This is a genomic window from Saccharothrix sp. (assembly GCF_031180885.1).
Lineage (GTDB): Bacteria > Actinomycetota > Actinomycetes > Mycobacteriales > Pseudonocardiaceae > Actinosynnema.
Map to the genome: position 1 here is coordinate 1 of NZ_JAPSLK010000025.1, position 104,346 is coordinate 104,346.

General features: G+C 70.4%; 97 protein-coding genes, 1 tRNA gene, 1 pseudogene and 1 riboswitch. Of the genes and pseudogenes, 55 read left to right on the plus strand and 44 right to left on the minus strand.

The annotated features are described in order from the left end of the window. The 9 genes from RIN75_RS25335 to RIN75_RS25375 form a co-directional block, all read left to right on the plus strand. Positions 1-191, plus strand: a 191-nt coding sequence (locus RIN75_RS25335; protein ID WP_309114514.1) for a LuxR C-terminal-related transcriptional regulator, incomplete at its 5' end; no start/stop codon positions are given. Between the two features lie 384 nt (positions 192-575). Next, a complete protein-coding gene (locus RIN75_RS25340) occupies positions 576-914 on the plus strand; it encodes a hypothetical protein (protein ID WP_309114515.1) in 339 nt (112 codons plus the stop codon). Between the two features lie 124 nt (positions 915-1,038). Next, on the plus strand, positions 1,039-1,791 hold the full coding sequence (locus tag RIN75_RS25345; protein ID WP_309114516.1) for an ABC transporter ATP-binding protein: 753 nt from the start codon (positions 1,039-1,041) through the stop codon (positions 1,789-1,791). Between the two features lie 4 nt (positions 1,792-1,795). Continuing rightward, positions 1,796-4,300, plus strand: a complete 2,505-nt coding sequence (locus RIN75_RS25350; protein WP_309114517.1) for an FtsX-like permease family protein — start codon at positions 1,796-1,798, stop codon at positions 4,298-4,300. A gap of 1,417 nt (positions 4,301-5,717) precedes the next feature. Continuing rightward, complete coding sequence (locus RIN75_RS25355) at positions 5,718-6,998, plus strand: extracellular solute-binding protein (RefSeq protein ID WP_309114518.1); 1,281 nt, start codon at positions 5,718-5,720, stop codon at positions 6,996-6,998. Positions 6,999-7,054: 56 nt separating this feature from the next. Next, a complete protein-coding gene (locus RIN75_RS25360) occupies positions 7,055-7,978 on the plus strand; it encodes a carbohydrate ABC transporter permease (protein WP_375296019.1) in 924 nt (307 codons plus the stop codon). A gap of 47 nt (positions 7,979-8,025) precedes the next feature. Further along, the gene (locus tag RIN75_RS25365) at positions 8,026-8,814 is read left to right on the plus strand and encodes a carbohydrate ABC transporter permease (protein ID WP_375296020.1); all 789 of its coding nucleotides are present in this window, start codon (positions 8,026-8,028) and stop codon (positions 8,812-8,814) included. Between the two features lie 4 nt (positions 8,815-8,818). Continuing rightward, entirely contained in the window at positions 8,819-10,234 is a 1,416-nt protein-coding gene (locus RIN75_RS25370) for a GH1 family beta-glucosidase (RefSeq protein ID WP_309114519.1), read from the plus strand. A 43-nt stretch (positions 10,235-10,277) separates the two neighbouring features. Continuing rightward, positions 10,278-10,979, plus strand: coding sequence for a hypothetical protein (locus tag RIN75_RS25375; RefSeq protein ID WP_309114520.1), 702 nt, complete (start codon positions 10,278-10,280; stop codon positions 10,977-10,979). Here the strand turns inward: RIN75_RS25375 and RIN75_RS25380 are convergent. From RIN75_RS25380 to RIN75_RS25400, 5 genes are read right to left on the minus strand one after another with little or no spacing between them, the layout of a single operon-like run. Next, positions 10,976-12,007 carry a LacI family DNA-binding transcriptional regulator gene (locus RIN75_RS25380; RefSeq protein WP_309114521.1) on the minus strand — a complete coding sequence of 344 codons (1,032 nt, stop codon included), beginning with the start codon at positions 12,005-12,007 and terminating at the stop codon, positions 10,976-10,978. The two genes, RIN75_RS25375 and RIN75_RS25380, sit on opposite strands and share 4 nt — an antisense overlap. A gap of 39 nt (positions 12,008-12,046) precedes the next feature. Then, positions 12,047-13,087 carry a GNAT family N-acetyltransferase gene (locus RIN75_RS25385; protein WP_309114522.1) on the minus strand — a complete coding sequence of 347 codons (1,041 nt, stop codon included), beginning with the start codon at positions 13,085-13,087 and terminating at the stop codon, positions 12,047-12,049. Between the two features lie 57 nt (positions 13,088-13,144). Continuing rightward, positions 13,145-13,522 carry a hypothetical protein gene (locus RIN75_RS25390; protein WP_309114523.1) on the minus strand — a complete coding sequence of 126 codons (378 nt, stop codon included), beginning with the start codon at positions 13,520-13,522 and terminating at the stop codon, positions 13,145-13,147. Between the two features lie 58 nt (positions 13,523-13,580). Next, positions 13,581-14,678, minus strand: coding sequence for a winged helix DNA-binding domain-containing protein (locus RIN75_RS25395; RefSeq protein ID WP_309114524.1), 1,098 nt, complete (start codon positions 14,676-14,678; stop codon positions 13,581-13,583). Further along, positions 14,675-15,079 (minus strand): hypothetical protein, encoded by a 405-nt coding sequence (locus RIN75_RS25400; RefSeq protein ID WP_309114525.1) that lies wholly within the window; start codon positions 15,077-15,079, stop codon positions 14,675-14,677. Before RIN75_RS25400 ends, RIN75_RS25395 begins: the two co-directional genes overlap by 4 nt. Positions 15,080-15,201: 122 nt before the next feature. Between RIN75_RS25400 and RIN75_RS25405 the strand changes: the two genes are divergently transcribed. The 6 genes from RIN75_RS25405 to RIN75_RS25430 all read left to right on the plus strand — a co-directional run bounded on the left by RIN75_RS25405 (position 15,202) and on the right by RIN75_RS25430 (position 22,158). Beyond that, on the plus strand, positions 15,202-15,759 hold the full coding sequence (locus RIN75_RS25405) for a DM13 domain-containing protein (RefSeq protein WP_309114526.1): 558 nt from the start codon (positions 15,202-15,204) through the stop codon (positions 15,757-15,759). 269 nt (positions 15,760-16,028) lie between these two features. Then, the gene (locus RIN75_RS25410) at positions 16,029-17,024 is read left to right on the plus strand and encodes an AraC family transcriptional regulator (RefSeq protein WP_309114527.1); all 996 of its coding nucleotides are present in this window, start codon (positions 16,029-16,031) and stop codon (positions 17,022-17,024) included. A 100-nt stretch (positions 17,025-17,124) separates the two neighbouring features. Further along, the gene (locus RIN75_RS25415; RefSeq protein WP_309114528.1) at positions 17,125-20,538 is read left to right on the plus strand and encodes a phosphodiester glycosidase family protein; all 3,414 of its coding nucleotides are present in this window, start codon (positions 17,125-17,127) and stop codon (positions 20,536-20,538) included. A 76-nt stretch (positions 20,539-20,614) separates the two neighbouring features. Beyond that, positions 20,615-21,046, plus strand: coding sequence for an SRPBCC domain-containing protein (locus tag RIN75_RS25420; protein ID WP_309114529.1), 432 nt, complete (start codon positions 20,615-20,617; stop codon positions 21,044-21,046). A 70-nt stretch (positions 21,047-21,116) separates the two neighbouring features. Then, the gene (locus RIN75_RS25425) at positions 21,117-21,482 is read left to right on the plus strand and encodes a metalloregulator ArsR/SmtB family transcription factor (protein WP_309114604.1); all 366 of its coding nucleotides are present in this window, start codon (positions 21,117-21,119) and stop codon (positions 21,480-21,482) included. Positions 21,483-21,489: 7 nt separating this feature from the next. Then, on the plus strand, positions 21,490-22,158 hold the full coding sequence (locus RIN75_RS25430) for a DUF899 domain-containing protein (protein ID WP_309114530.1): 669 nt from the start codon (positions 21,490-21,492) through the stop codon (positions 22,156-22,158). A 73-nt stretch (positions 22,159-22,231) separates the two neighbouring features. Here RIN75_RS25430 and RIN75_RS25435 read toward each other — a convergent pair whose 3' ends face one another. The 3 genes from RIN75_RS25435 to RIN75_RS25445 are packed head-to-tail and all read right to left on the minus strand — an operon-like array spanning position 22,232 to position 25,997. Continuing rightward, the gene (locus tag RIN75_RS25435; protein WP_309114531.1) at positions 22,232-24,295 is read right to left on the minus strand and encodes a 3-hydroxyacyl-CoA dehydrogenase NAD-binding domain-containing protein; all 2,064 of its coding nucleotides are present in this window, start codon (positions 24,293-24,295) and stop codon (positions 22,232-22,234) included. Beyond that, a complete protein-coding gene (locus RIN75_RS25440) occupies positions 24,295-25,497 on the minus strand; it encodes an acetyl-CoA C-acetyltransferase (RefSeq protein WP_309114532.1) in 1,203 nt (400 codons plus the stop codon). Before RIN75_RS25440 ends, RIN75_RS25435 begins: the two co-directional genes overlap by 1 nt. A 56-nt stretch (positions 25,498-25,553) precedes the next feature. Next, a complete protein-coding gene (locus RIN75_RS25445) occupies positions 25,554-25,997 on the minus strand; it encodes a GNAT family N-acetyltransferase (RefSeq protein WP_309114533.1) in 444 nt (147 codons plus the stop codon). Positions 25,998-26,101: 104 nt separating this feature from the next. On the opposite strand from RIN75_RS25445, the gene RIN75_RS25450 reads away from it, so the two are divergent. From RIN75_RS25450 to glyA, 8 genes are all read left to right on the plus strand, one after another. Next, the gene (locus RIN75_RS25450) at positions 26,102-27,250 is read left to right on the plus strand and encodes an acyl-CoA dehydrogenase family protein (RefSeq protein WP_309114534.1); all 1,149 of its coding nucleotides are present in this window, start codon (positions 26,102-26,104) and stop codon (positions 27,248-27,250) included. Continuing rightward, complete coding sequence (locus tag RIN75_RS25455) at positions 27,250-28,380, plus strand: CaiB/BaiF CoA-transferase family protein (RefSeq protein WP_309114535.1); 1,131 nt, start codon at positions 27,250-27,252, stop codon at positions 28,378-28,380. Before RIN75_RS25450 ends, RIN75_RS25455 begins: the two co-directional genes overlap by 1 nt. 388 nt (positions 28,381-28,768) lie before the next feature. Beyond that, on the plus strand, positions 28,769-28,930 hold the full coding sequence (locus RIN75_RS25460; RefSeq protein WP_170199802.1) for a hypothetical protein: 162 nt from the start codon (positions 28,769-28,771) through the stop codon (positions 28,928-28,930). 191 nt (positions 28,931-29,121) lie between these two features. Beyond that, positions 29,122-29,610, plus strand: coding sequence for a helix-turn-helix transcriptional regulator (locus RIN75_RS25465; RefSeq protein ID WP_121227042.1), 489 nt, complete (start codon positions 29,122-29,124; stop codon positions 29,608-29,610). 311 nt (positions 29,611-29,921) lie between these two features. After that, positions 29,922-30,296 carry a hypothetical protein gene (locus RIN75_RS25470; protein WP_309114536.1) on the plus strand — a complete coding sequence of 125 codons (375 nt, stop codon included), beginning with the start codon at positions 29,922-29,924 and terminating at the stop codon, positions 30,294-30,296. A gap of 21 nt (positions 30,297-30,317) precedes the next feature. Further along, entirely contained in the window at positions 30,318-30,620 is a 303-nt protein-coding gene (locus tag RIN75_RS25475) for a DUF3817 domain-containing protein (RefSeq protein WP_309114537.1), read from the plus strand. Positions 30,621-30,712: 92 nt separating this feature from the next. After that, a riboswitch (glycine riboswitch) is annotated at positions 30,713-30,805 on the plus strand. Positions 30,806-31,014: 209 nt separating this feature from the next. Continuing rightward, on the plus strand, positions 31,015-32,115 hold the full coding sequence (gcvT, locus tag RIN75_RS25480) for a glycine cleavage system aminomethyltransferase GcvT (RefSeq protein ID WP_309114605.1): 1,101 nt from the start codon (positions 31,015-31,017) through the stop codon (positions 32,113-32,115). 13 nt (positions 32,116-32,128) lie between these two features. Then, positions 32,129-33,394, plus strand: a complete 1,266-nt coding sequence (gene glyA / locus RIN75_RS25485) for a serine hydroxymethyltransferase (RefSeq protein WP_309114538.1) — start codon at positions 32,129-32,131, stop codon at positions 33,392-33,394. Positions 33,395-33,494: 100 nt separating this feature from the next. On the opposite strand, the gene RIN75_RS25490 is transcribed toward glyA, so the two are convergent. Next, positions 33,495-34,154, minus strand: coding sequence for a hypothetical protein (locus RIN75_RS25490; protein ID WP_309114539.1), 660 nt, complete (start codon positions 34,152-34,154; stop codon positions 33,495-33,497). Between the two features lie 113 nt (positions 34,155-34,267). Beyond that, positions 34,268-34,708: a hypothetical protein gene (locus tag RIN75_RS25495; protein ID WP_309114540.1), complete on the minus strand. Its 441-nt coding sequence runs from the start codon at positions 34,706-34,708 to the stop codon at positions 34,268-34,270. Positions 34,709-34,749: 41 nt separating this feature from the next. Between RIN75_RS25495 and RIN75_RS25500 the strand changes: the two genes are divergently transcribed. Continuing rightward, positions 34,750-36,804, plus strand: coding sequence for a prolyl oligopeptidase family serine peptidase (locus tag RIN75_RS25500; protein WP_309114541.1), 2,055 nt, complete (start codon positions 34,750-34,752; stop codon positions 36,802-36,804). Positions 36,805-36,857: 53 nt separating this feature from the next. Here the strand turns inward: RIN75_RS25500 and RIN75_RS25505 are convergent, their stop codons facing one another. From RIN75_RS25505 to RIN75_RS25520, 4 genes are all read right to left on the minus strand, one after another. After that, the gene (locus tag RIN75_RS25505) at positions 36,858-37,694 is read right to left on the minus strand and encodes a spermidine synthase (protein WP_309114542.1); all 837 of its coding nucleotides are present in this window, start codon (positions 37,692-37,694) and stop codon (positions 36,858-36,860) included. Continuing rightward, entirely contained in the window at positions 37,691-38,104 is a 414-nt protein-coding gene (gene speD / locus RIN75_RS25510; protein WP_309114543.1) for an adenosylmethionine decarboxylase, read from the minus strand. The genes RIN75_RS25505 and speD overlap by 4 nt, the downstream gene beginning before the upstream one ends. Before the next feature lie 55 nt (positions 38,105-38,159). After that, a complete protein-coding gene (locus RIN75_RS25515; protein WP_309114544.1) occupies positions 38,160-39,347 on the minus strand; it encodes a type III PLP-dependent enzyme in 1,188 nt (395 codons plus the stop codon). Between the two features lie 74 nt (positions 39,348-39,421). Beyond that, positions 39,422-40,708 carry a metallophosphoesterase gene (locus tag RIN75_RS25520; protein ID WP_309114545.1) on the minus strand — a complete coding sequence of 429 codons (1,287 nt, stop codon included), beginning with the start codon at positions 40,706-40,708 and terminating at the stop codon, positions 39,422-39,424. Between the two features lie 88 nt (positions 40,709-40,796). Between RIN75_RS25520 and RIN75_RS25525 the strand changes: the two genes are divergently transcribed. From RIN75_RS25525 to pabB, 3 genes are all read left to right on the plus strand, one after another. After that, a complete protein-coding gene (locus RIN75_RS25525) occupies positions 40,797-41,300 on the plus strand; it encodes a SigE family RNA polymerase sigma factor (protein WP_309114546.1) in 504 nt (167 codons plus the stop codon). Next, positions 41,297-42,244 carry a hypothetical protein gene (locus tag RIN75_RS25530; protein WP_309114547.1) on the plus strand — a complete coding sequence of 316 codons (948 nt, stop codon included), beginning with the start codon at positions 41,297-41,299 and terminating at the stop codon, positions 42,242-42,244. Before RIN75_RS25525 ends, RIN75_RS25530 begins: the two co-directional genes overlap by 4 nt. A 91-nt stretch (positions 42,245-42,335) precedes the next feature. Further along, positions 42,336-44,345 (plus strand): aminodeoxychorismate synthase component I, encoded by a 2,010-nt coding sequence (gene pabB, locus RIN75_RS25535; protein ID WP_309114548.1) that lies wholly within the window; start codon positions 42,336-42,338, stop codon positions 44,343-44,345. 60 nt (positions 44,346-44,405) lie between these two features. On the opposite strand, the gene RIN75_RS25540 is transcribed toward pabB, so the two are convergent. Further along, the gene (locus RIN75_RS25540; RefSeq protein WP_309114549.1) at positions 44,406-44,747 is read right to left on the minus strand and encodes an Lsr2 family protein; all 342 of its coding nucleotides are present in this window, start codon (positions 44,745-44,747) and stop codon (positions 44,406-44,408) included. A gap of 276 nt (positions 44,748-45,023) precedes the next feature. Between RIN75_RS25540 and RIN75_RS25545 the strand changes: the two genes are divergently transcribed. Both RIN75_RS25545 and RIN75_RS25550 read left to right on the plus strand, forming a co-directional pair. Next, positions 45,024-45,305 carry a metal-sensitive transcriptional regulator gene (locus RIN75_RS25545; RefSeq protein WP_309114550.1) on the plus strand — a complete coding sequence of 94 codons (282 nt, stop codon included), beginning with the start codon at positions 45,024-45,026 and terminating at the stop codon, positions 45,303-45,305. Positions 45,306-45,355: 50 nt separating this feature from the next. Then, positions 45,356-45,429 (plus strand) — tRNA-Leu (locus RIN75_RS25550). A gap of 413 nt (positions 45,430-45,842) precedes the next feature. Here RIN75_RS25550 and RIN75_RS25555 read toward each other — a convergent pair. Beyond that, the gene (locus RIN75_RS25555; RefSeq protein WP_309114551.1) at positions 45,843-46,928 is read right to left on the minus strand and encodes an RICIN domain-containing protein; all 1,086 of its coding nucleotides are present in this window, start codon (positions 46,926-46,928) and stop codon (positions 45,843-45,845) included. Between the two features lie 378 nt (positions 46,929-47,306). On the opposite strand from RIN75_RS25555, the gene RIN75_RS25560 reads away from it, so the two are divergent. Further along, complete coding sequence (locus RIN75_RS25560; protein ID WP_309114552.1) at positions 47,307-48,569, plus strand: tetratricopeptide repeat protein; 1,263 nt, start codon at positions 47,307-47,309, stop codon at positions 48,567-48,569. 4 nt (positions 48,570-48,573) lie between these two features. Here RIN75_RS25560 and RIN75_RS25565 read toward each other — a convergent pair whose 3' ends face one another. Together RIN75_RS25565 and RIN75_RS25570 are read right to left on the minus strand one after the other, a co-directional pair. Then, positions 48,574-49,332, minus strand: coding sequence for an ABC transporter permease (locus RIN75_RS25565; RefSeq protein ID WP_309114553.1), 759 nt, complete (start codon positions 49,330-49,332; stop codon positions 48,574-48,576). Continuing rightward, on the minus strand, positions 49,329-50,252 hold the full coding sequence (locus RIN75_RS25570) for an ATP-binding cassette domain-containing protein (RefSeq protein WP_309114554.1): 924 nt from the start codon (positions 50,250-50,252) through the stop codon (positions 49,329-49,331). Before RIN75_RS25570 ends, RIN75_RS25565 begins: the two co-directional genes overlap by 4 nt. Positions 50,253-50,336: 84 nt before the next feature. On the opposite strand from RIN75_RS25570, the gene RIN75_RS25575 reads away from it, so the two are divergent. Next, positions 50,337-51,110 carry a TetR/AcrR family transcriptional regulator gene (locus RIN75_RS25575; RefSeq protein ID WP_309114555.1) on the plus strand — a complete coding sequence of 258 codons (774 nt, stop codon included), beginning with the start codon at positions 50,337-50,339 and terminating at the stop codon, positions 51,108-51,110. On the opposite strand, the gene RIN75_RS25580 is transcribed toward RIN75_RS25575, so the two are convergent. The 4 genes from RIN75_RS25580 to RIN75_RS25595 all read right to left on the minus strand — a co-directional run bounded on the left by RIN75_RS25580 (position 51,083) and on the right by RIN75_RS25595 (position 57,305). Next, positions 51,083-51,502, minus strand: a complete 420-nt coding sequence (locus RIN75_RS25580; RefSeq protein WP_309114556.1) for a PRC-barrel domain containing protein — start codon at positions 51,500-51,502, stop codon at positions 51,083-51,085. The genes RIN75_RS25575 and RIN75_RS25580 overlap by 28 nt on opposite strands. Before the next feature lie 366 nt (positions 51,503-51,868). Next, entirely contained in the window at positions 51,869-54,460 is a 2,592-nt protein-coding gene (locus tag RIN75_RS25585) for a hypothetical protein (protein ID WP_309114557.1), read from the minus strand. 83 nt (positions 54,461-54,543) lie between these two features. Continuing rightward, entirely contained in the window at positions 54,544-55,137 is a 594-nt protein-coding gene (locus RIN75_RS25590) for a class I SAM-dependent methyltransferase (RefSeq protein ID WP_309114558.1), read from the minus strand. Then, positions 55,134-57,305 (minus strand): tetratricopeptide repeat protein, encoded by a 2,172-nt coding sequence (locus RIN75_RS25595; protein ID WP_309114559.1) that lies wholly within the window; start codon positions 57,303-57,305, stop codon positions 55,134-55,136. Before RIN75_RS25595 ends, RIN75_RS25590 begins: the two co-directional genes overlap by 4 nt. Before the next feature lie 185 nt (positions 57,306-57,490). Here RIN75_RS25595 and RIN75_RS25600 point away from each other — a divergent pair, with 185 nt between their 5' ends. After that, on the plus strand, positions 57,491-58,519 hold the full coding sequence (locus tag RIN75_RS25600; protein ID WP_309114560.1) for a hypothetical protein: 1,029 nt from the start codon (positions 57,491-57,493) through the stop codon (positions 58,517-58,519). A 3-nt stretch (positions 58,520-58,522) separates the two neighbouring features. Here the strand turns inward: RIN75_RS25600 and RIN75_RS25605 are convergent, their stop codons facing one another. Beyond that, positions 58,523-60,382 carry a DNA/RNA helicase domain-containing protein gene (locus RIN75_RS25605; protein WP_309114606.1) on the minus strand — a complete coding sequence of 620 codons (1,860 nt, stop codon included), beginning with the start codon at positions 60,380-60,382 and terminating at the stop codon, positions 58,523-58,525. A gap of 42 nt (positions 60,383-60,424) precedes the next feature. On the opposite strand from RIN75_RS25605, the gene RIN75_RS25610 reads away from it, so the two are divergent. Genes RIN75_RS25610 through RIN75_RS25620 form a run of 3 tightly spaced genes read left to right on the plus strand, consistent with a single transcriptional unit; the run spans position 60,425 to position 64,287 of the window. After that, positions 60,425-61,675, plus strand: a complete 1,251-nt coding sequence (locus RIN75_RS25610; RefSeq protein WP_375296021.1) for an HNH endonuclease — start codon at positions 60,425-60,427, stop codon at positions 61,673-61,675. Positions 61,676-61,684: 9 nt separating this feature from the next. Continuing rightward, positions 61,685-63,493, plus strand: coding sequence for a DNA helicase RecQ (recQ, locus tag RIN75_RS25615; RefSeq protein WP_309114562.1), 1,809 nt, complete (start codon positions 61,685-61,687; stop codon positions 63,491-63,493). Then, the gene (locus RIN75_RS25620) at positions 63,490-64,287 is read left to right on the plus strand and encodes a pentapeptide repeat-containing protein (RefSeq protein WP_309114563.1); all 798 of its coding nucleotides are present in this window, start codon (positions 63,490-63,492) and stop codon (positions 64,285-64,287) included. Before recQ ends, RIN75_RS25620 begins: the two co-directional genes overlap by 4 nt. On the opposite strand, the gene RIN75_RS25625 is transcribed toward RIN75_RS25620, so the two are convergent. Then, positions 64,282-64,860, minus strand: a complete 579-nt coding sequence (locus tag RIN75_RS25625; RefSeq protein ID WP_309114564.1) for a TetR/AcrR family transcriptional regulator — start codon at positions 64,858-64,860, stop codon at positions 64,282-64,284. The two genes, RIN75_RS25620 and RIN75_RS25625, sit on opposite strands and share 6 nt — an antisense overlap. Before the next feature lie 85 nt (positions 64,861-64,945). Between RIN75_RS25625 and RIN75_RS25630 the strand changes: the two genes are divergently transcribed. The 3 genes and pseudogenes from RIN75_RS25630 to RIN75_RS25640 all read left to right on the plus strand — a co-directional run bounded on the left by RIN75_RS25630 (position 64,946) and on the right by RIN75_RS25640 (position 66,256). Next, on the plus strand, positions 64,946-65,164 hold the full coding sequence (locus RIN75_RS25630; RefSeq protein WP_309114565.1) for a hypothetical protein: 219 nt from the start codon (positions 64,946-64,948) through the stop codon (positions 65,162-65,164). Positions 65,165-65,201: 37 nt separating this feature from the next. Further along, positions 65,202-65,828 (plus strand): annotated as a pseudogene (locus RIN75_RS25635) (amino acid permease); the annotation flags it as partial. Further along, positions 65,825-66,256 (plus strand): hypothetical protein, encoded by a 432-nt coding sequence (locus RIN75_RS25640; RefSeq protein ID WP_309114566.1) that lies wholly within the window; start codon positions 65,825-65,827, stop codon positions 66,254-66,256. The pseudogene RIN75_RS25635 and the gene RIN75_RS25640, both read left to right, overlap by 4 nt. Here the strand turns inward: RIN75_RS25640 and RIN75_RS25645 are convergent. The 3 genes from RIN75_RS25645 to RIN75_RS25655 form a co-directional block, all read right to left on the minus strand. Then, positions 66,225-68,216 carry an NACHT domain-containing protein gene (locus tag RIN75_RS25645; RefSeq protein WP_309114567.1) on the minus strand — a complete coding sequence of 664 codons (1,992 nt, stop codon included), beginning with the start codon at positions 68,214-68,216 and terminating at the stop codon, positions 66,225-66,227. The two genes, RIN75_RS25640 and RIN75_RS25645, sit on opposite strands and share 32 nt — an antisense overlap. A 414-nt stretch (positions 68,217-68,630) precedes the next feature. Further along, positions 68,631-69,431, minus strand: coding sequence for an alpha/beta fold hydrolase (locus RIN75_RS25650; RefSeq protein ID WP_309114568.1), 801 nt, complete (start codon positions 69,429-69,431; stop codon positions 68,631-68,633). Between the two features lie 89 nt (positions 69,432-69,520). Further along, positions 69,521-69,958, minus strand: coding sequence for a CoA-binding protein (locus tag RIN75_RS25655; protein WP_309114569.1), 438 nt, complete (start codon positions 69,956-69,958; stop codon positions 69,521-69,523). Between the two features lie 106 nt (positions 69,959-70,064). Between RIN75_RS25655 and RIN75_RS25660 the strand changes: the two genes are divergently transcribed. Beyond that, a complete protein-coding gene (locus RIN75_RS25660) occupies positions 70,065-71,324 on the plus strand; it encodes a PI-PLC domain-containing protein (RefSeq protein WP_309114570.1) in 1,260 nt (419 codons plus the stop codon). On the opposite strand, the gene RIN75_RS25665 is transcribed toward RIN75_RS25660, so the two are convergent. From RIN75_RS25665 to RIN75_RS25685, 5 genes are all read right to left on the minus strand, one after another. Continuing rightward, entirely contained in the window at positions 71,321-72,115 is a 795-nt protein-coding gene (locus RIN75_RS25665) for a serine protease (protein ID WP_309114571.1), read from the minus strand. The genes RIN75_RS25660 and RIN75_RS25665 overlap by 4 nt on opposite strands. 87 nt (positions 72,116-72,202) lie before the next feature. Further along, a complete protein-coding gene (locus RIN75_RS25670; protein WP_309114572.1) occupies positions 72,203-73,360 on the minus strand; it encodes an acyl-CoA dehydrogenase family protein in 1,158 nt (385 codons plus the stop codon). A 1-nt stretch (position 73,361) separates the two neighbouring features. Continuing rightward, positions 73,362-74,432 carry a CoA transferase gene (locus RIN75_RS25675; RefSeq protein ID WP_309114573.1) on the minus strand — a complete coding sequence of 357 codons (1,071 nt, stop codon included), beginning with the start codon at positions 74,430-74,432 and terminating at the stop codon, positions 73,362-73,364. Further along, positions 74,429-75,547, minus strand: a complete 1,119-nt coding sequence (locus RIN75_RS25680; RefSeq protein WP_309114574.1) for a Glu/Leu/Phe/Val dehydrogenase dimerization domain-containing protein — start codon at positions 75,545-75,547, stop codon at positions 74,429-74,431. Before RIN75_RS25680 ends, RIN75_RS25675 begins: the two co-directional genes overlap by 4 nt. Further along, a complete protein-coding gene (locus RIN75_RS25685; RefSeq protein WP_309114575.1) occupies positions 75,547-77,046 on the minus strand; it encodes an aldehyde dehydrogenase family protein in 1,500 nt (499 codons plus the stop codon). Before RIN75_RS25685 ends, RIN75_RS25680 begins: the two co-directional genes overlap by 1 nt. An 83-nt stretch (positions 77,047-77,129) precedes the next feature. Here RIN75_RS25685 and RIN75_RS25690 point away from each other — a divergent pair, with 83 nt between their 5' ends. After that, positions 77,130-78,047, plus strand: coding sequence for a LysR family transcriptional regulator (locus tag RIN75_RS25690; protein ID WP_309114576.1), 918 nt, complete (start codon positions 77,130-77,132; stop codon positions 78,045-78,047). Between the two features lies 1 nt (position 78,048). Here the strand turns inward: RIN75_RS25690 and RIN75_RS25695 are convergent, their stop codons facing one another. Both RIN75_RS25695 and RIN75_RS25700 read right to left on the minus strand, forming a co-directional pair. Beyond that, a complete protein-coding gene (locus RIN75_RS25695; RefSeq protein ID WP_309114577.1) occupies positions 78,049-78,555 on the minus strand; it encodes a DinB family protein in 507 nt (168 codons plus the stop codon). Further along, positions 78,552-80,138, minus strand: coding sequence for a thiamine pyrophosphate-binding protein (locus RIN75_RS25700; protein ID WP_309114578.1), 1,587 nt, complete (start codon positions 80,136-80,138; stop codon positions 78,552-78,554). The genes RIN75_RS25695 and RIN75_RS25700 overlap by 4 nt, the downstream gene beginning before the upstream one ends. An 821-nt stretch (positions 80,139-80,959) precedes the next feature. Between RIN75_RS25700 and RIN75_RS25705 the strand changes: the two genes are divergently transcribed. The 7 genes from RIN75_RS25705 (at position 80,960) to RIN75_RS25735 (ending at position 87,891) form a co-directional block, all read left to right on the plus strand. Next, entirely contained in the window at positions 80,960-81,925 is a 966-nt protein-coding gene (locus RIN75_RS25705; RefSeq protein ID WP_309114579.1) for a hypothetical protein, read from the plus strand. 181 nt (positions 81,926-82,106) lie between these two features. After that, positions 82,107-82,709, plus strand: coding sequence for a response regulator (locus tag RIN75_RS25710; RefSeq protein WP_309114580.1), 603 nt, complete (start codon positions 82,107-82,109; stop codon positions 82,707-82,709). Between the two features lie 307 nt (positions 82,710-83,016). After that, positions 83,017-84,192, plus strand: coding sequence for a branched-chain amino acid ABC transporter substrate-binding protein (locus tag RIN75_RS25715; protein WP_309114581.1), 1,176 nt, complete (start codon positions 83,017-83,019; stop codon positions 84,190-84,192). Positions 84,193-84,325: 133 nt separating this feature from the next. Continuing rightward, entirely contained in the window at positions 84,326-85,288 is a 963-nt protein-coding gene (locus tag RIN75_RS25720; protein WP_309114582.1) for a branched-chain amino acid ABC transporter permease, read from the plus strand. Further along, positions 85,285-86,424: a branched-chain amino acid ABC transporter permease gene (locus RIN75_RS25725; RefSeq protein WP_309114583.1), complete on the plus strand. Its 1,140-nt coding sequence runs from the start codon at positions 85,285-85,287 to the stop codon at positions 86,422-86,424. The genes RIN75_RS25720 and RIN75_RS25725 overlap by 4 nt, the downstream gene beginning before the upstream one ends. 32 nt (positions 86,425-86,456) lie before the next feature. Beyond that, a complete protein-coding gene (locus RIN75_RS25730) occupies positions 86,457-87,197 on the plus strand; it encodes an ABC transporter ATP-binding protein (RefSeq protein ID WP_309114607.1) in 741 nt (246 codons plus the stop codon). Continuing rightward, complete coding sequence (locus RIN75_RS25735) at positions 87,187-87,891, plus strand: ABC transporter ATP-binding protein (RefSeq protein WP_309114584.1); 705 nt, start codon at positions 87,187-87,189, stop codon at positions 87,889-87,891. The genes RIN75_RS25730 and RIN75_RS25735 overlap by 11 nt, the downstream gene beginning before the upstream one ends. Before the next feature lie 57 nt (positions 87,892-87,948). Here the strand turns inward: RIN75_RS25735 and RIN75_RS25740 are convergent, their stop codons facing one another. Both RIN75_RS25740 and RIN75_RS25745 read right to left on the minus strand, forming a co-directional pair. Further along, positions 87,949-88,494, minus strand: a complete 546-nt coding sequence (locus RIN75_RS25740; protein WP_309114585.1) for a DUF4352 domain-containing protein — start codon at positions 88,492-88,494, stop codon at positions 87,949-87,951. A 3-nt stretch (positions 88,495-88,497) separates the two neighbouring features. Then, positions 88,498-88,860, minus strand: coding sequence for a hotdog fold thioesterase (locus tag RIN75_RS25745; protein WP_309114608.1), 363 nt, complete (start codon positions 88,858-88,860; stop codon positions 88,498-88,500). 112 nt (positions 88,861-88,972) lie between these two features. Between RIN75_RS25745 and polA the strand changes: the two genes are divergently transcribed. After that, the gene (gene polA, locus RIN75_RS25750; RefSeq protein WP_309114586.1) at positions 88,973-91,642 is read left to right on the plus strand and encodes a DNA polymerase I; all 2,670 of its coding nucleotides are present in this window, start codon (positions 88,973-88,975) and stop codon (positions 91,640-91,642) included. Positions 91,643-91,724: 82 nt separating this feature from the next. Here polA and RIN75_RS25755 read toward each other — a convergent pair whose 3' ends face one another. Then, on the minus strand, positions 91,725-92,525 hold the full coding sequence (locus RIN75_RS25755) for a hypothetical protein (protein ID WP_309114587.1): 801 nt from the start codon (positions 92,523-92,525) through the stop codon (positions 91,725-91,727). A gap of 89 nt (positions 92,526-92,614) precedes the next feature. On the opposite strand from RIN75_RS25755, the gene RIN75_RS25760 reads away from it, so the two are divergent. Then, positions 92,615-92,740, plus strand: coding sequence for a hypothetical protein (locus RIN75_RS25760; RefSeq protein WP_309114588.1), 126 nt, complete (start codon positions 92,615-92,617; stop codon positions 92,738-92,740). Positions 92,741-92,828: 88 nt separating this feature from the next. Here the strand turns inward: RIN75_RS25760 and RIN75_RS25765 are convergent, their stop codons facing one another. Beyond that, a complete protein-coding gene (locus tag RIN75_RS25765; protein ID WP_309114589.1) occupies positions 92,829-93,272 on the minus strand; it encodes a helix-turn-helix domain-containing protein in 444 nt (147 codons plus the stop codon). A gap of 76 nt (positions 93,273-93,348) precedes the next feature. On the opposite strand from RIN75_RS25765, the gene RIN75_RS25770 reads away from it, so the two are divergent. The 3 genes from RIN75_RS25770 (at position 93,349) to RIN75_RS25780 (ending at position 96,020) form a co-directional block, all read left to right on the plus strand. Then, the gene (locus RIN75_RS25770; RefSeq protein WP_309114590.1) at positions 93,349-93,855 is read left to right on the plus strand and encodes a GNAT family N-acetyltransferase; all 507 of its coding nucleotides are present in this window, start codon (positions 93,349-93,351) and stop codon (positions 93,853-93,855) included. A gap of 14 nt (positions 93,856-93,869) precedes the next feature. Further along, positions 93,870-95,168, plus strand: coding sequence for a hypothetical protein (locus tag RIN75_RS25775; RefSeq protein WP_309114591.1), 1,299 nt, complete (start codon positions 93,870-93,872; stop codon positions 95,166-95,168). Between the two features lie 96 nt (positions 95,169-95,264). Next, the gene (locus RIN75_RS25780; RefSeq protein ID WP_309114592.1) at positions 95,265-96,020 is read left to right on the plus strand and encodes an STAS domain-containing protein; all 756 of its coding nucleotides are present in this window, start codon (positions 95,265-95,267) and stop codon (positions 96,018-96,020) included. A gap of 16 nt (positions 96,021-96,036) precedes the next feature. Here the strand turns inward: RIN75_RS25780 and RIN75_RS25785 are convergent, their stop codons facing one another. Next, positions 96,037-96,735: a hypothetical protein gene (locus RIN75_RS25785; protein ID WP_309114593.1), complete on the minus strand. Its 699-nt coding sequence runs from the start codon at positions 96,733-96,735 to the stop codon at positions 96,037-96,039. 364 nt (positions 96,736-97,099) lie between these two features. On the opposite strand from RIN75_RS25785, the gene RIN75_RS25790 reads away from it, so the two are divergent. Next, on the plus strand, positions 97,100-97,696 hold the full coding sequence (locus RIN75_RS25790) for an AAA family ATPase (RefSeq protein ID WP_309114594.1): 597 nt from the start codon (positions 97,100-97,102) through the stop codon (positions 97,694-97,696). Then, a complete protein-coding gene (locus RIN75_RS25795) occupies positions 97,693-98,277 on the plus strand; it encodes a hypothetical protein (protein WP_309114595.1) in 585 nt (194 codons plus the stop codon). The genes RIN75_RS25790 and RIN75_RS25795 overlap by 4 nt, the downstream gene beginning before the upstream one ends. Positions 98,278-98,365: 88 nt before the next feature. On the opposite strand, the gene RIN75_RS25800 is transcribed toward RIN75_RS25795, so the two are convergent. The 5 genes from RIN75_RS25800 to RIN75_RS25820 form a co-directional block, all read right to left on the minus strand. Next, positions 98,366-98,956: a TetR/AcrR family transcriptional regulator gene (locus RIN75_RS25800; RefSeq protein WP_309114596.1), complete on the minus strand. Its 591-nt coding sequence runs from the start codon at positions 98,954-98,956 to the stop codon at positions 98,366-98,368. Next, positions 98,953-100,848 carry a YhgE/Pip domain-containing protein gene (locus RIN75_RS25805; RefSeq protein WP_309114597.1) on the minus strand — a complete coding sequence of 632 codons (1,896 nt, stop codon included), beginning with the start codon at positions 100,846-100,848 and terminating at the stop codon, positions 98,953-98,955. The genes RIN75_RS25800 and RIN75_RS25805 overlap by 4 nt, the downstream gene beginning before the upstream one ends. Further along, positions 100,845-101,525, minus strand: coding sequence for a hypothetical protein (locus RIN75_RS25810; RefSeq protein ID WP_309114598.1), 681 nt, complete (start codon positions 101,523-101,525; stop codon positions 100,845-100,847). Before RIN75_RS25810 ends, RIN75_RS25805 begins: the two co-directional genes overlap by 4 nt. A 149-nt stretch (positions 101,526-101,674) precedes the next feature. Then, positions 101,675-102,598 carry a GNAT family N-acetyltransferase gene (locus RIN75_RS25815; protein WP_309114599.1) on the minus strand — a complete coding sequence of 308 codons (924 nt, stop codon included), beginning with the start codon at positions 102,596-102,598 and terminating at the stop codon, positions 101,675-101,677. Positions 102,599-102,608: 10 nt separating this feature from the next. Continuing rightward, complete coding sequence (locus RIN75_RS25820) at positions 102,609-103,439, minus strand: class I SAM-dependent methyltransferase (protein ID WP_309114600.1); 831 nt, start codon at positions 103,437-103,439, stop codon at positions 102,609-102,611. Positions 103,440-103,631: 192 nt separating this feature from the next. Here RIN75_RS25820 and RIN75_RS25825 point away from each other — a divergent pair. After that, on the plus strand, positions 103,632-104,346 hold a 715-nt coding region (locus tag RIN75_RS25825), incomplete at its 3' end, for a S1 RNA-binding domain-containing protein (protein WP_309114601.1).

Here is a 104,346-nt window from a genome sequence, read left to right on the forward strand (position 1 = left end):
CGCGGGAGCGGTCGGTGCTGGGGTTGGTGGCGTTGGGGCGGACGAACCGGGAGGTCGGGGAGGAGCTGTTCATCTCGGAGAAGACGGTCAGCGTGCACTTGACCCGGATCATGGCGAAGCTGGGGGCCAGCCGGCGGGCGGAGGCGGTGGCGATCGCCTTCGACCGGGGCCTGCTGGACCAACCGGGCTGACCGCAGATCTGCGTAGGTCACCCACGGCCGCGCGGTGAGAATCCGCGCATCGAACCCGATAGAACGCGCAACACGGTCAGCGGCCACAGCGGAGCCACCGCGCAGACCGGCCACGCCCGCGACGTCCACATCGGCGACCGCCACGACCGCCGCGGCCTCGCCGCCGTGACGGTGATCGCCCTCGCCCTGGTGCTGGCGGTCGTCGTGGTGGCAATGAGTTCGCGGCCGACGACGACGACCGGTTCCGCCGTGGCCGGGACGCCGGAACCTGCGGCGCCGGATCCAAGCACGTCGAATGTCGGCACTCGGGGCACCGGGACGTCGGGGACACCTGTCCCACCTACCACTCCGGCGGGGCCGCCACCGCGGGAGGTGACTTTCGGCGTGGGCACGGGCCTCGACCTGGAATCGGCCGAGACGAAGGGGCGCCGCAGCGCCGGCGCGACCGGCGACATGGACCTCCACCTCGGCGAAAGTCGGATGTTCACCGCGAACTCCAGCGCCTTCTTCAAGGACACCGGTGCCGGCGAAGGAACCCGGGAGCGGTGCGCCGAGGCCGTCGCCGTCCCGGAGGACGGGAAAGCACAGGTCATTCCGTCACGCGGAGACCGCTATTGCTTCCGCACGTCGACCGGCCGCCTCGCGTGGCTGCGCGTGGAGCACGAGACGGTGCTGGATCGGGCCGAGGATGTCGTGGTGGTGCTCGACGTCGTCGTCTGGTGATGCCCGGGTAGGAGCCGTGGTCATCCTGTGGGTGGACCGGCGGTTCCGCCGGCGAGGTGACGACCGGGTACGTCCCCCGCCCATAGCTTTTCCCTCGTCCGAGAGACCGAGGGAATGAGGGAGCATGTCCGCACTGGTGTCCGACGTCGGGACCCGTACCGCTGTAGCCGCCGCGAACCTGGTGAAGGTCTACGGCAAGGGCGACACCGCGGTCCGGGCGCTGGACGGCGTGAGCGTCGCGTTCCAGGCCGGGAGGTTCACCGCCATCATGGGCCCCTCCGGCTCCGGCAAGTCCACCCTGATGCACTGCCTGGCCGGGCTGGACGACGTGGACGGCGGCGCGGTGCACATCGGCGGCACCGAGATCACGTCCCTGGGCGACAAGGACCTCACCAAGCTGCGCCGCGACCGGGTCGGCTTCGTCTTCCAGGCGTTCAACCTGCTGCCCACCCTGACCGCCGAGGCGAACATCCTGCTGGGCCTGGAACTGGCCGGCCGCAAGCCCGACCGCCAGTGGTTCGACCGGATCGTCGACGTGCTCGGCCTGCGCGAGCGGTTGAAGCACAAGCCGACCGAGTTGTCCGGTGGTCAGCAGCAGCGCGTGGCGTGCGCGCGGGCGTTGGTGTCCAAGCCGGACGTGGTGTTCGCGGACGAACCCACCGGCAACCTCGACTCCCGTTCGGGCGCGGAGGTGCTGGACTTCCTGCGGATGTCGGTGCGGCAGCTCGGCCAGACCGTGATCATGGTGACGCACGACCCGGTCGCCGCCTCCTACGCCGACCGCGTGGTGCTGCTGGCCGACGGCCACCTGGCCGGCGAGATCGACAACCCGACCGCCGACTCCGTGCTGGCCGCCCTGAAGCACCTGGGGGCGTGACCTGATGCTGCGCACGATCATCGCGGGCCTCAAGGCCCGCACCGCGCGGCTCGTGCTGTCCTCGGTCGCCATCGCGCTCGGGGTCGCCTTCGTGACCGGCACGCTCGTCCTCGGCGACGCCATGAACGAGAGCATGCGCGACGAGTTCGCCAAGAGCGCCCGGGGCGTCGACGTCTCGGTCACGCTCGACGGCCCGGGGGACGCCAAGGGCATCACCCCGGAAACTCTCGCAAAGATCCGGCAAGCGCCGGGTGTCGCCGGGGCGGATCCGCGCGGGTACCTCCAGGTGCCGCTGATCTCCAGTGCGGGCAAGGCGAAGCCCGCCATGGCCACGCCACTGGCCGGCACCGAGAAGTTGCGCGAGTTCGACCTCGCCAACGGGCGCTACCCCAACAGCGCCAACGAGATCGCGGTGGACGTCCGCACCGCCGAGACCGCCAAGCTGTCCGTCGGGCAGAAGGTGAAGCTGCTCGGCCAGGACGACCAGACCCGCGAGTACACCCTCGTCGGCACCTACAAGCAGGGCGTCGGCGAGATGTCGATGGCCGGCGGCGACCACCTCGTGCTGACGCCGGACGCCTTCCAGGCGCTGGCCCCGGAAAACCTGCCCTACCAGGTGGTCGCGGTGGCGGCCAACGGGTTCACGCAGCAGCAGGTGGCCGACAACGTCCGGAAAGCCATTGGTGACAGCGGTTTTCGCGTCCAGACCGGTGAGCAGCTCACCGCGGAGACGCTGAAGTCCATCAGTTCGCAGGCGGCCGAGTTCACCACGTTCCTGTTGGCGTTCGCGGTGATCGCGCTCGTCGTCGCGGCGATGGTCATCTACAACACGTTCACCATCCTGGTCGCTCAGCGCACGCGTGAGCTGGCGCTGATGCGGTGCGTCGGCGCGAGCCGGAAGCAGGTGTTCCGCGGTGTGCTCGCGGAGGCCGTGGTGATGGGCTTCGCCGCGTCCGTGCTCGGCCTGCTCGGCGGGCTCGGGGTGTCCGCGTTGCTGCAAAAGGTGATCGCCTCGTTCGGCGACGCCTCGGAGACCGTGGTTCGGCTGCCGATCTCCTTGACGACCGTGCTCGCCGCGTTCGGCGTGGGTGTCGTGGTGACGGTGCTGTCCGCGGTGCTGCCGGCGCGCAAGGCGACCCGTGTGCCGCCGGTCGCGGCGCTGCGCAGCCAGCCCGACAGCGGCGAGGAGGTGTCCCGCACCAGCAAGCTCCGCGTGCTGTTCGCCACGCTGCTGGGGGTGGTCGGTGCCGGGACGATCGTCCTGGGCATGAAGGCCGAGAGCGAAGAACCGGCGATGTTCATCAGCGGCGCGGGCACGATGGTGCTGCTGGCCGCGGTCCTGGTGCTCGGCCCGCTGCTGGTCGGCCCGGTCAACCGGTTCCTGGGCGCGGTGCCGCGGGCGATCTTCGGCGTGCCCGCCAAGCTCGCCTCCGCCAACGCCGGCCGCAACCCCAAGCGCACCGCCGCCACGACCGCGGCGCTCATGATCGGCGTGACCATCGTGGCCATGGTGACCGTGGTCGCCAACAGCGCCAAGGAGACCGCCGGCGAACAGGTCGACCAACGCCTGCCCGCCGACTACACGGTCACGTCCTCGGTCTACGACCGCCCGCTGCCGCGCGACCTGGCGACCCGGTTGGCCGCCGTGCCCGAGGTCGCGAAGGTCGCGCCGACCAGCCGGGTGATCGCCGAACGGCTGTTCTTCACCGCCGTGTCCCCGGACGCGCTGGGTGACCTGTTCCGGCCGAAGGTGGAGAGCGGTTCGCTTTCCGACCTGAAGGACGGCACGGTCGCTTTGAAGGCGGATTACGCCAAGAAGGCGGGTTTGTCGGTCGGTTCCACCACGACCGTGAAAACCGACCAGGGCAGCGAGTCGCTGAAGGTCGTGGCGATCGTGTCCGGCCAGCGCCTGGGCGACGGCGTCCTGACGCTGAACACCGCCGCCAAGCTCAACCCGGAGTTCGACGGCTACGAGACCATCATGGTCAAGCTCAAGCCCGGCGTGGCCAACGGCCGGGCCGCGGTGGAGAAGGTCACCGACCCGTCGCCGCTGGCCCTGATCGACTCGGCCGCGGAGACCAAGGCGCAGCTGAACAAGCAGCTCGACCAGGTGTTGGCGTTCGTGTGGGCGCTGATCGGGCTGGCCGTGGTGATCGCGTTGTTCGGCATCGCCAACACGCTCACGCTGTCGGTGCTGGAACGGACGCGCGAATCGGCCCTGCTGCGGGCGCTCGGCCTGACCCGGGGGCAGCTGCGGTTGATGCTGGTCGTGGAGTCGGTGCTGATGGCCCTGATGGGCGCGGCGATCGGGCTGGTGCTCGGCGTCGGGTTCGGCTGGGTGCTGACGACCGCGCTGTCGACCGAGGCGGTGCAGCTGGCGTTCATCGTTCCGTTCGGGCAGATCGGCGCGATGCTGGCGGCTGCCGTGGTGGCCGCGGTCGTGGCCGCCGCGATGCCGGCCCGCCGGGCGGCGAAGACCTCGGTGGTCGCGGGGATGGCCGAGGCGTAGGACCACCTGGGGCGCGCGTTCGGGGCGTGTGCTCGGGGTGTGGCCAAGGCGCGCGTCGGGGGCGCGCCGCGGCCGGGGGTGTGGGAGGCCCGTTCCGGGGAACCGGAGCGGGCCTCCCGCGTCTTCGCGCACCACGCACCAACTCGCTTTCCGCCGCACAGCGGCTGCTTTTCGCTTTTCGCCGCACAGCGGGTGCTTTAGGCCGCGCTCCGCGCGGCGGGCTGCTCCCAGCCACAGGCGGGGCTTCGGTTCCCACCGTATGGCCTGCCCGAAGGGCAATGCCGCTAACTTAAGGTTTCGGCTGGTCAGAGCCCGCTTCTTGGGTGCTCCGGGCCCTGTGCGGGCCCGTAGCAGTGTCCACTTAGGACGCATGGGGGCCACGCTGGCGCAAAGTCCCTGGTCGAGTCTCGCGCCGACTGGCATCACCCTCAGGAAGTTGATCAATCTGAACTTGATCTGAATCAGCGCTGACGTGCGAAGATCATCCTTAAGTTAGCGGCATTGGCCCGAAGGGCTACCACACTTTGGTCGGGTGCGGCCGAAATTTTTTGTGAGGAACGAGCAAAAAATTTCAGCGGCATCCGACACAAAGTGTGGTTGGCTTTGCCAGGCCATGCGGTGGGGGAACCGACGCCCTTCCCTTCCCCCATTGGCGGCCTGCCCGCCGGCGAGGCGCCTTTGATCTTGAGAGCGCGCGGCGCGTTCAGCTTGAGGGCGCGTCAGCGCCGTTCAAGAGCGCGAAGCGCGTTCATTCTCCAGCAGCGCGGAGCGCGTTGCATCTACACGCGCGAAGCGTGGACTTGAGCGCGTAAGCGCAATTCCAAAGATTAAAAGAGCCTCGCCGGCGGGCGAGCCGCCAATGATGACACAACCACAACTGCGGGGGCTTCTTGCTTGTGTCATCCCCGCATGACCCGGCAAAGCCGACCACATTTTTGGCCGGGTGCCGCTGAAAATTTTGCTCGTTCCTCACAAAATTTTCGGCTGCACCCGACCAAAAATGTGGTAGCCCTTCGGGCGGGCCATACGGGGATGACGCAAGCAAGAAGCCCAAGTTGAGGTGTGTCCGCTCGGCGGACTGCCCGCTCGGCGAGGACTTCCCGCTTGGCGGGAGCTTCTGATCTTGAGAGGCGCTTGGTTTGTGGTGGGGGTCACAAGGTTTTTCGCGGCGGCGCGTCCCATCCGGGTCGCTGTCCCCTCTAACCAGAGTGCGGGGTGGCCCGGGCGAGGGCCGGGCCACCCTCGCCCTTCACAGCTCGTGGCACCGATGTGACTTCGCGTCCACAAAAGCGCTTCAGAAAGTTACGGAACGGTGTCGACCGTCCGCCCTTGGCTTGACACCGTCCACCGCTCACCGCACCGTGAGAGCGCTCTCACAGCGGACCGCGGGAGTGGTCCGAAGCGTCGAGGAGGACGGATGAGCAGGACTCTGGTCGGCCGGGTCACGGCGACCATCGCGACGGCCATGGCTGCCACCATGGCGGTCGCGTGCGGCGGGGGTGGGGACGCCGGTGACGGGAAGATCAAGCTGTCGATCGGGATCTTCTCCGACTTCGGGTACGACAACCTGATCAAGGAGTACCAGGCGCAGCACCCGAACATCGAGATCGAGCAGCGCAAGGTCAAGATGGAGCAGCACCACACGCAGCTCGCCACCCAGCTCGCCGGCGGGCGCGGCGCGGCCGACATCGTGGCCATCGAGGAGGGCAACGTCGCCCTGTTCCGCCAGTCCAAGGACAAGTTCGTCAACCTCGCCGACTACGGCGCCAAGGACCTGAAGTCCCAGTGGGCGGCCTGGAAGTGGAACCAGGGCACCACCGACGACGGCAACTTCGTCCTCGGTCTGGGCACCGACATGGGCAGCCTCGCCCTGTGCTACCGCCGCGACCTGTTCCAGGCCGCCGGCCTGCCCACCGAGCGCGACGCCGTGAGCAAGCTCTGGCCGACGTGGAACGACTTCCTCGCCACCGCCGACAAGTTCACCGCCGCCACGCCGAACGTGAAGTTCGTCGACGCCGCGCAGAACGTCTACAAGGCGATCCTCGACCAGACCGAGGAGGGCTACTTCGCCAAGGCCGACGACTCGTTCATCGCGGACAAGAACCCGAAGGTCGCCGACGCGTTCAAGCTGGCCGCGAGCCTGGGCGAGAAGAAGCAGACCGGCGCGCTGGCCCCGTTCAGCCAGGACTGGAACGTCGCGCTCAAGCAGGCCTCCTTCGCCACCACCACCTGCCCGGCGTGGGCGCTCGCGCTGATCAAGGCCGGCGCCGGCGACGAAGCCGCGGGCAAGTGGGACGTGGCCGCCGCGCCCGGTGGCGGCGGCAACTGGGGCGGCTCGTTCCTGGCCGTGCCCAAGCAGGGCAAGCACCCCAAGGAGGCCTACGAGCTGGCCAAGTGGCTGACCGCGCCGGAGCAGCAGAAGCGGATCTTCAAGGAGACCGGCAACCTGCCCAGCGAGCCCGCCGCGTACAAGGACCCCGAGGTCACCGCCGCGGTCAACGAGTACTTCAACAAGGCTCCCGTGGGCCAGATCTTCGGCAACTCCGCGGAGAACCTGAAGCCGACCTACCGCGGCACCAAGGACGCCAAGGTCACCCCGGTGTTCAACAACGCCCTGTCCCGCGTGGAAACCGGCAAGCAGTCCACAGTGGACGCCTTCGAGCAGGCCGTGCGGGAAGCGCGGGACGCGGCCAAGTGACGGTCGCTCCGGCGCGAAGCGGGACGGAGTCCGGGCGCTCCGTCCCGCCGCCGCGCGTGGACCCGCCGTCGTGGCGGCACCGCCTGGGGCGCTGGGACACCAGGTACACCCCGTACCTGGCGATCGCGCCGTTCTTCGTCGTCTTCGGGATCTTCGGCCTCTACCCGCTGCTCTACACGGCGTGGGTGTCGCTGCACGACTGGCAGCTCGTCGACGGCGCACAGGGTTTCGTGGGACTGGAGAACTTCCGCGAACTCTTCACCGATCCGCACTTCTGGAACGCGCTGGGCAACACGGTCAGCCTCTTCGTGCTGTCGACCGTGCCGCAGCTGTTGGCGGCACTGGCGTTGGCGGCGCTGCTGGACCGCGGGCTGCGCGGGCGGGCGTTCTGGCGGGCGGGGGTGTTGCTGCCCAACGTCATCTCGGTCGCCGCGGTGGCGCTGGTGTTCGCGCAGCTCTTCGGGCGCGACTTCGGCATCGTCAACGGGGTCCTGGGTGTGTTCGGGATCGACCCGGTCGACTGGCGCGCCGAGACGTGGGCCTCGCACCTGGCCATCAGCTCGATGGTGATGTGGCGCTGGACCGGCTACAACGCCCTGATCTACCTGGCCGCCATGCAGTCCGTGCCCAAGGACATGTACGAATCCGCGATGCTGGACGGCGCGTCGCGGTGGCGGGTGTTCTGGTCGATCACCGTGCCGAGCATCAGGCCGACGATCCTGTTCACCGTCATCGTGTCCACCATCGGCGGCATGCAGCTGTTCGTGGAGCCGCAGCTGTTCGACCCGGGCGGCACGGCGACCGGCACCGGCGGCGCGGACCGGCAGTTCCAGACGCTGGTGATGTACCTGTACGAGAAGGGTTTCCGGCTGTTCGACGCCGGCTACTCGTCGGCGATCGCGTGGGTGCTGTTCATGCTGATCCTGCTCGTGGCCCTGCTGAACTTCACGTTGACGCGGCGCATCGCGTCCAAGGGGTGAGCGCCGTGGCTTCCCGTGTCGGCAGGGCGGGGCCGATGGCGTACGCGATGCTCGTCATCGTGCTGGTCGCCTCGATCTTCCCGCTGTACTACTCGTTCCTGATCGCCAGCAAGGACAACTCCGCCCTGGGTGACGCGGTGCCGTCGCTGATCCCGGGCGGGAACCTGTTCGAGAACCTGGGTCGGGTGTTCGACACCGTCGACTTCTGGCTGGCCATGCAGAACTCGCTGATCGTGGCGGGCACGGTGGCGGTCAGCAACGTCGTGCTGGGCACGCTGGCCGGGTTCGCGTTCGCCCGCCTTCGGTTCCCGGGCAGCAACTCGCTGTTCCTGGTGGTCGTGGGCACGTCCATGGTGCCGACCCAGCTCGGCGTCATCCCGCTGTACATGCTGATGTCCGACCTCGACTGGTACGGCACGCTGCAAGCGGTCGTCGTGCCCGCGCTGATCGGCGCGTTCTCGGTGTTCTGGATGCGCCAGGCGTGCGAGGAGTCCGTGCCGTTCGAGCTGGTCGAGGCGGCGCGGGTGGACGGGTGCTCGGTGTTGCGCACCTTCTGGCACGTGGCGTTCCCCGCGGTCCGGCCACAGGCGGCCGTGATGGGCATGTTCACGTTCATGACGGCGTGGAACGACTTCTTCTGGCCGCTGATCGTGCTGGACCCCAACGACAGCCCCACCGTGCAGGTGGCACTGTCCACTTTGGCCAGCGGCTACTACACGGACTACTCGCTCATGCTCTCCGGCGCATCGCTCGCGGTGCTGCCGGTCGTCGGGATCTTCCTCCTGCTGGCCCGCCAGATCGTCGGCGGGATCATGCAGGGCGCCGTTAAGGGGTGAACACATGACCGCAACCGACCCGGACACCCAGGTCGGGCAGGAGCTGCTGCGCTTCCCACCGGACTTCCTGTGGGGAGCGGCGACGGCCTCCTTCCAGATCGAGGGCTCGACCACCGCGGACGGTCGGGGCCCGTCGATCTGGGACACCTTCGCCGCCACGCCGGGCAAGGTCGAGGGCGGCGACACCGGTGAACCCGCGTGCGACCACTACCGGCGCTACGCCTCCGACGTCGGCCTGATGGCGGACCTGGGACTGGGCGCGTACCGGTTCTCGGTGGCGTGGCCGCGCGTGCAGCCCACCGGGGCTGGTCCGGTCGAGCCGAGGGGGCTGGACTTCTACGAGCGCTTGGTGGATTCCCTGCTGGCGCACGGAATCCAGCCCGTGGCCACGCTCTACCACTGGGACCTGCCGCAGGCGCTGGAGGACCACGGCGGCTGGCGCAACCGCGACACTGCCTACCGCTTCGCCGAGTACGCGACCCTGGTCCACGCCCGCCTCGCTGACCGCGTGAAGGCGTGGACGACGCTGAACGAGCCCTGGTGCTCGGCCTTCTTGGGCTACGGCAACGGAATCCACGCGCCAGGGGTCGTCGACCCGTTGGGCGCGTTGGAGGCCGCGCACCACCTGCTGTTGGCGCACGGCTTGGCGGTGGAGGCGCTGCGCGCGCAGGCACCGGCCGACCACCGGTTGTCGATCGTCCTGAACTTCTCCTCGGTGTACGCCGACGACCCGGCGCACGCCGAGGCGGTGCGCAAGGTCGACGGGCTGCAGAACCGGTTCTTCCTGGACCCGTTGAACGGCAAGGGATATCCGGCGGACGTCGTCGAGGACACCGCGTGGCTGGGCGACTGGCGGCACGTGGTGCGCGACGGCGACCTGGACGTCATCGCCGCCCCGATCGACTGGCTGGGCGTGAACTACTACAGCCCGTCCAGGGTCGCCCTGTCGGCCGATCCCGATCATGCGACCCCCGGTCCGTTCCCGGGGCTGCGCGGTGTGGACCTGGTGCCGCCGCGCGGGGAACTGACCGGGTTCGGTTGGGAGGTGGACGCGGACGCGTTCACGGATCTGCTGGAGCGGTTGGACCGTGACGTGTCGGTGCCGTTGGTGGTCACCGAGAACGGCTCGGCGTTCCCGGACGTGGTGACCGGTGGCCGGGTGGCGGACGTCGAACGCACCCGGTACCTGGTGGACCACCTGCGGTCCGTGCACACCGCGATCGCCCGGGGTGTGGACGTGCGCGGGTACTTCGCGTGGTCGCTGCTGGACAACTTCGAGTGGGCGGCGGGGTACAGCCAGCGGTTCGGCATCGTGCACGTCGACTACGCCACGCAGCGGCGGACGGTGAAGGACAGCGGCCACACCCTGGCCCGGGTCATCCGGCACAACGCCGTGCCGGCCGAGGGCCACCGGTTCTGACCGGAGCCCGCTACCATCCGCCGCACGGACGGATGGGGGCTCGATGAGCGGGAGAGGCGCGGTGCGGCCGGCACCCGTGCGGCCCGGCCCGGTCGTCCTCTGGGGCGGCGCCGGGTCGGGCCGGACCACGTTCCTCGCCGCACTGGCCGCCGCGGCGGCGCAGGCGCACCCGCCGTGGCAGGTGACCGGGCGGGCCGAACAGGCGCACGAGTACGCGCTCAGCGCGGACTTCACGGTGCGGCGCAAGAGGTTCCTGCGGTTCCGGACGGACACCGTGCGGGTCGCCTTCGACCTGGCGGTGACCGACCGGCCGGGCGCGGACTTCACCGCACCCGACGACTCGTGCAGCGGGATCGTGTACTTCTTCGACCCCACCCGGTCCGCGGACGACGGGGCGGCGGACGCCATCGCGGAGGCGGCCGGCGACGGCCCGGTCCCGCACCCGCTCGCCGTGTGCGTCACGAAGTACGACGAACCGGACATCCTCGCCGAGGCGCGGGCGGCCGGTGTCCTCGCAGTGGACGACGAGGGCGGCACCCCGACGGTCCCCATCGACTTCGCCGAACGCTTCTTCGACCACCTCTGCGACACCGGCGGGCGCGCAGCGGTCCGAGAGGCGATCAAGCGCCACTTCGCCCCCGAGTCGGTCCGCTACTTCACCACGTCGTCGATCGGCTTCCACCATGACCCGGTCCGGCCGGTCAACGTCCTGGAACCGCTGCTCTGGGTGAAGCTCGGCGTCTAGGCGGATTCGCGGCGCACGAGCACGGTCGGCAGGACCTCGCGGCGGGCGCGGATGGGTTCTTCGCGGAGCAGGCGCATCAGGTGGGTGACCATGTGCCGCACCTGGTTGCTGGTGTCCTGCTGCACGCTGGTCAGCGGCGGCACGGTGTGCGGCGCGATCATCGGGTGGTCGTCGAAGCCGACCACGGCCACGTCCTCCGGCACGCGCTTGCCCGCCTCGCGCAGGGCGTCCAAAGCCCCCGCGGCCATCAGGTCGCTCGCCACGAACACCGCGTCCAAATCCGGCACCCGCGCCAGCAGCGCCGCCATCGCCTGCTTGCCGCCCTCGCGGGAGAAGCCGCCGTCCTCGGTCAGCAGCTCGACGTCCGCGTCCGACGCGCCGGTCGCCGACCGCCAGCCGGCCAGGCGGTCCATCGCCGAGTGCTCGTCCAGCGGACCCGTGACGTGCGCGATCCGCTTGCGGCCCAACGAGATCAGGTGCTCGGTGGCGAGCACGCCGCCACCCTCGTTGTCGTGGTCCACCAGGTGCATCCCGCGCAGCGGACCCCACGGCCGGCCCGCGTACACCACCGGCAGCGACAGCTTCCGGGCCAACGCCGGCAGCTGGTCACCCTTGTGCGGCGCGAACATCAGCGCGCCGTCGACGTGGCCACCGGCCAGGAACCGCTCGGCGCGCGCCATGTCCTCGGGCGAGTGCACGAGCAGCAGCACCATCTGCACGTCGGCGTCGGCCAGCGACCGCGCGGCCGACCGGATCAGCCACGCGAAGTGCGGGTCGTCGAAGATCTTCGGCTCGGGCTCGGAGAACACCACCGCGACCGCGCCGGTCCGCCGCGTCACCAGCGCCCGCGCCGCCTGGTTGGGCTGGTACCCCAGCGCGAGGACGGCCGCCGTGACCGCCTCGTGCGCCTCCGGGCTCACCCGCGGCGAGGCGTTGAGCACGCGGGACGCCGTCGCCCGCGACACGCCCGCCCGCGCCGCCACGTCCTCCAGCGTGGGCCGGGCGCCGGAGTGCGACTGGACGGACACGGGCACCAACTCCTCGAACGGCTCGCAGACCGTCCCAGCTTAGCCCGAGGCCACCTGCGGGGAAGCGCTCTCCACGCGAGACGACCCGACCGACACCCGCAGCAGACCGTCCTCCCGCCGCGACGACACCGGCAGCCCCGCCTTGGCCGCCGTGCGCAGCAGCCCGGTCTCGGCGGTCAGGCACCAGCCGACCAGCTCCCGGTACCCGGCCGCGCGCGCCGTGCGGGCCAGCGCCAGCAGCAGCCCGGTCCCCACGCCCCGGCCCTGCCAGGCGTCCTCCACCAGCAGCGACACCTCGGCGCTGTCCGGTGTGGACATCGGGATCAGCTGGCCCATCCCGATGACCTGGTCCGCGCACTGCGCGAGCACCGTCGTGCCGCGCGGCGGGGTGAGCAGGCGGTGCAGCCAGCGGCGGGGGAGGGTGCGCAGGCCCGAGTGGTAGCGGTTGAACAGGGTGCCCATCGAGCACCGCGTGTGCAGCGCGGCCACCGCGTCGGCGTCACCCACCAGCCCCGGCCGCAGCACCACCGCCATGCCGTCCTCGGTCATCAACGCCGACGTGGTGGGCGCCCCCGCACCCAGCAGTTCGACCAGCGCCTCCGCCCGAGCCACCTCGACGTGCGTGAACGGCGCCCACCCCCGTCGCGCCACCAGCGTCGCGTCCGCCGTCTCGATCCGGATCCGGTGGTCGTTCTCCTCCACGTCCCCGTCCGCGACCACCACCGAGTCGGCCCCCAGCACGCCCCGCACGGCGTCGCACACCCCACCCGGCAACTTCATCGCGTGCCCGGCCGCCCGAAGCGCCGCCGTGGGGCCGTCCACCAGGTCCCGCATGTCGGCGGAGGTGATGCCCACGCACCGGCCGCCTTCGGCCTTGACGGCGGCGACCAGGTCGGCGGGCAGCAACCCGGGCGCGGCGCGCACCACCAGCTCGTCGATCACCCCGCCGGGCACCGGGATGACGGACAGGGCCAGCACGTTGCACTCGCGTTCGGCCAGCCGGATCGTCATGCGGGCCAACGCGCCGGGGCTGTCGTCCAGCTCGACGCGCAGGCGCCAGGTCTTCGGTGTGGACTCCATGCACCCAGGCTGACCGGCCGACGTTGCGTCAAGGGGACACGCACGTAAAGGCGTGGCTCACTCGTCGCACTGGGGCGGTGGCAGGGGGTTCAGGGGGCCGCAGGGCCACTCGGTCTTCTTGACCTTCGTCGTGGTCGGCGGCGGTGGTGGCGGCGGGGCCTCGGTGGTGGACTCGGGCGTCGTCGTGGCCACCGTGGTCGTCGTGGGCTTCGGCGCGGACGTCGAGGCCTTCGGCGCGGACGCGCCTTCCGTCGTCGGGACGCTCGCCGGCGCGGACTCGGTCACCGAGGTGGACGAGCGGCTCGTGATCCAGGTGGACGCCGGTGGTTCGGCCTTCTGGCCGTCGTCGATCCCGTGGATGTACACGCCCACCAGCACACCGGTCAGCGCCGACGCCGCCACGGCCAAGCCGCACGCCGCCCACACCACCCGCACAGCCGACCCCCTCCGTCCCGACGTGAGCGCCAGAACAGTACCGCTTGATCGACCGGACCTACCCGGCCCAGGCCACCTCGACCGACCGGCCCCAGCGGTCCGCCTCCGCGGCCACCGCTTTCCGCACCTCGGCGGTCAACGAGCGGAAGGGTTCAACAGTTATGACCACCCGGCCGCCCTTCCGTTCCTGCGACCACACGCCGGCCATCAACCCGTCGACGAGCAGCACCGGCGACAACCAGCCCTGCGACCGGTACACGGCGTCCGGCGAACCGCCGTCCATCAGGCACGCCGCGTGCTTGGTCGCCGCCACGACGTACTGGTCGAACGCGGGCAGCAGCCGCACGGTGCGCACCGGTTCGGCTTTCCGCAACGCTGTTACCAAATCGCTGCGCGCCCAGTGCGGCACGCCCTCGACGTCCACGGACGTGAGCCGGTCGCCCAGCGCCTTGACCACCCGACCACCCTCGGCCGGGCTGACGCCCCACCAGCGCGCGAACTCCTCCCGCGTCGCCACGCCCTGCACGCCCCACCACCGCAGCGCGATCTCGCAGACCGCGTCGGCGGGCGGCGGACCGACGGCGATCCACGTGTCCGGCCGGGTGAACCGCACCAACTGGCCCTCTCCCGGCCCGAACACCAGCCGGCCCTGGAACGACGCCGGTTTCAGGTACGCGCCCCAGCTCTCCCGCAGCTTCTCGCCGATGTGCTCGGAGGTCCGCGCGGCCACCTCGTCGGCCAGTTCGGCCCGGGTCAACACCCGACCTTCCAACGCCGCCGACACGCCCTCCAACAGCGCCTGCAACTCCTCGGCGGTGATCTTGAAGCCCCGGTGCCAGACTGGTTTCGTGTAATGCTTGTAGGTCGCGAACCCGGCCTGCCACAACGGGTACTCGTCGGAGCGCAGCAGGTGCAGCGTGCCGCGCATGCACCACGTCTTGACCAGCGTCCGGTCCTCCCACAGGGCCTTCTCGACGTAGTCGGCCGGCAACCCGTCGACCCGCGCGTGCAGCATGGCCTCGGCCGACGACATGAGCTGCGCGTGCAGCCCGCACAGCTCCGACACCACGTCCAGCGCGTCCGCCGCCGGTCGCCGCACGTCCAGGCTGTGCGCACGCGTCCGCCACGCCGCGACCCGCCCCCAGGTCAGGCTCACTCGTCCCCCTTCTCGCGCACCGCGTGCTCGATGGCGGCGAGCCTGCGGGCCAACTCGGCCGTGCCCAGGACCCGGGCCAGCACGAGGGCGGCGCCGGACAGTCCCGCGACCAGCACCGATCCGGTCATGTGCCAGGTGGGCGCGTCGCCGGTGCAGGTGAACACGTCGCCGAACTTCGCCGACGAGCACGTCACGAACGGCACCGACGCGATGCCGACCCCGGTCGCCGCGACCCCGCCGAGCAGGGCCGAGCCGAACGTCCGCATCAGCGGGAAGACCGCGTTGACGGCACCGGCGGCGGCGATCGCGAACAGCAGCGGCACCGGGTGCGGGAACGGGCCGAGCGCGGCGCAGCCCACCATCAGCGCCGTCACGACCACGAGCCCGGTCCGTTCACCCACCCGGCGACCCTAACCCGCGTCGACAGCCGGACGTCAGAAGTTCGTAAGGCGTTTCCGGGACTCTGAGGGGCGTCCGGTTCGTCACAGTGGGCACAAGCGACGAATCGGAACGAGGCGAGGTCATGTCCAAGCGGGTTGTCCTGATCGGGGTGTCGGCGGTGCTGGTGGTCGCGCTGGCGGTGGGGCTGTACCTGTTCCAGCCCTGGCGACTGGTCACCGACCGGACGGCGGACGAGGCGCTGCTGGTGCCGGTGTCCACTTCGGAGACCGCTCCGGCGACGACGGGGAGCGCGACGACCGGGAGCGCGGCGACGACGAAGCCGGCCGCGCCGGCGGGTCCGGTGGCGGTGGCGTCCGGGCCGTTCCGGTCGCTGGAGCACGCCACGACCGGAAGCGCGTCGCTGGTGCGGCGGCCGGACGGCACGCACGCCGTGCAGTTCGAGGCGCTGGACACCAGCGACGGTCCGGACCTGTACGTGTACCTGTCGGAGAAGCCGTCGGACTCGCCCGAGTCGGCGTTCGGCACCGGGTTCGTCGACCTGGGCAAGCTGAAGGCCAACCAGGGCAACCAGGTCTACGAGGTGCCCGCCGGGACGGACCTGACGACCGTCCGGAGTGTCGTGATCTGGTGCAAGAGGTTCTCCGCGGGCTTCGCGGTAGCGCCGTTGGAACAGGGCTGACACATGGGGGAAACAAACGAGCATGGTCTGGACCAGGTATAGCCTTTTCGCAGTATTGACGCATCTGGTCTAGACCATTTAAAGTGGTCGGGGACACAACGAAACGTCCCTCGTGGATGGGCGGGCGGATGCCCCATCCACGAGGAGCCGGCTCACTGGGGTGGGCCACCGGGGGCGGCGGCGCGGTACCTTCTCTCTCCCCACACCGCGTCGCCGCCTTCGGCTGTGCGCGATTCCGGCCACCCGCGGTTCCTGCCACACTGTGAGTGATGCTCACGAGGACCATCGCCATCCACTACGTCAAGGCGGCGCTGCGCGGTGCCCGGCGCCACGGCCACGACGTGTCCGGCCTGCTCGCCGCCGCCGGCATCCCGGAAGCGCTGCTGGCCGACGACCGCGCGCGGGTGACGCCCGCCCAGTACTCCCGGCTGATCCAGGCGCTGTGGGAGGTGCTGGACGACGAGTTCATGGGTTTCGGGCCGCAGCGCAGCAAGCGCGGGACGTTCCCCACCATGTGCCTGCTCGCGGTGCACTGCTCGTCGCTGGAGGACGCGTTGCGCCGGGGGCTGGCGTTCTACGCGCTGTTCGACGTGCGGCCGGAGATGACGCTGGGGGAGCGGGGCGGCGTCGCCCGGTTCACCCTGGGCACGGAGGGCGTGGACGACCCGGACCGGTTCCTGGTGGAGTCGCTGCTGGTGCTGTGGCACCGGTTCTCGTCGTGGCTGATCGGTCGGCGGATCCCGTTGCGCGGGGTGGAACTGGCCTACCCCGAGCCGCCGCACGCCGCCGAGTACCACCTGATCTTCGGGTGCCCGCTGCGGTTCAACGCGCCGGAGACGGTGCTGGCGTTCGACACCCGGTTCCTGCGGATGCCGGTGGTGCAGGACGAGGCCGCGCTGCGTCGGTTCCTGCGCAACTCGCCGGGTGAGCTGCTGTCGAGGCGGGACTACGGCGCGGACTTCTCCAGCCAGGTGCGGCGGATGCTCGGGGGAGGGGTCGTCGGCTTGGACAACGTGGCCGCGCGGTTGGGGGTGTCGGCGCCGACGCTGCGGCGGAAGTTGGCGGCGGAGGGGACGTCGTTCCGGGAGGTGCGGGAGCAGTTGCTGCGGGACCAGGCGGTGGCGAGCCTGGTGCGCGGCGGGGAGTCGGTGGAGGAGTTGGCGCTGCGGCTGGGGTTCTCCGAGGCCAGCGCGTTTCACCGGGCGTTCAAGCGCTGGACGGGCAACAGCCCTGGCGCCTACCGGACGGGTGCTGCTACCCAGTAGTGCGGGCGGCCGCACTTGCTCCGAATGGCCGGTGTTCTGCCAAGCTCTCACAAGGTTGGCTGACGGCGGGTAACTCATTCACCACACTGCGGGAGTCCCCGTGTCCAGACGCCTCCGACCGCTGGTGGTCGCCGCCGTTCTGACCCTCGTCCCCCTGACCCCTGCCCACGCCGACCCGCGGCCTCCGGCCCCCGACACCATTGTCCCAGGTACCACCGACAATTCGGGCCTGAGCACCCCCGGGGTCAATTATCCCGCGCCCCACCGACAAACCCCCGACCTGCCGGACTGGCCCGTCGTCAGGTCCGCCGTCGAGCGCCGCATCGAGACCGCGCGGACCACGCGGCCGGTCGCGCCGGGCGTCGAGCTCAGCTCCTTCGACTGGTACGAGCCGGGCGACGCGGGCGGCTGGATCCGCGGTGACGCGCTCACCGTCGACCTCACCGCCGGCACCCGCGTCGACTACCTGCACCCCGGCCGGGTCACCGCCGCCGAACCCCTGTCCGCGCAGGCCGCCCGCACCCGCGCCGTCGCGGCGGTCAACGGTGACTTCTTCGACATCAACAACTCCAACGCGCCCGAGGGCGTCGGCGTCCAGGACGGCCGCACGATCAAGTCCCCCGCCGCCAACCACCGCCGCGCGGTCGGCATCGACGCGGCGGGTGTCGGCCGGGTCATGGACGTGCTGTTCGACGGCCGGATCACCCGCGCCGACGGCACCACGATCCCGCTCGACCAGCTCAACAGCGCCTCCATCGCCACCAACGGCACCGGTGTCTTCACCCCGCTCTGGGGCTCCTACAGCCGCTCCCGCGCGGTCCGCGGCGCCACGAAGGTCGCGGAAGTGGTGGTGCGCAACGACGTCGTCACCGAGCGCCGCACGACCGCCGGCGACGACCCGATCCCCGCCGACGGTTTCGTCCTCGTCGGCCGCGAAACCGGCGCGGACGTCCTCAAAACCCTGGAAATCGGCCAGAAGGTCACCGTCGACCACACCACCAAGGCCCAGGGCGGCACCGCCCTCCAAGCCGCCATCGGCGGCAACCAACTGCTGATCAAGGACGGGCAGGTCGTCGCGCCCGACGACCCGCTGCACCCGCGTACGGCGGTCGGCTTCTCCGCGGACGGCAAGAAGATGTTCCTGCTCACCGTGGACGGCCGGCAGGCGCCCTTCCTGCTCGGCCTCAACCTCAAGGACATGGCGTCGATCCTCAAGGAGATGGGCGCGCACAACGCGCTCAACCTCGACGGCGGCGGCTCGTCCACGCTGCTCGCCCGCACACCCGGCACCGAGGCCGTCACCGTGGAGAACACGCCCTCCGACGGCGGCGAACGCCCGGTGCCCAACGGCCTCGCGCTCTACGCGCCGGAAGGCAGCGGCGACCTGGTCGGGTTCTGGACCCGCACCGCGATCGACCCGCGCCGCGCGCCCGGCGCGGACACGGTGCCCGGCGGCCACCCGGAGCGGGTGTTCCCCGGCCTGACCCGCGAGCTCGTCGCGGACGGCTACGACGAGACCTACGGCCCGGCCCGCGACGGCGCGCACTCGTGGCACTCGACGCGCCCGTTCGTCGGCCACGTCCGCGACGGCGTGTTCCGCGGCCACACCCCCGGCACCACCAAGGCGGTGGCCCGGCGCGGGGGCGTCACCGGCGAGGTCGAGCTGACCGTCCTGGGCCCACTGACCCGCCTGTCCGCCACCACGAACCGGCTCAGCCTCACCACCTCCGGCGCGTTCGGCGTGATCGGCCACGACCCGGACGGCTTCACCGCGCCGATCGAGCCGACCGACATCGCGCTGGACTACGACAGCTCCGTGGTCGACATCGCCCCCGGTCCCAACGGCTCGTTCACCGTTACCGCGCGCAAGACCGGCGCCACCACGGTGACCGCGCGCGTCGGCGGCCAGGAGGTCCGGGTCGCGGTGACCGTGGGGCTGGAGGAGAAGCTGGTCGCGGGCTTCGACGACGGCGCGTCCTGGACGTTCGGCTCCGCGCGCGGCTCGGGCTCGGTCACGCCGGTCCCGGACGGGCGGACCGGCGCGGGCCTGAAGATCTCCTACGACTTCAGCCAGTCCACCGGCACCCGCACCGCGTACGCGATCCCACCCAAGCCGATCGTGGTGGAGGGTCAGCCGCTCGCGCTGGGCGCGTGGGTGTACGGGCACGGCCGCGGCGAGTGGACGGCGTTCACCGTGACCGACAACGCCGGGCTCACGAGATCCCTGTACGGCCCCTACGTCACGTGGACCGGCTGGAAGCACTTGGAAGTCCCGGTGCCCGCCGGCCTGGCGTTCCCCTTGCGGATCAACAGGTTCTACACCATCGAGACCAAGGCCGACCGGCAGTACAAGGGCGAGGTCGTGGTGGACGACATCGTGGCCAAGGTCCCGCCCGCCGTCGACCTCCCGCCGGCCCATCCGACCTCGGACCGGGTCGTGGTGCGCGACGGCACGGTGGACGACCGGCCCTGGCGGTTCGCGGTGATGTCCGACGCCCAGTTCGTGGCCCGCAACCCGGACAGCGACCTGGTCCGCTCTGCCCGCCGGACGTTGCGCGAGATCAAGGCGCAGAAGCCGGACTTCGTCGTGATCAACGGCGACTTCGTGGACGAGGCCGCACCCGCCGACCTCGCGCTCGCCCGCCGCATCCTCACCGAGGAGCTGGGCGACGAACTGCCCTGGTACTACGTGCCGGGCAACCACGAGATCATGGGACCGGGCACGATCGACAACTTCCGCCGCGAGTTCGGGGCCACCAACCGGACGTTCGACCACAAGGGCACCCGCTTCGTCCTGCTCGACTCGTCCACCGGCACCGTCCGCGGCGGCGGCTTCGACCAGGCCGCGATGCTCCGCGACGCCCTGCGCAACCACGAGAACGTCGACTCGGTCGTGGTCATGGAACACCACCCGCCGCGCGACCCGACGCCCACCAAGGGCAGCCAGCTCAACGACCGCCTCGAAGCCGACATGGTCGAGGACTGGCTGGCGGAGTTCCGCCGCTCCACCGGCAAGGGCGCGATGTTCATCGGCGCGCACGTCGGCGTGTTCCACGCGTCCAGAGTGGACGGTGTGCCGTACCTGATCAACGGCAACTCCGGCAAGTCCCCGGCGGAGGGCGGCTTCTCCGGCTGGACCCTGCTGGGCGTCGACCACCGACGCCCGGACTGGATCGCCGCCGAGATCCGCCCCCACGTGGACGCCCTGACCCTGACCGCGCCCGAAGTCGTCGTGGTGGGCGCCCCGACCACGGTCAGCGCCACCCTCACCCAGGGCACGCGCCAGGTCCCCGTCCAGTACCCGGTGAGCGCCGACTGGACCGCGTCCCCGAACGTCCACATCGGACCCTCCCGCGGCCTGCGCCCCTGGCACGCCGCGTGGTTGGACCCCGAGACCGGCCGGCTCACCACCTTCCGAGCCGCCAACATCTCCCTCGCCGTCACCGTCAACGGCACGACCCAGCGCCAGGACATGGCCCTCGTCTGGCGCGAGTGGGGTCGCGAGGTGGCCTGACGTCGCACGCTTGACGCAACCGGGCGGTTGCCATACTTTGGCAACCGTCCGGTTGCCACACGTGTGGAGGTCAGTCATGGGTTTCCCCGACCGCATCGAGCGGACCGTCGAGGTCGCGCAGCCGCCCGGCCGGGTCTGGTCGGCGATCACCACGGCGGAGGGCCTGGCCTCGTGGTTCGGCGACAAGGCGACGATCGACCTGCGGCCCGGCGGTGAGGTGAAGATGTCCTGGGAGAGCGGGGACGCCGTCGAGATGCGGGTGGAACGCGTCGAGGAGCCCTCGGTGTTCGGGTTCACCTGGCGGATGCACGGCATGCCCGAGGACGACCCGCGCCGCACGTACGTCGAGTTCACCCTCGAACCCACCGAGTCCGGCACCCGGCTCACGGTCGTGGAGTCCGGTTTCGCCCAGTTGCCGGACAACTGCCACGGCAAGGCCTACGACGCCCACTCGCAGGGCTGGAAGAGCGAACTGGGCCAATTGGTCGACCTCCTCGATGCGGCCTGACGCCGACTCGACCCGGCCCGCCGACTCGACGCCGCCCGACGCCCGCTCGACGCGGCCGGACGCCGGGGCGGTGCGGCCCGACGCCGGCTCGACCCGGCTCGACGCCGAGGCGATCGCCGAGCAGGTCTTCACCGCCCTGGCCGACCCGACCAGGCGCTCGATCCTGGCCACCCTCGCCGCGCGCGGCCCCGCCACGGCCACCGACCTGGCGGACCGGCTGCCCATCACCCGGCAGGCGATCGCCAAGCACCTGGCCCTGCTGGCCGAGGTCGGCCTGGTGACCGCCGAACCCGGTGAACGCCGCCGCGTGCGCTACCGCCTCGACTCCGCTCCCATGCAAGTGGCCCAGCAGTTCCTGGCCGCCCTGGCCCGCGACTGGGACGGCCCTCTCGCCGCCTTGAAGAACCACCTCGATCGCATACCCGACGAACGATGAGGACCCGATGAAAACTCCGCCGATCGTCACCGCCGAGGAGTGGGAAGAGCACCGCCAAGCCCTTCTCACCAGGGAAAAAGAACTCACGAAGGCCCGCGACGCACTGGCCGCCGAACGCCGCAGGATGCCGTGGCTCCCGGTCACAAAGCCCTACGCCTTCGACACCGCCAATGGCCCCAAGTCCCTGCTGGACCTCTTCGAGGGCCGCCGCCAGCTGATCGTCTACCGGGCCTTCATGGACCCCGGTGTGCACGGCTGGCCGGACCACGGCTGCAAGGGCTGCTCGATGGTCGCCGACCAGGTCGCCCACCCGGCCCACCTGAACGCCCGCGACACCACCCTGGTCTTCGCCTCCCGGGCGCCGCAGTCGGATCTGGTCAGGATCAAGGCGAAGATGGGCTGGGAGCACATCCCGTGGCACACCATCACCGACGACTTCGACAAGGACTTCGGCGTCGACCAGTGGCACGGGACGAACGCCTTCATCCGCGAGGACGACAAGGTCTACCGGACGTACTTCGTCAACAACCGCGGTGACGAGGCCATGGGCAGCACCTGGTCCTATTTGGACATCACCGCGCTGGGCCGCCAGGAAACCTGGGAAGACTCCCCGGAGGGCTATCCCCAGACCCCGCCCTACGAGTGGTGGATCTGGCACGACGAGCCCGTTCGCTAGGGCATGACGAAAGCAGCCGCCGCACCGGCACGACGTGGGGCCGTACCGGCGCGGCGGCTGCCGTGCCCGGCTGTCAGAACTTCTCGCCCTTCGCGGCCCGCTCCCGCAGCGAAGCCGCGGGACGGAACCGCTCGCCGTACGTGTCGGCCAGGTAGTCCGCCCGCTCGACGAACTCACTGACCCCGTACGAGTTGATGAACTGCAAAGTCCCACCGCTCCAAGGCGCGAACCCGAACCCGAACACACTGCCCACGTTCGCGTCGCCCACGGACCGCAGCACGCCCTCGTCCAAGCACCGCACCGTCTCCAGCGACTGGATGAACAGCAGCCGGTCCTCGACGTCCTGCTCGGTGACCCCGGCGTCGTCCCGCGCGTACCGCGCCAGGCCGGGCCACAGGAACTTCTTGCCGCCCTCCGGGTACTCGTAGAACCCGGCGCCACCCGCCTTGCCGGTCCGCCCTTCCGCGACCAGCTCCTCCAGCACCTTGAACGCCGGGTGCTCGCCCAGCGCGCCGGCCACCGAAGGGTCGTCGGCCAGCGTCTGGTCGCGGATCTTCAGTTGCAGCGTCAGCGTCACCTCGTCGGACACCGCCAACGGCCCGACCGCCATGCCCGCGCGCTTGGCCACGTTCTCGATCAGCGCCGGCCGCACGCCCTCCGCGATCATCGACACGGCCTCGGTGACGTACGTGCCGAACGTCCGCGACGTGTAGAACCCACGACTGTCGTTGACCACGATCGGGGTCTTGCCGATCTGCAACACGTAGTCGAACGCGCGCGCCAGCGTCTCGTCGGACGTCTCCGCGCCGACGATGATCTCCACCAGCCGCATCTTCGGCACCGGCGAGAAGAAGTGCAGGCCGATGAACTTCGTCGGGTCCTGCACCGCCTTCGCCAACCCCGTGATGGGCAGCGTCGAGGTGTTGGACGCGATCACGGCGTCGGGCAGCGCCACCGCCTCGGCCGCCGGCAGCACCTTGTTCTTCAGCTCGCGGTTCTCGAAGACCGCCTCGATGACGAGGTCGCAACCCGCCAGGTCGTCATCCGAGTCGGTGGGCGTGATCCCCGGGTTCCCGGCCGCGCCCCGCGTCGCCGCCTCCAGCGTCACGTCCTTCAGCACGACCTCGATGCCCGCCTTGGCCGACACCTCGGCGATCCCGGCGCCCATCATGCCCGCGCCCAGCACGCCGACCTTGGTCACCTTCGCGGCGTCCACACCGGACGGACGGGACCCGCCCGCGCCGATCTCGTTGAGCTGGAACCAGAAAGTCCCGATCATGTTCTTCGCCACCTGGCCGGTGACCAGCTCGACGAAGTACCGGCCCTCGATCGTCAGCGCGGTGTCGAAGTCGACCAGCGCACCCTCGACCGCCGCCGCCAGGATCTTCTCCGGAGCCGGGTAGACCCCGTGCGTCTTCTTGCGCAGCACGGCCGGCGCGGCGGCGAGCAGGCTGTAGACGTTGGGGTCGCCGAACTTCACGTCCGGCACGGTGTACCCGGGCTGGTCCCACGGCTGCACGGGCGCCGGGTTGGCCTTGATCCACGCCCGCGCCTGGGCGATCAGGTCCTCCCGCGACGACGCCAGCGCGTGCACCAGACCGGCCTGCAACGCCCGCTGCGGCCGGAGCTGCTTGCCCTCCATCAACAACGGCAACGCCGGCTGCACGCCCAGCAGCCGCACCAGCCGCGTCACGCCACCGCCACCGGGCAGCAGGCCCAAGGTCGCCTCGGGCAGTCCGATCTTGATGCGATCGTCGTCCAGGACCACCCGGTGGTGGCACGCCAGCGCGATCTCGAACCCGCCGCCCAGCGCGCTGCCGTTGACGGCCGCCACGACCGGCTTGCCCAGCTGCTCCAGCCGGCGCAGCTGGCCCTTCATGTCCTCCAGGAAGCCCAGCGCCTCGGCGGCGTTGTCCGGCGTGACCTGCACGAGCAGGTTGAGGTCGCCGCCCGCGAAGAAGGTCTTCTTGGCCGAGGTCAGCACCACGCCGGCGATCTCGTCGCGCACGGCCTCGACCTTCGCGACCGCCTCGCCCATCGCCTCGTGGTACTCGGCGTTCATCACGTTCGCCGAGCCCGACATGTCCATGGTCAGCGTGACGATGCCCTCGTCGTCGCGCTCGAAGTGGATAGCCATCAGACCCTCTCGATGATCGTCGCGATGCCCATGCCGCCGCCCACGCACAGCGTGGCCAGGCCCCGGCGCAGGTCCCGGCGCTCCAGCTCGTCGAGCAGGGTGCCCAGGATCATGCAGCCGGTCGCGCCCAGCGGGTGGCCCATGGCGATCGCGCCGCCGTTGACGTTGACCAAGTCGGTGGGCAGGTCCAGCTCGCGCTGGAACTTCAGCACCACCGACGAGAACGCCTCGTTGATCTCGAACAGGTCGATGTCCTCCACCGACAGCCGCGCCTTCTCCAGCGCCTTGCGCGCCGCCGGGGCCGGGCCGGTGAGCATGATCGTCGGCTCGCTGCCGACCACCGCGACCGACACGATCCGCGCCCGCGGGGTCAGGCCCAGGTCCTGGCCGACCCGCGCGTTGCCGATGAGCATGGCCGCCGCGCCGTCCACGATCTGCGACGAGTTGCCCGGCGTGTGCACGTGGTGGATGCGCTCGACGGTCGGGTAGCGGTCGATGGCCACGGCGTCGAAGCCCAGGTCGCCGTGGAACTGGAAGGACGGCTTGAGCCCGCCCAGGCCCTCCAGCGTGGTCTCCGGCCGGATCGCCTCGTCGTGGTCCAGCACCACGGTGCCGTTCTGGTCGACCACCGGCACCAGGGACTTCTCGAAGTACCCCTTGTCCCGCGCCAGCGTGGCCCGCTGGTGCGAGCGCAGCGCCCACGCGTCCACGTCCTCGCGGCTGAAGCCCTCCAGCGTCGCGATGAGGTCCGCGCTGACGCCCTGCGGCACGAAGCTCGTGCGCAGGTTGGTCTCCGGGTCGGCCGCCCACGCGCCGCCGTCGGAGCCCATCGGCACCCGCGACATCGACTCCACGCCGCCCGCGACCACGAGGTCCTCGAACCCGGACGCCACCTTCGCCGCGGCCAGGTTCACCGCCTCCAGGCCGGACGCGCAGAACCGGTTGAGCTGCACGCCCGCGGGCCGCAGGTCCCACCCGGCCGCCAGCACGGCGGTCCGGGCGATGTCCGAGCCCTGCTCACCGACCGGCGACACGACGCCGAACACCACGTCGTCGACCACCGACGTGTCCAGGTCGTTGCGCCGCGCCAGCGCGTCGAGCACCCCGGAGGCCAGGGTGATCGGCTTGACGCTGTGCAGCGAACCACGCTTTCCCCTGCCACGCGGTGTGCGTACCGCGTCGAAGATCAAGGCTTCGCTCATGACACCCACGGTAGGCAGCGCGGACGCCCAAGCCCATGACCGCGCCGACTGACTTATTAGCTCACCGCCAACTGCATCACCTCGCCGTCGCCGGAGAAGCCGAGCCGCTCGTAGAGCCGCCGCGCGGCGAGGTTGCCGCGGAACACCCGCAACTGCACGCGCCGCCACCCGTGCTCGCGCGCCCACGCCACCACGTCGCGCACCAGGGCCTCGCCGACGCCCCTCTTCCGGAACGACGGTTTGACCCACATGGAGTAGAGGTACAGCACGTCGTCGTGGTCCTCGTGGGGGACGCCCGCCACGAGCCCCACCGGATCCGGCGCCTCCGCCACCACTTTCACACCCCACTTCGGGTGCAGCAGCTCGCGCCACCGGTCCTCGTCGTAGTCCTGTTCCCGGGACAGGGCGGAGCCGAACGCCTGCGGGTCGCTGGCCAGCGCGGTGAGCCTGAGATCGCGCCAGGTCGCCCAGTCCCCCGGGGACAGCCTGCGGAGCTTCATGACCGCAGTGTTGCGCACGCCCTGACAATTGCGCTCACGATCTCGGGGCGACTGTGGGTGCGGCGGTCATGGCGGGCGGCCGGCGGCGGTGGGACCGTCGAGGCATGCCTACTCGCCGTTCACCGTGGATGACCGACGACCTGGACCAGCTCCGGCAGCTCGCCAGGACGTTCTTCGAGAAGGAATCGGTCCCCAACCAGGAGCGCTGGGCCGCGCAGAAGCAGGTCGACCGGGAGTTCTGGAACAAAGCGGGCGAACTGGGCCTGCTGTGCCTGTCCATCCCGGAGGAGTACGGCGGTGGCGGCGGCACGTTCGCGCACGAGGCGGTGCTGCTGGAGGAGCAGGCGCGCGCCGGTGACAGCGCGTGGGGCAACAGCGTGCACAGCGGCATCGTGGCGCACTACATCAACGCCTACGGTACCGAGGAGCAGAAGCACCGCTGGCTGCCGAAGCTCGCGAGCGGCGAGTTCGTGGGCGCGATAGCGATGACCGAGCCAGGCGGCGGGTCGGACCTGCAGAACGTCAAGACCCGGGCCATCCGGCGCGACGACGGGTACGTCATCAACGGCTCGAAGACCTTCATCACCAACGGCGCCCAGTGCGACCTCGTCATCGTGGTCGCCAAGACCGACCCGGGCCAGGGCGCGACCGGCATCTCCCTGCTGGTCGTCGAGACGGCGTCGACGCCGGGCTTCCGGCGCGGCCGGGTGCTGGACAAGGTCGGCCTGAAGGGCCAGGACACCGCGGAGCTGTTCTTCGACGACGTCCACGTGCCCGCCGAGAACCTGCTCGGCTCGTCCGAGGGCCAGGGCTTCATCCAGCTCATGCAGCAGCTCCCGCAGGAGCGGCTGATCATCGCGGTGGCGTCCATCGCGGGCATCGAGGCCGCCGTCGACCTGACCGTCGACTACGTCAAGGACCGCACCGCGTTCGGCCGGGAGCTGATCAAGTTCCAGAACACCCGGTTCACCCTCGCCGAGTGCGCCACAGAGGCCCGCGTGACCAGGGCGTTCGTCGACGAGTGCATCGAGGCGCATCTCGAAGGCAAGCTCGACGTGCCCACGGCGGCGATGGCCAAGTGGTGGTCCACCGAGCGGCTGTGCCGGGTCGTGGACGAGTGCGTGCAGCTGTTCGGCGGGTACGGCTACATGACCGAGTACCCGATCGCCCGGGCCTGGGCGGACGCCCGCGTCCAGAAGATCTACGGCGGGACGAACGAGATCATGAAGGAAATCATCGCGAGGTCGCTCTAGTGGGCGGGCCGCTGGCGGGGTTGAAGGTGGTCGAGCTGGCCGGGCTCGCGCCCGCGCCGTTCGGCTGCATGGTGCTCGCGGACCTGGGCGCGGACGTGGTCCGGGTGGACCGGGTGTCCGGCGGGCTGGAGGTGCCCGGCGACGTGCTCGGGCGCGGCCGGCGGTCCATCGGCGTGGACATCCGCCGGCCCGAGGGCGCGGAGCTGGTGCTCAAGCTGGTGGAGCGGTCCGACGTGCTGGTGGAGGGCTTCCGGCCGGGCGTGACCGAGCGGCTGGGCATCGGGCCGGCCCAGTGCCTGGCGCGCAACCAGCGGCTGGTCTACGGCCGGATGACCGGCTGGGGCCAGGACGGCCCGCTGGCCGACCGGGCGGGCCACGACATCAACTACATCGCCCTGGCGGGCGCGCTGGAGCCGATCGGCCGGGCCGGGCAGCCGCCCACGGTGCCGCTCAACGTCATCGGCGACTTCGGCGGCGGCGGGCTGCTGCTCGCGCTGGGCGTCCTGGCGGCCCTGTACGAGCGGGAGCGGTCCGGGCGCGGGCAGGTGGTGGACGCGGCCATGGTGGACGGCGCGGCGCTGCTGACGACGTTCCTGCACGGCATGAAGGCCGCCGGGGCGTGGGGCGGCGAGCGGGGCACCAACCTCCTCGACGGCGGTGCGCCGTTCTACGACGTTTATGCCACAGCGGATGGAAAGTTTGTCAGCATCGGCGCGCTGGAGGAGAAGTTCTACGCGGATCTCCTGGCACTGCTCGGGCTGGCCGACTCGGACGTGCCCAACCGGCACGACCCGGCCCAGTGGCCCGCCCTGCGGGCGCGGATCGCCGAGGCGGTGGCCACCCGGACGAGGGACGAGTGGGCGGCGCTGGCGGAGGGCAGTGACGCGTGCCTGGCGCCCGTGCTCGCGCCCGACGAGGCGCCGGCGCACCCGCACAACCGGGCGCGCGGGACGTTCGTCGAGGTCGGGGGCTTGGCCCAGCCGGGACCCGCGCCGCGCTTCGACCGCACCCCGGCCGGTGCACCGTCCGTGCCGCCCTCGGCGGGGCACCACACGAACGAGGTGCTGGCGTCCCTCGGACTGGGTGAAGCGGATATTGCGGAACTGCGACGGTCCGGTGTCGTGGGCTAATGCGAAAAGGGTGCGACTAATCGTCCGGAGTGGTGCCGGGAAATGGACGGCCGTGCCTCGGCCCAATGACACACGGTGCGTGTGTCGCGCAAGCGGGTGATGTGCTCTGCGATTGCCGACGAGTGGCGGAACCTCGGTGTCCGTGCTGGGGGGAGTGGGGCGAGTGGCCCGCACCCTGGTCATCGGCGGACGCCGGGGACCTCTTGATCGGCCGTTCGGGTGATGCGGGTCACGGGCCCCGCGTGGCAGCGTGCCTCCCGCTACCCCCGGTCGTGGGATCACGGCGGGTTCTGGGCTCATCGTCCGGGTGAATGAGGGACCATGTGGGGTAACACGGCGGGCGCGCGGGCCCGTCACCGCGCACCTGTGAACGGACGGAGAGACACCGGTGAACGTCAAGAAGGTGGTGACGCTGGCGGCCGTCGCGCTGCTGCTGTTCCTCCTGATCACCCAGCCCGACCAGTCCGCCGAGGCGGTCAAGACGGCCCTCGGCTGGCTGCGCCAGGGCGCCGAGTCGATCATCACGTTCGTCCGGAGCCTGTTCAACTAGTCCACCTGACAGATCATCAATGGTCTGCTCACCATCCGTGACGGGCTGCCTCCCCCGTTGGACCGTCTGGGTGGAATGAGGGCTATAACGTGCTGGTAACAGGGTTTTTGACAAACCAGGGTCTAGCGGTTGCCGGTACCCGCTAATACGGTGCGCTGCATTGGCTGATCTTCGACCGACGAGGAGGCAGAATGGTCGAGGACTCCGGAGTCGACGAGCTGCTGCGGCAGTGGGCGGCCGAGCGCTCGGACGACGCCGAGCTGCGCGAGGTGAACCGGATCAAGGACGAGTGGCTGGCCGAGGCCCCGCCGTCCGCGCCGGGCATCCCCGTGCAGCGGGCGAACGGCGGACCGCGGGGGCTGGTGAAGGTCGAGTCCGCGGACCCGGCCTACGTCGCGGCGATGCGGAAGCGGGCGCCCGAGGTGCCCGAGGTCCTGCTCGCCGCCGCCGCGAGCTACTGGCAGCTCGTGGGCGACCTGTCCGAGGCGGAGGCGTGGTGGGACGCGGGCATCAGCCCGTTGGACCAGCGCGCCCTCGACTACCGGGCCGCCGGGCTCACGCCCGCCGACCTGGGACGTCGGCTCGGGCCGATGACGGTGCTCCAGCACCTGCGTCGGGGCAGTGCGGCGGCCTGGTGCGTGGCCAGGTTGCAGCGGCAGCGCCGGGACGGCGTTGCGTGATGTCGAACGCGCCACGCGCGAGCGTGGCGCAGCGCAAGGGCGTCGCGCGGTGAGGGCGCGGCGTGGTCGGGACTAGCGTGATCCGGGAGGGCGGGCTCCTGTGCGGGGAGCCCATCCCGGTTGGCGGTCGCCTTGTCGGTGGCCCGAAGTACTCTTGAGGCGTGACCACCCCTCCTCCCCGCGAGGTCGCGTCGGTAGGTCGAGACTCATCCGACGACGATCACGCTTTTCGATCCGCGGCGGATCAGGCTCGAACTGCCGACCCCCGGGCGACCTCGCCGCGCGAGCGGGGCGAGCGCAATTGGACACCGGTGGCGATCGGCGCTGTGTGCTTGCTCTCGCTGGTGGTGTGCTGCGGGCTCGCGTACTGGCAGTGGGAGCGGTTCTCGCAGGCCGGTGGGACGTTCCAGAACCTCGGCTACGTCTTCCAGTGGCCCCTGTTCGGCCTGTTCCCGGCCTTCATGGTGTGGCGGATGCGCAAGCTCGCCGCCCAGCGCAGGGCCGAGGACGCCGCCGCTGTGGGCGCCGACACGTCCACGCAGGTGGTCGGGGAGCCGGTGCCGGCCGCTCAGGAGCCGGTCGTTACCGTGGAGCCCGTCAGGACACCCGCGCACGACGACGAGGACGACGAGCTGGCGGCCTACAACCGCTACCTCCGCGAACTCCACGCGCGGGACCAGCGGTGAGCGAAGGCGGTCGGTAGGGCGATGAGCGGTGCGTTGGGCCGGTTCCGGTTCATGGCTTACGTGGTCGGTGTGGGCCTGCTCCTGCTCGTGGCGGCGATGCTGGTCAAGTACGTGGGCGACAGCGACGGCATGATGAAGGTCGTCGGCCCGGTGCACGGCTTCCTGTACGCGATCTACCTCGTCATCACGGTCGACCTGGCGCTCAAGGCGCGCTGGTCGCTCAAGGGCACGGCCCTGGTGCTGCTCGCGGGCACGATCCCGTTCGTGTCCTTCTACGCCGAGCGCAAGGTCGTGGAGAGCGTCCGCCTCGAGCGCGCCCTGTGACCGTGTCGACCGGGTCTGTGTCGACCGGACCCGTGTTGACTGGTCTGGCCAGGCACAACTAGCGTCTGGCGGTACCAACTGAACACGGCCGTCGATGTCGCGCGGGAGAGTCCCCACGCACCACGGGGCGCCGAAGGAGCAACTCCTCCCCGGAATCTCTCAGGCACCGTCACCGCGCAGACGAAGGCAACTCTGGAAAGCAGGCGCCCGGCGCCTCGCCCACGGTGCAAGCCGCCCTCGCCGACGTGCGGGGTCGCGGTGAAGCTCTCAGGCTCATGACAGAGGGGGAGGCTCACTCGGACGAGGAGTCTCGATGGACCGTGTCATCCTTCGTAGCGGCAGGCCGACCCACCCGGTCGGCGACGCTGCCGTGCCCGCCTTCAGGGAGGACCCCGTGGAAACCCGCCGGACGCCGCTGCACGCCGAGCACGAGGCGCTGGGCGCCCAGTTCACCGACTTCGCGGGCTGGCGGATGCCGCTGCGCTACGACAGCGAGCTGGCCGAGCACCACGCCGTGCGCACGTCGGCGGGCCTGTTCGACCTGACCCACATGGGTGAGATCGTGTTGACCGGCCCGCAGGCCGGCGCCGCGCTCGACCACGCCCTGGTCGGCCACGCGTCCGCGATCGGCGTCGGCCGCGCCCGCTACACCATGATCTGCCAGGCCGACGGCGGCGTGATCGATGACCTGATCGTGTACCGCACCGGTGACCAGGAGTACCTGGTCGTCGCCAACGCCTCCAACGCGGCCGTCGTCTTCGACGCCCTGAAGGAGCGCGCCGAGGGCTTCGACACCACCGTCGAGGACAAGTCCACCGACTACGCGTTGCTGGCCGTGCAGGGCCCCAAGGCGGTCGCCATCCTGGAGGGCCTGACCGAGACGGACCTGTCGAAGGTCAAGTACTACGCCTCCTACCCGACCGAGGTGGCCGGCAAGCCCGCGCTGCTGGCCCGCACCGGCTACACCGGCGAGGACGGCTTCGAGCTGTTCCTGGCCCCGGCCGACGCCCCGCACGTGTGGCAGGCGCTCCTCGAAGCGGGCAAGCCGCACGACCTCAAGCCGGCCGGCCTGGGCTGCCGCGACACCCTGCGCCTGGAGGCCGGGATGCCGCTGTACGGCAACGAGCTGAGCACCTCCCGCACGCCCTACCACGCCAACCTGGGCCGCGTGGTGAAGCTGGACAAGCCGGGCGACTTCGTCGGCCGCGAGCCGCTGGCCAAGGTGGCCGAGGCGGGCGTCGAGGCCAAGCTGGTCGGGCTGAAGACCGAGTCCCGCCGCGCGCCGCGCCACGGGTACGCCGTGCTGGACGTCGACGGCACGGCCATCGGCGAGGTCACCAGCGGCGCGCTGTCGCCGACGCTGGGGTACTCGGTGGCGATGGCGTACGTGCCGCCCGCGCACGCCGAGCCCGGCACCAAGCTGTCCGTCGACGTCCGGGGCCGGCAGGAGCCCGTGGAGGTCGTCGCCCTGCCGTTCTACAAGCGCAACTCGTAGGGAGAGGTCCCACATGTCCGAGCACTTCAACACCTCCCTCGCGGAGTTCGACCCCGAGGTCGCCGACGCGGTCGCGGCCGAGCTGCGCCGGCAGCAGGGCACGCTGGAGATGATCGCGTCGGAGAACTTCACGCCGGTGTCGGTGCTCCAGGCGCAGGGCTCGGTGCTGACCAACAAGTACGCCGAGGGCTACCCGGGCCGCCGCTACTACGGCGGGTGCGAGAACGTCGACGTCATCGAGCGGCTGGCCATCGCGCGGGTCAAGGAGCTGTTCGGCGCGGGCTACGCCAACGTGCAGCCGCACTCGGGCGCGCAGGCCAACGCGTGCGCCATGTTCGCCCTGCTCCAGCCCGGTGACACCATCCTGGGCCTGGACCTGGCGCACGGCGGCCACCTGACCCACGGCATGCGGATCAACTTCTCCGGCAAGCTCTACAACGTCGTGCCCTACCACGTGTCCGATGTGGACGGGCGGGTGGACATGGCCGAGGTCGAGGCGCTGGCGCAGGAGCACCGGCCGAAGCTGATCGTGGCGGGCTGGTCGGCCTACCCGCGGCAGCTGGACTTCGCGGAGTTCCGCCGGATCGCCGACTCGGTGGGCGCGTACCTGCTGGTGGACATGGCCCACTTCGCCGGTCTGGTGGCGGCGGGCCTGCACCCGAGCCCGGTGCCGCACGCCCACGTCGTCACGACGACGACGCACAAGACCCTCGGCGGCCCGCGCGGCGGCGTGATCCTGACCAACGAGGCGGACCTCGCCAAGAAGATCAACTCGGCGGTGTTCCCCGGCCAGCAGGGCGGTCCGCTGGAGCACGTGATCGCGGGCAAGGCGGTGGCGTTCAAGCACGCCGCGTCCCCGGAGTTCGCCGACCGCCAGCGCCGCACGGTCGAGGGCGCGAAGATCCTCGCCGACCGGCTGTCCCAGCCCGACGCGGCGGCCGCCGGCGTGAAGGTGCTGACCGGCGGCACGGACGTGCACCTGGTGCTGGTCGACCTGGTGAACTCGGAGCTGGACGGCAAGCAGGCCGAGGACCGGCTGCACGAGGTGGGCATCACGGTCAACCGCAACGCCGTCCCGAACGACCCGCGCCCGCCGATGGTCACCTCGGGCCTGCGCATCGGCACCCCGGCGTTGGCCACGCGCGGCTTCGGCGCGGCGGACTTCGCGGAGGTCGCCGACATCATCGCGACCGCTTTGCAGCCTTCCGCCGATCTCGCTGAGCTGCGTTCGCGGGTCGAGGTGCTGGCCGCGAAGCACCCGCTCTACCCCAACCTGTAAGGGTGCGACCTCGCCGACCCGCCGGAGGCGGGTCAATTCAACACAGCGCATGACATGACCCCCGGCCCAACCCCAGGCCGGGGGTCATGTTCTTGGGGATTCAGGCTCCTGAGGGAACCGCCACACCGGGCGGCAGGCACTCCACGTTGCGCTTGCCGTCGGGCTGCACGACGAACCACGTGCCGCCCACGCCCTGGCCCTTCCACTGGCCCGGCGCCTCGTCCTTCGAGTACGTGTACAGCGCCCAGCCCGCCAGCGTCACCTGCTCGGTCCCGTCGGCCCGCTTCACCGTGCCGACCAGCGCCGGGTCGACGCCCTCCAGCTTCGGCGCGCCGTTGGCCAGCAGCGGCGGCCAGGTCTCCGCGCACTTGCCCTCGCAGTTGGACTTCGGCGGGTTCGGCGTGTCCTTGTCGAACCGGTACAGCGTGCGGCCGTCGCCGTCCTGCACGACATCGCCCATCTTCGGCACGCTCTTGGCCACCAGCGTGACGCCCGGCCCGGACGGCGCGGGCGCGGCCTGGCCGGCCGGGGTCTCCTCGGTCGTTTCGGCGGCGGGTTCCTGCTGCTCGGCGGGGGTCTCCGCGGCCGGAGGTGCCGGTGGGACGTCCCCGTAGTCGGCCTGCGCGGCGGCGCCCACCTGCTCGGTCTGCGCGACGTTCGTGCCCTGCACGCCGACCGCGTTGGAACTCCACATGACCAGCGCGAGCACGGCCGCCATGCCACCCGCTGCGGCGATGGCGATGCGGTTTCGTCGGATCACACTCAACTCCTCCTCGATGGCGTCGGTCGCTCACCGACGATTACGGCCCGGTCACGGGCGCGGTTCAGCGGCGGCCCAAGACAGGGGCTCCGGCGCGGTTAGGAGGAGTGCGGTCAGGACTGGAAGGTGACCACGTAGACGGTCACGTCCTCGGGGTGGCCGAGGTCCACCATGACCTTGCGGTTGCCGTCGATCACCCCGGCGACCTTCGTCGCCTTGTCCGGGTGCCACGTGCCGCTGTCCGGGAAGTCCTTGTCGGTGATCGTGCGCTGGTCCGGCACGGCCGCCTCGAACCCGCTGTTGGCCAGGAACCTCGGCACGGCGGACGCGGGCATCCGCAGTTGCGCCATCACCCGGCTCTCCAGCCCGCCGCTGAGCGACGTGCGGGCCGCCGACAGCAGGACCGTGCCCGAGGGCAGGCGGACCCCGGCGTTGGCCTCCAGTTCGGCCGCGGACTGGGGGCTGGTGGAGTCGGGCAGGAACCGGTCGTCGGCCGACCCGGACGACGAACACCCGGCCACCACCAGGGCCGCGGCGAGCCAGACCAGACGCATGGCCCGCAGACTAGCCGCCGCCGCCCGCCTAGGCTGTCCCGGTGGGCAACGAGATCTCCTTCCCGCGCCAGCAAGCGCGCACCCAGCGGTTCACCCTTGGCGCTCCCCGGAACTTCACCGTCGCACCCGACGGTGGCCACGTGTACTTCCTGCGCACCGCCGCGGCCACGAGCCGCGCGAACGGGCTGTGGGCGTTCGACACCGCCACCGGGACCGAGCGGTTGCTGGTGGACCCGAACGACCTGCTGACCGACCCGGAAGACCTGTCACCCGAGGAACGCGCGCGCCGTGAGCGCAGCCGGGAGCAGGCGGCGGGCATCGTGGGGTACGCGACCGACGCGGACTGCCGGCAGGCCGCGTTCGCCTTGTCCGGCCGACTGTTCGTGGTCGAGTTGGCGACCGGCGTGGTCCGCGAGCTGTCCGCACCCGGCAGCGTCATCGACCCGCGCCTGGACCCGACCGGCCGCCGCGTCGGCTACGTCACCGGCGGCGCGCTGCACGTCATGGACCTGGAGTCGGGCGAAGACCTCGTGCTCGCCGAGCCGGACGGCGCCGACGTCACGTGGGGCCTGGCGGAGTTCGTGGCGGCCGAGGAGATGGGCCGCTACCGCGGCTACTGGTTCTCCCCGGACGGCGAGCACGTCCTGGCCGCCCGCGTCGACAACTCCCCGGTCACCCGCTGGCACATCGCCGACCCGGCCAACCCGGCCACCCCCGCCGCCGAGATCGCCTACCCGGCGGCCGGCACGCCGAACGCGGTCGTCGAGGTCTTCGTCCTGGCGCTGGACGGCACCCGGACCCCGGTGGTGTGGGACCACGAGTCCTTCCCGTACCTGAACACGGCTACCTGGTCCGCCCACGGCCGCCCGCTCCTTCAGGTGCAGAGCCGGGACCAGCGCCGGGTGCAGGTCCTGGCGGTGACGCCCGACGGAGTGGAGGTCGTGGCCGACAACTCCGACCCCGTCTGGCTGGAGATCTTCCCCGGCGCGCCCGCGTGGACCCCGGACGGCAAGCTCGTGCAGGTCCTCCCGGTGGACGGCGCGAACCGCCTGGTGGTCGACGGCACCCCGTGGACCCCGGACGACTTCCAGGTCCGCTCGGTGGTCGAGGTCGCCGACGACGTCCTGGTCACCGCGTCCACCGACGACCCGACCCAGGTCCACGTCTACCGCGTCACGGCCGATTCGGTGGAGCGCCTGTCCACGGAGCCGGGTGTTTATGGCGTGGCACGTGGTGCTGACACGGTGGTCCTGTCGCGTAGCGGCTTGGACCACTTCGGCGCTAAGACGACCGTCGGCGGCCACGAAATCCCGTCCCACGCCGAAACTCCGGTCCTGACGCCGGAAGTCCGCCTGCTGACCGTGGGCGAACGCGACCTCCGCGCCGCTCTCTTGTTCCCCCGGGACCACGTGAAGGGCACCAAGCTGCCGGTCCTGCTGGACCCGTACGGCGGGCCGCACGCGCAGCGCGTCCTGTACGCCCGAAACGCTTACCTGGCTTCACAGTGGTTGGCCGACCAGGGCTTCGCGGTGCTCGTGGTCGACGGCCGGGGCACCCCGGGCCGCGGGCCGGAGTGGGAGCGTTCGATCGCCTTCGACTTCGCCGGCGCCACCCTCGAAGACCAGGTGGACGCGCTGCAAGCCGTTGCGGCGCAGGAAGAAGACCTCGACCTGACCAGGGTGGGCATCCGCGGCTGGTCGTACGGCGGTTACCTGTCGGCGTTGGCGGTCCTGCGCAGGCCGGACGTCTTCCACGCGGGCATCGCGGGCGCACCCGTGACGGACTGGCGCCTGTACGACACCCACTACACCGAGCGGTATCTGGGTCACCCGGACGAGAAGCCGGAGGTCTACGACAGCAACTCGCTGATCGAGGACGCGCCGAAGCTGGAGCGCCCGTTGATGATCGTGCACGGGTTGGCCGACGACAACGTCGTTGCCGCACACACACTGCGCCTGTCCTCGGCACTCCTGGCCGCTGGCAGGCCGCACACGGTGCTGCCGTTGTCGGGCGTCACGCACATGACCCCGCAGGAACAGGTGGCCGAGAACCTGCTGCTGCTCCAGGTCGACTTCCTCAAGAAGTCCCTGGCCTGAGCGAAAGGGCCGCTTCCCGCTGTCGGACAACGGGAAGCGGCCCTCGGCTCACGTCAGGCGTTGCGGACCTGGTACGGGGGGATCGAGTTGCCCAGCAGGGCCAGGTCGTCGATCGTCTCCGGCTGGTAACCGCACTCCTTCAGGCGCTCGGTCATCAGCGCGGTCGGGTCGGCGACCTCGTCCGCGCGGCCGAACAGGTAGGCCCACTCGTGCTCGTCGGAGCCGTAGTACGCCACCGTCGCGAACACGTCGTTGAAGCGCTGCCACATCCGCTTCAACGTGGTGTTGCGCCACATGGTCTGGCAGCCGGCCTGGGAGACCACCACGCCGCCCGGGGTGAGGAGGGCCTTGCACATGGCCAGGAACTCCTCGCCGTACAGGCGGTTGTGCTGCGCCTCCTCCTCGCGCTCGTCCGGCAGGTCCACCAGGACGATGTCGTAGCGCTCCGACGTCGTCCGGATGTACTCGTAGCCGTCGATGTACTGCACGCGGACCGGGCCGTCACCCTGCTCGGCCGCCGCCAGCTCCTCCGGCGTGTAGCCGTAGGGCAGGTGCTCGGCGCACAGCTTCACGGCTTCTTCGTCGATGTCGATGTGGTCGACCACCGACGCGCCCGCGGCCACCGCCATCTGGCACACCACGCCCTCGCTGGACCCGATGACCAGCACGCGGTCCACGCGGTCCGCGAGCAGGAGCGCCGGGACCATCAGCGCCTCGTGGTAGGTCAGCTGGCTGAACTCGGTGCTCTGCCGGTCGTCGTCGCAGAACAGCGACAACCCCTGGGCGGTGCGGGCGATCACCAGGTGCTGGAACTTCGTCTGGGTGTCGACGACGACCTCGTCGACCTCCCAGACCCTGGTCAAACCGGCCGCGAGCGGTTCGCGGATCAAGACGCCTTCTCCTCACCGACGAGCGCGGGGACCTGGGTGCCCCGGCTGATCATGTCCGTGCGTGCGGAACGGGCACCCAGCGCCTCGGCCAGGAGCTGCACCGCGAGCGCGGGCTTGGCCCGTGTGCCGCAGGTGAACACGTCCACGAACACCGCTCCGACTTCCGGATAGGTGTGGATGGACGCGTGCGACTCCGACAGCAGGGCCAGCACGGTGACCCCCTGCGGCTCGAACTGCTTGGAGACCACCTCCAACACCGTGGCATCAGCCTGGGTGAGCGCCTCGCCGAGGGCGTGTCGCAGGAACTGCTCGTCGTCGAGCAGTTCCGGGCTGACACCTTCCAGCTCGGCCAGCACGTGCTGTCCTGCGAACAAGCCAACCGGCTCGGATTCGCACGGGAGTCCGGACATCAATCACTCCAAACATCTTCAGAAGGGTGAAGCTTCGAACAAACCTTGAGCGCGCTCACCGCACGCAGTACGTGGCCAACGGCTCGAAGCCGTTGAACGCCACCGAGGAGTAGCTCGCCGTGTACGCGCCGGCGCACATCAGGTCGACGTGATCGCCCGCTCGCAGCTCCATCGGCAGCTCGTAGCAGGTGGTCTGGTACAGCACGTCGTCCGCGTCGCACGTCGGACCGGCGATCACCACGGGGCCCGTCGGCCCCTCGTCCAGGGAAACACCATCGCGGCTGGTTCGCAACGGGTAGGCGATCGCTTCGCCTTCCGTCTCCGCCAGACCGCCGTAGCGCCCGATGTCGAGGAACACCCAGCGGCGATCGTCCGAATAGGACTTCTTCGCCACCAGCACCACTTCGGAGCGCAGCACGCCGGACTCGGCGACCACCGCGCGACCGGGCTCGATCATCACCTTGGGCACGTCGTCCCCGAAGTGGCGGGCGAGTGAGGCCTTGATGCCGGCGGCGTAGTCGGCCAGCGACGGCAACGGGTCCAGGTAGCCCGCGGGCAGACCACCCCCGAGGTTCACCGTGCTCAGCTCGACGCCCTCGGCGCGCAGCTTCGCGGTGATCTCGGCGGCGTCGGCGATCGCGCCGTCCCAGCCGTCCGTGGCCAACTGCTGCGAACCCGCGTGGAATGCGACGCCCAGCGGCACCAGGCCCAGTTCCCCGGTCAGGCGCAGGAGATCCGTCGCCATCTCGGGCGAACAGCCGAACTTCTTCCCGAACGGGTACGTCGAACCCCGGCTGTCGACCTGGATGCGCAGCATGACCGACGAGCCGGGCGCGTGCTCGGCCAGCGCCCGCACGTCCTGCTCGCTGTCGGAAACGAAGATCCGCACGCCGCGCGAGTACGCGTAGGCGATGTCCCGGGCCTTCTTGATGGGGTTGCTGTAGGAGATGGTCCCCGGCGCGGCCCCGCGGGCCAGGCACAGGTCGATCTCGTTGGGGCTGGCCACGTCGAAGCTGCACCCCTCGGCGGCGAGCAGCTCGACCACCTCGGGCGTCGGGTTCGCCTTGACGGCGTAGAAGATCCCTACCCCGGGCAGGGCGTCGCGGATCGCGGTGAAGCGGTCGCGAACCGTGGGGAGGTCGATGACCAGGCAGGGCGTGCCGGGTTGCTCATGGTCCAGGAAACGACGAATACGAGCTGTTGCCTCGTGATCAAGCCGTTGGCCGGCAAAGCTCGTCTTCATCTCGCTAGGGGTCCCCCTCCGCAACCGCATGTTGGCACGGCCGTCCACTCTAAGCGGTTTCGGTGAAGATCGCCCTATCGGGACGCGAAGTTGTGATGCAGCTCCACCAACGAGATGTCGGGCGGGGCGCCCACGCGGACCGGCGGACCCCAGAAACCGGCCCCGTTGGTGGTGTAGACCTGCACCCCGTCCACCACCTCCAGGCCACTGCGGACGGGCTGCTGGAGGCCCACCGCGAGGTGGAACGGGAACATCTGCCCGCCGTGCGTGTGGCCGGACAGCTGGAGGTCCACGCCGTGCTTGGCGGCCTCGTGCGCCTGCACCGGCTGGTGCGCCAGCAGCACGACGGGACTGGCCGGGTCGCGGCCGTCCAGCGCCCGGGCGAAGTCCGGACCGTCCTGGAAGTTCGTGCCCGTCACGTCGTTCACACCGGCCAGTTCGAACGAGGCGCCCGCCCGTTCGATCCGCACCCGCTCGTTGCGCAGCGGGTGGACGCCCAACCGGTCGAGTTCGGCCAGCCAGGGCTCGAAGCCCGAGTAGTACTCGTGGTTGCCGGTGACGAAGTAGGTGCCGTGCGTGCTCACCAGGTCGCGCAGCGGCGCCGCCGCCTCGCCGAGCTGCTCGACCGTGCCGTCCACGAGGTCGCCGACGACGGCCACCAGGTCCGGCTGCAGCTCGTTGATCATCCGCACGATCCGCTCGGTGTGCGCGCGGCCGAGCAGCGGGCCGAGGTGGATGTCGCTGACGACGGCGATGCGGTATCCCGCAAGCCTCCGGTCCAACTTCGTCAGGTTCACCGGGACCGTCTTGATACGCGGCGCACTCAACGCCTCCGTCGCCCCGTACCCGACGATGCCGGCCGTCGCCACCCCACCCGCAACAGCCAGTGAACGTGCGATGAACAGCCTGCGACCTGCGTTGAATTGCCGCTCCTCCGTCGCGGCGGGCGAGGTCGCCCGAAAGTCGGCACGTCGGGCCTCGTCTTCCGACGATCGAAAAGCGTGATCGCCGGAAGACGAGGCCCGACCCACCGACGCGACCTCGCGGATGGGCACCTTCCGGCGGGTGGTCCGGTTGAGCGCCAGTCGCGGGATTTCCAGGACGCCGAACACCACGGCCAGGTAGAACACGCAGGCCAGCCAGATGTACCCCGGCCACGACAGCACCGGCGTCTCGACCAGCAGCCCGGCGATCATGAGGGCGAACAGCCCGACGACCGCCGCGGTGCCGATCCGCCGGGCCCGGCCGGGGGCGGTCGTGTTCCGCACGGCCCGCCGCCACACGTAGTAGTGCGCGGACCCCATCACGACCGTGAACAGCAACAAGAACAACAACGCCCGGCCTCCCAGAGTCTCTGGCAACCAGTCTCCACGAAACTCGTGAACGGGATGCAACCCGCCGGCCCGCCGCGAGCGTGACTAACCCGGTACCGCTGGATGGGGAGGACAGATGGGTGATCGGGACACCGCGTTCGCGGAGTACTTCGCGGCGCGGTCCGAGGCCATGCGCGGCACGGCGTACCTGCTGTGCGGCGACTGGCACCGTGCCGAGGACCTGGTTCAGGCCACGTTCACGAAGCTCTACGTGGCCTGGAAGCGGATCAACCGGCACGAGGCACTCGACGCCTACACCCGGCAGACGCTGGTCCGGACGTTCGTGTCCGACCTGCGCCGGGGCTGGTTCCGCAAGGAGCGCGTGAGCGACACGACGCCGGAGACCGCGAGCGTCGGTCGCGGGTCCGCGGAGGACCGGTTGGTGCTGCTGGCGGCACTGGCCAAGGTCCCGCCGCGGCAGCGCGCCGTCCTCGTCCTCAGGTACTGGGAAGACCTGTCGGTGGAGGAGACCGCCAGGGCACTGCGCTGTTCCGAGGGAACGGTGAAAAGCCAGGCCGCGCGGGGGCTGCAGACGCTGCGCGGCCTGATCACCCCGCAGCAGGGAGAAATGGTGCGATGAACGAGCACGAGCTGAAGAGCGCGTTGCAGGACGCGATGGTGGCGAGCAGCCCGCCGCCTCCGATGAGCCCCGAGGGCGCGGTGGCGGCCGGTCGGGCGGCCCGGCGCCGGCGCAAGACGGCGTGGACGGGCGGTGTGGCGGGGCTCGCCGTGGTGGCGATCGCCGTGGGCGCGGTGCTGGTGCCGCAGTTCACCGGCGGCGGCACCACCGAGGCCGGCGGACCACCGCTGACCACGACGGCTCCGCCCCCACCGTCGGCGTCGCCCTCGGTGTCGCCGACCGCGTCGCCGCCGCCCAGCGCCTCCGTCGACGCGTCGGGCAAGCCGGAGTGGCCGGACGGGCAGACCGACCGCACGGCCCGCTCCGGTCCGCGCGCCGACAAGTCCGTCCAGGTGCTCAACGACCTGGGCGCGTCCCTGCCGCCGACCTACGAGGCGGTGGACAAGGAGCCCCTGACCCCGGGCGACACGCCCGAGACCTGGCACGGCCCGATGCGCTACACCCAGTCGCAGTTCGAGGACTACTACGACGGTGACAAGCAGGTCTGGGAGTACATGGGCACCACGCCGGTCACCCAGGACGGCACGTCCGGCGTGGGCAAGCTGTGGATCTTGGTCCTCACCAAGGGCAACCGGTTCGCGGACGTCTCGTCGCCGTGCGAGGCGAAGCAGGCGGTGTGGACGATCAGCCGCGGCGAGTGCCGGCTGGTCGACGTCGACGGCAAGAAGGTCGCCCACCTGACCGCCGGGCCGTCCGGTGAGGGTCCGTACGACATCAACGGCATGGACGAGGCCGCCATCCACAAGCACGACGACGGCACGCTGGTCGTGATCGCGCAGAGCCGCGAGTTCCGCCGGTCGGGCCACCCGGCGCTGGCCGAGCTGCCGTTCACCGCCGACCAGCTCGCGAAGCTGGCGACGGAGCGGAAGTTCCACCTGGACTGAGTCGGGGAAGGACCTGCGGGGCCGGTCTCTCGCGACCGGCCCCGCAGGGGTACTCCATCCGGGTGTTTGGGCAGGTAGCCTGCTGTTTGCCATGCGGACCCTGCTCATCGACAACTACGACTCGTTCACCTTCAACCTGTTCCAGTACCTGGCTCGGGTGAACGGGCGGGAACCGGTCGTCATCACCAACGACGACCCGGGCTTCCGGCTGTCCGACCTGCGCCGGTTCGACAACGTGGTGATCTCACCGGGTCCCGGGCGCCCGCAGAACCGGGCCGACTTCGGCCTGTGCCGCTCCGTCGTCGAGCACGCCGACCTGCCGCTGCTCGGCGTGTGCCTGGGCCACCAGGGGCTGTGCCTGGCCGAAGGCGCCTCCGTGGGGCTGGTCCCGCCCCGGCACGGCGTGGTCGACCGGGTCCGGCACACCGGGGTCGACGTGTTCGCCGGGTTGCCGTCGCCGCTGACCGTGGTCCGCTACCACTCGCTGGCCGTCACCGACCTGCCGCCGTCGCTGGAGGCGATCGCCTGGTCGGACACCGACGACGTGCTGATGGGCGTGCGGCACCGGTCCCGGCCGGTGTGGGGCGTGCAGTTCCACCCCGAGTCCATCTGCACCGAGCACGGCCACGAGCTGCTGGCCAACTTCCGCGACCTCACCGGCGGATTCTCCGCCGCCACCCCCGAGCCGCTGGCCGTGCCCACGCCGCCCCCGGTGACGCACGAGGTGCTGGTGCGGCGGCTGGACGTCCACCCCGACCCCGAAGCGGTGTTCCAGGCCCTCTACGGGGGCTCTGAGGACGCGTTCTGGCTGGACAGCAGCCTGGCGGGGGAGCGGGGCCGGTTCTCGGTCATGGGGGACGCGAGCGGGCCGCTGGCCCGGGTGGCGACCTACGACGTGTGGACCCGCCGGGTGCGGGTGGGCGACGAGGAGTTCAACGGGCCGTTCCTGTCGTGGCTGGAGGCCGACCTGGCGGCGTGGCGGGTGGCCCGGCCCGACGTCCCGTTCGAGTTCGCGCTGGGCTGGGTCGGCTACCTGGGGTACGAGCTGAAGGCCGAGTGCGGCGGCGAGGCGGCCCACCGTTCGGAGCAGCCGGACGCGGCGTTCGTGTTCGCCGACCGGGCCGTCGTGTTCGACCACCACGAGCGGCGCACGTACCTGATGACGCTGTCCGACGACGGCTGGTTGGAGCGCACGGCCGCTTTCCTGACCGGTTTCACACCGCCCGCCGCGGCTGCCCCCGTCCCGGCCCGCGCCGAATCCGTCCAGCTCAGGCACAACCGGGCGCACTACCTGAAGCTGGTCGACGCCTGCCAGGAAGCCATCACGGCGGGCGAGACCTACGAGGTGTGCCTGACCAACATGGTGACCTGGCGGGGCGCGGTGGACCCGTGGGACGCCTACCGGTTCCTGCGCGCCGAAAGCCCCGCACCCTTCGGGGCGTTGCTCCGTTTCGGTGCTCTCTCGGTGCTCAGCACTTCACCCGAGCGGTTCATCCGGGTGGACCGGCGCGGTGTCGTGGAATCCGAACCAATCAAGGGCACCCGCCCGCGCGGCGCGACGCCCGCGCAGGACGAAGCTTTGCGCACAGCCTTGGCGACCAGCGAGAAGGACCGCGCCGAGAACCTGATGATCGTGGACTTGGTGCGCAATGATCTGGGCCATTGCGCGGAAGTCGGCAGCGTCGAGGTGCCCCGGATCTTCGCGGTGGAGACCTACGCGACCGTGCACCAGCTCGTCAGCACCGTTCGGGCGACACTTCGGCCGGGCAGTTCGGCGGTCGCGGCGGTTAGGGCGGCGTTCCCCGGCGGGTCCATGACGGGTGCGCCCAAGATCCGGACAATGCAGATCATCGACGGGCTGGAAGCGGGCCCGAGGGGTGTCTACTCGGGTGCGCTGGGCTACTTCTCACTGTCCGGAACGGCCGACTTCAGCATCGTCATCAGGACGCTGGTGGTGGACCGGGACAAGGTGAGTTTCGGGGTGGGCGGGGCGGTCATCGCCCTGTCCGACCCGGCGGAGGAATTCGAGGAGACGGCGGTGAAGGCCACCGCGCTCCTGCGCCTGCTGGGCACCGCCTTTCCGGGCCGCGCGAATCGCTGACCTGGGGTTTTCCCCTGCGGTCGGCGTCGCACGCCACCGCAGGGGATACGACACCCGGTATCAGGAAGCGTGCGCTTCCTGGAACTGCACCACCAGTCCCTGGGGAATCCGGCCGCGGTCGGAGATCTGGTGCCCCTGGGCCCGCGCCCAGTCCCGAATGGCCTGGGCCTGGGCCTTGTCACCGGCCTTTACCGTGCTCTTGCCGCTGCCCTTGCGCTGCTTGCGGCCACCCGCGCGGCGCGCCTTGGCGACGAAGTCGGCCAGGGAGTCGCGGAGCTTGTCCGCATTCTCCTTGGACAGGTCGATGGAGTACTCCACACCGTCCAGCGCGAAGGTCACGGTCTCGGCGGCTTCGCTGCCGTCGAGGTCGTCGATGAGTTGGACGACGGTCTGCTGTGCCACTGTTCCTCCGTGTGTGCTCGCATAGCGCGTGTTGCCGTCGACTTGTATCTGCGCCACACGCTCCGGTCGACACCATAGTGCACGGAAGGAATATCGCCTAACCTTTCGTCCCGAAAATGTGACTGATGCCCCCGGACGGGTCATTTCGGGACGTTAAGCACCACCCCCGAAATGTGAGGCCGCCCTTCGGACGTCCGCGTGGTGCCCGTCACACCCGGTCGAGTGGCCTATCCTGGAGCGCAGGGGTACCCGCCCAGGGTAGGAAGGCCGGGAGCGATGCACGGTTACACAGCGGACAAGGACGCGTTCCTCAAGCGCCTGCGCCGCATCGAGGGCCAGGTCCGCGGTCTCCAGCGGATGGTCGAGAACGACGAGTACTGCATCGACGTGCTGACCCAGATCTCGGCGGCGACCAAGGCCCTCCAGGCGGTCTCCCTGGGCTTGCTGGACGAGCACCTGAAGCACTGCGTCGCCCAGGCCGTGGCCGAGGGCGGCGACGTGGCCGACGAGAAACTGGCCGAGGCGACCGCCGCCATCACCCGCCTCGTCCGTTCGTGAACCCTGCGGTCAGCCTCTCCAGCCTGATCGAGTAGAGTGCAGACCGACCGGCCCCCGTAGCCCAATCGGCAGAGGCAGCGGACTCAAAATCCGTCCAGTGTGCGTTCGAGTCGCACCGGGGGCACTCACAGCATTCGCGCCGGCCTCCACGCCGTGCGGTTCCGGTCCTGGCGCGCTCCGTCTCCGGCCGGCGGGTCTCCGCGGGAAGCATGATCATTGTCGTGGCTTCGCTGTTTTGAACATCCACTGTGGAATGAGCGTTTCGCGGGAGCGGAGAATTCCGCCCCGACAGCGACCGGGCATCCGACCGCCGGCCGCGGTTCCGGCCAGCCGGAGACGTCCCAGACGCAGTCCTGATTGGACGCTGGTGGTGGTGCCGTCGGCGTTGAACCGCCACTGCTGGTTGCCCTGGCCTTGGAATGCACCGGGAGGCGATCGCACTACGGCGAGAGCCATCCCGGTCATCAGTGCCACGGCTATACGTGCAACGCCTCGAACTTCACCACCCCTCCTCTGAATGGACCCGTCGGTTACCGGTCAGAACCTCCACTGTTGGTTGGCCGCACCGGTGCAGGTCCACAGGTGGAGCTTGGTGCCGTTGGCGGTGCCGAAGCCGGAGGCGTCCAGGCAGAGGCCGGACAAGGCGCTGGTGATGGTGCCGTTGGCGTTGAGGTTCCATTGTTGGTTCGCGCCGCCCGTGCAGTCCCAGATGGCCGCCTGGGTGCCGTTCGTGGTTCCCCAGCCGTAGGCGTCCAGGCACTTGTTGCCGTAGACGACGAGCTGGTTGCTCGCGGTGTGAATCCAGGTCTGGTTGGAGCCGCCGTGGCAGTCCCACAGCTGGAGCTGGGTGCCGTTGGTCGTGGTGGCCGCGGGGACGTCCGCGCAGCGGCCTGACGGGACGCCCACGAGCTGCCTCGCGGTGCCGATGGCACCGGGCACCGCTTGCAGGGCCTCGTACCACTTCGCGGCCATCTTGTCGTAGCCGCCGGCCGTGGGGTGGACGCCGTCGATCAGGTCGGCGGTGGTGAGTGCCGAGTGCATGTCCACCAGGTGCACGCGCTTGCCGGCGTTGGCCTTGCTCTGGACCATGCCCGGGATCGAGGCGTTGAAGGTGCGCGCGAGGGACTCCTGCGACTGGTTGGTCAGCGGGATGATGGTGGCGACGAAGACGTCCGCGTTCGGGACGGTGGCGGTGATCTTGTCGACCAGGGCGGACAGGCGGGCCGGGGCGTTGGCCACGTCGTGGTTCTGGAGGACGTCGTTGGTGCCGATGTGCAGGAGTACGGTGCGCGGGTTGGTGTTGTTCAGCCACGTGACGACGTTCGCGTCGATCTGGTCGATGCGCCAGCCCGGGTGGCCCTCGTGGTCGTGGTCGCCCAGCGAGTCCGGGCCGTTGAACTGGGAGCCGACCAGGTCCACGCGCTGGTTCGCGGAACCGAACCGCTGCCACAGCCCGATGCGGTAGCCGCCCGGCACCTGCGTCCCCTCGGTGATCGAGTCGCCCAGGGGCATCACCCGGGTGCCGCCGTTGGACTCCGCGACCGCTGTCGGCGCGGTGGGCAGCAGCGCGGTGGCGAGCACCGCGGCGGCGCAGGCGATGAGCCGCCGTGACCTTCCCTGCATCATTGCCTCCACTCAAGTGTTTCGTTAGCGCTCACATTGGCGAGGTGGAGGGTCGGTTGTGTCAAGTGATTGATCCACTTGAGACGATTGTTGCTCCATGAGTGGCGAACGAGTTCGTGTTACGGGGCAGTAGGTTTGTTCCCGTTGTCTTGATAGGGCTTGACGGTCTTGTGGCCGGGATGTGGTGGTGTTAGCGTTCACAGCACGCTCGACCCGCTGACCTGCGGGCGCGGGGCGGCTACCACGACGGCCCGTCCCGCGCCCGTTTCCACTGCGCGCCGGCGCATATCGGCGGCATAAGCGAAAGTGCATACCGGCTCGCTACAACCAGTCCTCTTCACTTGGAGCTGATCTTCCAGGTTCGAGAGGGGTGGCGTGGTGAGCGGTCAGGGGATGTGGGATCGGCGGTCGGCGTTGCGGGCTGCCGCGGTGATGGCCGGGGTGGCCGCGGTCGTGCCGTTGGCGGGGGAAGCCGCGGCGGAGGAGACGAGCGCCGACGCGTTGTTCAAGGCGGGGAAGTTCGAGGAGGCCGGCCGGGCTTACGAGGCCGTGCTCCGGAACGATCCGACCGACGTGCACGCGGCCCGGCAACGCGGGTACGTGGGCTTGCTGTCCAACAGGTTCGCCGACGCGGAGAAGTACCTCGGCATGGCCCTCGCCTTGGCACCGCAGGATGTGGCGGCGAACCGGTTGATGGCCGATTGCTACACCCGCCAGGACAAGCTCGTCCGGGCGGCACCGCACTGGCGGGCGGCCGGCAAGGAGGCCAACGCGAAGTGGTTCGAGGCGGTCGACGGGGAGCCCTACCAACTCAGCGGTGAGGTGGCGCGCCTGCCGTTGCAGCAGATGGACCCGATACCGCTGCTGGCGGGCTCGATCAACGGCGGACCGCCCAAGCGGTTCTCGTTCTACACCCGGATCGCGTCCCTGAACGTGTCGGCGAAGACAGCCGCGGAAGCCGGGTTGCGCGCGGTCGGCGAGGAGATCGAGTTCAACGGCAGAACCGTCTGGAGCTACTACGGGTTCGTGGATTCCTTCCGGCTCGGTGACGTCGAACTGCGCAACGTCCCGGTGCGCTGGTCGGACGGCGAAGCCATGCCGGGATCGGGTGACGGCATGATCGGGACGTGGATCTTCTACCACTTCCTGACCACGTTCGACTACGCGGGCCGATCGCTGATCCTGCGCCGCCGGACACCTGAAACCGCCGCCCGAGCAAGTGCCGGCGCAGAACGCCTCCCGCTGTGGCTGGCCCGTGAGCACTTGACCTTCAGCCGGGGCAGTGTCGCCGACTCCGGAGAACGGGTGGTGGCCCTGCACATCGGTGGCGTCGGCAGCAACGTCGCGGGCATGTACGAGGGAACAGCCAGACAACTCCGCGTCCGCACGGATTACGAACGCCCGGAGGAGTCCTTGGCCGGCGGCCAGCCCGTCATCGTCTACCCGTGCTACCCGAAGGAAGTCCGGCTCGGCACGGCCAACGCCATCGGCAGCTACTCCGTGGCGAGCGCGAACAACCTCCACACGGGCCACGGCTTCGACGTGCTGGCCGATTTCGCCCACAGCTTCTTCAAGCCCTACAACATCACCCTCGACTTCGTCGACATGAACGTCCACATCGGCCGCGGCAAGGCCGCCTGAAAGCTCAGTCCGCGGTACGACGGCGGTACAGGAAGGTCGCCAGGACGAACGAACCGACCAGCAAACCACCCGACCACACCAGGGCGAGCGCCGCGTTGGCCCCGATCGGCGTGCCGGTCAACAACCCCCGCACGGTCTCGATGACGGGCGTGATCGGCTGGTGCTCGCTGATCACCCGCAGCACCGCGGGCATCGTCCCCGGCGGCACGAAAGCGCTGCTGAGGTAAGGCAGGAACAGCATGAAAAAGCTCAACGCACTCGCCGACTCGACCGACTTCGCGACCACCCCCAACCCCGCCGCCAACCACGACAGCGCGAGCACGTACAGCAGCACGATCCCGGCCGCCGCCAGCCATCCCCCGAGGCCGGCGGTCGGCCGGAAACCCATCAGTACGGCCGCCACCACCACGATGGTCGTGGACAACGCGTTGCGGGTCACGCTCGCCACGACATGTCCGGTCAGCAACGCGAAGCTGTTGACGGGCATGGACCTCAGCCGGTCCACCATGCCGTTGGACATGTCGTCGGTGACGGACATCGCGGTGGACGCGGCGCCGTACCCGGTGCACAACAGGATGATCCCGGGCACCACGTAGTTCACGTAGGCGGTGCCGGTGTTGATCGCGCCGCCGAAGACGAAGACGAACAGCGCCATCATCAGCAGTGGCAGGAGGATCGACATGATGAGGGTCTCGACGTTGCGCCGGCTCAAGCGGATGCTGCGGCCGATCAGCGTCACCGAGTCGGTGAGGGCGTGGCTCATGCCCGAACTCCTTGCGGTGCGGTGAGGGCGAGGAACACGTCGTCGAGGGTCGGGCGGTGCGACGAGACGCGGGCCACCGGGACACCGGACCCGCGCAGGTCGTCGAGGAGGCGGTGCAGGTGGGCGGCGCTGCCGTCGGACGGGACGCTGAGCAGCAGTCGGGCCGGGTCCGGGAAGCCGTCGAGCAGCGCGGTCGCGGCGTCGAGGTCGGCCACCGTGTCGAACGCCAGGTCCACGCGGTCACCGCCGACCTGGGCCTTGAGCGCGTCGGCGGTGCCCTCGGCGGCGACCTTCCCGCGGTGCAGCACGACGATCCGGTCCGCGAGCCGGTCCGCTTCCTCCAGGTACTGGGTGGTGAGGAAGATCGTCGTGCCGGTGTGGACGAGGTCGCGGATGGCGTCCCACATCGTCGCGCGGCTCGCCGGGTCCAGGCCGGTCGTCGGCTCGTCGAGGAAGATCACCTCGGGTCGGGCGACCAGGCTCATCGCGAGGTCCAGGCGGCGGCGCATGCCGCCCGAGTACGTCTTCACCCGCCGGTCCGCGGCCCTGACCAGGTCGAACCGCTCCAGCAGTTCGTCTGCCCGGCGACGCGCCCCGGCCCGGCCCAGGTGCCGCAGCCGGCCGATCATCGCCAGGTTCTCCCGGCCGGTCTGCTCGGCGTCCACGGCCGCGTACTGGCCGGTGAGGCTGATCGCGGCGCGCACCCGGGCCGGGTCGCGCAGCACGTCGTGCCCGGCCACGCGGGCCAGGCCGCCGTCCGGGCGGGACAGCGTGGTGAGGATGCGGATGGTCGTCGTCTTGCCCGCGCCGTTCGGCCCGAGCAGGGCGAACACCGACCCGGCCGCCACGCGCAGGTCGAGCCCGTCCAGCACGACCGTCGGTCCGTACCTCTTCCGCAGGTCAGCGGCTTCCACGATCACGAGTACCCCCTCTTTGCGTATGTCCTACGCAAATTAGCGTAGCTCATACGCAATTGCGGGCGGAAGCCCTAGACTCTGGAAGCGATGACCGAGATGCCCGCCGACATCGCGCTGCTCTGGGGCCTGCGCGAGGCGCCACGCCGCGGCCGCCGACCGACCCTGACGGCGGCGGACGTGACCAAGGCCGCCATCGCCGTGGCCGACGCGGAGGGGCTCGGCGCGGTGTCCATGGCCCGCGTGGCGGCCGAACTGGGCAACTCGACGATGGCGCTCTACCGGTACGTCAAGAGCAAGGACGAGCTGCTCACGCTCATGTCCGACGCGGCACTGGACGACCCGCCCGAGCTGCCCGCCGACGGCGACTGGCGCGCCGGCATCACCCTGCTGGCCCGGTCCATGCTCGACGTCTGGCGCCGACACCCGTGGTACGTGCAACTCCCGGTCAACGGCCCCCCGGCCGGCCCGCGCAACCTCCAGTGGTTCGACCGCCTCCTCAGCGCCCTCGCCGACACCCCGCTGGACGAGGGCGAGCAGGTCGGCGTGGTGATGGGCCTGCTCACCTTCGTCCACGGCGAGATGCGCCTGCGCTCCGAACTCGCGGCCGGCTACCGCAACAACCCGGAGTCCTTCGGCCGCGCCTACGCGGCGGCCCTGCGGCGCCTGGTGGACCCGCGCGAAATGCCCGCACTGCGCCGGATCGTCGACGCCGGCGTGTTCGACGTGGACAGCCTCCACGACGAACCCGACCTGGACGCCGACTTCACGGCCACCCTGAACCGCTACCTGGACGGGGTCGCCGCCCACATGGCACGCCGTGCTCAGGGTCGTTCTCAGAGCATGGGCGGCAACAGCCGATAGCTCTCGGTGTAGTAGTCGCCGGTGCGCCTGCGATGTTCCTCGGCGTCAGCGTCCGGGTCGTACTCGGGAGCGTTCTTGATCTGCTCCTTGGTCCGGTCGACGTAGACCTTGCGCTCTTCGTGGTCCACCCGGTGCACAGTCCCCACCGGCAACACGACCTTCCGCCCGAAGATCCACGGCCCGGTGTCGACCATCAGGCAGTCCGCGGGCACAAGCGCGTTGTCCTCGTCGATCTCGCCGATCCGACCATCGGTCGCTTCGACTTCGTACCCGATCAGCCCGGTATCAGGCCGTTCATCACGACCCTCGGCATCCTCGGTGTCCGCAGCATCACGCTCAGCCAACCAGGTCGGATCCCGCCACACCCAGGGGACGAACGGAAACGGCTGCATATCAACCTCCCAGATCGATGCCCACCCCCGGACTACCCTCGATCGCCCCACCGAACACCCGCCCAGACACCGCATCACCAACCGTGATTGACCCGTTTGGTCGCTGTGAGATCAAGCGGGGCCGGTCATAGTGCTCTTCGGGGTCGGGAACCTCGCATCACGACTGGGCGGCGTTCGGTCGGCCTTGGGGGGCTGGTACATGAGATCGCGCGTTGTCGCGCAACCTGTGCGGCGTTCGCTCCGCGATCATTCTGCCCGCTCTCGGTGGCCGTCGCGATCTGCGGAACCTTCAGCGGCCGGCTTGGCGGCGGTAGTCCGACCGAGGTGGTTCGGGTAGACGATCGGCCTTTGGGCAGGCGCACCGTTTCAGCAGTGCCGGGTGTCGTCGGGAAGCATGAGGACGCAGGTCGGGGGTTCGGCGGTGTTCTTCACGTCCGGCACGCGCAGGATGGTGATAGGGCGGTGGTCGCCCGCTCGGCCCGCCCGGAAGTCGATGGCGCCGGACGCACCGTCGTAGCAGTTACCCCGTGGAGCGTCCGGGGTGGTGGGGCAGGTGAGTTCGAGGAGTTCGTGGGAGATCGCCGCGCGGTTCGGGGTGCGGGTGGTGGGGTGGGTGCGGGCTGATTGGTTCCAGCGGATTGCGTGCAGGAACAGGCCGGCGCTGTCGTAGGCGATGGCGACCCGTTCACCGATCCACGGGATCTTGTTCTTGTCCAGCAACGCACCCAGGGCGCGCCACGCCGGTGGGTCCTCGTCGGTGGGCCGGCGCAAGTCGCGCAGGGCGGAGCACAAGGCCGTCGGGGTGCTCGGCGGCGTGGAGGACAGCCAGTCGCGGTTGTCCAGGACCGCCACGCCACCCAGCGAGACGTACAGGATCTCCTTGCCGGCGTAGTCGGGGTCGTCGCGCTTGTCGGGTTGGGCGACGAAACGGGCCACGGTGTCGCCGCCCAGGATCGTGGGCAGGTTGCCGGCGCATTCGCCGAGGACGCGGTCCAGGAAGCCGTCAAATGCGGCCTGCCTTCCCGCGTAGACAGCAATCCTGTTGCCGCACAAGGGCTTTGCGCTGCTCACCGCGCCGTCCCAGTAGCGGAAGGACGCCTCGCCCACCTGGGCCGCCAGCTCAGCGCGCAGCGACGCCAAGTAACCGTCGCCCGGAATATTGCGCTGTTGGTACACGTCCACCGGCCTCCCCGAGCGGTCGACGTAGGCCTTCACGATCGCGGCCTGGGCGCGGTTGCCGGGTACGAACTGGAAGTACATCGGGGAACGGGTGGCCACGGAGTCGCCGGTCAGGGTGGTGCCGATGACCGGAATTCCGTTGTCCCCCAAGGCTGCGATGGCGGTTTCCACCGGGTCCACGGTGCGGCCCATGCCGACCACGCCCATCAGGGATGGATCGGATGTGAACAGCGGGATGAGGAAGTCGTCGGTCACCTCCCTCGCGCGGTTCATCTCGTAGCCGCCGTTGGCGATGAGCACGCGCAGCAGCGGGCCGTTGTGGTCGCTGGGGACGTTGTCCTGGGACTGGCGCAGCAGCAGGCCCGTGAGCTGCTCGGTCACCGAGTCGGCGGAACCCAACTCGCCCTCCGGGTTGGTCAACTCCGAGAAGTAGACGATGCTGACCAGCGGACGGTCCGGGTCCACCGCGTGCAGGTCCTCGGCCTTCTCGTTGAGTTCGAAGATCGCTCGCTGCGCCGCCCGAAGCCGTTGGTTGTCGCCGAAGACCTGCGCCGCGCTGTCGCTGTAACCGACGCACTCGCCACCGCGCGCGTCCTCGACCCACCGCACGCCCACGCCCGCGCGTGGCGACGGCAGGCAGTCGCCGGTGATCCGGGGCCACAGCCACGACCCGCCGGTGGTGGCGGCCAGGGCGAGAGCGATCACCGTGGCCAGGACCAAAGAAGAACGGCGTGCGAGCACCGGGACCGGTCGTGGGTGGATCGGCTCGACGGCGGTGTCGTCGTCCGGCGACAGGTCAACGGTGATCACCCGCATGCCGTCACCCAGGAGGCGCTTGCGGTTCGGCCGGTCGACCCAGGCGTCCAGGTCGTCACCGATCCGGTGGACCGGTTGCGCCATACCGGTTTTCGTCAGCCACTGCGGGTGATCGCGCATGGTGGCGACGACGAGCAGCGGCGCGTGCGCGGGGGATTCCTTGCGGACGTCGTTGATCAGGTGCAGCAGTTCGCCGCCGGCGTTGTCCTCGGTGACGTTGTTGAGCAGTACCAACGGGTACATCGTGCGGCGGAAGCGGCGCAAGCGGAAGGTTCCGGTGCCGTAGGCGGTTCTGAGGTCGTTCAGGAAGGCGTGGACGAGGAGTTTCTTGAGTTCCCACTGGCCTTGCTCGTCCTCTTCGTGGTCCCGCTGGGCGGCGAGGCGTTCGGCGAAACCGACGAACCCGGTGGAGTGGCCGGGCAGCGCGAACCGTTGCCGCATCAGCCAACGCGGCTCCGCGCCGAACGGCCACACCCCGCGCGACCAGAGCCAGTAGCGCACGGGCCGGTGCCAGGCGACGAAGATCGCGAGGAAGAACTGCGCCCACGGCGGGAGCGCCGCCCTGGCAGCGGCGCCGGCTTCGACACGTTCGGGGTCGGGCTCCTCACGCCGCCTGCGCCACGCCCCGGCGAGCCCGCCGTCCCGAGTCTGCCGCGTGATGTCGTCCACCAGCCGGAAGTGCGGGAACGCCCGCACCCGCTGGTCGCCGAACCGGTCCTCCGCCAGCCGGTCGCGCACCTCGACGAGCAGCGGGAGGAGCGGGGGCCGCTGTCTCGCGGACACGTCGGCGACCGGCGGGTTCTCCGCGTCCACCCTGGCGAACAGGACCTTCGGCGGTTCGGCGTCCGCGAGCCGGCGGGCCAGCGCGACCGAGGAGCGCTCGGCGGCGGGCTGCCCGATCAGGCAGACCAACGGCAACGCCCGTTCGCCGCGCTTCGGCCGGTCCAGCAAGGCTTTCAGCACTCGGGAGACGCTGTGCGGACCGCGTAAGGCAGGGGTGGACAAAGTTTTCCCCGTTCCTGTGAGGCGTCACCGCGAGTATCGCTTCACGTGCCGGAGTCGTTGCGCCCCAAGCCTCCTCCATCGGCCACCGATCGAACCCCGACCACGACAGCCATGTCCGGCGCCACCTGTACCTCGGTAGCGGTGAGCTGCGCGTGGGTCAGGTAACGCATGCGCAGCACATCCACCTCCCCGGCGTACCGCGGCGGCCAAGTGGTGGCAGGCACGAAGTCGTCAAGCACAAGAACCCCACCCGGCGCCAGCAGCCCCACCACACCGTCCGGATCGTCCCGCTTACCGCCACCATCGCAGAACAGCAGGTCGAACGGCCCGTGCTCACGGAGTGCGGTCCAGTCGCCGGTCAAGACGGTCACGCGGGGGTCGTCGGCGAACAACGCCCGAGCGGCCCGGGCACGCTCGACATCCCACTCGACAGTGGTGAGCCGAGCCCCGGCAGCCATCCCGGCCACCAACCACGCCGCCCCCACCCCGTAACCCGTGCCAGACTCCCCAAGCCGCCCACCGGGCTTGCTCGCGGCCAGCACCGCGAGCAACCGACCCGTGGCGTCCCCACTGCTGTGCTCGAACCCGGCGGCTTCGGCGTTGGCGATCGCCGCGCGCACCAATGCTGGTCTCATACCCCGATTGTCGGGGGAGGGTCGAAGCTCTGAGGAGGTTCCAAGCCGGCAAGGAGCGAGCGCACCGACTCCGCCTCCGAGAGGCGGCTCTGTGCCCGGTAGAGGCTGTACGCCTGGTGCAGCACCTCGCGGGCCTCCACCTGCTCCCCGACGGCGGCGAGGCAGCGGCCGAGACCCGCGGTGCTGTCGGCCGCGCCGTAGGCGTTCCCCAGTTGGCGGCGCAGCCGAAGGGCTTCCCGGTACAGCGTGACGGCGGTGTTGTGGTCGCCGGAGCGGACGTGGACGTCGGCGAGGCAGTCCAGCGACGCCGCTTCGCCGTCGAGGTCGTTCAGCTTTCGCGACAACTCCAGCGACCGGGCGCAGAGTTCGCGCGCCTGCGCGTGCTCGCCGAGGTGGGCCTGGTAGCTGCCGGCGAGGTTGAGCGCCCTGGCCTCCCACACCGGCGTGCCCGCGTCGCGGAAGAGGGGCCACGCCAGCATGGCGTGCTCCAGCGCGTTCGCGTAGTTTTCCCGCGCTTCCCACGCGTGGGCGAAGTTCTGGTGCGCCCGCGCCTGCTCGCGCACGTCGCCCGTGCGCACCGCCAGTTCCAGCGCCAGGGTCAGGTGCCGTACGGCCTCGTCGTGCGAACCACGTCGCGACGCGGCGAAGCCGAGGTACCGGTGCGCCTTGCCCAGCAGGCCGTCGTCGTCCAGCGCCCGCGCCGCGTCCAGGGCGTCCTGCCACAGCGCGAAGTGGTCGTGGACGTGACCGCGTCGCCAGTGGAACGTGTCGAGCGCGTACGCGAGCTGCCAGACCTTGGCGTGCCAGCGGCGGGCGACGGCGACCTTCCCGGCGGCCAGCAGGCAGGCGTGCTCGGCGTCGAGCCAGTCGAGCGCAGTGGTGCGGTTCGGGAAGTCCAAGGGGCGGCAGCCGGTCGTCGGTTCGGCGGTCGGCACCCTCGTCCGCTGGCCGTCGACCTGTACGGACGCGGCCAACGCGGTGTGCAGGTGGAAGTCGACGAACCGCTCCTGCGCGGCGGTCCGGTCGGTGTCGCTGTCGAGCTGTTCGGCTTTCTCCAACGCCCATAATCGCACCAGGTCGTGCATGCGGAACCGGCGTGGCGCGTGGTTCTCCACGAGGTGCGCCTCGACCAGGTGCCGCAGGAGCCGTCGGCTCTCCGCGTCCGACACCGCCGCCAGGCTCGCCACGGCGGCGGTGGTCGTGTCCGGGGCCGTCACCTCGCCGAGCAGCCGGAACACCCGCGCCTCGGCGCCGGGCAGCGCGCGGTACGACCAGTCGAACACCGCGCGGAGGTCGTGCTGCGGGATCCGGCCGTGGAACGCGTCCAGCCGCCGACCGGCGTCGCGCAGTTCGGCCACGAACTCGTCCAGCGGGAAGTGCGGGTACATGACCGCCCGGGCGGCGACGATGCTCAGCGCCAGGGGCAGCCGGCCGGTCAGCTCGACCAGGGCGCGGACCGCGTCCGGTTCGGCCGCGACCCGGTCGGCGCCGAGGTAGCCCGCGAGCATGTCGACCGCGGCTCGTCCGGTCAGCACGTCCAACGACAGCAGCCGTGCGCCGTGCGCGCTCACCAGGCCGCTCAACGTGTTGCGGCTGGTCACCAGCACGGTGGACGTGCCGCTGCCGGGCAGCAGCGGCAGCACCTGCTCCTCGTCCACGGCGTTGTCGAGCACGACCAGCACCCGGCGGTCGGCCAGGAGCGTCCGGTAGAGCGCGGCCTGCGCGTCGAGGTCGGCGGGGATCGAGGCGGGCGCGACGTTGAGCGCGTCCAGGAAGCCCCGGACGGCGACCGCGGGGTCCAGCGGCTTGCCGCCCGGGTCGAACCCGCGCAGGTTGACGTAGAGCTGCCCGTCGGGGAAACGGGACTGGTTGAGGTGGGCCCAGTGCAGCGCGAGCGACGTCTTCCCGACACCGCCCATGCCGCCGATCGCAGAGATCGCGACGGTCGCGCCGTGCCGAGCGCCCTCGTCCACGGCTTCCGCGAGCACGGCGAGCTCCGGTTCGCGGCCCGAGAACGAGCGCGGAGCGGCGGGCAGTTGCCGCGGCACGACCGGCCCGGCCGCGGCGGACCCGTGGATGTGGACGTCGCCGGAGATGGTGCCCGCCTGCACCGCCGTGTGCGGGTTGCCCCCGATGTCGTTGCGTGTCGTGGCGGTGTCGTCCGCCATTCGGTGCTCCAAGGCGTGTGGGACGAATGAGCGGCAGGGTAGTGGTTGAGCCGTCGTGGTCCGGGGTGTTCGCGTGAACTGGGCTCGCAGCCGCACAAATGCGGTTTCGTTGTGGCCTGCGCGAAACGGCTGCGTTGTGCAACGATCCGTCCGTTGTGCGACCGTCGACCGAAGGCCTTCCTGCGATGACCCGATTGCTGATCCAGCCCGTGCGGAACAAGGAGGCCAAGCGCAACAGGCAGAAAACGCTGCACAACGACGTGCCCTTCAGCGAACCTCGCTACCGGTCGAAGTTGGTGGACGGCGAGTGGGCCGCCTTGGAGCGGTTGCACCCGGACGGCCGTGCCCGGTTTTGGGGCACCCGTCCCTTCCTCGACGAGGCCATGAAGCAGGTGGCGTTGGGTGATGTCGCGCTTTTCGCCTGGGAAGGCCGCATCGGGGCCATCGGCGAGGTCGGTGCGAGCTTCCGCAACCAGGCGTTCGCGGACGAGCTGTGGAAGGAGCCCGGCGACGCCGACAGCTTCGTCAACGTGTACAGCCTGATCACAGTGGAAGAAGACCTGGCGATCTCCTACGAGGAACTCGCGGACGTTTCGGATGGCCGGCTGTCGGGGCCGTTCCGGGCCGGTCGGGTGATCACGGACAACGCTCTCGTGCGCCAGGTCCTGGAGGGCCTCGGCAGGCGTGCGGCGGAGGCCGCGGAGGCAAGCGACAAGTACGTCGAGTCGCAGTTGGAGCAGGGCCTGGTCGTGGAACTCGAGAACTTCTTCGCGTCGAAGGTCACGTACAGCCGCACCGCCCGCGACATCACCGTCCACCGGGCCGAGTCCCTGTTGATGACCGAGTACCTGGAGGCGCACTCCGACCGGAAGTTCCAGCGGCTCAGGTCCGGTGCGGGTATCTCGGACATGTACACGCTCTGGCCCGAGGGCGCGGAGATCATCGAAGCCAAGGGCGGCAGCACGCGCGAACGGGTGCGCCAAGCGGTGGCCCAACTCCTGCACTACTCGCTCCACCGCCCGAAGGAGGTCGAAGTAGTGCGGCTGACGGCGTTGTTCCCCGCCCGTCCGGACCGCGACGACGTGCACTTCCTGCACAGCGTGGGCATCGACTGCGTGTACCGGAGCGAGCCGGGGAGGTTCGAGCGCCTGGAAGCACCGGCGGCGCGACGGCTCCACATGAAGCCCGTGTGGAACGACTGCGTGCCGGAGTAGCGACTACCGGCGCAGCCGCAGGAGGAAGTCCTGCGTCTCGGCGTCGGTCGAGTACAGCCGGCAGCCCGACATGCCGCGGCTGGCCAGCACCCAGTAGATGTTCAACGCGAGCGGCAGGTACTCCTCGGCGGAGAGCCGGTTGACCCGGTCGTCCGCGCTCTCCGCCGGCTGCGCCACCCACCGGTCGTCCCGCCGCACCAGGTCCGGCCCCATGATCACGCCGCCGTAGTCGTACTCGAGGCCCTGGCACGTGTACACGCACCCGACCTGGTCCTGGCCGCCCGCGTCCGTCGCCCAGAACTTGCGCCCGGGGACGGTCACGGCCCCGGTGCGGTCCCGGTGCTCCACATGCGCGTTCCACGGGCGGCGCCAGGTCCGGTCCACGCCGTTCCGGTCGGTCCAACGGAGCACGACGTCGTCCACCAGCGGTTGCTTGGCGTCGACTTCGGTCCAGTCCCAGCAGAAACCCGCCGCGATGCGTGCCGTGAACCCGTGGGCTCCGTGGTGCCGGACCCACGCGTCCAAGTCGTCCGGGTCACGCGCGATGTCGAAGTCGTAGGTGCGCTCGGTCCACGGCTCGGGCGTCTTGTCCGCGGACAGCAGGCGACTGAGCCAGTTGAGGTAGGACTGAGACCCACCGCACCGGAACTGGCTCTCGAGTTCGACGTGGTGGAATTCGGCGCCCAGCCGCAGCGCCTCTTCCCGCAACTCGGCGACGCGGTAACCCTCGTTCGGCAGGATCACCTGCCTCTCGTCCAACATGAACAGGCTGACCGGTGCGCACGTCATGAGCCGCTCGAGTTGCCAACCATTGCGCTCGAGCCGCTGCGCCTCGTCCACCACTGGCACGACCGAGGTGGACGGCGGGTGTGAACTCGGGTGGCCGAACATGCCCCTGGCGCCGTCGACCCCCTCGACGTCGCGTTTGAGCTGCGCGAGGAGGGTGCCGGACGGAGTGAGGTACCTGGCCTCCGTCCTGATGGACGGCTGCCGGCGCGTGAGGTCCACGACCAGTCTGAGGGCGATCACGGACTTGCCGGTCCCGGGGCCGCCGGACACGACGATCACCCGCTTGCGCTGCGCGGTCACGTCGGTCGCCGCTTTCCACACCAGCGCTTGCGCCTCCAGTTGGGCGCCGATCAGCCGGAACCGGGATCGCTGGTCCAACACGTCGCCGATGCCGTCCAGCAGCTTGGTCGACGGCCGGGGTTCGAGCGCGAGGAACGCAGCCAACTGCGCCTCGGCCGGTGACACCAGGTCGCCGCACCGCAACAGCCCCGCGAGGGTTCCTGGGTCCGGTTCGGCCAGCTCACGACGTCCCAGCACCGCCACGTCACCGCTGCCGACGCTGCCCCGGACCGATTCGGCGAGCAGCGCCGTCGACCGGTCGTCGGCGTTGTGCAGCACCGCGGCAGCGCGGAACTCCAGCCGCAGGACCTCGTCCTCGAGCCACTGCTCCAGGTGCCCGACGTACCCGGCGGCCTGCCGGCAGGGGTGCCCCCGGTGCTCGCCGCGGGTCTCGACCAGAGCCGTGCCGGCGGTCGCGATCTTGTCCCACTGCTTGAGTTCGACCACCACGCCGGTGACGCCGCCGTCCGGTCGTGCACCGAGGACCAGTGCGTCGATCCGCTCGGAAGTCCTGGGTAACTCGTACTCGAACAACAGGGCGAGGTCCCGCAGCCCGGCTCGGACGAGGGCATCGACGAGCACCGGCCAACTGTTGCGCCAACTCCGAAACTCGGCGTCGCCGGGCGGCTCACCACGTCGCCTGCGGAAGTCCTCCGCGCACCGCTCCACGAACGCTTCGGGAGCGGATCGCAGCCACTCGTCCGCCTCGCCGACCGTGCCCAGGTACACCTGCATGATCAAGGACTACCAGTCTGGCACCGTGTGCGTGTGCGATCGATGGAAGATGGGCAGCCGCCGGTTCAGGTGGACCGGTCGTGGGCCGACCCGGTGGAGAAGTTGATGGTGTCGTTGGGGTCGCTCAACCGGTACCAGCGGGACGGGCAGCCGAGCCTCCACAAGCCGCTTGCCGTGATGTGGGCGTTCGGGCAGCTTGCGGCGGGGCGTGGGCGGCTGTTCGGGTGGCCCGAGTTCCGGGAGGGGGTCGGGGAGGTGTTGGCCGAGTTCGGGATGTCTCGGAACACCCCGCAGTACCCGTTCTGGCACCTGGGGTCGGATGGTGGGTTGTGGGAGCGGCATGGGTTGGTGAAGGAGCCCACGTCGGCGGATGTCGATGCCGTTGCGGGGTTCACCGAGCAGGCCGCGGCGTTGTTGGCGGACCCGGCGGTGCGGGCGCAGGCGGTGGATGTGGTTCGGGCTGCTTATCTCGTTGACCTGGACGACCAGCCTTCCCTGTTGCGCCGAGTGGGGTTGCCGGTGCCGGTGGCGCCGGCGGCGGTGGACGTGTTGCAGCGGCTGGTGGGGGTTGAGATCACCACGGTCGACGGGAGTCTCAACCGGGTGTTGGAGGTGGATTCACGCAACGCCCTGGTGGCTACCGAGCGGTCGCCGCGGGGGAAGTTGGTGCCGGTCGCCTGGGTGCAGGAAGGGCTGGACAAGCTGTACGCGCGTGGGCGGGTGGCGGCGTCTGTCAAGGAACTGAAGTACCGGAGTGCGTTTGTGGCGGCGGTGTTGGCGACCTTGCCGCGGGCCGTGGTGACGACGAAGCCGGCGGCCGTGTCGCTCGGGTACGCACCGGTCGCGCCGGATCGGCAGTTCGGTGTGCTCGACCGGACCGCGCTGGCCAAGTACCGGGTCGAGCAGGGGGCGCTGCGGCACGTCCTGATCGGTGACGCCGCGGTGGGGACGTGCGCGCTGTGCGGGCGGGAACTGCCGGTCAACCTGCTGGTCGCCGCGCACATCAAGCAGCGGGCCGAGTGTTCCGACGACGAGCGCAACGACCTGCGGAACGTGGCGATGCTGGCGTGTTCCCTGGGGTGCGACCGGCTGTTCGAGCTGGGGTACGTGACCGTGGGACCGGACGGGACGATCTTGGCCACTCCGGTGGAAGGCGCACTGGCGGAGCAGCTCGCGACCCTGGCCGGCCGGGTCTCACCCGCGCACCACGCCGCGTCCGCCGGCTACTTCGCGTGGCATCGCGAACACGTCTTCGCGCGGGGCACGCGGTCCGTTGTCGGTGGGGGTCGTTAGGATCGGTTCGTGACTTCGCACGAGGTTCTGCGAAGGGTCTTCGGGTATGACTCCTTCCGCGGGGACCAGCAGGAGATTGTCGAGCACGTCATCGGTGGTGGTGACGCGCTGGTCCTCATGCCCACGGGCGGTGGGAAGTCGTTGTGCTACCAGATTCCCTCGCTCGTGCGGGACGGGGTCGGGGTGGTGGTTTCGCCGCTCATCGCGTTGATGCAGGACCAGGTGGACGCCCTGCGCGACCTCGGCGTCAAGGCCGGCTTCCTCAATTCCACGCAGTACCCCGACGAGCGCTCGATGGTGGAGGCGGAATTCCTCGCCGGGGAATTGGACCTGCTCTACCTGGCGCCCGAGCGGCTGCGGGTGGAGCAGACCGTGCGGTTGCTCGAACGGGGCAAGATCGCGTTGTTCGCGATCGACGAGGCGCACTGCGTGTCGCAGTGGGGCCACGACTTCCGGCCCGACTACCTTGCCCTCTCCCACCTGCACGAACGCTGGCCGGACGTGCCGCGCATCGCCCTCACCGCGACCGCCACCAAGGCCACCCACGCGGAGATCGCCGAACGGCTCAAGCTCGGCGACGCCAAGCACTTCGTGGCCAGTTTCGACCGGCCCAACATCCAGTACCGGATCGTCCCCAAGAACGAGCCGAAGAAGCAGCTGCTCGAACTGATCAACACCGAGCACCAGGGCGACGCGGGAATCGTCTACTGCCTGTCCCGCAATTCCACCGAGAAGATCGCCGAATTCCTCAACGCGAACGGGATCAAGGCGCTGCCGTACCACGCCGGTCTCGACGCGAACAAGCGAGCCGAGCACCAGTCGCGGTTCCTCCGCGAGGACGGCCTGGTGATGGTCGCCACCATCGCGTTCGGCATGGGCATCGACAAACCGGACGTCCGCTTCGTCGCCCACCTCGACCTCCCGAAGTCCGTCGAGGGCTACTACCAGGAAACCGGCCGCGCCGGCCGCGACGGGCTGCCCTCCACCGCCTGGCTCGCCTACGGCCTCCAGGACGTCGTCCAGCAGCGCAAGATGATCGAGGACTCCGACGGCGACCAGGTCCACCGCCGCAAGCTCAACCTCCACCTCGACGCCATGCTCGCGCTGTGCGAGACGGTCGAGTGCCGCCGCGTCCAGCTGCTCGAGTACTTCGGCCAGAGCGGCGAGCCGTGCGGCAACTGCGACACCTGCATCGCCCCGCCGGAGACGTGGGACGGCACGATTCCCGCGCAGAAGGTCCTCTCCACGGTCTACCGCCTGCGCAACGAGCGGCGGCAGAAGTTCGGCGCCGGCCAGACGATCGACATCCTGCTCGGCCGCAAGACCGCCAAGGTGATCCAGTTCGACCACGACGCGCTGAAGGTCTTCGGCATCGGCACCGAGCTGAACGAGAGCGGCTGGCGCGGCGTCGTCCGGCAGCTGCTCGCGCAGGGTTTCCTGGCCGTGGAAGGCGAATATTCGACGCTCGTCCTCACGCCCGCCAGCGAAGAGGTGCTCTACAAGGGCCGCAAGGTGATGATGCGGCGCGAGCCGGAGAAGAAGGCGGTCAAGGCCGTGAAGGCGGCCAAGGCCGCCAAGGCCCCCGAGGTGGAGATGCCCGCCGAGGCCGCGCCGGTGTTCGAGAAGCTCCGCGCGTGGCGCGCGGCCACCGCGCGGGAACAGGGCGTCCCCGCGTACGTGATCTTCCACGACGCCACGCTGCGCCAGATCGCCACCCTGTCGCCCACCACGCTCGACGAACTCGGCACGGTCAGCGGCGTCGGCGAGAACAAGCTGGCCAAGTACGGGCAGCAGATCCTGGACGAACTGGCCACATGACGGAACTGCGCGCCGACTGCGAGCGGTGCTTCGGGTTGTGCTGCGTGGTCCCGGCGTTCGCCAAGTCCGCGGACTTCGCGATCGACAAACCGGCCCGCACGCCGTGCCGCAACCTCGGCGCCGACTTCCGCTGCCGCATCCATGAGACCCTGCCGCAGCGCGGTTTCCGCGGCTGCACGGTCTACGACTGCTTCGGTGCGGGCCAGCAGGTCGCCCAGGCGACCTTCGGGGGCCGCAGCTGGCGGGACGCGCCGGAGTCCGCCGAGCTGATGTTCGACGTCTTCCCGGTCGTGCGGGAGCTGCACGAACTCCTCTGGTACCTCACCCAGGCCCTTGCCCTGCCGAAGGCCGCGAGCCTGACCACGAAGCTCGACGAGGCCCGGAAGGAGATCGAAGCGCTCACCGCCGAACGGCCGGAAGTGTTGGCACGGCTGGACGTCGGCCCCCGCTGGCGCGCCGTCGCCGCCCTGCTGGAACAGGCCAGCGACCTCGCGCGCCGGCACGTCAAGGGCCGCAAGTCCAAGCGGGGCGCGGACCTCGTCGGCAAGAAGCTCGCCAAGACCGACCTGCGCGGCGCGGACCTGCGCGGCGCCTACCTGATCGGCGCGGACCTGAAGGGCGCCGACCTGCGCGAAGCGGACCTCATCGGCGCCGACCTGCGGGGCGCTGACCTGCGCGGAGCCGACCTGACCGGTGCGCTGTTCGTCACCCGGGTCCAGCTCGACGGCGCCAAGGGCGACGCCGCCACCAAGCTGCCCGCCGGCCTGACCCACCCGACCCGCTGGACGTCATAGCCGCGCCAGCGCCCCTTCGACCACGTCCTCCAGCACCCGCCGGTCGTGGACGACCTTGCCCAGCACCCGCAGCCCGTAGTACGCGCTGACGAACAACCTGGCCGCCACCAACGGGTTCACGTCCGTCGCCACCTCGCCGTCGCGCTGCCCGCGCGCGATCACCTCGCGCACCGCCGCCTCGAACCGCGAGAACTGCCGCAGCACCTGGTCCGCGACCACGGCATCGGTGCCGCCCGCGTCCACGGCCGCGTTCACCGCGAGGCACCCGCGCTTGGCCGGGTCGCCCAGATCGGTGTCGATCACGTCGATCATCAAGGCCCGCAAGCGTTCCTTCACCGTGCCGGGCCCGTCGAGGATCTCCGCCTGCAACCCGAAACCCACCTCGGCGTACCGGCGCAGCACCCGCTCGTACAGCCCGTGCTTGCTGCCGAAGGCGTTGTACAGGCTGCCGCGGCCCAGTCCCGTGCGCACGCACAGGTCCTCCGTCGAAGTGGACTCGTACCCCTTCGACCAGAACACCTCCATCGCGGCGTCCACGACCGCCGCGTCGTCGAACTCCCGTGGCCTGCCCACGTCACCGCAGCGTAGCCGTTCGTGCACGCAGGGATAACCGGCGAGACATCGGGGTGTCGACCGGAGTTCGGGAAGCTGTCACGTCATGGGCAGCAGCCGTCCCGCGTTGACCGTGGTGCACGGCACCGCGCTGTACGTGGGCGCCGTGCTCGGCACGGGCGTGATCGCGGTACCGGCGCTGGCCGCCGCGGTCGCCGGACCGGCGTCGCTGCTCGCCTGGCTCTGTCTGGTAATGGGGTCCGCCCCGCTGGCGGCCACCTTCGCCGCGCTCGCGGCCCGGCACCTGGACGCGGGCGGCGTGTAGACCTGCGCCCGGCTGGCGTTTCGGCGAACGGGCGGCGGCGGTGGTGGGCTGGTGTTTCTTCTCCGCGGTCCCGCCGGGGACGACGGCGTCGGCGCTGCTCGCCGGGTCCTGCGTGGCGGACGCGATCGGCGGCGGCCGGCTCACCCAGGTGGTGACCGCGTTGGTGCTGATGGCGCTGGTGTTCACGACCAACTGGGCGGGGCTGCGCGCGTCGGGACGGGCGCAGTGCGTGCTGGCCGGACTGCTGGTGCTGCTAATCCTGGCCGCCGTCGCCGTGTCGGCCCCGTTGGCGGACCTGGCGAACCTGGAGCCGTTCGCGCCGCACGGCTGGACCGCGATCGGTCCGGTGGCGGCGCTGCTGGTGTGGAGCTTCGCCGGCTGGGAGGCGATCGCGCCCCTGGCTCAGGAGTTCGGGAAACCGCAACGCGACCTGCCGCGCGGTCGTGGCGTTGCTGCACCTGTCGGTGGCGTTCGTGACGGTGGCGGTGCTGGGGTCGGCGGATTCGCCCGCGCCGCTGGAGGAGTTGCCGGCGCGCCGGCGCGGGCTGCTGGACCAGGACGGGAACCTGTCGGCGGTGGAGCTACGTCGACGGGCGTAGGCGGGTTTGCCGCTGTGCGGGGGACGTGGCGACGGGGCGTGGGCGGGCACATTGCGGTGCCATGAAACCTGTCGCACGCAAGTCGTGGTTGTTGCTGCACGTCGTCACGTCGGTGGGGTGGCTGGGGGTGACGCTGGGGAACCTGGTGCTCGCCTCGTTCGACCGGGTGGAGTTCTACCGGGCGATGGTGCCGCTGGCCGACTTCGTGGTGCTGCCGCTGGGGTTGGGCGCGCTGGCGACCGGGGTCGTGCTGAGCCTGGGCACGAAGTGGGGGCTGGTGAAGCACCGGTGGGTGCTGGTGAAGTTCGTGCTGACCGTGATCGCCGTGGTGGCCACGACGTTCTCGCTGCGGTCGGGCGTGCGGGACGCTGCGGACGGGGTCGCCGGGGCGGGGGTCGACGTGCTGGTCGCGTGCTGCGTGTCGCTGACGTTGTACCTGGTCAACACCGCTTTGTCGGTGTTCAAGCCCTGGGGGCGGACGCGGTGGGCGTGAGCGCGTCTCGGCGGCGTTCGACGGTGGTGGCCAGCTCGACCGGGTCGCAGTCGGCGAGGTGGTCGCGGACCAGGGCGTGGGGGAAGCGGTTTCCTGTCACGAGCAGCACCCGGTCCCGGGCGGACTGGATGATCGCCTTGCGCCGCAACGGGAACTCGTCGAGGGCGAGGGGTTTGGCGAGGAGTTCGACGACCGGTTCGGGCGGGCGGACGGTGGGGGTGACGGCCAGGCCGATCAGGAGGCCGGTGATCGGGGCGATGTGCGGTGTGATGGGTGCGCCGAGGGCGGCGGCGAGGGCGATGGCGGGGAGGCCGGCCAGTGGCAGCCAGTGCAGGGGGCGGGGTGCGGGTCGGTCGAGGGTGCGCCAGACCCTGGTCAGGCCCGCGGTGAGGGCCCCGGCGGCGGTGCCGGCGAGCAGGCCGGTGCCGAGGCCTTTGAGGAGGTCGGGGGAGGGTCCGGTCCAGATCATGACGGCGGTGGGGGCGAGGGCGGCGGCGACGGCCCAGTAGCGGTCGCGGGTGATGCTCAGGGTGATCAGGAAGGTGATGATGAGGACCAGTCCGAACGTCACGAACGCCGGCCAGTTCGTGGCTTGAGCACCCAGCCAACCGCCCACTGTGGACAGTGCGGCTCCGGTGGTCGCTCCGGCCGCGAATCCTGCGGCGGCCCAACGGAGTCCGCGGCGTCGATCGTCGGTCGTGGTGTCGAACCGGCCTTGTCGCAGCCCGATGGCGGCTAGTGCGGCGACGATCGCCGAGGGCAGGTTGTGGAAGGCGATGACGAGGCAGGTGCCGGTGACGAGCCCGGCCATCGCGCCCGGTCCGGCTCTGCGGAACAGCCGCCAGACGGCGGGTTCGCCGACGAAGTCCAGCCAGACGCGGCGGTGGGGGAGGCGGTGGTCGGCGCGGAGGTCGTTGCGGCGGCGGGCGATGCGGGCGAGGAAGCGCAGTGCCCTGATGGTTCGCTCGGCCTTGCCTGGGCCGCGGGCGGCGGATTCGACGAGGTAGGTGTCCAGGACGCCCCGGTACTCGGCGCGGCCGGCGCGATAGGCGAGGGCGAGGAGGTCGAAGGCGAGCGGGGTGCGGACTTCGTCCCAGAGGTCGGGGTCTTTGGTGAGGGCTTCGAGGAGGCCGTCGAGGCGTGGTTCGCAGGCGGTGATCAGGTCGAGGACGTCGGTGCGGCGCAGGGGTTCGACGTGGACGACGTCGTAGCGGGGGAGGCGTTCGTAGTCGTCGGTGGAGGTGCAGAGGACGACTTGGGGGAGTTTGAGGGCGGTGATCCAGCGCAGGCAGTCGGCGCGGTGCGCGGCGGGCAGGTCGTCCAGCCCGTCGAACAGCATCGTCAGCCGCCGCTCCCGCAACCACGTCCGCCCGAGCCGAACCCCGATCCGGTACCGCCGCCGGAGTGCTGTGAGCAGCCACTCGCCGAAGTCCTGCTCGGGCCGCCACATGCCGACGTCGACAACTACCGGCACCGGCATACTCGGATCAGCCCGCGCACGCTCCAACAGCCGCCCGGCCAGGTCGAGCAACAGCGTGGTCTTCCCACAGCCTGGTTCTCCCGCCACGACTAGCGGTGCCCTGATTCTCGCGGACAGCCTCGGCCCGACCCGCGGCACCACCCCCAACTTCAACCGAACCTGCTCGGCAAGTGATCCCTCCACCCGACTCCGTACGAACCGGTCGACCCGGTCGAGCGCGGCTAGCCGGTTGGCGGGGTGTGCGGGGCGTCGCTGGACGAGGAGCGCGCTCAGCGGTTCCCAGGCGGCGAGTGCGGCGGTGAGGGTGACGAGCAGGGTCAGGGAGGGCCAGAGCCAGGTGGCGTAGGGGCCGAGCACCCGGAGCGCCGAGCCGCCGGTGGCCGCGTTGATGGCGACGGGGACGACCACCAGACACGTCACGCCACCCACGCCGATCAAGGCGATCGTGCGCGAGGTGCGGGCGAGTCGTCTGTGGTCCATATACCCCTTCCGCAGGTCGCACCGACGGTAACGGCGTTTGCGGCCCGGTGGTAGGCCGCTTTATGGCGTTAGGGGGCAGGTGTTGCCGATGTTGCACCTGTGACGCGGTTGCCGCTCCCGGAAGTTGTGCGTTTGTGAGTGCTGTTGTTGGCGGGATGGCGGCTTGGGGATGGCGCTCTGCGGGTGGCGGGTGGTGGCGGCGGTGGGTGGCGAGCGCGTGGTGGTGGATGGGGTTGGTGGTGGCTTGCGGATGGGGGCCGGCTGACGGTGGGCGGGTGTGTGGCAGGGGGGTGGGGGCCGGGAGGGGTGGTCCGGTGGGCCCGCGTTCCTTTCTCTCTACGGGACGCGTGAGGGTGGGAAAGGTCGCGGATTCTGTATGTCGCTCGATCGGGTGATGTTCGGCTGGGGGCTTTGTCAGGTGGTCAGGAAGGTGGTGATCAGGTGGTTCACCTCGGCCGGTTGCTCGAGGAAGCCGAAGTGGCCGGCGTTCTTGACCTCGGCGTACTGGGCACCCGGAATGGCCTCGGCCACCTCCCTCGCCAGGTGCGGCGGCAGGACGCGGTCGTCTGCGAAGCCGACCACCAGGCACGGGACCCTGACGTTGCGCAGCGCGTCCAAGCGGCTGTCGAACTCGTCCAACTCCATCTGTGCCCGCACACCCGCACCCACCGCCGAACCCGTGAACTCGAAGACGTCCAGCCAGTCGCGGATCGCCATCGGATCGCGGAGGGTCGCGGGGGACAGGTTCAGGACCGCTGTCATCGCCGCGTAGTACCGGCCGGGGAGGGCCACCTGCTCATCGTGTAGGGCACGTTCACCCTGGGAGAGGGCGATCTGGAGAGGGTCGTTGCGGGCTGCGGTGGCCATGAGGACTGCCTTCCCCACCAAGTCGGGGCGGGCCAAGGCCAGCTCCTGGGCCACCCGTGCGCCCATCGAGGTGCCGACTACGTGTGCGGGGCCACCCAGGTGTTCGATCAAGGCCGCGGTGTCGCCTACCAGGTCCTCGATCTTCATGGCGGACGCGCACTCGTCCGTCGGTGGGATGCCGCGGTTGTCGAACGTTGCCACGCGGAAGCCGGCCGCGACGAGTGCAGGGACCTGGTGCGGTTGCCACACCCGCCCGGGGCTGCCGGTGCCCATGATGAGGACCACCAACGGGCCCGTGCCCTGGACGTCGTAGTTGAGGTTGATCCCGTTGAGCTTGGCTACCGGCATGTCGCGAGGTTAGCCGCCGGGCTCCGCCGCACTCTCGGCACGGACGGCTCAACCTGCCTCGGGCTTCGGACAACCGGACAGTTGATCGCTCAGCGGGGGCCGTTGGCGGGCCATTCGATGGCGGGGCAGCGGTTCATGACCATGTCCAGGCCGGCGGCGGTGGTGCGTTCGTACGCCTCCTCGTCGACCACGTCGAGTTGGAACCACACCGCCTTCGCCCCGATCGCCACCGCGGAGTCCGCGAACTCGCCCGCCGCCTCGGACCGGCGGAACACGTCCACGCAGTCGACCGGGAACGGGATGTCGGCCAGCTTCGCGTACCCCTGCTCACCGAGCACGGTCTCGGCGTCCGGGTGCACCGGCACGATCCGCTTCCCCTGCTGTTGCAGGAACCGGGCCACGCCGTACGCCGCCCGGTGCGGGTGGTTGGCCAAGCCCACGATCGCCCATGTCTCACACCCGGCCAGGATGCGCCGGATCTTGTCGGTTTCGCCCCAAGGCTCGGTGCCGCCCCACACTGCGCTCATGTGTCCAGCGTAGGACGAGATCACGTGAAACTCTTTCGCGTTCTATCGGAGTAAGTGATCCTGTGGGGTGTCCGCCGCATCCTCGAAGATCGTCGAGAGGACTGCAATGCGAGCTACCCCTGCACTCGCGACCCTGCTCCTGCTCACAACAGCAACCGCACCAGCGAACGCCGCCGACGACCTCGTCTACCTCCAAAGCGTCACCACCGGCCTCAACGCGGCCGTCTCGGGAACGTCGGTCGTCCAGCACCGACCCAAGGGCAACGAGGACCACCAGCAGTGGAGTGTGAGTGGTCGAACACTCAAAGAAGGTGCCGTCTGCCTGGGACGCGCGGGTGACCAAGCCGTCATGACGGCCTGCGACAGCCCTGACGCGCAGTGGGACATCCAAGCCGCCGGCGACCGCCACCGGCTGCGCGTCCCCGGGACCGACCGCTACCTCATCTCCGCCGGCGACCAGGTACGGATCGGCACCGGCGACGACCTCTGGTACCTCACCCCGGTCAACCCCACCCGCACCCCCGTCCCCCAGGACGGCACCCGCCGCCTCGACCAGGTCACCTTCCTCACCACCCACAACGCCTACGCCAACGGCGTCGACGGCGGCTTCGCCCCACCGTTCGTCAACCTCGCCCCCAACCAGCAACGCGGCATCGCGCAACAACTCGCGGACGGCGTGCGCGCCCTCCAACTCGACATCCACCAGACCCCCGACGGCGCGATCCTGTGCCACAACAGCTGCACCTGGGTCAGCCGCCCGGTCGCGCTCTGGGTGGACGTGCAGAAAGTCGTGGACTTCCTGCGCGCCAACCCCAGCGAGTTCGTCACGATCTTCCTGGAGGACTACGTCTCCGCCCAGGTCCTCAAGAACGAACTGGCCCGCGTCAACGGCCTGCCCGACGTCCTGTTCCGCCCTGACCAAGCCGGCGTCCGCACCAACGGCTGGCCCACCCTGAACACCCTGCGCGCCACCGGAAAACGCCTGATGATCTTCACCGACCACACCCGCTCCGGCGACACCCCGCAACGCGACAGCTTCGGCGTCATGTACCAATCCGAGTGGACGGTGGAGAACCACTGGTCCATGGGACCGGGCCTGGGCACCTCGGACTGGTCCTGCTACAGCCGCTGGTCAACCCCGCTCACCCGCACCGAACCGGGCTTCGTCCCGCTGTTCGTGATGAACCACTTCCGCGACGTCCCGTTCACCAGCACCGCCACCACCGACAACGGCAAGCTCGCCGACCGCGCCCGCCGCTTCTGCGAACCCGCCGCCCGCAAAACCCCCAACTACCTGGCCGTCGACCACTACCACCTGGGCAACCCCATGGCCGCCGTCCAAGCCCTCGCGTCGGAACGCTTCTAAGGCTTGGGCAACGAGCAGTCCGGCGCGGCCAGGTCGAGCACGCTGCCGGGCTTGAGGCACGCCACGAACTCGTGGGTCTGCTGCGCGTAACCGGTGCGGTGGCGAACCGTCACCGCACCGGTTTCGTCCACCTCGCAAGGGTTGTTCAACGTGCAGCTCTCTCCGCGCTCGTTCATCGTGTTGTTCACCGCGACCACCCGCCCCGCCGGGTCGAGGACCGGCGAACCGGAACTGCCCGCGACCGTCTCGCACTCGGGGGTGTAGCGGGCCGAGTCGTGCCAGGTCCACTTGTCCTCGCGCAAGCGGTGGACGAACCCGTCCAGCCGGCACGAGTAGACCTTCTTCCAGTACCCCGAAACCACGTCGATGGCGATGCCGGCGGCGGGCCGTTCCGCCGCCAGTTCCAGCGCCCGCGACCCGGCCGCCTCGACGTCCGAGTACGTCATGGACAGCCGGTACAGGGCCGCGTCGGTGCGGGTCATCGTCGCGTACAGCAAGCGGTCGGCACGCACCATGCGCAGCGAACCCGTGCCCTCGCGGTCGATCAGCGAGAACGAGCGCGACGACGGCCGGTCCACCAGGACGTCCCCGTCCGGCATCATGTGCACGCAGTGCCCGTTGGTCAGCACCAGCGCCGGGTCGGACGGCTGCGCGGTCGGCGTCCGCACCACCGCGCCCGAGCACGTGCTCGACGCGACCGTGCCGGTGAAGTCCGCCGTGACAGCATGCGCGGGCACGGCGGTCGCGAGCAGGATGAGCACGGCGACCGCCACCGACCCGAGCTTGGCCACGGAATCCTCCTGGAGTGGGGTTCCGGGGCATGAAACCACCGACCCGGCGGCGGTGTCCGATCGAGCACCACCGCCGGGCGACGGAATTCACCGGTACGCGGGAATCCCGGTCAGGGCGTGACCGAGCGCGAGCGTGTGGATCTCCGACGTGCCCTCGTAGGTCAGCACCGATTCGAGGTTGTTCGCGTGCCGCAACGGCGAGTACTCCAGCGAAATGCCGTTCGCCCCCAGTATCGTGCGCGCCTCGCGGGCCACGGCGATCGCCGACTCGACGTTGTTCAGCTTGCCCGCGCTGATCTGCTCGGGCCGCAGCACACCCTTCTCCTTCAACCCGGCCAGGTGCAGGGCAAGCAACATGCTGTTGCCCACCGCGAGCGACATCGACGCCAGTTTCCGCTGCGTGAGCTGGAAAGCGGCGATCGGCTTGTCGAACTGCACCCGCGTCCCGGCGTAGTCGCGCGCCACCCGGAAGCTGTCCAGAGCCGCCCCGACCGCGCCGAACACGATGCCGAACCGGGCTTCGTTCAGGCACGACAGGGGAGCGCCGAGGCTCGTGGCCAGCGGCAGGCGAGCGCTTTCCGGCAGCCGGACGTCCTCCAGCACCAGTTCCGACGTCACCGACGCCCGCATGGACAGCTTGCCCTTGATGTCCCGCGTGCTGAACCCGGGCGTGCCGCGCGGCACGAGGAACCCGCGCACGCCCTCGTCCGTGTTCGCCCACACCGTCGCGACGTCGGCCCAACCACCGTTGGTGATCCACATCTTGGTGCCGTTGAGCACCCAGTCGCCGCCCTGCCGCACGGCCCGCGTGCGCATGCCGGACGGGTTGCTGCCGAAGTCCGGCTCGGTCAAGCCGAAGCAGCCGATCGCCTCACCGGACGCCAAGCGCGGCAACCACTCCTGCTTCTGCTCCTCCGACCCGTACTTCCAGATCGAGAACATCGACAGCGAGCCCTGCACCGACACGAAACTCCGGATGCCGCTGTCCACGGCCTCCAGTTCCAGGCACGCCAAGCCGTACGCGGTGGCGGATGCGCCGGCGCACCCGTAGCCGGTCAGGTGCATCCCGAGCACGCCGAGTTTGCCCAGCTCACCGGCGATGTCCCGGGGCAGGGCGCCGGCCTCGAACCACTCGGCCACGTGCGGCCGGACGCGGTCGGCCAGGTAACGCTCCACGGTGGACTGGATGTCCCGGTCCTCGTCGTTCAACAGGGAGGGGATGTCCAGCAGGGTCAACGGGTCCACGTCACTCCAGGTCGGGCGGCGGCAACCGGTAGGTCGCCGGGGTTTCGGACAGGCGGATGGGGTTGGCGACCAGGGTCAGGCCGCCGACGTCGACGGTCGGGCGCAGGTCCAGCGACTCGGCCAACTCGACCGCGCCCGCGATGTCGTTGACCGGCCCGCACGGCACGCCCAGCGGCGTGAGCAGGGCGAACCAGTCGACGGCCGGGCGGGTGCGCAGGCGCGCGGAGAGCAGGTCCGCCAGCGCGTCCACGTGCGCGACGCGGTCGGAGTTGGTGGCGAACCTCGGGTCGGGGTCGAGGTCCAGCGCATCCCACAGCCGTTCGAACTGCCGGTCGTTGCCCACGGCCAGCACGATCGGCTTGTCGGCGGTGGGGAACACCTCGTACGGCGCGATCGACGGGTGCCGGTTGCCCATGAACCCCGGGACGACACCGGCGAGCGTGTACGCGGCCGTCTGGTTCACCATGCTGGACAACAACACCGACAACAGGTCCACCTCGACCAGTTGCCCCTCGCCGGTGCGGTCCCGGTGGCGCAGCGCGGCCAGGATGCCGACGGCGGCGTGCACACCGGTCAGCACGTCCACCAGCGCGACCCCGACCTTGGTCGGCTCGGTCGTGCCGGTGACGCTCATCAGCCCACCGACCGCCTGCACCAGCAGGTCGTACCCCGGCAGCGCCGCGCCTTCGCCCGCGCCGAACCCGGTCACCGAGCAGTACACAAGGCGTTTGTGCTCCGCACGCAGTGACGGGTAGTCGAGGCCGAAGCGCTGCATGGTGCCCGGCCGGAAGTTCTCCACGACCACGTCCGCGCCCAGCGCCAGCTCCCGGGCTTCCGCGAGGCCCCTCGACGTGGCCAGGTCGATCGTGCGCGAGACCTTGTTGCGATTGACCGAAAGGAAGTACGTGGCCCGGCCGTGCGCGTACGGCGGACCCCACGCCCGCGTCTCGTCGCCGCGCGGGTGCTCGATCTTGATCACCTCGGCGCCCAGGTCGGCCAGCACCATGGTCGCGTAGGGCGCGGCCAGCACGCGGCCGAAGTCGGCGATGACGATCCCGTCGAGCGCGCTCACGCGACCCGTCCCTTCAGTCGCATGGCCGCCAGCACCCGTTCCTGGGCGACGGCCCGTGCGGTCTCGTGCGGTGTGACGCCCCGGGAAGCGCTTTCCGCCACCACGAACGCCGCGTTCGCCCGCAACTTCCGGGACACAGCGTCCATCACCACGACCGGGTCGACGGGGAACGGCGAATACCGTGCGTCCATGCCGTAAGCCGCCGCCACGACACCGCCCGCGTTGGCGATGAAGTCCGGCACGACGGTGATCCCGCGCGCCGCCAGCACTTCCTGCGCCTCCACCGACGTCGGCAGGTTCGCGCCCTCCACGACCAGGGAAGCGCTTACCCGACTCGCCAGCGAGGTGTCCAAGACGTCCTGCGTGGCTGCCGGCACGAGGATGTCGCACGGCGCAACGAGTTCCTCGCCGAGCGGCTGCACCGGACTGTACTCGGTCACCGCGTCGTCACCCAGCTCGTCCCGCAGCCCCAACAGCTTCGGCACGTCCAGCCCGTCCGGGTCCAGCACCGCCCCGCGCACCGACGACACCGCGACCACGACGGCACCCAGTTCCGCGAACCGCCGCACCGCCGCCGCCCCGACCGCGCCGAACCCCTGCACCGCGACCCGCTTGTCCCGCAAGGGAAGCAGCTCGTCCGCGACCTCAGCGACGCCGAACCCGGTGACCCCCAGCTCGTCGTAGGGCAACCCGCCCAACGCGGCCGGCGCGCCCATCATCGCGCCCCGGTCACCCAGTTCGTCCTGCACGATCGCCGCGTCCCGCTCGGTGAGCCCCATGTCCAGACCCAGCACGTACTCGCGCGGCACCTCGTTGGACAGCGCCCGCGCGAACGCCCGCAGCGCCCGCTCCTTGTCCGGCGACGCCGGGTCGAACGCGATGCCCGCCTTGGCCCCGCCGAAGAACAGGTCGACGCCGGCCCACTTCCACGTCATGACCCGCGCCAGCCGCGCCACCTCCGCCGCGGTCACGGTCGGCGACATGCGCGTGCCGCCCTTGCCCATGCCGCGCGCGGTGTTGTCGATGACCAGCACGCCCTTCATGCCGGTGCGCCGGTCGGACACGGCGACGACCTTCTCCGGACCCCACTCGTCCACCAGGTCGAGGACGTCCATCAGCCGTCCAGCCGGAAGCCCAGGTCGGCCTCGACCGACAGCGTGTCCATCTGCGCCTTCTGCAACGAGCCCGAGTAGTCCCAGTTCATCGACTGCCAGCGGGTGAACTGGTCGAGCACCCACACCCCGGACTGGCGGGAACCGTTGCCGGACTTGCCGTTCCCGCCGAACGGCAGGTGCGCCTCCGCGCCCGAGGTCGAGTTGTTGACGCTCACCATGCCCGCGCTGATCCCACTTCGGAACGCGAACACCTTGTTCGGGTCGGTGGTGTAGATGGCGCTCGACAGGCCGTAACCGGGCAGGTTGGCGAGTTCGACGGCCTCGTCCAGCGTCCGGTACGGCGTCACGCCCACGATCGGGCCGAACGTCTCGTTGAGGAACAGCTCGTCGTCGGGCCGCACACCGGACACGATCACCGGGTGGTAGAACAGGCCCGCCTCCGGGTCGCCGAGGAAGCCCTTGCGGGGGTTGGTGCTCGTGATCCGGCCGACGCCGGTCGACCCGTGCGTGGTGTGGTGGTCGCGAACCCAGCCCAGGTACTCCTCGTAGGACGCGGCGAACTTGCCGTCCAGCATCGGCCCGTACAGCACGTCGCCGAACGGGTTGCCCACCACCGCCGCCTCGGTCGCCGCCGCGAACCGGCGCAGGAACTCGTCGTGCACCGACTCGTGCACGATGGCCGTGCCCAGGGACGTGCAGCGCTGCCCGCCGGTGCCGAACCCGGAGAACAGCGCGCCCTGCACCGCGAGGTCGAGGTCGGCGTCCTCGGTGACCACCATGGGGTTCTTGCCGCCCAGCTCCAGGCACGGCGACTGGAGGTGCCGCCCGCACAGCGCGCCGATCAGCGCGCCGACCTCGGACGACCCGGTGAAGCCGACCTTGTCCACCAACCGCTCCTGGAGAGCGCTCTCCAGACCCCGGAACGTCTCCGACCCCTCGGCGAAGACGATGTTCAGCACGCCTTCCGGCAGGCTGGACGCGGCGAAGATGTCGTAGAAAGCCCGCGCGGACGCGGCGGAGTACTCGGCGGGCTTCCACACGACCGTGTTGCCGCACAGCAGCGCGGGCACGATGTACCAGGACGGCACGGCCACCGGGAAGTTGCCCGCGGTGATGAACGCCGTCACGCCGACCGGGTTGCGGAAGGTGAACAGCTGCTTGTCCGGCATCTCCGACGGCACGGTCTGCCCGTAGAGCCGGCGGCCCTCGCCGACGAAGAACGCGCACGTGTCGGCGATCTCCTGGACCTCGCCGCGCGCCTCGGCCAGCGGCTTGCCGATCTCGCGGGTGACCAGGCGGGCCAGCGCCTCGGCGTTGGCCTCGACCAGCTTGCCGATGTTGGCGACCACCTGGCCCCGGACCGGCGCGGGCACCCGGGCCCAGTCGCGTTGGGCCTGCTTGGCGCGCCGCGCGGCGGCGGTGAACTCGCCCGCGCCGACCAGTTCGACGGTGGTGACGACGTCCGCGAGGTCGGCGGGGTTGGTGGACACGTAGGTCATGGTGCTCAAGCCTGGTGTGCGGCGCGCCGTCGTGCCAACTCCGCCAGCGTGAAACCTCGCGGGCGCGAGCATAAGCTGAGCTGGTGCTGAACCCGGTCCACCTGCGCACGCTGGTCGAGGTCGTGAAGACCGGCTCGTTCGCGGAGGCCGCGCGGTCGCTGGGGTACACGTCGTCGGCGGTGTCGCAGCAGGTGTCGGCGTTCGAGCGGGCGGTCGGGGTGACCCTGTTCGAGCGGGAGGCGCACAGCATCCGGCCCGCGTCGGCGGCGCTGTTCATCGCCGAGCGCGGCGCGGAACTGCTGGCGGCCTTGGACGGGTTCGAGCAGGAGATCGCGGGCATGGTGAAGGGCCTGCGCGGCCGGCTGCGCCTGGGCACGTTCCCGACCGCGTCCGCCCGGGTCGTGCCGCACGCGGTGGCCCGGCTGACCGCCGAGCGGCCCGACGCGGAGATCCTGCTCGACGAGGCCGAACCGGACGACGTGCTGCCGCTGGTGCTCGACGGTTCGCTGGACCTGGCCCTGGTGTACGCCTACGACCTGGTCCCGCGCACGTGGCCGGACGAGCTGACCGTGTTGCCGCTGCTGACCGAGTCGCTGCTCGTGGTGCTGCCGGAGGGGCACGCGGCGGCGCGTGCTCACGTTCGGATCGAGGATCTGCGGGACGAGCGGTGGGTGTCCAGCCGGGACGGGACGGCGGGCTCGACGTGCGCTGTGCGGCTGTGCGCGGCGCACGGGTTCACGCCCCGGATCACCTTCCGGAGCAACGATTACGGCGTGGTGCAGGGGCTCGTGCGGGCCGGGGTGGGCGTGGCTCTGGTGCCTGCCTTGGGCTACGAGGCGCTGCCGGGGACGGTCGGTCGGCTCGTGCGCGGGAAACCGTTGCGGCGGCACGTGTTCGCGATCCACCGCACGGCCAACGCGAACCCGTTGCTGCGGGACGCGCTGACCGCGTTGGCGGCGGCGTGCGACCTGGTGGCCGACGAGCACCTGGCTCGGGCTTAGGTCACTCGCCCTTCTCGCCGTCGGCCAGTTCGCGCAGGAAGTCGAGGTGGCCGACGTGCCGGCCGGTCTCCTGGACCAGGTGGGCGAGCACCCAGCGCAACGTCCGGCCCTTGCCGTCGCGGTCGGCGCGGGTGCGGTCGCCGGGCGCGAGACCCGCGATGGCCTGCGCGGAACGCTCCCACTCGGCGCGGTAGTCGGCCAGCACGGAGTCCACGGTCTCGTGGTCCTCGATCAGCCAGGAGGCGTCGGCGTCCTTGCCCCACAGGGCGGGGACGTCCTGCCCGCCGGCCTCGATGGACAGCCAGTAGCGCTCGACGGCGATCAAGTGCTTGATCACGCCCAGCGCCGTGACGACGGGGGAGGTGGGGATCGGCGCGGTCGTGGCCAGGTCGCGGCTCAGGCCCTCGACCTTGCCGACCGCGGTCAGGCGCAGGAAGGTGAGGAAGTCGGTGAGCAGGCGCAACTCGTCGTCGGCCGCGGCGGGCGGCCACACACGGTTCGAACTCATGTTCGAACCTTACGGTACCAGCGGGGCGAGGTGTTCACCGGAGGCTTCAGCGCGGCTTTGACGACCAGGACGTTGGGACCGTCTGTGGTTGTGCAGTGGGTCAGGCGTTCGGTGAAGTCGGTGCCGAAGCCGTCCACGGTGGACGATTCGACGCCGAAGCTCCGGGCCAGGGCGGCGAAGTCCGGGGTGTGCAGGTCGACGCCGTGGGCCGGGTGGCCGGCTTGGACCTGGTCGTAGCGGAGCATCCCGTAGCCGCCGTCGTCGACCAGGACGACCGTGACCGGGAGGTGCTCCTGGGCGGCGGTGGCCAGGTCGCCGCAGGCGAACAGGAAGCCGCCGTCGCCGCAGACGGCGATGGTGCGTCCGGTGAGGGCGGCGCCGAGGGCGGCGGGGAAGCCGAAGCCGAGCGTGCCCCAGCCGACCGGGTAGGCCAGCGTGCGGGGTCGGGTGACCCGGTGGAAGCCGCCGATCCAGTAGCCCGCGATGCACATGTCCGCGACGACCCGGTGGCCTTCGAGTGCTTTGAGCAGTCCCTTGACCTGCGGTTCGTCTTGTGCGATGGCTTGTTGGGCGATCTTGTTCAGGTCTTGCACGCGTTGCGCGGTGCCGTTGGGCGGCCGGTGGTCGAGGGCTTTGACCAGGGCTTCGGTGACGGTGCGGGCGTCGCCGCGGAGGGTGACGTCGGGCGGGTAGTTGCGGATGGTGTCGACGTTGATGGACAGCAGCTTGGGCGGGGCTGGTTGGAGCCAGTTCTGGGTCATCATGCCGTCGAAGTCGCTGCCGATGCCGATGACCAGGTCCGCCTCGTCCCAGAGGGCGCCGATCTCGGGGAGGTGGACCGGTCCGTGCACGATGTGTGAGTGGTTGACCAGTCCCTTGGCGGCGTAGGTGGTGAGGATCGGGGCGTCCAGGCGGTCGGCGAGTTCGGCGATGGCAGGGCCGGCCTGTGCGCGTTGTGCGCCGCCGCCGGCCCAGATGAGGGGGCGGTGGGCGGTGGCGATGAGGTCGAGGGCGGCGTCGAGGGGCGGGGTGACCTGGGGGTTCTCCGGGATCTTGTGCCAGGGGCCGGTGTCTGCGGTGAGGTGGTCGGTGGGGATGCCGAGGTAGACGGGGCCCTGCGGGGCGGTGGTGGCGAGGTGGGCGGCGTTGTCGGTGTAGGTGCCGAGGTCGAGGGGGTGGCGCAGGGTCCAGCCGCCTTTGACGACGGGGAGGAACATGGCGCGCTGGTCGCGGGTTTCGTGCAGGACGCCCCGGTACTCGCCGGGTCGGCGCAGGTGGGAGGGGATGTCGGTGGCGATGACGAGGACCGGCGACCCCGAGGCCATCGCCTCTCCCGTTGCTCCGAGGCAGTTGGCAGCTCCCGGCCCGGTGGTCACGACCGCAACCCCAAGTCGCCCGGTCGCCCGCGCGTACCCGTCGGCGGCGTAGACGGCGGTCTGCTCGTGCCGCACCCCGACCAGCCGGATGGGCGACTCGCGCAGGGCTTCCCAGACGGGCAGGTTGTGGACCCCGGGCAACCCGAAGACCACCTCAACCCCATGCGCCGACAAAACCTCAACCAACCGCCCCGCACCGCTCACCATGGGCTGAAACTAGGGACCGCACACGGCACACGGCAATGAACCACCCCAAACCCTGTCGCTCAGCCCCAGCCCCACTAACCCGCCACCCCGCACACCCCGCCACCCGCGCACACCTGCCGCCCGCACGCCCCGCACACCCGCCGCCCGCGCACACCCCCCCGCACACCCGCCGCCCGCGCACACCCGCCGAGCCGAACTCCGCAAGCGGGGACTCCGCCGAGCCGAGCCGCGCCGCCGAGCCGGACGCTGCCATCGCCACCGGCGCGCAGACTCGGCTCATCACGAGTGCTCGGATGTGCCCACAACCGGCCCGAACCCAAAGGCCTCGCGTCCGCCGCGCCGAACCACCTAAAGCGCCGAAGATCGCGCACCCGCCCGCACATCGCGATCACCGTCCCTGTGAGGACGAACCGCGAAGGCTATATACAGAGCAAAGTTCGGCCGCCGGACGGAGGCTTCGCGTTCGATCAAGGGGCGGCCGCCGGCCCCCGATCACCATTCTCCCAGACGGGTACGACAATTCGCCGTTCACGCGACCGCGGGAGCAAGCGACCAAGCGACCAAGCATCCAACATGGCAACACGGCAACACGCGCCGGCCGCCAAAGCGAGTGAGGCGCGGTAAAGCGTCGTGAGGGGCTGGTAACCTCTGAAGTGGCGTGTGTGGGCAGACGTGAGGCTGGAGCCACCTCCCGGCAAACGGGTGGCATGATCCGCCGCGGGGTGTGGGCACCCCTGTCCTCGTTTCGACCTTCATCCGATCACCAGACGCGTGTGCCGCGTCCTTGTGCGCCGAGCCGGGCGGCGGGAGCGAGGACCGCGATGTCACGTTCGTCGTTGACCGAACAATTGGTCGACCTGCGCCGGCGCTACACCGGTGAAAACCTCTCCCAGGCGGTTCCCGCCGTAAAAACCGTGTTGCACAACCTGCCCGACGACCGGCGGGAGCGGGTGGTCGACGCGCTGCACGGCAAGGCCGACGTCCGAGGGCTGTTCCTGCCCGACGCGCCCACCGACGACCAGCGGTCGCTGGAGTGCGTCCTGCTGCAGACCGCCACCGACGCGGCCTCCCACCTGCAACTACGCCCGCCCGCCTCGATGCTGCGGCCCGCGCACGTCTTCAAAGCCGTCGAACCCGGCGAACACCCGCGCCTGCACCTCACCGAGCACGCCCTCGGCCCGCTCCTCTACGAACTCCTACCCCGTTACGAGGACCGCTGGGTCGCGGGCGTCCCCGGCCTCCGCATCACCAGGCACCCCCGCTCCGCTGAGATCCGCCTCCTCGACCTCGACGCGAGCGCGATCCTCTCCGGCGTCGACGACGCGGCCTGGGCGGTCGGCATGAAGTACGTCCGAAACCTCCTCAAGGGCCGTGACCTGCACGGACCCTTCATCGAAGGCCCCCTCGCCGCGGTCGAGGAAGAACACCTCGCCGAACACCCCCGCCCCAACGGCCTGGGCAGCGCCGTCCTGCGCCGCTACCACCTCTTCACCACCGCCCCCTGGATCCGCTCCCTCCCCCGCGGGGACGAGTGGTGGCTGGAGTGGCCGCAGAGCCTCGGTGTCACGACCGTCGCCGACCGCCTGCTCGACCCCGTCTTCGGCGTCCCGAGCGCCACCGAGGTGCCCAGCTCGACCGGCGGACTGGGCCTCGGCACCGGCTGGTACGACCTCTACCTGCGGGAGGTCGAAGCCCCCGACCCGGCCGGCGAGGAGGCGCTGGGCGACTTCGAGTGGCCCGAGGGGGTCACCGGTTGGTGGGAGCCGCCGCAGAAGACGGCCACGTAAACAACCTTCACGGGTGAAGGGCGGAAGGCCAGCTCAGGGCACTGTGAACCGACGGAGTGACATCGGTGTCGGCGATCACGGTGCGACGCCGGCCGTCCGCCCGTCCCGCGCCGGTAGACTGCCCTTTCGGCCGGTGCGACCGCGTCGAGAGCCACCAGTGACGAGTTGTAGGAGGACCCCGGTGACCCAACAGGCTGCCGAGGCCCAGCGCACCGCGCCCCGTCGCGTGCTCGTGGCCGAGGACGAAGCCCTCATCCGCCTCGACCTGGTCGAGATGCTCCGCGAGGAGGGCTACGAGGTGGCGGGCCAGGCCGCCGACGGGGACGAGGCCGTGACGCTGGCCGAGGACCTGCGCCCGGACCTGGTCATCATGGACGTCAAGATGCCCAAGGTCGACGGCATCGAGGCCGCCAGCGCCATCGCCGGCAAGCGCATCGCCCCGGTGGTCATCCTGACCGCGTTCAGCCAGCGCGACCTGGTCGAACGCGCCCGGGACGCGGGCGCCATGGCCTACCTGGTCAAGCCGTTCGCCAAGCGGGACCTGGTGCCCGCGATCGAGCTGGCCATGAGCCGGTTCGCCGAACTCCAGGCGTTGGAGAACGAGGTCGCGGGCCTCACCGAGCGCTTGGAGACGCGAAAGGTCGTCGAGCGCGCCAAGGGATTGCTGATGACCAAGCAGGGTCTGTCGGAGCCCGAGGCTTTCCGGTGGGTGCAGCGCACCGCCATGGACCGCCGCACGACCATGAAGGCCGTCGCCGAAGCGGTCATCGAAAACTTCGGCTGAGTTCGACCTCTTACCACCCCGGGGCGTCCGTTACCTGTTCAGGGTTACCTGTTCGGGTATCGGACGCCCTGTCGTGCTGATTGTTGGTTACTGCCCGCATTGGTGCTGTGACCTGCGGCGATTTGAGCTGGATTTAAGACTGCTAACCGGCACGCATTTGCCCGGTGACTACCGTCACGATGTGGACACAGAGCAGTAAGACCACCTGTTCACGGAACTCATCTGAAGCTACGTTCCTGCCCTAACCCAAGCCCTCGTGCGAGGGCTCCGCCTACCGGCGGGCTGGTTGGTCATGGGAGGTATTCCGGTGTCAGGAGCACGACTCGGCCGAGTTCTCGCGCTGGCGGCGGCTTCGTCGCTGGTGCTTGCGGCTTGCGCCGGCGGCGGTGGCGGTGGCACGGGTGGCGGCGACTCCACCACGGTCAAGATCGGGTTCATGGGCGACCTCACGGGCGAGAACTCGGCGATCGTGATCCCGCCGTACAACGGCGCGAAGATGGCGATCGACGAGTACAACGCCAAGAACCCCAAGAACAAGATCGAGCTGATCAAGTACGACAGCCAGGGCAAGCCGGACCAGGCGACCTCGCTGATCACCAAGGCCGTCGGCACCGACAAGATCGTCGCCCTCATCGGGCCGGCGTTCTCCGGTGAGTCCAAGGCCATCGGCGGCACCCTGGAAGAGAACAAGATCCCCAGCGTCTCGCCGTCCGCCACGAACCCGGGCCTGGCGAAGAACGGCTGGACCTACTGGCACCGCGTCGTGGCCAACGACGACGACCAGGGTCCCGGCATCGCCGACTTCCTGATCAAGGCGAAGGCCCCGAAGAAGGCGTTCGTCCTCTCCGACGACCAGGAGTACAGCGTCGGCATCGCCGAGGCCGTCACCAAGACGCTGAAGGACAAGGGCGTCGCGGTCGAGACCGACAAGTTCGCCAAGGACGCGTCGGACTACTCCTCGACCGTCACCAAGGTCAAGTCCGCCAACCCGGACATGATTTTCTTCGGCGGCTACTACGCCCAGGGCGGTCGCCTGCTCAAGCAGCTGCGTGACGGCGGCGTGACCGCGACCTTCGCCTCCGGCGACGGCTCGCTGGACCAGCAGCTGGTCAGCGGCGCGGGTGCCGCCGCGGCCGAGGGCGCCGTGGTGGGCTGTCCGTGCAACATCCCGTCCGCGGACGTGACCGGCACGCTGAAGACGTTCTTCGACAACTACAAGAAGAGCGCCAACGCCGACCCGGCCATCTACGCCACCGAGGGCTACGACGCCGCGACCGCCTTCATCAAGGCCGTCGAGGCGGGCAACACCACCTCGGACGCGATCAACAACTTCCTGAAGACGGTCAGCTTCGAGGGCGTGTCCAAGCCGATCAAGTTCAAGGCCAACGGCGAGCCGGAGAACAACGACATCTTCGTCTACCAGGTCAAGGGTGGTGTCCTCAAGCTGCTCGGCCCGTCGGCCAGCGCCAAGCTCGAGGGCTGATTCCGAGACGGCAGTACCGAAGCAAGTTAGCGCGCTGGGGAGCGGGTTCGTCGTGCTCGTGTGCGACGTCCCGCTCCCCGCCACTATGGCGAAGATGCTCTCTCCCCGCCCCGTCTCGTGAGGCAAACCTGTCATGCTTGATGATTTCCTCAACCAGTTCCTACCCAGCACGGTGGGTGGACTGGTGATCGGCTCGATCTACGCGCTGGTCGCCCTGGGCTACACGATGGTCTACGGCGTGCTGCGCCTGATCAACTTCGCGCACTCCGAGATCTTCATGATCGGCACCTTCGCGTCCCTGGTGACGCTGACGGCCATCGCGCCCTCGGCACCGGTCACCGGCTTCGCGCTGATCGGGATGTTGCTGCTGCTGATGCTGGTGTCGGCCGCCGCGTCCAGCGGCGCGGCCGTCGTCCTGGAGACCGTGGCCTACCGGCCGCTGCGCAAGAAGGGAGCCACCCGGCTCGCCGCCCTGATCTCCGCGATCGGTGCGTCGCTGTTCCTCCAGGAGCTGTTCGCGCTGGTGGTGATCCCGTGGCTGACCGGCAAGCCCGGCCGTAACCAGGCTTCGGCGCCGCGTTACGTCGCCCGCGACACCCTATTCAAGATCGGCAACGCGGACGTCCGGCTCGACCACGTCATCGTCGTCATCGCCGCGGTCCTGGTGATGATCACGCTGGACCGGGTCGTGAACAAGACGCGGATCGGCCGCGGCATCCGGGCCACGGCCCAGGACCCCGAGGCGGCCGTCCTGATGGGCGTCAGCATCGACAACGTCGTGCGGGTCACGTTCCTGCTCGGCGGCGCGATGGCCGGTGTGGCCGGTTCCCTCTACATCATGGAGATCGAGAACACCTCGTACTTCATCGGGTTCGTGCTCGGCATCAAGGCGTTCACCGCGGCCGTCCTCGGCGGCATCGGCAACCTGCGCGGCGCCCTGATGGGCGGTGTGGTGCTCGGTCTCATCGAGAACTGGGGCGCGATCTTCCTCGGTTCCGAGTGGAAGGACGTCATCGCGTTCACCGTCCTGGTGATCGTGCTGATGTTCCGCCCGACCGGCATCCTCGGCGAATCGCTGCAGAAGGCACGCGCATGAAAGGCGACGAAGTGACGAGGGAATCGACTCCCGTGAAGCGCGGTGGCCGCAACGCCATCGTGCACAGCCTCGACAGGGCGCGTGACTGGTGGGAGCACGCCAAGGTCTGGCAGCGCTACCTGGTCTACATCGCACTCGTGGTCGGCGCGCTGATCCTGCCCGCGCCCGCGATCGGCCAGTTCATGACACCGGGCTCCGACTGGACGACCGTGCTGATCTACCCGATCGGCACGTACATCCTGCTCGCGGTGGGCCTCAACGTGGTCGTCGGCCAGGCCGGCCTGCTCGACCTCGGGTTCGTCGCGTTCTTCGCCATCGGCGGCTACTCGGTCGCCTACTACGGCGTGGAGCACGGCTGGAACTACTGGGTCACCGTCGTGTGGGGCATCGCCCTCGCGGCCGTCTCGGGCGTCATCCTCGGCGCACCAACGCTCCGGCTGCGCGGCGACTACCTGGCGATCGTGACGCTGGGCTTCGGTGAGATCATCCGCATCACCGCGAACAACACCGACGAGATCGGCGGCGCGCGCGGCATCCCCGGCATCCCGCACCCGGACCTGTTCGGGTTCAAGTTCAAGCTCGACCCGGCGCCGTACTACTACCTGATGGTCGCCGCGATCGTCCTGGTGATCATCTTCTCGGTGCGGCTGCAGAAGTCGCGCGTCGGCCGCGCGTGGGCCGCGATCCGCGAGGACGAGGACGCCGCCGAGCTGATGGGCGTGCCCACGTTCAAGTTCAAGCTGCTCGCATTCGCGATCGGCGCCATGATCGGTGGTCTCGCGGGCGGCCTCTACGCCGGGAAGGCGGTGTTCATCGAGCCGAACACCTTCCCGTTCATCCTGTCCGCGACGATCCTCGCCGCGGTCGTGCTGGGCGGCTCGGGCAACCTGCCGGGCGTGATGCTGGGTGCGTTCCTCATCGGCTGGCTGCCCGAGCGGTTCCGCGACCTGGCCGACTACCGCATCCTCGCGTTCGGCGCCGTGCTGGTGCTGATGATGGCGCTGCGGCCGGAGGGCCTGCTGCCGTCGCGGCGGCGCAAGGCGGAACTGCACGAGGGAACCGGGGGCATGGGCACGATGGGCGCCGAAGTCCCGGGTCCCGACACCGATGTCTCGACGGCGGAGGCGGCCAAGTGAGCACTCCCGTCCTTCAGCTCGACAACGTGACGATGCGCTTCGGCGGCGTCGTCGCGTTGCGCGAAGCGAAGATCAGCATCAACGAGGGCGAGATCTTCGCCCTGATCGGTCCCAACGGCGCGGGCAAGACCACCGTGTTCAACGTGGTCACCGGCGTCTACCAGCCCACCGAGGGCCACGTGCTGTTCAACGGTGAGCGGATCGACGGCGGCAAGCGGTTCAAGATCACCAAGAAGGGCGTCGCCCGCACGTTCCAGAACATCCGGCTGTTCCACAACATGTCGGCCCTGGAGAACGTGATGGTGGGCGCCGACGCGCACCACAAGACCGGTGCCATCGGCGCCACGCTGAACCTGCCGTGGCACCGCAAGGAGGAGAAGCGCGGCCGCGAGCTGGCGCGGGAGCTGCTCGACTTCGTCGGCATCTCCGCCCGCATGACGGAGACCGCGAAGAACCTCCCCTACGGCGACCAGCGGCGCCTGGAGATCGCCCGCGCCCTGGCCACCGACCCGAAGCTGCTGCTGCTCGACGAACCCGCCGCGGGCATGAACCCGGCGGAGAAGATCGCGCTGCAGGAGCTGATCCGCAAGATCCGGGACAGCGGCCGGACCGTCTTGCTGATCGAGCACGACATGAGCCTGGTCATGGGCGTCAGCGACCGCGTCGCGGTGCTCGACTTCGGCCAGCTGATCGCAGAAGGGCTGCCGCACGAGGTGCAGAACGACCCGAAGGTCATCGAGGCGTACCTGGGGGTGTCCGAAGATGCTTCTTGAGGTCAAGGACATCCACGTCCACTACGGCAAGATCGCCGCGATCAAGGGCTTGAGCCTCCAGGTCAACGAGGGTGAGATCGTCTCCCTGATCGGCGCCAACGGCGCCGGCAAGACGACCACCCTGAAGACCATCTCGGGTCTGCGCCCGCTCAGCAGCGGCAGCGTCGTGTTCAACGGCCAGGACATCTCCAAGATGCCCGGCCACAAGCGCGTGCAGCTGGGCATCGGCCAGTCCCCCGAGGGTCGCGGCGTCTTCCCGGGCATGACCGTCCAGGAGAACCTCCTCATGGGCGCGTACATGCGCAAGGACGACCTGACCAAGGACCTGGAAGAGGTCTACGGCCTGTTCCCGCGGCTCGCCGAGCGCAAGAACCAGGTCGGCGGCACCATGTCCGGCGGCGAGCAGCAGATGATCGCCATCGGCCGGGCGCTGATGACCAAGCCCAAGGTGCTGCTGCTGGACGAGCCGTCCATGGGCCTCGCGCCGATGCTGATCGCGCAGATCTTCGAGATCATCAAGGAGATCAACAAGCGCGGCACGACGGTGCTGCTGGTCGAGCAGAACGCCCAGCAGGCGCTCAAGCTGTCCGACCGGGCGTACGTCCTGGAAACCGGCCGAGTCGTGAAGTCCGCGCCTGGCGTGGACCTCCTGGACGACCCGCAGGTGCGCGCCGCCTACCTCGGCGGCCACTGAGAACGGTTTAGCCCGTGAAGGCCCGCCTTCTCCCCGGTGGAGAGGGCGGGCCTTCGGTCATTGTGCGAGCAGGATCTCGGTGCCGGACGCGTCCTGCGGGTCGGCCAGCGTCGGACCGCCGAAGACCTTGATCGCCAACGGCTTCGCGTCCTTGGGGATGTCGTAGTAGACGTCGTACTCCAGCCGGACGTTCGCCCCCAGGTCCAGCGTCTCCGGCTGGCGCTTGATCAGCATCGCCTGCAGGTCCACCGCGTGCTCGGCCTTCTTGTCGTCCACCAGGACGTGCTTGCGCGCGTTGAACTGGACGCTGCTCCGCCCGTTGTTGACGACCGACATGCGGATGCGCACGAACTGCCCCTTGGCCGGCATCTCGGCGTGACTGCCGACCAGACTGGGCAACTCCGCCGTCAACCCCAGCAGGGTGAACGACGTCTCGCCGTCACCGGCCGTCGGCACGCGCAGCACCTTCTCGTCCGGTCGCACCGGGACGTTCGGCACCGGGTAGGTGGCGGACGCGGAGGTGGGCGGCGGTTCGGACACCGCGGGCACGTCCGTGCACCCCGCTACGAGCAGGACCGCCGCGACTCCCAGTACCCAGCGCACCTCTCAGACTTTAGGCGCTTCCTTGAGGAAGCAGGTGAGCCGCGCCGTGCACGACCTGCGCCCCTGCTCGTCGGTGATGACGATCTCGTACGTCGCCGTCGAGCGGCCCCGGTGGATGGGGGTGCAGACCCCGGTCACCATGCCCTCCGCGACGCCCCGGTGGTGGGTCACGGACAGTTCCAGACCGACCGCGATGCGTTCCGGAGCGGCGTGCATGGCGGCGGCGACGGAGCCCAGCGTCTCGGCCAGCGTGGCGTTGGCGCCGCCGTGGAGGAGGCCGTAGGGCTGGCGGTTGCCCTTGACCGGCATGGTGCCCACGAGGCGGTCGGCATCCCATTGGGTGATCTCGATGCCCATCCGGGTCATCAACTGCTCGTCGGCGACCGCCTGGTCGGCGCCGGGGATGTCGGCGGGGTTGAGGGTCACGGGCTGCTCCACTCGGTGCATGACTGTCGGACCCTCACCCTAGACTCGCCCCGTGAGCACTTCAGAAGCCTCCCGCCTGCTGCTGGTCGACGGCCACTCGATGGCCTACCGGGCGTTCTTCGCGCTGCCCAAGGAGAACTTCCAGACCGGCACCGGGCAGACCACCAACGCGGTCTACGGCTTCACCTCGATGCTGATCAACCTGCTGCGCGACGAGCAGCCCACGCACATCGCGGTCGCGTTCGACGTCTCCCGCAAGACCTTCCGCACCGAGGCCTACGCGGAGTACAAGGCCGGTCGCAGTGCGACACCGGACGAGTTCCGCGGCCAGGTGAGCCTCATCCAGGACGTCCTGGCCGCCCTCCGGATCCCCACCCTGGAGAAGGACAACTACGAGGCCGACGACGTCATCGCCACGCTCACCACGCAGGCGACGGAGCAGGGCTACGAGGTCCTCATCTGCACCGGCGACCGGGACGCGTTGCAGCTGGTCAACGACAAGGTGACCGTGCTGTACCCGGTCAAGGGCGTGTCCGAGATGGCCCGCTACACCCCCGAGCTGGTGCTGGAGAAGCAGGGCGTCGCGCCCGCCCTCTACGCCGACTACGCGGCCGTGCGCGGCGACTCCTCGGACAACCTGCCCAACACGCCGGGCGTGGGTCCCAAGACGATCGTCAAGCTGCTCAACCAGTTCGGCTCGCTCAACGGCCTGATCGACCACGTCGACGAGGTCCCCGACAAGACCGGTGACGCGATCCGGGCGAACCTGAGCAACATCATGCTGAACCGGCAGCTCACCGAGCTGGTCCGGGACGTCGAGCTGCCGGTCGGCCCGGCCGACCTGGTCGCGCAGCCCTGGGACCGGGACGCGGTGCACCGGCTGTTCGACGAGCTGGAGTTCCGGGTCCTGCGCGACCGGCTGTTCGCCACCCTGACCACCGCCGAGCCGGAGGCCGAGGAGGGCTTCGAGGTCTCCGGCGGCGCGATCGCGCCCGGCGCGCTGCCCGCGTGGCTCGACGCCCACGCGCGCGGCCGGCGGGTCGGCCTGGCGTTCAAGCAGGCCGGAGCCGACCTCGAAGGGCTCGGGTTCGCGGGCGCCGAGGGCGGGTACGTCGAGGTCGCGGCGCTGACCGAGGAGGACGACCGGGCGCTGGCCGCGTGGCTGGCCGACCCGGCCGTGCCCAAGGCCGCCCACGACCTGAAGCTGCCGCTGCGCGCGCTGCGGGCCCGCGGCTGGACGCTGCGGGGCGTCACCAGCGACACGGCGCTGGCCGCGTACCTGGTACGGCCGGGCCAGCGGTCGTTCGCGCTGGACGACCTGGCGCTGCGCTACCTCAAGCGCGAGCTGCGCGCCGAGGAGTCGGACGACGGCCAGCTGTCCCTGCTCGCCGACGAGGCGGAGGAGCGGGAGAAGGTCGCCCGGTCGGTGATCGTGCGCGCGTTCGCGGTGGCCGAGCTGGCCGACGCGCTGGACGCGCAGCTGGTGGAGACCGGTCAGGCGCACCTGCTGGCCGACCTGGAGCTGCCGCTGATGCACGTGCTCGACGAGGTCGAGGCGGTCGGCATCGCGATCGACTCCGAGCACCTGGCGGCGCTGGAGGCGCACTTCGCGGCGGGCGTGAAGCAGGCCGCGCAGGACGCGTACTCGGTGATCGGCAAGGAGATCAACCTCGGCTCGCCCAAGCAGCTCCAAACGGTGCTGTTCGACGAGCTGAACATGCCGAAGACCAAGAAGACCAAGACCGGGTACACCACCGACGCGGACGCGTTGCAGAACCTGTTCGAGGCCACCCAGCACCCGTTCCTGCAGCACCTGCTGGCGCACCGGGACGTCACCCGGCTCAAGTCCACTGTAGACGGTCTGCTGAAGTCGGTGGCCGACGACGGCCGCATCCACACCACGTTCCACCAGACCATCGCCGCCACCGGCCGGCTGTCCTCGACGGACCCCAACCTGCAGAACATCCCGATCCGCACCGAGGAGGGCCGCCGCATCCGCGAGGCGTTCGTGGTCGGCCCGGGGTACGCGGAGCTGATGACCGCCGACTACAGCCAGATCGAGATGCGGATCATGGCCCACCTGTCCGAGGACGAGGGGCTGATCGAGGCGTTCCGGTCGGGGGAGGACCTGCACACGTTCGTGGCGTCGCGGGCGTTCTCGGTGCCCACGTCGGAGGTGACCGGCGAGCAGCGGCGGCGGGTGAAGGCGATGTCCTACGGCCTGGCGTACGGGCTGTCGGAGTTCGGCCTGGCCCAGCAGCTGCGCATCTCCACAGTGGAGGCGCGGGAGCAGAAGGAGGCGTACTTCGCGCGGTTCGGCGGGGTGCGCGACTACCTGCACGCGGTGGTCGAGGACGCCCGCAAGAAGGGCTACACCGAGACCATCCTCGGGCGCCGGCGCTACCTGCCCGACCTGACCAGCGACAACCGGCAGCGGCGGGAGATGGCCGAGCGGATGGCGTTGAACGCGCCCATCCAGGGGTCGGCGGCGGACATCATCAAGGTGGCCATGCTCGGGGTGTTCCGGGCGCTGGCCGAGGCCGGGTTGCGGTCGCGGATGCTGCTCCAGGTGCACGACGAACTGGTGCTGGAGATCGCCGAGGGCGAGCGCGAGGCGGTGGAGGCCCTGGTCCGCGAGCAGATGGGCAAGGCGTACGAGCTGTCCGTGCCGATGGAGGTCTCGGTCGGCGTCGGCCGCTCCTGGGACGACGCGGCCCACTGACCTCGGCTTGGGCGGGCGGTCGCCGGCCCGGGCGGCCGCCAGCCTTGGCCGGACGGACGGGAACGAGCCCCGGGCGGGGCCGCTAGCCCCGGTGCCGCTGGACCTCGTCGAGGGCCAGCGTGAGCACGCGCCGGTCCTCGACGTCCAGCGGCCACGGGTCGGCTCGCTCGGCGTCGGCCATGCGTTCGACGACCAGGGTTTCGAGGACGTCGGGCAGACCGGTGCCGAGCAGCACCTCCACCAACCGGGTCGACCACCCCGGCCACGGGAACTGCCCGGACCGGCTCTCCCGGGCCTCCTGCCAGACCCGGCGGGCGGCGTCGGGGCCGTCGACGTGGGCGGCGTCGTGCAGCAGGCGGCACCAGCCGATGTCGGCGCGGTCCACCAGGCCGGCGTACTCGCCCCGAACGTCGGCCTCGGCCACCTCGCGGAACAACGCGAGCGCTTGCGCGCGGTCACCGGCCGCGTAGAGCGCGTGCGCCTCCTCCAGCTTGGCGTCCAGGCGCTGGGCCGGGGTCGCGCCGTGCTCGGCGACGTACTCGTCCATCGCTTCAGCCTCGGCGGCGACCTCGCGCATGCGGTCGGAGTAGAGCCACAGCTCGTCGAGGTCGTCCTCGACCCCGTACGCCTCGGCCTGTTTGAGCAGCGCCACCGCGCGGTCGTTCTGCTCGTCCATCTCGGCGCCGCCGAACGACATCAACCCGTCGAGGAACCCGTACGCCCCGGCAAGCGCCACCGCTCCCCGCACCTCCAAGTCCACTTCGTCCACCGCGATCTCCGCGGCTCCGGCGAGGAGCGGCCACTCGACGTGGTCGGTCACGTGTTCGGCGAGCGCGGGCGGCAGGTCCGGGGAGGCGAGCAGGGCGGTCACGGTGTCGGGCACGGGCGGAACGTCCACAGGGGTGGGACCACTCGGTACCCGGATCGGTTCCCTGCCCTGGGGTTCGGGGCACCGTTGCCTGGGGGTGCCGCGTGAAGGTCCTGTTCGTCTCGGCCCCGTTGGTGGGGCACGTGTTCCCGATGATCCCGCTCGCCAAGGCACTGCGCGCCGCGGGACATGAGGTGGTCCTGGCCACCGGTGCGGACGTGACCCCGTAGCCGCCCAGACGACCGCGGCCCAGGTGACCGCCGTGGCCCGGTGCCCGTGGCCCGGTGCCCGCGAGGCCTGGCGAGCGCCCGAAAAAGTTCAGCGCAGGCGGGTGACTCGGACGTCCCGGGCGCCCAGGCCCTCGCCGCACGCGGTGCACTCGACCTTGACGTCGACGTCCCCGCCGCAGTCCTTGTGGTGCAGGTCGAACGACGTCCCGTCGGCGGGGGCCATCCACTTGTCGCCCCACTTCCGCAGCGCCATCAGCACCGGGTACAGGTCCAGGCCCTTCTCGGTGAGCCGGTACTCGTAGCGGGTGCGCGAGTCCTTGTACGGGACGCGCCGCAGGATGCCCTCGTCCACGAACGTCGCCAGCCGCTCGGTCAGCACGCTGCGCGAGATGTCCATGGCCGACTGGAAGTCCTCGAACCGGCGCGTCCCGAGGAACGCCTGCCGGAGCAGCAGCAGCGTCCACCGCTCGCCCAGCAAGGCGGCGGGCAGCGACAGCGTGCACAGCTCGTCGACGACCTTGACGCGGGACATGACCCTCAGAATACCCCTTGCGTTCGGAAACAGGACCCAGCTAGGGTTCGGAATCCGAACTTTGGGGGCGTGACCGATGACCACTGTGCGCGTGCTCGACCGGGAAGGGGCCGGCGCCGCCGTCGACGCCGTGTTCGACGGCCTCTCCGCCCAGAGCCGCTACCTGCGCTTCCACGCCCCGATGCCGCGGCTGACCGCGTCCATGCGCCGTCAGCTGATCGACTTGGACGGCTGGCAGCGCGCGGCCGTGGTCGCCGAGTGCGGTCACAAAGCCGTGGGAATCGCACGATTGGCCGCGACCAGCGGTGGTTGCGCCGAGATGGCGATCGCTGTGGTGGACCGTTGGCAGCGCAAGGGGATCGGCACGCGCCTGATCACCGCCCTGGGCAACCTCGCCGTCGAACTGGACTACTCGGCGCTGACCGGCGACATCCTGCACGAGAACCTGGCCATGCTCGCCCTGGTCCGCCGCGCCTTCCCGGGCGCGCGGCTGGAACCGACCGAGGACGAGGTGGTCCGGGTGACCTACCCGCTCACCTTCACGCTCACCCACGAGGAGTTGGTGGCGGACTTGCGCTGGTGACCACAATCGTGGTCATGCGAAAGGTACTCGGGTTGGCCGCGGTCCTGGTGCTCCTCCTCGCGACACCGCACGCGTCCGCCTCGCCACCAGGGGACCAGCCACTGCCCGGGTACACGATCAACAACCCGCCGCTCCCGCCCGCCACCGTCGGGGGACAACCCAGCCGAGTGCTCCAAGGCGTCCACAAGCACGCCGCGTACACCATCGAGGTCCCGCCGCAGTGGAACGGCCGGCTCGCCATGTGGGCGCACGGCTACCGGGGCGCGAGCACCGTCCTCACCGTCGACCCGCCCGGCTACGGCCTGCGCCAGAGGCTGCTCGACCAGGGCTTCGCGTGGGCGGCGTCCAGCTACTACGCCAACAACTACGACGTGAAGGCCGGCGTCGAGAGCACGCACGACCTGGCGCAGGAGTTCGCCAAGCTGGTCGACAAGCCCAAGGACGTGTTCCTGCTCGGCGTGTCCATGGGCGGCCACGTCACCGGGCGTTCGCTGGAGCAGTACCCGCACTTCTACCGGGGCGCGCTGCCGATGTGCGGGGTGCTCGGCGACCACGAGCTGTTCGACTTCTTCCTGGACTACCAGGTGGTCGCGCAGGCGCTGGCCGGCATCGACGCCTACCCGCTGCCCGACGACTACCTGTCCGCCGTCGTGCCGCGCATCAAGGAAGCCCTCGGCCTCGACGGCACGCCCAACGACCTCGGCAAGCAGTTCGCGCAGGTGGTGATCAACCGCTCCGGCGGGCCGCGGCCGGGCGGCGAGGCGGCGTTCGCGTTCTGGAAGGACTTCCTGTTCCAGCTGTCCGCGTCCAGCACCGGCGACGCCCTGTCCACCGACCCGAGCCGGCTCGCCACCAACGTCTTCACGCAGTACGCCCCGAGCGCGCCGGTCGACCTGAACAGCGAGGTCGAGCGGGTGTTCCCGGAGAACGTCAAGGCGCGGCTGACGCCGAAGCTGACCGAGGTCCCGCGCATCGCCGGCCGCCCGACCGCGCCCGTGCTGTCGCTGCACAACCTGGGGGACCTGTTCGTGCCGTTCTCGATGGAGCAGCGGTACCGGCGGGACGTGCGCCTGCACGGCCGCGGCGACGCCCTGGTGCAGCGGGCGATCCGGGCGGTCAACCACTGCGAGTTCAGCCCGGTCGAGGCGGGTCGGGCCTGGGACGACCTGGTGGCCTGGGTGGACACCGGCAAGCGGCCGGACGGCGACGTCGTGGACGACCCGGCGGTGGTGGCCGCCCCGAGCTACGGCTGCCGGTTCACCGACCCGACGGCCTACGGAACGGGCAGCCGCAAGCTGTTCCCGGCCTGCTAGTCGGCACCGTTCGGCGGCCCGGCAACCGGGTGGTGCCCGCCGCACAACCGCGTCCCGACGGGAACGACACCCCCGGGTGCCGGTAGGGATGGACGAGTGGACAGCTCACCGGATGCCGCCACCGGGCTGGACCTGCGCGCCCGTGTCCGGGGCGAGGTGGTCCTGGTGTCCCCGGCGGGGCGGCTGGACCTCTCGACCTACGTCGGCCTGCGGGACGGGCTGCTCAAGCACGTGGCCGAGCAGCCCGCCGCGGTGGTCGTCGTGCTCGGTCCGGCGCTGGAGGTCGGCAGCGACACGCTGGCCGGGGTGTTCGGCGCGGTGTGGCTGCGGTGCTGCCGGTGGCCGGGGGTGCCGCTGATGCTGGTGGCCACGACCGACAAGCACCGCCGGCTGCTCTCGCGCACCGGTCTGCGCCGCTTCCTGCCGTGCCACGACCGGCTGAGCACGGCGCTGGCCGCGGTGGGCGTCCCGGCGCCGCGCCGGCGCGACCACGCCGTGCTGCCGGGCGACGTGGACGCCTCGGACCTGGCCCGCGACTTCACCCGGCGCACCTGCCAGTCGTGGGGCGGCCTGCACGAGGTGACGGCGCGGGCGGTCCTGCTGTCGGCGGAGCTGGTGGTGATCGCGGGCCGGCTCGCGGACCGGTCGGCCACCCTGGAGCTGCGGGTGGAGCGGACGGCGCAGCAGTTGACGCTGGCGGTCCGCTACACCAGCGCGCCGGAGGCCAGGCGGACCCGGGAGCCCGACCTGACCCGCCTGCACCGGCTGGCGACCGCCTGCGGCCGGACGCCGACCCTGGGGCGGGGCGACATCGTGTGGGCCGCGCTCGCCCTGCCCGAGCCGCCGCGCTGAGGGCGCCGACGGGTCGTCAGCAGGTGGTGAACAGGTCCCGGAAGGCCTGATCGGCCTTCGGGTCGTCCTCGGCGATGATCGCCTCGCGCAGGGTCCGCGCCGCGTCCCGGCACTTGGCGACCGACGCGCTGTCGTCCTCCGCGCGCTTGCGGGCGGTCTCGGCGGCCTTCTGCGCGTCCTTGGCCTTGGCGGTCTCGTCCTGCGCGTCCTTGAGCTGCTTCGCGGAATCGGAGACCTGCTTTTCCTTCGCCGCCACGTCCGCGGTCAGCCGGTCGTTTCGGCTCGACTCGTTGGCGAAGAGGATGCCGAACACCCCCGCGGCCGCGAAGAACAACACCGTGATGATCGACAACACGATCAAACCGGTCTTCTTGCGCGGCGCCGGCACCGGCGTTCCCTGGGCCCGCGGCTCGAAGCCGCTCGGCGTTGCCTGCGTCGGCGACTCGAAACCGGTCGGGGTGCCCGGTGTCGGCGACTCGAAGCCGGTCGGCGAGAACGTGGTCTGGCCGCCGGTCTGGCCCGCGACCGGGTTGATCACCGGTTCCCCGCCGGGCGGGGTCGGCGGCGCGAAACCACCGGCCGGCGGGGCGGGCGCGACGCCGCCGGCGGGCGGGTTCGGCTGGACCCGGGCGACCTGGTCGGGGTGCAGGCTGTAGGGCTCCAGCACCGGGAACGACGGCTGGTTCTCCGGTCTTCCGGAGTCCGGGTAGGTCATGGCTATCCCCCTGAAATGACGTGCGCCCAGTATGCGGCTCGACACCCGGATCGCGTAACGGGAATTGGCAATTCCGCACAAATTATCCGTCGTTACGTGAATCGCATCTCAAGAACAGGCGAACGGAGTACCGGGGCGCAGTCAGCGGACCCGATGGGCACCAGTTCGCCCAGCAGCCCGACTCCGATCGCCGGCGTCATGGGCCGCGCGTCCGGTGCATCCCGCCGGCCGTCACCGCGAAGCCCATCCCGAATTGGCCGTGAACGCCGTGCTCCAGCCGGACCTGGTGACGCCCGCGAAGATACGCGCCGTGTTGCGCCGTCACCTGGACGAACTGGAGGCGTCGCGACGGTAGCCTTGCCCGGTGCCGCTCTTGGGACCTACTGACGAGTTGCCCCGGTCGCCCCGGCGGGTCGTCGTCGCGGGCACGTCGGGCTCGGGCAAGACCACGTTGGCGCGCCAGATCGCCGAAGCGCTCGGTCTGTCCTATGTGGAGATGGACTCGCTGTTCCACGGTCCACAGTGGACCCCGCGCCCCGAGTTCGAGGACGACGTGCGGGCCTTCGTGCGCGGCGACGCGTGGGCCACCGAGTGGCAGTACACCCGTGCCCGCCCGCTGCTGCTGGAGCGCGCGGACACCCTGGTGTGGCTGGACCACCGCAAGCACACCGTGCTGCGCCGCATCACGATGCGTACCGTGGTCCGGAGACTGCGCAACGAAGAACTTTGGAACGGTAACGTGGAGCCCCCGCTGCACACCGTGTTCACCGACCGCGAGCACATCCTCCGCTGGGCGTGGAAGTCCCACCACCGGACCGGCGAGCGGATCGCCGCCGTGCTCGCCGGCGAGCACGGCCCCAGACTGGCGGTGGTGCGCCTGCGCGGGCAACGTGAGGTGGACCAGTGGCGCACCGGACCCCTCCGGCGCGCGGCGGAGCACGGCGAGAGGTCGGTGCGATGAGGACGGCGTTGGTGCTGGGCGGGACCGGGATGCTGAAGGGCTGCGCAGATGAACTGCTGGCCCAGGGCTGGCAGGTGGTGCTGCCCAGTCGCAGAGCGGGCTCGGGGCCGGGCTCGGCGGCGTTGCGCGCGTTGGGCGGGCGCGGCCACGTGCCGCAGGAGGCGCAGGGCAACCAGCCGACGCTGGTCGAGGCCGACTGGTCGCGGCCGGAAGAACTGGCCAACCGGGTGCGGGCGGCGTTGAAGGCCCCGGCGGACCTGCTGGTGGCCTGGGTGCACGCCAGCTACCGGGTCCCCGTGCTGGAGGCGGTGGCCCCGCTGCTGGCCCCGGACGCCCCGGTCGTCGAGGTCCACGACATCGGCGACATCAACCCCCGCGAGGGCGTCCGGGACCCGATCCTGCCCGGCCACCCGACCCAGCAGGTGGTCCTGGGCTTCGTCCGCCACGGCTCCACCACCCGGTGGCTCAGCCACGAGGAGACCTCGGTCGGCGTCCTGGAGGCGGTGCACCGGGCGCTGGACGGCAAGTCGCCCTCCATCCACCAGATCGGCGAGGTGGACACCTGGGCGGTCCGCTCGTAGCCCGGCGCCTCAGCCGCCGCCGGCGACCGACTCTGTCGGTACCTCGTGGGACAATGGAACCGGGGGCCGGAGGCCGCGCCACCGCACCTCAGGGCTTCAGGCCACGCACCAGCAGCAGCACGGCCTCGCGGACGTCGGCCAGCGTGCGCTCCGGCTGGAACACCTGCCAGTCCAGGGCGATCACCAGCAAAGTGCCGAACAACGCCGCCGACGCCGTCCCCACCTGCACGCCCTCGGGCAGCCGCCCCTCGTCGGACAGCCGCTGCATCTGCCCCCGCACGATCGACACGATGTCGTCCCGCAACAGCGACAACGTCCCGTGCCACTGCCCCGGCGTCCGCCACAGCTCGCTGACCAGCAGCTGTCCGAACGCCGGGTACTCGGCGAAGAACCCCAGCACCCCGTCGACCAGCGACTCCATCGCCCGGTCGGTCTCGGCCTCGCCCTCGGCCACCCGCAACCGGGCCGCCAGCAGGTCCACGCCGTGCCGCAGCAGCGCGTCGACCAGCGCGTCCTTGCTGGCGAAGTTGTAGTAGACGGTGCCCTTCGCGACCCCGGCCTCGGCGGCGATCTCGTCCACGGTCACGCTCGCCGCGCCGCGTTCGCCGACCAGCCGCAGGGCCGCGTCGAACAGCTTCTGCTTGGTGACGGCGGTGCGGCCGGGGCGCGTGCCGGTCACAGCACCAGCTCGGGCTTGAGGCGAGACGGGGTCCACACCCGCTGCTTGTACGCGGCCAGCGTCGACAAGGCAAGTGAACCGACCAGGTAGGCCACCAGGATCAGCGCATCCCTCCCGACGCCGCCCAGCGACCCGCCGTACATCAGGTGCCGCAGACCGTCCACCGCGTACCCCATGGGCAGGCCGTAGTGCAGCGGGTACAGCGGCACCGGGATGGTCTGCCACGGGAACGTCCCGCCCGCGCTGACCAGCTGGAGGATCAGCAGCACCAGGCCGATGAACTTGCCGACCGCGCCGAACAGGGCGTTCAACGCGTGCAGCAGCGCCACGAACGTCGCCGACGTCAGCAGCAGGAAACCCAGTGTCAGCAACGGGTGCGACGGCCGGATGTCCACCACCAGCGCCACCACCGAGAACATGATCACGACCTGCGCCGCGCCCAGCAGCACCCCCGGCAGCCAGCCGCCCAGCGCGACCCGCAGCGCGTTCTGCCCGGCCGCCAGCCCCCGCTTCGACAGCGGCTTGAGCAGCAGGAACAGCACGAACGCGCCGATCCAGGTGGCCAGGCCGAGGAAGAACGGGGCCAGGCCCGCGCCGTACGTGCCCGCCGAGGTCTGGCTGACGCCGCGCACGTTCACCGGGTCGCCGATGGTGTCGGCGGTGGCGTGGCGGGTCGGGTCGTCCGGGTTGGGGATCTGCTGGACGCCCGCGTTGAGCCCGTCGCGCAGCTGGTTCGCGCCGTCCACGAGCTTCTGCTCGCCGTCGCGCAGCGCCAGCGCGCCGTCGCGGAGCTGGGCGTTGCCGGTCGCGACCTGCGCCGCGCCGTCGTCGAGGCGGGTGATCGCGTCGGTCAGCGCCGGGGTTGCGGCGGCGAGCTGGGCCGCGCCGTCGGCGACCTGCTCGGACCCGTTGGACAGCGTCCGCAGTTGGCCGGCTGCGCCCTGCACCTTGGCGTTCGCGTCGTCCACGGGCGCGCGGACGTCGGTCATGGCCTGCACGACCCGCTGCACCTGCTCCTCGGTGAACCCGAGCGCGCGCAGCCGGTTGGCGACATCGCCGTTGAGCTGGTCCAGCCGACCGACCAGGGCCTGCGACTTCGCCGCGTAGTCCTCGGCGGTCTGCGCCACGGTCTCGTTCCCGTCGGAAACCTGCTTCGCGCCGTCGGCCAACTGCTGGGACTTGCGCGGCAGATCGGCCGTCGAATCGCGGAGTCGCTTGAGACCCGCCGACACCTGCGCCGACCCGTCCGCGAGCGGCACAGCCCCGTTGGCCACCTTCACACTGCCGTCATAGGCCTCCTGCGTGCCCGCCGCGAGCCTGGTGGCGCCGTCCGCGGCCTCCACGGTCTTCTGCCGGATCGTGGAGAACCCGAGCAGGAACCTGTCCGCCGCCTCCGCGCCGACCTTCACCGACACCGACCGCCGCACCTCGGCGACCACCTGGTTGGCGATGGTCGACCCGAGGTAGTTGTTGGCGTCGTTGGTGGTCAGCATGATCACGCCCTGGCGCGGCTGGAACTCGCCGGAGGACAGCAGGGCCTGCGAGAAGTCCTCGGGCAGGGTCAGCGCGAAGGTGTACTTGCCGCCGCGCACGCCCGCCTCGGCGTCCTCCTCGCCCACCCGGTGCCAGTCGAACTTGTCGCCGTTCACCAGCTCGGCGGCGACCTCCTCGCCGGCGTTCTTGAACGCGCCGTCGCTCGCGGTCGCGCCCTTGTCCTGCACGACCAGCGCGGCGGGCACCTGCTTGAGGTTCGCGTACGGGTCCTTGTTGGCGTAGAGGTACAGGGCGGCGTACAGCAGCGGGACCAGGCACAGGGCGAGCACGGCGAGCTTGGGCAGCTTGCCGGAGGTGATGCGGCGCAGTTCGTTGAACGCCATCCGCAGGGCGGTCACGACTTCTCCTCGACGTCTTCGGTGTTCTCGGCGACGGCGTTCTCGGCGGCGTTGTCGGCAGCGCTGTCTGCGGCGTTGTCGGTGCCCAGGCGCGCGGCGGGGACGTCCAGCGCGGCGGCGGAGGCGGTGGTGCACAGCACGACCACGGACCGTTCGGCGGTCACCTGCTCGCGGGCCAACTTCCACCAGGTCGCGGGATCGCCGTGGTACCGGTCGGGCGTGTCCAGCACGAGCACCTCGGCCCCCGGCCGCCCGGCGGCCAGCTCCAGCATCAACGAGCACCGCAGGTCTGCCGGCACGTACTCGTAGCGCGTGGTCAGGTGCTCGTCCGCGCCCCGCTCGACCAGCCAGTCCGCCACGGCCTTGCGCCCGCTGCGCCGCCCGTTCATGGCCAACTCCTCGCCGACCACGCCCGCCAGCGTCAGCGACGCCTCCGGCTCGTTCACGCCGGGGGAGTCGACCAGCACGACGTGCCGCCGCAACAGCGCGGCGTCCGGCGACACGGACCCGGTGCTCGGCCGCATCCGCCCGGACAGCACCAGCCCGAACGCGGTGTGCCCGGCCCCGGGCGGGCCCGCCACCAGCACCGGCTCACCCGCCGGCACGCGCAGTCCGGTCGGCTTGAGCAGCGGACCGTGGGGCCCGGCGACGCCGACGCGCTGGGCGTGGATCTCCACGAGGAACCCTCCTTTTGAACTGACCGGTCAGTTCAAATAGTGGCCCAGTCGTCGGCCCCTCGCAACTCGAACACGTGTGACGTCGATCGACCGCCGCTACAGCATGCGGTCACCCGCTCATGCCCGCTGGGTGGTCAAGCCCAGGACGATCAGCGCAGCGCGCCGGCGGGGCGGACTTCCCAGACCGTCCACAGCGGCCGGTACCCCTGCCGCGGCCAGAACACCGACGAGAGCGGGTTCGGCGGGTTGTAGTAGAGGTAGCTGCCCACCGTCCCCAACCGGTGCAGCTCCCGGTGCGCGTGCGCCATCAACCGCTGCCCGATCCCCGTACCCCGAGCCCCCGGCAGCACCGACACGCAGTTGACGTACCCCCAGCGCCCCGGCGGCAGCCGCGTGGACGTCCAGTTCCCGGGCTCCGACACGACCACCGCGCACTCCGCCAGCGCCACCGCGATCCCGTCGCGCTCGGCCAGCCACGCCGGGCCGCCGGCCGCCAGGCGCTCGGCCAACGTCCGCCGCTTCAGCTCGGCCGCCTCCGGCCGGTCGACCGTCGAGCCCACCATCGCCGAGTAGCGCAGCTCGACCAGGGCCAGCGCCAGCACGGTCTCCAGGTCCGCCGGAGTCGCCCGGCGGATCGCCAACGAGGGATCCACCGGGGGCGGGCCCTCCAGGCGCACCGCGATCACCGACAACGGCACCAGGCCGTGGTCCAGCAGGACCCGCGCCACCTCGGCGTCCCGGCTCGGCCACGTCAACACGCACGCCGAGTCGTGCTCGGCCGGCCCGACGAGGTCCATCCGGTGCCGCCACGCCCGCAGCAGGGCGTCCATGGCCGCCGCGCCACCGCCGCCGAGCAGCGGCGTCAGCTCCCACACCTCGGTCGCCGACCACAGCCGGGCGGCGGACCGGCGGTCGTGGACCTGCCTGGTCACCACGCCCGCGACCCGGGTCCCGTCCGGCAGGGCGGCGGTGATCACGTCGCCGTCCGGTGGCGCGGTGACCACCGGCAGCAGCGAGTCAACGCACGCGAAGCGCGCGTTCTGCGCCTCCACCAGCCCCCGACTGACGGTCATGCACCGCAGGTTACGGCTTGCGCGTCCGCAGAATCGCGGTCCCGGGGAATAGCCGCCCGCGCAGGGGGGACCACTGGCCCCACGTCCGGGTGTGCCCGGCGGGCCACTCCGGCTCCACCACGTCCTCCAGCACCAGCCCGGCCGCGACCAGTGCGCGCACGTAGTCGCCCATGGTGCGGTGGTGCTCCACGTACGTGGCCCGGCCGGTGTCGTCGACCTCCACGTACGGGGTGCGGTCGAAGTACGACTGCGTCACGGTCAGTCCGCCCGGCCCCGGATCGTCCGGGAAGATCCACCTGATCGGGTGAGTCACGGAGAACACCCACGGCGCGCCGGGTCGCAGCACCCGGGCCACCTCCGCGAACACCTCGCCGACGTCCGCCACGAACGGCACCGCGCCGAACGCCGAGCACGCCGCGTCGAAGCTCTCCGCCGCGAACGGCAGCTGGTCCGCGCTGGCCTGCACCAACGGCACGTCGATGCCGGTCGAGGCGTTCCCGGCCACCGCGTGCCGCAGCATCCCCGCGGAGATGTCGAACGCCACCACGTCCGCCCCCGCGGTCTTCAGCCAGCGCGCGCACGGCGCCGACCCGCAGCCCACCTCCAGCACCCGCCGGCCGGCCACGTCACCGAGGTACCGGACGTCGGCCTCGCGCACCCCCTCCGGGCACCACATGAAGTCCGCCGCGCCGAGGAAGTCGCCGTGCTCGGCGTGGTAGTCGTCGGCGTCGGCGTCCCACCAGATCCGGTTCGCGGTCCGGGACTCCGCGGCGTCCGCGCCGCGCTTGGCGATACCGGTGGTGCCCAGCGCGAGTTCCGCACTGGCGTGCTGGTCGGACACACTGCTCCTTACGAGGGGTACCGGTTTGCCCGGTGGTCGTCGAGCCGCGTACGATACCGCCCGCGTAGTGGGTTCGCGCTGCCCATGATCGGTGTGCAGTCACGGGATCGGTCGTCGGGGGAAGCCTTGCCTCCCGCGCAGCGTTGCACCCAAGGCCAGACAACCCCAATCCGTACCGGAGCCACCTACCTAATGTCCACCGACACCACCACTGTCCCGGCTGCCACCGCGCCGAAGCAGCAGATCGCTATCAACGATATCGGGACGGAGGAGGACTTCCTCGCCGCCATCGACAAGACCATCAAGTACTTCAACGATGGCGATATCGTCGAGGGCACCATCGTCAAGGTCGACCGGGACGAGGTCCTGCTCGACATCGGCTACAAGACCGAGGGTGTCATCCCCTCGCGCGAGTTGTCGATCAAGCACGACGTCGACCCCAACGAGGTTGTGAAGGTCGGTGACGAGGTCGAGGCCCTGGTCCTCCAGAAGGAGGACAAGGAAGGTCGGCTGATCCTGTCCAAGAAGCGCGCCCAGTACGAGCGCGCGTGGGGCACCATCGAGGCCCTCAAGGAGAAGGACGAGCCGGTCCGCGGCACGGTCATCGAGGTCGTCAAGGGTGGTCTCATCCTGGACATCGGCCTCCGGGGCTTCCTCCCCGCCTCGCTCGTGGAGATGCGGCGCGTCCGCGACCTCCAGCCCTACGTGGGCCGCGAGCTGGAGGCGAAGATCATCGAGCTGGACAAGAACCGCAACAACGTGGTCCTGTCCCGCCGCGCCTGGCTGGAGCAGACCCAGTCCGAGGTCCGCAGCGAGTTCCTCAACCAGCTGCAGAAGGGCCAGGTCCGCAAGGGCGTCGTGTCCTCCATCGTCAACTTCGGCGCCTTCGTGGACCTGGGTGGCGTGG

Bases quoted from the DNA above. Each gene is read 5' to 3' on its own strand.
- RIN75_RS25345 (WP_309114516.1), top strand. From the start codon at position 1,039: ATGTCCGCACTGGTGTCCGACGTCGGGACCCGTACCGCTGTAGCCGCC.
- RIN75_RS25350 (WP_309114517.1), top strand. From the start codon at position 1,796: ATGCTGCGCACGATCATCGCGGGCCTCAAGGCCCGCACCGCGCGGCTC.
- RIN75_RS25355 (WP_309114518.1), top strand. From the start codon at position 5,718: ATGAGCAGGACTCTGGTCGGCCGGGTCACGGCGACCATCGCGACGGCC.
- RIN75_RS25365 (WP_375296020.1), top strand. From the start codon at position 8,026: ATGCTCGTCATCGTGCTGGTCGCCTCGATCTTCCCGCTGTACTACTCG.
- RIN75_RS25370 (WP_309114519.1), top strand. From the start codon at position 8,819: ATGACCGCAACCGACCCGGACACCCAGGTCGGGCAGGAGCTGCTGCGC.
- RIN75_RS25375 (WP_309114520.1), top strand. From the start codon at position 10,278: ATGAGCGGGAGAGGCGCGGTGCGGCCGGCACCCGTGCGGCCCGGCCCG.
- RIN75_RS25385 (WP_309114522.1), bottom strand. From the start codon at position 13,087: ATGGAGTCCACACCGAAGACCTGGCGCCTGCGCGTCGAGCTGGACGAC.
- RIN75_RS25405 (WP_309114526.1), top strand. From the start codon at position 15,202: ATGTCCAAGCGGGTTGTCCTGATCGGGGTGTCGGCGGTGCTGGTGGTC.
- RIN75_RS25410 (WP_309114527.1), top strand. From the start codon at position 16,029: ATGCTCACGAGGACCATCGCCATCCACTACGTCAAGGCGGCGCTGCGC.
- RIN75_RS25420 (WP_309114529.1), top strand. From the start codon at position 20,615: ATGGGTTTCCCCGACCGCATCGAGCGGACCGTCGAGGTCGCGCAGCCG.
- RIN75_RS25430 (WP_309114530.1), top strand. From the start codon at position 21,490: ATGAAAACTCCGCCGATCGTCACCGCCGAGGAGTGGGAAGAGCACCGC.
- RIN75_RS25435 (WP_309114531.1), bottom strand. From the start codon at position 24,295: ATGGCTATCCACTTCGAGCGCGACGACGAGGGCATCGTCACGCTGACC.
- RIN75_RS25440 (WP_309114532.1), bottom strand. From the start codon at position 25,497: ATGAGCGAAGCCTTGATCTTCGACGCGGTACGCACACCGCGTGGCAGG.
- RIN75_RS25445 (WP_309114533.1), bottom strand. From the start codon at position 25,997: ATGAAGCTCCGCAGGCTGTCCCCGGGGGACTGGGCGACCTGGCGCGAT.
- RIN75_RS25450 (WP_309114534.1), top strand. From the start codon at position 26,102: ATGCCTACTCGCCGTTCACCGTGGATGACCGACGACCTGGACCAGCTC.
- RIN75_RS25465 (WP_121227042.1), top strand. From the start codon at position 29,122: ATGGTCGAGGACTCCGGAGTCGACGAGCTGCTGCGGCAGTGGGCGGCC.
- RIN75_RS25475 (WP_309114537.1), top strand. From the start codon at position 30,318: ATGAGCGGTGCGTTGGGCCGGTTCCGGTTCATGGCTTACGTGGTCGGT.
- glyA (WP_309114538.1), top strand. From the start codon at position 32,129: ATGTCCGAGCACTTCAACACCTCCCTCGCGGAGTTCGACCCCGAGGTC.
- RIN75_RS25495 (WP_309114540.1), bottom strand. From the start codon at position 34,708: ATGCGTCTGGTCTGGCTCGCCGCGGCCCTGGTGGTGGCCGGGTGTTCG.
- speD (WP_309114543.1), bottom strand. From the start codon at position 38,104: ATGTCCGGACTCCCGTGCGAATCCGAGCCGGTTGGCTTGTTCGCAGGA.
- RIN75_RS25515 (WP_309114544.1), bottom strand. From the start codon at position 39,347: ATGAAGACGAGCTTTGCCGGCCAACGGCTTGATCACGAGGCAACAGCT.
- RIN75_RS25525 (WP_309114546.1), top strand. From the start codon at position 40,797: ATGGGTGATCGGGACACCGCGTTCGCGGAGTACTTCGCGGCGCGGTCC.
- RIN75_RS25530 (WP_309114547.1), top strand. From the start codon at position 41,297: ATGAACGAGCACGAGCTGAAGAGCGCGTTGCAGGACGCGATGGTGGCG.
- pabB (WP_309114548.1), top strand. From the start codon at position 42,336: ATGCGGACCCTGCTCATCGACAACTACGACTCGTTCACCTTCAACCTG.
- RIN75_RS25545 (WP_309114550.1), top strand. From the start codon at position 45,024: ATGCACGGTTACACAGCGGACAAGGACGCGTTCCTCAAGCGCCTGCGC.
- RIN75_RS25555 (WP_309114551.1), bottom strand. From the start codon at position 46,928: ATGCAGGGAAGGTCACGGCGGCTCATCGCCTGCGCCGCCGCGGTGCTC.
- RIN75_RS25565 (WP_309114553.1), bottom strand. From the start codon at position 49,332: ATGAGCCACGCCCTCACCGACTCGGTGACGCTGATCGGCCGCAGCATC.
- RIN75_RS25575 (WP_309114555.1), top strand. From the start codon at position 50,337: ATGACCGAGATGCCCGCCGACATCGCGCTGCTCTGGGGCCTGCGCGAG.
- RIN75_RS25580 (WP_309114556.1), bottom strand. From the start codon at position 51,502: ATGCAGCCGTTTCCGTTCGTCCCCTGGGTGTGGCGGGATCCGACCTGG.
- RIN75_RS25590 (WP_309114558.1), bottom strand. From the start codon at position 55,137: ATGAGACCAGCATTGGTGCGCGCGGCGATCGCCAACGCCGAAGCCGCC.
- RIN75_RS25595 (WP_309114559.1), bottom strand. From the start codon at position 57,305: ATGGCGGACGACACCGCCACGACACGCAACGACATCGGGGGCAACCCG.
- RIN75_RS25600 (WP_309114560.1), top strand. From the start codon at position 57,491: ATGACCCGATTGCTGATCCAGCCCGTGCGGAACAAGGAGGCCAAGCGC.
- RIN75_RS25605 (WP_309114606.1), bottom strand. From the start codon at position 60,382: ATGCAGGTGTACCTGGGCACGGTCGGCGAGGCGGACGAGTGGCTGCGA.
- RIN75_RS25610 (WP_375296021.1), top strand. From the start codon at position 60,425: ATGGAAGATGGGCAGCCGCCGGTTCAGGTGGACCGGTCGTGGGCCGAC.
- RIN75_RS25620 (WP_309114563.1), top strand. From the start codon at position 63,490: ATGACGGAACTGCGCGCCGACTGCGAGCGGTGCTTCGGGTTGTGCTGC.
- RIN75_RS25630 (WP_309114565.1), top strand. From the start codon at position 64,946: ATGGGCAGCAGCCGTCCCGCGTTGACCGTGGTGCACGGCACCGCGCTG.
- RIN75_RS25640 (WP_309114566.1), top strand. From the start codon at position 65,825: ATGAAACCTGTCGCACGCAAGTCGTGGTTGTTGCTGCACGTCGTCACG.
- RIN75_RS25645 (WP_309114567.1), bottom strand. From the start codon at position 68,216: ATGGACCACAGACGACTCGCCCGCACCTCGCGCACGATCGCCTTGATC.
- RIN75_RS25650 (WP_309114568.1), bottom strand. From the start codon at position 69,431: ATGCCGGTAGCCAAGCTCAACGGGATCAACCTCAACTACGACGTCCAG.
- RIN75_RS25655 (WP_309114569.1), bottom strand. From the start codon at position 69,958: ATGAGCGCAGTGTGGGGCGGCACCGAGCCTTGGGGCGAAACCGACAAG.
- RIN75_RS25660 (WP_309114570.1), top strand. From the start codon at position 70,065: ATGCGAGCTACCCCTGCACTCGCGACCCTGCTCCTGCTCACAACAGCA.
- RIN75_RS25680 (WP_309114574.1), bottom strand. From the start codon at position 75,547: ATGGACGTCCTCGACCTGGTGGACGAGTGGGGTCCGGAGAAGGTCGTC.
- RIN75_RS25685 (WP_309114575.1), bottom strand. From the start codon at position 77,046: ATGACCTACGTGTCCACCAACCCCGCCGACCTCGCGGACGTCGTCACC.
- RIN75_RS25695 (WP_309114577.1), bottom strand. From the start codon at position 78,555: ATGAGTTCGAACCGTGTGTGGCCGCCCGCCGCGGCCGACGACGAGTTG.
- RIN75_RS25700 (WP_309114578.1), bottom strand. From the start codon at position 80,138: ATGGTGAGCGGTGCGGGGCGGTTGGTTGAGGTTTTGTCGGCGCATGGG.
- RIN75_RS25705 (WP_309114579.1), top strand. From the start codon at position 80,960: ATGTCACGTTCGTCGTTGACCGAACAATTGGTCGACCTGCGCCGGCGC.
- RIN75_RS25720 (WP_309114582.1), top strand. From the start codon at position 84,326: ATGCTTGATGATTTCCTCAACCAGTTCCTACCCAGCACGGTGGGTGGA.
- RIN75_RS25725 (WP_309114583.1), top strand. From the start codon at position 85,285: ATGAAAGGCGACGAAGTGACGAGGGAATCGACTCCCGTGAAGCGCGGT.
- RIN75_RS25730 (WP_309114607.1), top strand. From the start codon at position 86,457: ATGCGCTTCGGCGGCGTCGTCGCGTTGCGCGAAGCGAAGATCAGCATC.
- RIN75_RS25735 (WP_309114584.1), top strand. From the start codon at position 87,187: ATGCTTCTTGAGGTCAAGGACATCCACGTCCACTACGGCAAGATCGCC.
- RIN75_RS25745 (WP_309114608.1), bottom strand. From the start codon at position 88,860: ATGACCCGGATGGGCATCGAGATCACCCAATGGGATGCCGACCGCCTC.
- RIN75_RS25765 (WP_309114589.1), bottom strand. From the start codon at position 93,272: ATGTCCCGCGTCAAGGTCGTCGACGAGCTGTGCACGCTGTCGCTGCCC.
- RIN75_RS25770 (WP_309114590.1), top strand. From the start codon at position 93,349: ATGACCACTGTGCGCGTGCTCGACCGGGAAGGGGCCGGCGCCGCCGTC.
- RIN75_RS25775 (WP_309114591.1), top strand. From the start codon at position 93,870: ATGCGAAAGGTACTCGGGTTGGCCGCGGTCCTGGTGCTCCTCCTCGCG.
- RIN75_RS25785 (WP_309114593.1), bottom strand. From the start codon at position 96,735: ATGACCTACCCGGACTCCGGAAGACCGGAGAACCAGCCGTCGTTCCCG.
- RIN75_RS25795 (WP_309114595.1), top strand. From the start codon at position 97,693: ATGAGGACGGCGTTGGTGCTGGGCGGGACCGGGATGCTGAAGGGCTGC.
- RIN75_RS25815 (WP_309114599.1), bottom strand. From the start codon at position 102,598: ATGACCGTCAGTCGGGGGCTGGTGGAGGCGCAGAACGCGCGCTTCGCG.